Origin of the sequence: Streptococcus sp. DFI.7.26 (assembly GCF_022240605.1) — a bacterium.
GTDB lineage: Bacteria > Bacillota > Bacilli > Lactobacillales > Streptococcaceae > Streptococcus > Streptococcus xiaochunlingii.
Genome location: NZ_JAKOGN010000007.1, coordinates 1 through 86,903, shown reverse-complemented (window position 1 = coordinate 86,903; position 86,903 = coordinate 1). Strand labels below are relative to the sequence as shown.

Sequence of the window (86,903 nt, the reverse complement as noted above, 5' to 3'; positions counted from 1 at the left end):
GCGTAGTAGAGCCCACTCAACCACTGCGTCTTGCTCGACAATCCAAAAACAATTGTGAGGCTAGGACTTTTGTCCCAGCCTCATTTCTTTTTCTTAAAATATCGTTTGCTTTCCTTTATAACAATAGGCGATAAGGCTAACAAGGCGATGAGATTCGGCAAGGCCATCAGTCCATTCACAATATCAGCAATGATCCAGACCAACTCTAACTGAAGAAAGCCTCCTACTCCCACCATCAGGATAAACAGAAGACGGTAATAGGGAATGAGTTTGACACCCGCCAAAAATTCGACACAGCGTTCACCATAATAAGACCAACCCAAAATGGTCGTCGTCGCAAACAAGACCAAACAAAGAGTCAGAATGATCCCACCGATGTGGCCAAAGGTCGAGATAAAGACCTGTTGGGTCAAATCACTCCCAACTTGCCCCACTGTTGTCCACTGGCCAGATACTAAAATAGCTAGACCAGTTAGGCTACAAATAATTATGGTATCGATGAAGGTCCCGGTCATGGAAATCAAACCTTGTTCCACTGGCTCTTCCGTCTTCGCTGCAGCTGCTGCAATCGGTGCCGATCCCAGTCCTGACTCATTAGAGAACACTCCACGCGCCACCCCTTTTTGAATCGCCTCTTTCACCAAGGCTCCAGAAAAACCACCTATAGCCGCAGTTCCTGTAAAAGCACCTTGGAAAACTTGAGATAGAACGGTCGGCACTTGGTCCATATTCAAGACAATAATATAAACTGTCGCGAAGATATAGGCTGCAGCCATAAAAGGAACCACCTTTTCGGAAACCTTGGAAATCCAATGAATTCCCCCAAATATGACAGCCGAAACGATTCCTGCAATGACCAGACTAGCGACTTGAGGGGAAAGTTGAAAACTAGTCTTCAAAGCGCCCGTAATGGCATTCACCTGGGTCATGGTTCCAATCCCAAAGAGAGCCACCAAGACACCTGCCAGGGCAAAGAAGATGGCAAGGGGACGCCATTTTTCACCCATCCCATGGAGAATATAGTACATGGGCCCTCCTGAAATATGACCATTGTCATCCTTGGTTCGGTAGCGAATGGCCAACAAACCTTCTGCATACTTGGTCGCCATCCCAAAGAAGGCTGCCATCCACATCCAAAAGAGGGCACCTGGACCTCCTGTCTGAATAGCTGTCGCTACTCCGACAATATTTCCTGTCCCAACTGTTGCTGCCAAGGCTGTTGCCAAGGCTCCGAAGCTAGAGATATCCCCTTCTCCTTGATCTTCTGTAAAAATGAGCCGAAAAGCTTGGGGTAAACGAAAAACTTGCAACAAGCCCAAGCGGAAGCTCAGATAAATCCCAGTCCCCACCAAGAGGATCAAAAGGGGAGCTCCCCAGACCACATTATCTACTTGTTTAAAAAACGCCAACCAATTTGTCATCCTTATCTATTTCTCCTTTTATTATTTGTCTAGCTTTAGAAAGGGATAGCCATCCACTTCCTCCACATCATCTATCCAATCATCCAAGGAGAAAAAGAAAGAGCACATGTCAAAACATGTACTCTGGTGCTCCAAATAAAAACCAAAAAGGCTTCTATCTTTTGCTCTGTCCTTTTACCTGAGAGTTTGAGTAGAATGCTCTACCTTGCCCCTTCGGTGCCTTTACGGTCTCTCCAGAGTTCCGTCCATTTCACAGTCATAGGAAGGCCCTACTTCTGAAAAACTTCATCCGGTATGATGTTCAATTTGTTCTATTTTAGCATAATTTGAAAAACAGGTCAATATTTTCAGAAACCATCATGAAATAGCACAACTTAGCCCAACTAATCACTCAAAGAAAAATGGTTGGTCATCAGGTTGCTAGCATCCAACAAGACCTTATCCAATAAGCGATCCGTCGCTTCTTGAATCTGATCACTCATTTCCTGATTTTCTCTTTCAAAATCAACGGTTTGTCCTGCTGCCAAGGCTTGATCCACTCGTCCAATCCGGGCATGGCCAAGGGCCATAGTGCTTTCTTGGTAATCTTCTAAATCTCCAACATGATGACTATAGTGGGCATCTGCCAGACCAGCAATAATCCGATTGGTCCAATAGAAGGAATCTGTCGTCACTTTTTCTGTCGTGTTGGCAAAATAATCCGGTGTTGTATCTACCTGGGTAAAGAAAGGAACAGCTGTATTGAAGGGCATAGACCCGTAGCAAAGCCATTGAATCCCGGTTGTTTCTTGAGGACGATTTGGCCGCAATTGGAGAATGGCTGTCTGGCTGGTCCGGTTAATGCCAATGGTACGGAAGGTCCGACGACTATGACTATCCCCTTCTAAACCGTAAGGATCATAGGCTGAATCCTGGTAGTGACTGCTGAGGACATATTTGACATCTTCAATCGTAATCTTGCGATAAGGTTTTTGACACCAAGGAAGAAAGAAGGAACGAGGATCTTGCTCCACTTCTGGGGTGAGGAATCGTTGAATATCCCAAGCACGTGGTGTATTGTAATGACGATCCTTGTCTCGTTGGCTCCCAAAAGCATAACGAGGGTTAAAGGACGAACCGTCAAAATCCAAGGCCAGGTGATGGCGTTCCACAAAATCTTTCAAGTCTGGGTCACACAAGAATTCTTCTGGGCGATCAAACTCAAAGCGATCACTTCCCAATTGATTGGGATTGGTCACATAGGCATCGTCTGGCACACGGCGGGCCATCCAGTGATGACCTCCGATGGTTTCCAACCACCAGATCTCATTGACATCGCTGATAGCCACTCCATTAGACTCATAGGTTCCGTATTCTTCTAGGAGTTTCCCCAAGCGAAGCACTCCTTCTCGGGCAGTCTGGACATAAGGAAGAACCAAGGTCAGCATGTCTTCCTCCCCAATGCCACTTTCCACCAGAGGATCCGCACCCAAGACCCGGCTATTGGTCGTAATGGTTTCTGTTTCACTCATAGCCACATTATAGTGATTGATACCCGCTTCTCCCCAGATACCATCCTTAGGAATAGCATCTGGAACAGCTGTGTAACGAACAGGGTTATCAGGCAGATCTATCTCAAAAGGAGATAGGACTGAACGATAATGACGGGGTTGATCCTCTGGCTGAACAACGATAAATTTCTTAGGGGTAAACACTCCGTTTTGAGAGTCTTCCGTGCGAGCTACAATGGTTGAACCATCATAGCTAGCACCTTTTCCGACGAGTATGGTAGTGCAAGAATCGGACGAACGATTAGGGGTCATAAACTTTCCTTCTTTCCGTTTAAACTGACTGTATTATAGCAAAAAGCGTGCCTGATTAAAAGGCACGACTGACTCTTTGCTTATTTAAAGGTAACAATTGTCGCTCCGCTTCCTCCTGCATTTTGAGGAGCGTATTCAAAGCTTTTGACATGCTTATTGCGACGAAGGTACTTGGTGACCCCTTCCCGGATGACCCCTGTTCCAATGCCGTGGATGATATCGACTTGGGCCATATTGTTGAGAAGAGCTTGGTCGATAAAGCTGTCTAATTCTTCCATGGCTTCCTCATACCGTTTACCACGAAGGTCCAAGCGAGCCCGAGGCCCGTTGACGTTGGAGCGTTTGACCACGTGAACCTGGCGCTTTTTCGGTTGGGAAGCATCTTTTTCAGCTTTTAGAAGATTAAATTCTTTTTCTTCCAAGGTCATCTTGATTAGTCCCACTTGGGCTTCCCAACGACCATCCTTGAGCTGCTTAGTAAGACTTCCTCTTTGCCCATAGCTGATGACCAAGATCTCGTCTCCTACTTTTGGAGCTCGGGCTTTTTTGGCCTGTTTCAAGACCTTGTTTTTTGATAGGTCGACCGTTTCTGGAGCTAATTTCTTCAACTGAGACTTAGCCTCAATAATTTCATGGGGCTTGAGTTGTGATTTGGCATGGAGACCTTGTAAGATCTGGTCGCTTTCTGCTAGAGCCAGATCTACAATTTCTTGCGCTTCTTTACGCGCCTTGTTAAGCTCTGTCTCCCGCTCCCTGGTCAACTCATTATACAATTTCTTGAGGACACGGTTGAATTTTAGATTTTCCTGTTCGACATCTCGGATGGAGTCGAGGCGTTTACGACTTTCTAGGGTCTGAGCTTCCAACTTTTCAATGATGCGGTTGACATCCCGATCCTGATTGGTCAACCCCTGCGCTTGACGAACAATCACTTCTGACAAGCCTAGACGACGCGCGATTTCAAAGGCATTAGAACGTCCTGGTACCCCCTGCATAAACCGATAGGTCGGACGCAGGCTGTCCGTATCAAATTCCATGCTGGCATTTTGAACACCCAGGGTCTCAATCCCATAGGCCTTAAGTTCTGGATAGTGGGTGGTTGCCATGGTCTTGATCCCTCGTAAGCGGAGATCTTCTAGGATGGCGATCGCCAGTGAAGCCCCTTCCTGAGGATCCGTTCCAGCTCCCAACTCATCCAGCAAGACCAAGGATTCCTCATCGACCTGCTCCAAAATAGAGACAATATTGGTCATGTGACTAGAGAAGGTAGACAGGCTCTGCTCGATCGACTGCTCATCCCCGATATCAGAGAAGATTTGCGTGAAGACAGCCACCTTACTCCCAGCATCTGCTAGGACTGGCAAGCCCGACTGGGCCATTAATTGGGCTAGTCCCAGGGTCTTGAGCATGATGGTCTTCCCACCCGTATTCGGTCCGGTAATCACAATCTCTGTGAGGTCTTTGCCAAAGTGGATATCATTGGGAACAGCCTTCTCAATCAAGGGATGGCGCACCTGCAAGAGCTGAATCTCCCCTTGATCTGACAAGGTTGGAATAGTCCCTTTTCGGTCCTGTAAAAAGCGATGTTTGGCCCGAACGAGGTCAATATGACCGATCAGCCAAGCATTGTTTCGGATTTCCCCCGCATGAGGACGAAGGAGGTTTGAAATTTCTTCCAAGATCCGGAGCATCTCGAAGCGTTCATCTGCACGATGGTTCGCAATTTCTTCATTAAGATTGACGACCGCCCGAGGTTCGATATAGACGGTATTTCCACTAGCTGAAATATCGTGCACCACACCGGCAATCCGATTGCGGTAGGTGTTTTTGACTGGCAAGACATTTCGTCCATTCCGACTCGCTACGACCTGATCAGCCAGCATTTCGGACTTGGTCTTCAACAATTCTTGTAGAATGTCTCGCACTTGGTGTTCATTCTCTTGAATCCGTCGACGGATTTTAGCCAAGGTTTCACTGGCAAAGTTTTCAATAAATCCTGCCTCATTAATGGCATGGAGACTTCCCTGCAACTGTGGAAGGTCGACTAGATTTTCAAATATCCGATCCAGTTTTTCTAAGCGGACATTTTCTAATTCATCATAAAAATTTCGCAATTCATGGGTCACGCGCAGGACTTTCTTCACCGCTAACAATTCATCGATATTGAGCGATGTTTCTAGTTCTAAACGCTTGGTCACTGGACGAATTTCTTGGATGGTGGGCACGCTAAAGTGCGGATGCTCCACAAAGATCTGAGCCATATCTGCCATTTCAAGAAAGGCGGTTTCAATTGCTTCTTTTTTTGCAAGTGGAGATAATTCCTGCAACTCCACTTCACCCTGCTCCGTTTGCAAATAAGGCTCTACTAAGTTTTTAACTTTTTGAAACTCTAAGGTTTCGAGAATTTTTTGATTCATGTTTCTCCACAACAGAAAAGGAGGCTGATTTTGGTCTGAGCCTCCCCTTCCTTTCTATAATATCTCTCATGAACTGTTAGACATGATGAGAAGTGATTACGCACCTAAGATTTTTACAACCCAAAGTTGTTTCAAGAGGCCTGCTGTAAGGGGGCTATACTGCACCATAAATCGAATGAGGAAACTTCCATGGAGTCGATCTTGAATTGCCGCCATGGGGATGGTTGACAAAATCGTGAATCCCATTTGCAGAACAAAGTAGGTCACAAGTACAGCTAACACACCACTGGCAATCTGAAACGGATACTCCTCCCACTTTTCAGGCGTTGGAATTAAGGGAATAAAAAGTCCAATCACTCGACCCATCGCATAGACTAAAACAAACAATATGAAATAAGCCAAACCAGCGTAAAAAACTTTGTCTAAGTGAAAGAGTTGATCTGCACCATAAAAATAGGTTTTTGAAGCTTGTGTTGCACTCGAAAATGGGATCCATAGACTAATGGTTTTTGCCAAGGACTGATAGCCTGATCCTGCGACCAACATGGCAACAATCATGGTTAAAAAATAATATCCTTGAAGCAAAATCCCTCTTGAATACCCAATATAAAAACTCCAAGCTAGGATGAATAAAATCAGGATTGAAAACATGCAACTCCCCTTAATTAGATGATCTACCGACCAGGCCATCTAGGGCCTTGCGACGAAAATCTTCCAATTCTTTTTCCTTATCGTCAAACTCAATCTCACGACTCAATTGTGTTGATAAACTATTGATTGCTAGTAAAATGGCCAGGGTCTCATCATCAGCAGCTGGCATTTGTTCTTTAATCGCTTCATATTTTTCCTTCGCGACCCGTTCAACCTCTTCCATAAAGAGATTATCATGATTGGTTGTAAGAGTCAGCGATTTATTACCGAAAGTAAATTTGTATCTATTTAAGCTGGACATAAAAATCACCTCACGATATTATATCAAAATCTAGCCCGCTTGTCAGTAGGAAAATCCCCTTCCCATAGGAAATACCAAAGCACTAGGGCCACGGTTTAACTTTTTTCGACTCAAGCATGATACAATAGAGAAAGTAGGAAAGGACGTGTAAAATGACTATCTATGATTTCACCGTAATGGCCCAAGATGGGAGCCCCTTCTCCCTCGAAGCATATCGAGGCCAAGTACTCCTCATCGTCAATACAGCAACTGGTTGCGGTCTGACGCCTCAATACCAAGGATTGCAAGAGCTCTATGAGCGCTACCATGACCAAGGATTTGAAATCCTTGACTTTCCATGCAATCAATTTATGGGCCAAACACCGGGAAGTGCGGAGGAGATTAATCAATTTTGTAGCCTCCATTACCAAACCAGCTTCCCACGTTTCGCAAAAATAAAAGTCAATGGGAAAGAAGCCAGCCCCCTCTACCAATGGTTAAAAGAACAAGCTAGTGGTCCCTTGGGCTCCCGCATTGAATGGAATTTCGCCAAATTCTTGATCAATCGCCAAGGCCAAGTCATCCACCGCTTCTCTTCAAAAACTGATCCTCAAGCAATTGAAGCTAGCCTAAAAGAAGTTCTTTCAGACTAAATTTGGCTGGTCTTTTTCTGGCCTTTCATCTAGCTTTTATGATACAATAAGGGCTATGGAAACAATTACATTGTCCCCTCAAAACGAGGACATCCAAGCATTTGTTCGTCAGCACCAAGACCACCTGCTACCTTCAAAAAATCCTTATATCCGTTATTTTTTTAAGGCTCCTGGTGCAACCATTTCGATTTACACATCAGGAAAAGTTGTCCTACAAGGTAGTCAGGCAACGCGCTATGCTGCCTTCTTCGGTTACCAACAAGATCCGATAGACCAAGCACTTGCCAGACAAGACTTCCCCTTAATCGGAACGGATGAAGTTGGGAACGGTTCTTACTTTGGAGGGCTTGCCGTCGTGGCTTCACTAGTCAGCCCGGAGCAACATGCCCGCTTAAAAAGTCTAGGAGTTGGGGATTCTAAAACCTTAGATGATCGAAAAATTCGAGCTCTCGCACCAATCCTCAAACAAGAAATCCCGCATCAGGCCTTACTGCTGACACCTAAAAAATACAATCAGGTCATCGCCTCTGGCTACAATGCGGTATCTGTCAAGGTTGCTCTTCACAATCAAGCCATTTTTTTACTCTTGCAACAAGGGGCAAAAGCTCAAAAGATTGTAGTCGATGCCTTTACGACCAAGAAAAACTATGATCGCTATGTTCAAGCAGAAGCGAATCAGGTCCCACAAGTCGTCACCCTAGAAGAGAAGGCCGAAGGAAAATACTTGGCAGTAGCTGTGAGTTCCATTATTGCCCGTGACCTCTTCCTCCAAAATCTGGAAGATTTGAGTCAAGAACTCGGCTACACCCTTCCTAGTGGGGCTGGTGCGCCCTCAGACAAGGTAGCTGCTCAACTATTAAAGGCCTATGGCATTCAAGCCCTTGACTACAGTGCCAAACTTCATTTTAAAAATACAGAAAAAGCAAAAAAATTGATAGAAAGATAAAGCATGAAACGTTCAAAAAAATCAACTAATCCAGTCCGTTCTTTCCTGAAAGAATGGGCGCTCTTCGGCCTCATTATTGGAGGCATTATTCTCTCTCGTATTTATCTGTGGACGCCTGTCCGTGTCGATGGCCATTCTATGGATCCGACCTTGGCAGATAGTGAATACCTTCTCGTTATCAATAAACTGCCTATCGACCGTTTTGATATCGTGGTCGCTAGTGAAACAGAAAATGGAAAAACCAAAGAAATCGTTAAACGGGTCATTGGACTCCCTGGTGAAACCATCGAGTACAAAAACGATGTCCTCTATATCAACGGCAAAGAAACTGACGAGCCTTACTTGAAAGACTACATTCAAAAATTTAAAGAAGATAAATTGCAATCAACCTATTCTGGAAAAGGGTTCGAAGAAAATGGAGAGCTCTTCCGCCAAATGGCACAGATTGCCGAAGCTTTCACCGTTGATAAAGATGGAAGTGCGACCTTCACGAAAAAGCTCTTGGATGATGAGTATCTACTCCTTGGTGATGATCGAATCGTTTCAAAAGATAGCCGCCAGGTGGGGGCTTTCAAGAAGGAACAAATCAAAGGGGAAGCCGTCCTTCGCCTCTGGCCACTCCTTCCATTCCAGACTTATTAACCCATGATGAGAGTGGGACAGAAATCGGTCATTCGTTAGAATTCGATTTCGTCGTCCCACCTCCGCACAGTTGAGTAGGGCTGTAAAAGCTGATGAAATCAGCGTAGTAGAGCCCAATCAACCACTGCGTCTTGCTCGACAATCCAAAGACAATTGAGAGGCTAGGATTTTGTCCCAGCCTCTTTCAATATCTTCATGAGAGATAAGCTCTCTCAGACCATTACTTAAAAGGAAACTCTGCATGGAATACTATTTCTCAGGAACCATTGAGCGGGTCATTTTTGAAAATCAAAGTAGTTTTTTCCGTATCTTATTGTTGGATATCAATGATACAGATGCAGAGGACTATGATAACTTTGAAATTATCGTCACTGGAACGATGGCAGATATCGTCGAAGGAGAAGATTATACCTTCTGGGGAGAACTGGTCCATCATCCGAAATATGGCCAACAGTTGCAAATGAATCGCTATGAACGAGCCAAACCCACTAGCAAAGGCTTGGTGAAATACTTTTCTAGCGACCATTTTAAAGGGATCGGACTCAAAACGGCCAAAAAAATCGTGGATCTCTATGGTGAGGATACCATTGATAAAATCCTTCAAGCACCTGAAAAGCTGGCCTCTATCTCCGGACTTTCTAAAAAGAATCGCGAGGCCTTTGTCGAAAAACTACAGCTCAACTATGGTACAGAACGGGTCCTCGCCCAACTTGCCAACTATGGCATCCCTAATAAGCTAGCCTTCCAAATCCAGGATTTCTACAAGGAAGAAACCTTGCAAATCGTCGAATCAGCTCCTTATCAACTGGTCGAAGATATTCAAGGAATGGGCTTTAAAATTGCCGACCAATTAGCAGAAGAATTAGGGATTGCCAGTGATGCACCTGAACGCTTCCGAGCAGGACTGGTTCATAGTCTTTTAACCCTCTCCTTAGAAACAGGGGACACCTACGTTGAAGCCAAAGAATTGCTCCAAGCCACCATCCAACTCTTAGAAGCATCTCGTCCAGTCGAGCTCGATCCAGCCAGCGTCGCCCAAGAATTGGCCAGTCTCATCGAAGAAGACAAGGTGCAAAACATTGACACTAAGATTTTCAACAACAGCCTCTTCTTTGCAGAAGAAGGGATCCGCAGCCATATCGGTCGCCTGTTAGAAAAAGGAAAGCAAGAATCTTTCGAAGCAGAAAAAATCGAACAAACGATCGATGACATTGAAGAAGATCTCCATATCCACTACGATCCCATCCAACGGAAGGCTATCCGGGAAGCCATCCAGCAAAAGGTCTTCGTGCTAACAGGTGGACCAGGAACAGGGAAAACAACCGTTATCAATGGAATTATCGGAACCTATGCCCGCCTGCACCAATTGGATCTTCGGAAAAAATCTCAATTACCAATCCTCTTAGCTGCTCCAACCGGTCGAGCAGCCCGTCGAATGAGTGAACTGACAGGTCTTCCGAGCGCCACCATTCATCGTCACTTAGGAATGACGGGAGACGACGACACGAGCCACTTGGATGATTATCTCGATGCGGATTTTGTCATTGTCGATGAATTCTCTATGGTGGATACTTGGCTGGCCAATCAGCTTCTCAGCAATATCTCCTCCAATACCAAACTCTTAATCGTTGGAGATGCCGATCAGCTTCCTTCTGTGAGTCCTGGGCAAGTCTTGTCCGATCTCCTACAGATCCCCAGCATCCCTCAAGTCAAACTGGAACACATCTTCCGTCAAAGTGAAGATTCGACTATCGTCACTTTGGCCAGTCAGATTCGCAAAGGCCAACTGCCTCCTGATTTCACAGAGAAAAAACCTGATCGTTCCTACTTTGAAGCACCGAGTGAGCTCATCGCTCCCATGATTGAAAAAATTACCAGCGCTGCTCTTCGCAACGGCATTCCGGCTCGAGACATCCAGGTCCTCGCTCCGATGTATCGAGGTTCTGCAGGCATTGACCAGATTAACAGTCTCATGCAAGAGCTCCTCAATCCATTAGAAACGGGTGCTCTATTCTTTCAAACACTGGATTGCCAGTATCGAAATGGTGACAAGGTCATCCACCTGGTCAATGATGCCGAAAGCAATGTCTTTAACGGTGATATTGGCTACATCACCGACCTCTTGCCAGCTAAGTATACCGAATCCAAGCAAGATGAACTCACCATCCAATTTGATGGCAATGAATTGGTCTACCCCCGAAATGAATGGTACAAGATTCGCCTGGCTTATGCCATGAGCATCCACAAGTCACAGGGAAGCGAATTTCCTGTGGTCATCCTTCCTCTGACCAATCAGAGCCACCGCATGCTCCAACGCAATCTGATCTACACAGCCATTACCCGTTCGAAAAGCAAACTCATCCTCCTGGGAGAATACACTGCATTTGACTTTGCGACAAAGAATACCGGAACCGCTCGCAAAACCTATCTGATTGAGCGTTTTTCTGATGTACTTCCTCAAGGTAGAGAGTCTTCCTCAGCCAGCACCACTCATCTGAAAAATACTTCTCAAACAACAGAGCCCCAAAAGGAGCTCGTCTCTGTTGAAAACCACTCTGACTCATCTGCTTCCCAAGTTTCTCAACAAGGCTATCGATTAACAGAGGACAATTACTTAAGCATTGATCCCATGATTGGCCTCACAGAGGAAGAAATTCAACAGTTCTTCAAAAACTAGCTAAAAATTCCCCGTAGGTCAAGTATACCTACGGGGTTTCTTCTATTAGAGATCCTTCATGGGTTTCCCGAGACTCGGAAGAAAAATTAGTGAGGGTCACCCCTAAAAGGCGAATACCTGAGGAGTTACTTTCTAGGCTCTGGTAGAGCTCCTGGGCCAGTCTCTGAATGGCTTCAGGGTCTCTAGTTGCTTCCTCTAAACTTCGTCTCTTGGTCAAGGTCGTAAAATCGGCATAACGAATCTTGAGCACCAAGGTCTTACCAATTTTCTGATGCTTGGCCAAACTGTTCGCTACCTTTTCAGATAGGTTGGCTAATTCTTTTAGCACATCATCCTCGGCCACCAGCAATTTTCGGTAGGTGCGTTCCTTCCCAATGGACTTACGAATGCGATTGCTCTTGACCGGACTGTTATGAATCCCCCTAGCCTTTCGATAAAGATCAAAACCAAAGCGACCGAAGTGATCGATGAGAGTCATTTCCGGCACTTCTAAGAGATCTGCACCAGTATAAATTCCTAAATCATGAAGCCGCTCCACTGTCCGTTTTCCCACACCATGAAACTTAGCTACATCCAGCTGACTTAAAAAGTCTTGAGCTTGCTCGGGTAAAATGACGGTCAGTCCCCGAGGTTTCTGGTAATCACTGGCAATTTTTGCTAGAAATTTATTGTAGGAAACTCCGGCAGAAGCAGTTAGGTGCAATTCATTCCAAATATCATGCTGAATCAAGTAGGCTACCTTGACAGCAGACTGAAGACCAAGCTTATTGTTGGTCACATCCAGATAGGCTTCATCAATGCTCATGGGCTCAATCAAATCGGTATAGCGTTTAAATATTTCTCTGACTTGGAGACCGACAGCCTGGTACTTCTCGTAGTTGCCAGGGATGAAAACTGCCTGAGGACACCGTTCATAGGCCTCTTTGGAACTCATAGCCGAATGGACCCCATATTTTCTGGCTTCGTAATTGCAAGTCGATACCACTCCTCTTCCACCAGACAAACGGGGATCATGACCAATGATGACAGGCTTTCCCTTCAATTCAGGATGGTCTCGCTCTTCAACGGACGCAAAAAAGGCATCCATATCAATATGAATGATCTTACGGCTCGTATCATTTACTAAAGGAAATATGAGCATGGGTAACCTCCTCTTTCATTATATCCCTATCACCGATTTTTTCCCACTAATTTCCACCACTCCAAAGGCAAAGATATAATACAGTTTATTAACATATGCCCTTCTGTATTATAAAAGAATCCAAAATCTTTTTGCTATTCCCTTTGTGAAACCGATTTCCATATGGTATACTACTATTGTAAGTGCAACAGATTTGTTGCTAGAAAGACAAAAGAGGATTTAAACATGGTTGTTAAAACAGTTGTTGAAGCACAAGACATTTTTGACAAAGCCTGGGAAGGCTTCCAAGGTGAAGACTGGAAAGAAAGAGCCAGTGTCTCACGCTTTGTACAAGCTAACTACACTCCATATGATGGAGACGAAAGCTTCCTAGCTGGCCCAACAGAACGTTCACTTCACATCAAGAAGATTGTTGAAGAAACAAAAGCACACTACGAAGAAACTCGTTTCCCATACGATACTCGTCCAACTTCTATCGCTGATATCGCAGCTGGATACATCGACAAAGAAAACGAAGTGATCTTCGGTATCCAAAACGATGAGTTGTTCAAATTGAACTTCATGCCTCGTGGTGGTATCCGTATGGCGGAAACTACTTTGAAAGAAAATGGATTTGAGCCAGATCCAGCTGTGCATGAAATCTTCACTAAATATGTAACAACAGTTAACGACGGTATCTTCCGTGCTTATACTACAAACATCCGTCGTGCACGTCACGCTCACACAGTAACTGGTCTTCCAGATGCTTACTCACGTGGACGTATCATCGGGGTTTATGCTCGTTTGGCCCTTTACGGAGCTGACTACTTGATGGCTGAAAAAGCAAACGACTGGAATGCAATCACTGAAATCGATGAAGAATCAATCCGTCTTCGTGAAGAAGTAAACCTTCAATACCAAGCACTTCAAGAAGTTGTTAAATTGGGTGACCTTTATGGTGTAGACGTACGTCGTCCTGCCTTCGATACAAAAGAAGCAATCCAATGGACAAACATCGCCTTCATGGCTGTCTGCCGTGTGATCAACGGTGCTGCTACTTCTCTTGGACGTGTGCCAATCGTTTTGGATATCTACGCTGAACGTGACTTGGCTCGTGGCACTTACACTGAGTCTGAACTTCAAGAATTCGTTGACGATTTCGTTATGAAATTGCGTACTGTTAAATTTGCTCGTACAAAAGCTTACGACCAATTGTACTCAGGTGACCCGACCTTCATCACAACTTCTATGGCTGGTATGGGTAACGACGGACGTCACCGTGTTACTAAGATGGACTACCGTTTCTTGAACACTTTGGACAACATCGGTAACTCTCCAGAACCAAACTTGACAGTTCTTTGGACTGACAAATTGCCATACAGCTTCCGTCGCTACTGTATGCACATGAGCCATAAACACTCTTCTATCCAATACGAAGGTGTTACAACAATGGCTAAAGACGGATACGGTGAAATGAGCTGTATCTCATGTTGTGTATCTCCACTTGACCCAGAAAACGAAGAACAACGCCACAACATCCAGTACTTCGGTGCTCGTGTAAACGTGCTTAAAGCTCTTCTTACTGGTTTGAACGGTGGTTACGACGACGTTCATAAAGACTACAAAGTATTTGACATCGATCCTATCCGTGACGAAGTTCTTGAATTCGAATCTGTTAAAGCAAACTTCGAAAAATCACTTGACTGGTTGACTGACACTTACGTAGATGCTTTGAACATCATCCACTACATGACTGATAAGTACAACTACGAAGCAGTTCAAATGGCCTTCTTGCCAACTCACCAACGCGCAAACATGGGATTCGGTATCTGTGGTTTCGCTAACACTGTTGATACCTTATCAGCAATCAAATACGCTACTGTTAAACCACTCCGTGACGAAGATGGCTACATCTACGATTACGAAACAATCGGTGAATACCCACGTTGGGGTGAAGATGACCCACGTTCTAACGAATTGGCAGAATGGTTGATCGAAGCTTACACTACTCGTCTTCGCAGCCACAAACTTTACAAGAACGCTGAAGCAACTGTGTCACTTCTTACCATCACTTCTAACGTTGCTTACTCTAAACAAACTGGTAACTCACCAGTCCACAAAGGGGTATACCTCAACGAAGATGGTTCTGTAAACACAAGCAAATTGGAATTCTTCTCACCAGGTGCTAACCCATCTAACAAAGCGAAAGGTGGATGGTTGCAAAACTTGAACTCACTTGCTAGCCTTGACTTTGGTTACGCAGCTGACGGTATCTCACTCACTACTCAAGTTTCTCCTCGTGCTCTTGGTAAAACTCGTGATGAACAAGTAGATAACTTGGTAACTATCCTTGATGGATACTTCGAAAACGGTGGACAACACGTTAACTTGAACGTTATGGACTTGTCAGACGTTTACGAAAAGATCATGAGCGGTGAAGATGTTATCGTACGTATCTCTGGATACTGTGTAAACACCAAATACCTCACTCCAGAACAAAAAACTGAATTGACACAACGTGTCTTCCACGAAGTTCTTTCTATGGATGATGCATTGAGCTAAGATTCAAATAGATTTTTCAAACCAGTCGGAAACGGCTGGTTTTTTCTTGTCCTGTCTTGACTAAATCCGTGGTAACACTAGTACAAATCAGTGAAATTTTGATATAATGGAGACAATCTATTAACAGAACAGGAAGAACAATGGAAGCGTCTAAAGATATGGACCGCGTGATTGACGTCCTCATGTTGGCAGGAACCCTCCTTTTAGAGAGCGGTTCTGAAATCCATCGGGTGGAGGATACCATGATCCGGATTGCTCATTCTCAAGGAATCGATGATTGCAATGCCTTAGCGATGCCAGTCGCTATTTTCTTTTCAATCGAAAATGCCAATATCACGCGGATGAAACGGATCCTGCGAACCAATTACAATATCGAGAAGGTCTGTGATGTCAACCAGATTTCTCGCCAATTAGTCTCTGGGTACATCAATCTCGAAGAAGCCTATCAAGCTTTGATCCAATTAAAACAAAAGGCAGTCCCTTATACCAATCTGCAGTTAACCATCGCGGCAACTCTTAGTGCCCCTTTTTTCTCCATCATGTTTGGCGGGAACTTTTATGATGCGATTGGAGCAGGTATTGCGACCGTCTTTGCCTTTGCTTTCTCTCTCGTAGTTGAAAAATACGTTCGCATCCCTTTTGCTACTGCTTTTGCGGCAGCCTTTGTCTTTGGCTTTTTGGCCCATATTTGGTCTCAATATAGTGGTTTTCCTTCCAATACCGATCTTATCATTGCTGGCTGTGTTATGCCCTTTGTTCCTGGTATTGCCATGACCAATGCCGTCAGGGATCTGATGAACAACCACCTCAACTCTGGGATGAGTAAACTCTTTGAGACCCTACTCATTACCCTTGCCCTTGGTGCCGGGACGACCGTCGCTCTTGTCCTTATGAAATAGAATCATGAATCTAATCGAATTTTTAATCCAAGCGGTGGCTAGTTTGATTGCCATCATTACCTTTTTAATCGTCCTCAATGTGCAACGTTCCATGCTCATCCCTGGAGGAGTTCTAGGGATGGCTATTTGGTTGCTCTACTATATCTTGAAAGGACCTACCAATGTTATCATTGCGACTTTTATTGCAGCAATCGTTGGTTCTTGTATCAGTCAAATTTTAAGTATTATCTATAAGACGCCTGTCGTTGTCTTTATGCTAGCTATTCTCGCTCCTTTGGTTCCTGGATATATTTCCTATCGGACCACCTCCTTCTTTGTTAGTGGCCAATATCAGCAAGCCGTGACCAGTGTGACCCTAGTTGTTATTCTGGCCTTGGTTATCTCTATCGGGATGGCTAGCGGGTCTGTCGTCTTGAAACTCTACCATTCTTACCAACGCCATCAAAAAAGAAAAATGACCAATGCCAACTAGCATTGGTTTTTCAAAACTTATCTATGTAATCGCTTGCATTTTTGTTTAAAAGGAGTACAATGATAGTGAAAAAACAAATCCTTTAAAGTATGTGAGGTACTGTATGATGGTAAACAAGTATATCAAGTATCTTCCTTGGGTGATTCTAGGAGCCTTCTCCTCCTATCTATCAGCGACTTACTATGCCCGCAGTTCATTTGACTTGTTCTATCTGACTTTGATCTTTCTGATTGCGGACATCGCTATACTCGTCTTCTACGAAAAAGTTCTAAGAGACAAATGCAAAGAACTCTTCATACGGGTTATGAGTAACCCTAAGAAAGATAAGCAAGCATAAGAGTTGAAAAGGCTGGGACAAAAGTCCTAGCCTCTCAATTGTTTTTGGATTGTCGAGCAAGACGCAGTGGTTGAGTGGGCTCTACTACGCTGATTTCATCAGCTTTTACAGCCCTACTCAACTGTGCGGAGGTGGGACGACGAAATCGAATTCTAACGAATTACCGATTTCTGTCCCACTCTCTTTTGTTTTTCGTCCTCTTTTTTTCAAAAAATCCCCTTGCCCAACTCGGTCCTAAGAATGATTTCCATTCTGTTCTGGCTTTTTCAAGGGAGTTTTGCTCTCAAATATGGTAAAATAGTAACGAAATATACTAGTAGATATCAAATTAAAAGAGGTTATTTATGACAATCGGTATTGATAAGATTGGATTTGCGACCAGCCAGTATGTCTTGCGCTTAAGTGACCTAGCGGCTGCTCGAAATACTGATCCAGAAAAACTCAGTAAAGGGCTCTTATTGAAAGAACTGAGTATTGCCCCTATTACAGAGGATATCGTCACACTTGGAGCAAGTGCCAGCCATAGTATTTTAACCGAAGAAGAAAAAGAAGAAATCGATATGGTCATCCTGGCGACCGAGTCAGGAATTGACCAGAGTAAGGCTGCTGCTGTTTTCGTTCACGGTCTCCTAGGAATCCAACCCTTTGCTCGGAGCTTTGAAATGAAGGAAGCCTGCTATGCTGCAACGGCCGCTTTGGACTATGCTAAACTTCATGTTGAAAAGTTCCCACAGAGCAAGGTCTTGGTCATTGCCAGCGATATTGCAAAATATGGGATCGACACTCCTGGAGAACCGACTCAAGGAGCTGGATCTGTCGCTATGCTAGTGACGCAGAACCCACGTATCCTAGCCTTTAATGATGATAATGTAGCTCAGACCCGTGACGTCATGGATTTCTGGCGTCCTAACTACTCCAGTACACCCTTTGTCAATGGGATTTATTCGACCCAACAGTACTTGGATTGCCTGAAAACAACTTGGACAGAGTATCAAAAACGGACTGGCTTAACCTTGGATGATTTTGCGGCGGTCTGCTTCCACTTACCTTATCCCAAACTCGCCCTCAAGGGCTTAAAAAAGATTCTTGACAAGAGTCTTTCTCCTGAGAAACAAGCCCAATTGCAATACAATTTTGAACAATCCATTCTCTACAGCCAAAAGGTTGGGAATATCTATACGGGTTCTCTCTTCCTAGGTTTGCTTTCTCTCTTAGAGAATCAGCCTCAATTAGTGGCTGGCGACCGTATCGCCCTCTATGGATATGGAAGTGGCGCAGTCGCTGAGATTTTTAGTGCTCACTTGGTCAAAGGATTTGAGCAAATGCTCCATCCAAACCGTATGGCAGAATTGGATCAGCGAAAAGCTCTTACGATTGACGAATATGAGAAGATCTTCTTCGAAGAGGCACAATTAGATGCTGAAGGCAATCAAACCTTCCAAGGCTACCAAGATCAAACCTATGCCTTATCAGAAATCAACGAACACCAACGAACCTATGTAAAGGTAGAACACCATGGTTAAATTAACTGGTTTTTCAAAAGTAAGTCCAGCAGAGCGCATCGAGAAACTAGCTCAGGCCGGACTCCTTTCAGAAGAAGGTCTACAGACAGTAAGGGACAATGAAACATTGCCCCTTTCTCTTGCCAATGAAATGGTCGAAAACGTCCTTGGCACCTTGGCTTTACCCTTTGGACTAGCTCCTGGCTTCCAGGTAGATGGTCAGGAAACCCAGGTCCCAATGGTGACGGAAGAACCTTCTGTCATCGCTGCTGCTTCTTACGCTGCTGGACTAATCAAGCGCTCAGGTGGGTTTCAGACCCAGGTTCACAAGCGTCAAATGATCGGTCAAGTGGCTCTATATGAGGTTAGCCATAAAGAAGAGGCCAGTCAGGCGATTACAGAAGCTAAAGAAGAACTGCTCCAACTGGCCAATCAAGCCTATCCTTCCATCGTTAAACGGGGAGGTGGGGCACGAGATCTCTGGACAGAGGTGAAAGGTGACTTTCTCATTTGCTACCTATCTGTCGATCCAAAAGAGGCCATGGGGGCTAATATGCTCAACACCATGCTAGAAGCCCTGGTCAACCCTTTAGAAGATTTATCCGAGGGGCAGGGCTTAATGGCTATTCTGTCCAACCTAGCGACAGATGCCCTGGTCACGGCAAGCTGTCACATAGACTACCGCTTCCTCAGTTGCGATCCCAAGGAAGCGGCCGAAATCGCTCAGAAAATAGCTCTGGCCAGTCAATTGGCAGCTGTTGATCCTTATCGAGCAGCGACTCACAACAAGGGAATTTTCAATGGTATCGATGCTGTCGTCTTGGCAACTGGGAATGACTGGCGGGCGATTGAAGCAGGTGGCCATACCTATGCTAGTCGATCTGGACAAGCTCAAGGACTATCTAGTTGGATAGCTCATCCAGATCAGCAAGTCCTAGAAGGTCAGCTGACCCTTCCCATGCCTATCGCTACCAAGGGAGGCTCCATCGGACTCAATCCAAGTGTTCAAGTGGCTCATGACCTACTTGGAAATCCCGATGCCCAAACTCTTGCGCGGATTATTGTTTCCGTTGGCCTGGCTCAAAACTTTGCAGCGCTTAAGGCCTTGGTCAGCACCGGTATTCAGCATGGGCATATGAAACTCCAAGCTAAGTCACTTGCCCTACTTGCTGGCGCTAGTCCGTCAGAGGTAGCTCCGGTGGTCCAAGCCCTGCTAGAAGACAAACCCTTTAACCTGGAAAAAGCCCAAGCTATATTAGAGAACATTCGTCAAAGCAAGTAAAAAATCCTTCCGTGTACACGGAGGGATTTTTGTTAGTTTCTTCAAGTTAATCATGGATGGAGAGGATTTGTTCATATCCTTCTTTTACACGACCATAAAGAAGATAGGGAACCTTTCTCAAATCGGCAAGTGTCTGACAAGAAAGAGCACACATGATCAGGCGTAAATCCTCTTTCCAAGCATTGACTTGGGCGATGACCTCTTCAATCGGCTGTGTCTCTACCAATTCTAAAATGGTCCGAGAAAGACCGACCCCCTTGGCTCCTAGAACCAGTGCCTTGATCATATCCAAGGGATGACGAACGCCACCAGAGGCGAGAACCTCGACCTGATCCATCAGTGGTTGAGCCCCAAGCAGGGCTTGGACTGTTGTTTGTCCCCAGTCATTGAGATAGGAACGATTGCCTCCCCGACGGTTTTCGATATAGGCAAAACTGGTCCCGCCTCTACCAGAGATATCAACGGTCCTGACACCTAATTCGATGGCTCTTTGGATAGTTCCGGCATCCATACCAAAACCGACCTCTTTTAGCACCAACGGCACAGGTAGTTGCTTTGCATAGTCTGCTAAATGGTCTTGCCAGTTTCTAAAGCTTCGTTCCCCTTCGGGCATGAGAAGCTCCTGCATGAGATTGACATGGAGTTGGAGAAAGAGGGGCTGGGTCTCCTCAATCGTCTGCAAGCCCAGTTCAAGCGGTTTGTCAATCCCGATATTGGTCGCAAAGAGAAGATCCGGATAAAGGGCCTTGACTCGATAGGAGCTGTCCTGGGGATCTTTTAAAGCTGCACTATAGGAACCCGTCACAAAGAGAATGCCGCAGGCTTCTGCCACCTGGGCTAACTTCCGATTGATTTCTCCCCCCTTGGCACTACCACCTGTCATGGCATTGATATAAAAAGGGTAGTCCCAGTCACGACCCGCAAAATGGGTCTTCAAATCCACCTCATCTAAATCGATAGTTGGTAAAGAGGAATGAATCAACTCAACCTCATCAAAGCTATTGTAACCCGGAGTTTGCTCCAAGGCTAAGCGAATATGTTCATCCTTTCGGTTGGCCGTCATACTCTCCCATCCTTTCTGAATATAATAAATCAATCCCTACTTCTTGCCAGCGTCTGACGATTTCTTGGGCAGCAGCCTCCTCAAATGCGAGGGCAATCCCACAATCTCCTCCTCCAGCGCCACTGGATTTTGCAATAACCGCTAGTCCCTCTTCTGCCCTCTTTAATTGGGCCAGTTTTTTGGTATAAATCACCTCATTGAGAGATCGAAGTAAGTCACTGGTCCGACTGATAGAAGAGCAGGCTAAGTCTCGGTCTGCCTCTTGAAAGGCCACTAAGAGGTCTTGTACAGCCTGCTCCGTCCCCTCTAAGAAGACATGATCAATAGCTGAACGAACCTGGTTAATCAAGTCTATTGAAATAGCGGGTTCCTGGGTCCAGCCTACTAAAAAAGTATAGGGCAACTGAGGGGAAAGAGGCTGGATTTCATATCCCCAATCCAGGGCTAAGACCTGGTTTAAATCCTGATCTTGTAATTGCTCAGCCAGCGCCCGTCGGTCAAAAGAGCGGTAGCTGACCAAGCTTTCATAGGCAATACAAGCCAGGTCTCCCATAGAGCCATTGTCTCCACGTCGAATCAAGACCAGACAGGCTAAACGAAAGAGCAAGTCTGCTGACAGGGGAAAATCATAAAGAGCCGCCATGGCTTTAAGGGTCAACAAGACCACACTACCACTAGAGCCAATTCCGAATTTCTTATCCTCTCGCTCAAATTTCCCCCCAATACTTAAATCAAAGGGAGCAAGTGCCACTCCTTGTGACTGGAGGTAGGCGTTCATCAGATGCACGGTTTCTTGGATCAGGGCATAGTCCGCCTGCGGAGTCAAATCAACCGCAAAGGAAAACATGTCCGACTGAATCCGATAAGTAGATGCTGGTTGGATATCTGCCTGCATGTAAATGGGAATAAACTGAATAATGGCTGTTTGTCCCGGTGTTAGGATAGAATATTCCCCAGCGATATACAGCTTCCCACCTGCTTGAACTGCTTTCTTATTCTTCATGGGATAGATCCTTGGTCTTGGAAACAATGATACGATAATCTTGTTCAAAAAGTGGAACTAACTGATCCAGATCCTCTTCTAGACAGAGAACCTTCACATTCGGTCCTGCATCCATAGTGAAGTAGCACCGTTTCCCTTCGTTACGAAGAGAGCGCACGAAATCCATGGCCTCATAGCTCTTATCCGTCAAATAGGAGAAGGCTGGACTAGCAGTCTTAGTTGTAGAATGCATGAGAAGAGCATTCCGCTCGGTCAATTCTCCTACTTTTTCAAAGTCATTGTCCTTCAGGTAAACCAGCATATCTTGGTAATCCTGAGCTGACTGGCGGATCCATTCTTGGAAATTGCTAGAGGTTTCCGTGCACCGCTTCATCCCTTCCCGGCTAGAAAGAATCTTTTGTTGGTCGTTTAACACTAGCATAATCATCGCCAGCTTAAGATCCGTTTCCACCTGGTAGATCGCTCCGGTATCCTTGTCCCAAGCCGCTAAAGGGCCAAAGAAAGAACGCGAAGACGATCCGGAGGCAAACTTAGCCGCTTGAGCTTGTTCTGCTTGCGTCATCCCCAGTTGGTAATAGCGATTGCAAGCTTTTACCAAGGCAGATAGACCACTAGAACTAGAAGAAAGCCCTGCAGCTGTCGGCATGTTGTTGCTAGTATCAACCCGCACAAAGCCTGTTTCCCCTTCTGGTTTAAAGCGGTCGATGACTGCTCCGATCTTGGCCTGCTCCGCTTCATTTTGGAAGACCCCATCAATATAGAAAGCATGGGCCTTGGCCTCAGGACCCAAAGGACTGAGGCGCGTCTCCGTATACATATTTTCCAAGGTCAAGGAAATAGAACTAGTTGATGGCACCATAGCTTCACTATTTTCCTTGCCCCAATACTTAATAATGGCGATATTGGCATACGATTTTACACTTACAGGCTTTCGATCCATAACTCCTCCACTCCTTTATTTCTTAGTTCTTTTGCGATGATTTCTGCTTGTTCCTGGCCTGCAGCAAGGGCAATGATACAGCCACCAAGCCCTCCACCGCTCATTTTGGCTCCCAAGGCTCCAGTCGCTAAGGCTAGTTCCACCAATTGATCCGCTTCTGGACAACTCACTCCCACTGCCTGCAAATGATGATGGCAGTCTGTTAAGATACGTCCCAAGGTGGGAGCATCTTTTTGAGCAAGGGCTTTTTCTGCTTGCTCGGTAAGGAGCCCGATTTCATGGAAACTAGCAAGGGCCGCTGTTCCCAAGTCCTTGACTTTCTGAATGGCTTCTTTGGTATGGCCGTGGATACCTGTATCTGCAATGACCAATTTGGCACCTAAATCAACTTCTAACTCACTAAAACCGACGTTGCGAATGAATTTAATCGGCTGATCACTGAGGCAAGTCTTGGCATCCAGCCCACTTGGGTTCATATGGGCAATCATTTCTGCTCGATTAACCAAGATTTCCAAGGTTTCTTGGCTCAAATCTCGCTTGAAGTAATCAAAGACCGCTCGAATTGCCGCGATACTGACAGCAGCCGAAGATCCCATCCCCCGCTGAGCTGGAATCATGGAGTCAATCCGGCAAGCGATGGTTGCCTTCTCGATCCCCAAATACTCTAAGGAAGCGTAGACCGCCATCGATAAGCTGTCATTCTCAAAAAGGACCCACGGACGCTCCGCAGGTACAATCTGACAAGTAACCTGAATGTGAAGGAGGGGCAGGGCAATGGCTGGATAGCCATAAACAACCGCATGCTCTCCTATTAAAATAATCTTGCTATGTGCCTGGCCGACACCTATCGATTTCGTCATACGTCTCTCAGTTATCTTCATTCTTTTCTGCTATAGATTGCTAGATACAATCTTCTCTCCTTCCATTTTAATATAAATAAAGAAAAAAAGCGATGGCTAAACCACGCTTCTTTCTCCGTCTTAGGAAGGATTTTTGCCGGTTCCTTCCATTTCTCTTTTGATGAGCTCCATGAGTTGATTCCGATCCAGGATCCATTGGGCCCGCTCATCTTTTTCATAGGTCCGATTGGATAGGAAAATAGCTGCCAATTGGAGCTTGCGATTATAGAGAAGGAAGGTTCCTGTATAACCTGTATGGTCCAACCAGTCTCCTTCCAGATTCCAGGCCAGAGAGCGCATCTTCCCTTTTTCTAAAGCATAGTTCTGCGATAAAATCTCTGCAAAAGGATCCTGTAAGTAATGCTCCAGGAAAATTTCCATATCTCTAATGGTCGAAAACAGACCTGCACTTCCGGCATGGACTCCCAGTACACGCGCTTTCGGATCATGGACGACACCAGCTGGAACGCCACGAAGGGTTGGCACCGCTTGAGAAACCGGGCCAAAAGTAGTCTCCTTCATTTGCCAAGGTGCAAAGACTTGCTCCTGAAAAATCTGGGCCAAATCCTGACCATACCACTTCTCCAGAAGAAAGCCCAACAAAAGAAAATTGACATCTGTATAGTGGAACTGGCGATTGTCCTTGAGCTTCAAACGGTGCAGGGCTTCTTTTAAGCCCTCAGCATCCAAGTCATCTCGTCTAGGGATGAAAGGATCCAGCCCAGAAGTATGGGTTAAAAGCTGACGGATGGTCACCTCTGCCTGCTCCATATCCGGATAGTGAGAAGCTAAGGGACGATCGATATCAATTTGCCCTTGTCGGACCAGAAAAGCAAGAACCGTTCCAACTCCGACGACCTTACTCACACTGGCTAAATCATAGGTCAAGCCAGGAATAACTGGCTCTTGCTTGTCTGGATCAGCTAGTCCCAAGTAATACTCCTGCCAGCTTCCTTTCTGATAGAGCGCAAGAGAGGCACCTGGGTAGATGCCTGCTCCTATTTGCTCTTGAATTTTTTGGATGATTTTTTCCATTTTTCTTCACTCATTTCAATCAGCCAAAGACTTGCTTAGGCTTCGAACCACCATTCAATCTTGCTTGGATCCTCAACCAAGACAAATTGTTGCCTTTTTGGTACAAAAGTCACCTGATCTCCAAAGCAAGAGGCCACTTCACTTGCTACAAATGGCTCTAGAATGACCTTGACCTGACAAAGGTCCCAAGTCTGTCCATTAGCTAGTGTGAGGTCCGGACCATCTGATGCTTCTAAGTCTAAATACTCTTCTAAGCCAGGTAGTTGTTGATAGAAAGCTGTAGAAGTCTCTACATTAGGTACACGAAGAACTATCTTTTCTACGAAAAACTCCGTCAAGGTTGTAAACTCTTCATTCGCTTGAAAATCTGGAACTTCCTCAATTTCAGTTAAACTGTCCACTTGCTCTTCCGCATGGAGCAAGATACGATCTCCTTCTGGCGAAAGAGCTTCAAAGGCATAGCCATTTTCCCCTCTGAAGAGGCGATCAACTTGATGACCACGAGCCAGAAGCCACTCAATTTCTTGCGGGTTGGTCACGCGAATCTTTAAGCAAGCCAAGCGTTTTGGTCCCTCAACCTTACGGGTTCTCATACTAGGGGATTCCTCTAAATAGAGGCGGTCTGTCTTCGATTGATCTCCAAGGGATAATAAAGCCCCATCTTCCAACAGGGTTTTCATTCCTAAGACCTTTTCAAAAAATTCTTGATTGACATTTCGATTGTTTGTTTTTAATACGGGTGAAATACTACTAATCTTATTTATGCACATAATTCCTCCAAGTCTTTTATATTTTAAAAGATTTTCTTTTTTTTTACAAGAAATCTTGTGCAAAAAAGACAGATTTCTCAAAATTTTGAATCTGTCTTTCTTTACTTAATATACTGTTCGTGTATGGACCCGCCCGTTTGGAGCTTCAAATTCGTATTCTAAGTAATCCTGATAGGTCCCTGGTGCAATCACTCCACGCACATCTAATACAGCCGTTCCCGCCTGTCCCACAATGGAATCTGCTAACAGGCAGCAATTAGTAGACAGAACAAAGTAAGATTTAAAACGCGAAGAAGTAAATTTATATAGCTCAGCCCCTAAATCATATTTCAATTTGTAAGCGTAGGTCGGCTGACCGTCTTCCAGTAACCTCCTAGGTGGATCCCAAGGTTCTAACAACTGATCAATTTCAGCTAGACGCTTCTCTACTGCCTGATTCTCTTCTTCGGTAAGGGATAGGCTGTAGCCAAACAGCGTCTTTTGACTCTCTTTTTTACATAGTTCGATGTATGGTTCCTTATCCACTTTAAACAGTACGCCATCCCCAATCGTCCCAAATAGACGCTCTGAAAAGGGATCGTAACTTCCGTAAGAAATGACCTTCCCCTGATAACAAATATCTACATGCCCAATCGCTCCAAATAAGTTGCTGTCAGAAGTATGAACCAAAATTTCTAATTCCCTTGCCTCTTCTTCTTTTTTCACCAATCGATAAGGGCCTGTGTGTCCCGCCGAGCTCCCTTTTTGAAGAAACTGGTTAAACCGTTTTAACTCCTTAGCAGGGATAAAGGCTGCAAAGATAACCGGTAGGCTAATACGAAAGCGACGTTTTAACTCTTGGCCTTGTTGGTCTTTGTCAAATAAAATACCATCTCGAATATTAGAAATCCCCAACAAGACCAGATAAGCCCCCAAGAGGATAAATTGGAAGTGCCCATCTGAACCAGGTTCCAAGACAGTTGCTAGACCAAGCCCACCGTTTAAAAGCGCATCCCATAAATAGAACCAGCCTCCTTTTACCCGATTGGCCTTATAAAGCCAAAATGTGATCCCATAGACAATGGCACTCCCCAACTGATATGCCCCTAAACAAATCACAACTAAGTTTACGGGCAGACTACTCAGTCGATTCAACCAGATCAACGCAAGTGAAAGAAAAATAAACCAAATAGAGTGGCTATAGGAAATAGACTTGCTACGTAACAAAAAGCGAAGAAGAAAGCTTCCTAGTCCATCAACTAAAAAGTAAATGGCTAATAGATCCAAGGAAAATTTGGTGAAACCAACGCCGTTTCGAAAAATGAGAATCCCAAAAATGACGGCAAGAACCCCAAACAATAAGGTCCGTCTTCTTGCAACTTGTTCAAAAGATATTTTTTTCAATATTCCTTCTCCTTATAGACGAAAGGTCTTTAGACAAATACTATTTTATCAAGTATAATATAAAAAGTAAAGAACAAAGAAACTGATAAAAGGAGCAGTCTATGAAATACAATCAATATAGCTATCTATCTGTTGACCAAAAAGACATTCTTAAGGAACTAAAAGAAATTGGGTTTGACCTTCCCACCCACCTCCCAGAAAAAGAACTGTTTGAATGGTTTGTCCGCAAGGTTTACTTCACCTATAAAGATACAGATTATCCCCTCTCTAACCTAGTGGTGGATTCTAAAACAGACTTTTTAACGTATATCCAATCTGACTGCGAATGGTCTCCGAACATTTTTTACACAGTAGCCCTCCAATTACTCGGTTTCCGCTATTTTATTGATTTTGAAGATACGGATAGCTTCTTGAAAGAAGTCCAATTTCCGATTGAGTATGGAAACTTGGTAGAAAACCTCTACCACCTCCTCAATACTCGAACAGTCAAAGGGAATTTACTAATTGAGCAGTTGGTCAGCGATGGCTTGATTCCTGAAGACAATCGCTACCACTTTTTCAACGGAAAAAGTCTAGCTACCTTTAACTGCCATAATGTGATTCGTGAGGTGGTCTATGTGGAAAGTCGGATTGATAGCGACCAAGATGGCCTTCCAGATTTGGTCAAGGTCAATATTATTCGCCCTCGCTATGAAGGAAAAATCCCAGCCGTCATGACTGCAAGCCCTTATCACCAAGGAACCAATGACAAGGCTAGTGACAAGGCACTCTATAATATGAATGTGGACCTCGAGGTCAAAGAACCTCATACCATTCAAGTAGAAGAACCTCAATTAGAATTGGTGGATCCTGTCGGTTCAGCTCAACTAGTCTCTGAGGCTGAAGAAACCCTCACTCATATCAACAGCAGTTATACTCTCAATGACTACCTGCTCGCTCGTGGCTTTGCCAATCTCTACGTCTCCGGTCTTGGAACCAAGGATTCCCAAGGCTTGATGACCAACGGGGATTACCGTCAAATCGAGGCCTATAAAAATGTCATCGACTGGCTCAACGGACGCTGTCGTGCCTTCACAGACCACAGTCGCCAACGCCAAATCAAGGCCGATTGGTCCAACGGCAAAGTTGCTACGACAGGCTTGTCCTACCTAGGGACCATGTCCAATGGACTGGCTACCACAGGTGTCGATGGCCTAGAAGTCATCATTGCTGAAGCCGGTATCTCCTCTTGGTACAACTACTATCGGGAAAACGGACTCGTGACGAGTCCTGGTGGCTATCCTGGAGAGGATTTTGATTCACTCGCTGAGTTGACCTATTCACGCGCCCTTCGGGCTGGAGACTATCTCCGCCACCATGCAGCCCATCTAGCGGATTTGGAACGGCTTAAAGAGCAAATAGATCGCAAAACAGGGGACTACAACCAATTCTGGCATGACCGCAACTATCTCCTTCAGGCAGACAAAGTCAAGGCAGAGGTCGTCTTCACCCATGGTTCCCAAGACTGGAACGTGAAGCCCCTCCATGTATACCAAATGTTCCAAGCCCTTCCAGCCAACATCAAGAAACACCTCTTCTACCACAATGGTGCCCATGTCTATCTCAACAACTGGCAGTCCATTGACTTCCGTGAGAGCATGAACGCCCTCCTTTCTAAAAAATTACTGGGCTATGATTCAAGTTATGAATTGCCAACCGTCATCTGGCAGGACAATACAGGAGAACAAAGTTGGACCTCCTTGGAAGACTTTGGCAATCAAACAGCCCAGCGCACCTTCTCGCTCGGAGATGGTGAGAAAGTTATCCAAAACCGCTATGCGACAGAAGACTATGAGCGCTATGGCAAGGCCTATCCAACTTTCCTAACGGACCTCTACCAGGATAAGGCGCAACAAGTGACCATCGATCTTCCGATTGCAGAAGACCTACACCTCAACGGAAAAGCTCACCTTCACCTGCGGCTCCAATCTAGCACTGACAAGGGCTTGCTCTCAGTCCAACTCATGGAGCTAGGAAGCAAGAAATATCTCCAACCCTATCCAGCTGTCCTATCCGTCCGTACACTGGATAACGGTCGTTACCATATGCTGGACAACTTGACTGAATTGCCATTTAAGGAAGCCGGCCAACGAGTGATTACAAAGGGGTGTCTTAACCTCCAAAACCGTCATGACCTCTTAGAGGTTGAGCCCGTAACACCAGGAGAATGGATGGAATTCGACTTTGAACTCCAACCAACCATCTACAAACTGGAGAAAGGGACCACTCTTCGTCTCGTCCTTTATACAACCGACTTCGAGATCACTGTTCGCGACCAAACGGACTACCAACTCACTATTGATCTGGCCAACTCGAGCTTAACCCTTCCTAAGATGGATTAAGGAATTTCATGCTTTTTCCTTGTCGTCCCTTCCCTTGCTTGATTTGACAGCCTTGCCTACTTATGATAATATCTAAGAGAGTATTTCATAGAAAAAGAGTTTAGAGGATATTATGGCTATCGAAAAAACAGTCAGCGAAATTGCTGAAATTCTAGGAGTTAGTCGCCAAGCGGTCAACAACCGTGTCAAGGCCCTAGATCCTGAAGATACAGAAAAAAATGATAAGGGAGTTACCGTCGTAACCCGTAGTGGCTTGATCAAGCTAGAAGAGATCTACAAAAAAACCATCTTTGAAGACGAACCAGTCAGCGATGATGTGAAACAGCGTGAATTGATGGAAATTTTGGTAGATGAAAAAAATGCTGAGATTGTTCGTCTCTACGAACAACTAAAAGCAAAAGACGACCAGCTAAAATCCAAAGATGAGCAATTAGCTAAAAAGGATGAGCAGTTGCGTGTCAAAGATGTTCAGATCGCTGAAAAAGACAAACAGCTCGACCAACAACAACAGCTAACCCTTCAGGCTATGAATGACCGCGAAACATTGAAATTGGAATTAGATCAAGCCAATGAAAAGGTTCAAGAACAAGAGAGTAAAGGCTTCTGGAGACGCGTCTTTGGTCGCTAAAAACTGACTTCGGTCAGTTTTTTCTATGCCTTTGCCTCCCCTCAATAATTAGAAAATCCAAAAAAAACATTAGATGAAGGAGTTCCCTTGAAAGAATTAAGCCACTATGTCTCCTTTGATTTAGAATTTAATCAATTTGAAGGAAAGCACCACATTATCCAAGTTTCTGCTGTCCGCTTTGCAGATGGCCAAGAAGTTGCCCACTACGATTCTTATGCCTATACGGATAAACCACTAAAGAGCTTTATCAATGGCCTCACCGGGATCACATCTGATAAAATCCTCCAAGCTCCCCCACTCGAGCAAGTCCTAGCGGAGTTCCGAGATTTTGTTGCAGATAGTCCCCTCATTGGATACAATGCCATCAAGAGTGACCTCCCTATCCTAGCGGAAAACGGGCTAGAGTTCACAGACCAATATGCTGTTGATGTCTTTGAGGAAGCTTCTAAACGCCGGCCTTCTGACCTCCATGGGATTAAAAACTTGCAGCTCCATACAGTTGCTCAGTTTTTAGGAGTAGCAGGAAAATCGCATAATAGTCTAGAAGATGCCCGGATGACTGCACTTGTTTATGAAGCCTTTCTCGAATCAGACCGGGCCCGACAACTCCTAACCGAACAAGAATCCTTTTCTACCTCTCCTTTTGGTGGATTGGACCTCTCCAATTTTTTTAACGACTAAAAAACCTCTATCATCGATAGAGGTTTTCTCTGTATGCTTAGAATGGGAATTTACCAGCAAAAGCTCCCAATTTTTTCTTGGTTGCTGCATCAATTTCTTCGATGGCCGCATTGATAGCTTGAACAGTCATATCAGAAAGAGTTTCTGTATCTTCTGGGTCCACGACTACCGGGTTAAATTCGATGGATACCACCTTTTTATCACCTGTCAAGGTAGCGACAACCAAGTCCTGAGCAGACTTGCCAACAAATTGAGAAGCCGCCAATTCTGCCTGACTTTGTTCCATTTGTTTCTGAAGCTTTTGTGCTTGCTTCATCATATTTTGCATATTCATCATAAGATTTTCTAGATTCCTTTCGTATCAAGGGTTTAGGCCCTGTTTCTTAATTTTTACTACCCACTTCTGCCCATTTTCTAGCTAGATGGGGACTTCTCTCCTATTATAGCATGTTTTCCCCGTCCGACAAAGCTGATTTTTTATTTAAAGAGCGTCGTCACAATGAGTTGGACGTTTAACAGAGTCAGAAGAGTAGCTACTCCGTAAGCTAAGTAGGTATTCCATTTTGCATTGACAAATTCTCCCATGATTTTTTTATTGGAGGTAAAGTAAACCAAGGGAAAAATTGAAAATGGTAGAGCCAGAGACAAGAAGACTTGAGAATAGACCAACAAATCATCTAGAACACTTTCCTGGTCTCCAAAGAGAAAGGCGACAATCAGGACAGGAGTGAGGGCCAACATCCGTGTAAAGAGGCGGACAAGCCATTGAGGAAGGCGGAATCTAAGGAAACCTTCCATGACAATTTGACCCGTCAGAGTGCCTGTAATTGTTGAATTCTGACCACTTGCTAACAAAGCAACAGCAAACAAGGTAGATAGAAAAGGACTTGCAATAGCTCCTGCAATGGCATTGTTTTGCAAGGCATCATACATACTAGAGAAGGCTCCAATTTCTTCTGCATGTCCAAAAAAGAGGGCCGCTCCGAGAATCAGCAAGAGAGAGTTGACAACAAAAGCCAGGGTTAATTCAATATTGGAGTCCCAGGTCATGAAGCGCACAGCCCGACGAACATCTGCAGGATCCTCATAATCGACCTTGCGTGTCTGTGAAATGGAGGAATGCAAATAGAGATTATGAGGCATGACGGTTGCACCAATTATCCCCAAGGCCAGCGTCAAGGCTTGTGATCCCTTGGGAAGACCAATACCTACAATTTCTTTCTGAGGAAGAAAGCCAGCAAAAATGCCACCTATATCTGGTTTTGATAGGACCACAAGGTAGATAAAAATCCCTAGAATGGTCAAAATCAAGGTGGAGACAATAGCCTCAATCTTACGAAAACCTAAGTGCATGAGTCCGAGAAGGAGGAAGACATCCAGGATGGTGACCAAAATAGAAAAGAGCAAGGGCCATCCGAACAGCAAATGGAGTGCAATCCCTGAACCAATGACTTCTGCTAAATCTGTCGCCATCAAGGCTAATTCAATCACTATCCAAAGCATATAGCGGAGCCACTTGGGCAAATGCGTCGCTGTTGTCTGGGCCAAATCTTTCCGATGGACAATCCCTAGTTTCCCAGCCATCTGTTGCAATTGCATGGCAATCAAGGAAGACAAGAGAACCACCGACAAGAGCAAGTAACGATAGTGAGCCCCTCCAACAACGCTGGTGATCCAGTTCCCAGGATCCATGTAGCCCACTGCTACTAGGCTCCCCGGACCTGAAAACAATAATAAGGTCCTCCAAAAAGAAGTTCCCTTGGGAACCTTGACGGATTGATTGATTTCTTGGAGCGATTTCCGCTCTAACTGTTCTAAACTCATGATACCCTTCTTTCCATGACGTCACTTCCCCTTGATTATAGCACAAATGAAAGGTTTCGGTAAATTTTCTTTGCATTTTTAAAAAAATATGCCCTTCTTCTCCCCACTTCCCCATTTTCTTCGTATTCCTTTAGCAACTTTTTCTCCTTTGCTCCTCTAAAATGAACCAAATAGCTTCAAAAATGAACCAAATAGATTTTTCCCCCTATCTGACTTCAAAAGCTTGTATACTAATCGTAACTGAAAGAAAGCTCAGTTATTTACTCAATAGCAAAGGAAAGAAACTATGATTTATGTCATTGAATACAATTATCCCTCTAAGATGTTGGTCGAACATATTAACAACTATCTAGAGAAAAAACGGGTTCGTAATCTACCAGTCAAGCTGGTCTATAATGGAAATATCTCCTATATCGACTATGACTTGAAAAACATTTACTTCTTCTCCTGTCAAGGAAATTCTGGAATCAACGCCTACAAAGAGCTGGAACGCATCCGAAGAAATGATCCCTTCGGACGCATTATCGTTCACTCTAACAAGGTAGACGGACGTAGACTCATGGACCATAAGCTACAAGTCTATGGTTTGATGGAACTAAGCCTTAGTGACTACGGAAAGCCAGACCTCTATTATCAAGAGCTCGACTTCTTGCTCGGTGATCTCTACGAAGAGCTCTGGGAAATGGCAGCAGAAGCCAAGTACGCTGCTGGGAAGAAAACCAATCAGCTCTTCCCACGCTGGGGTCCTGAAATCGGCATTTACCCACCTAAGCGTTATTCCATCCACCTCCGTCAAAATCCAGACGAAGACAATTAACTCATAAAAAGTGGAGCCTGGGGACAGGGTCCATTTTTTATGTTACAATGAACTGGAAATAAAACGAGACGAGAAAAAGGAGACCTTATGAACCACTACGATACCATTGTCATCGGAGGAGGGCCTGCTGGCATGATGGCCACCATCTCCAGTTCCTTCTACGGGCAAGCAACCCTCCTCTTGGAAAAAAACCGCAAACTAGGGAAAAAACTAGCTGGGACTGGTGGAGGTCGGTGCAATGTGACCAACAATGGAAGCCTGGACGATCTCCTAGCAGGCATTCCAGGAAATGGACGTTTCCTCTACAGTGTCTTTTCTCAATTTGACAACCATGATATCATCCGCTTCTTCACAGAAAACGGGGTCAAGCTCAAGGTCGAAGACCATGGTCGTGTCTTTCCAGCTTCAGATCGTTCCCAAACGATTATTCAAGCTCTGACAGATAAGATTGCCGAGCTCGGCGGTCAAGTTCGCTGCCAAGTAGAGGTAACCTCTGTGAAGAAAATCGATGGACAATTCGTCATCAAATCCAAAGATGAGACCTGGATGGCAGACCGCTTGATTGTGACAACTGGTGGAAAGTCCTACCCTTCGACGGGTTCCACCGGCTTTGGCCACGATATCGCCCGTCACTTTAAGCACACTATCACGGAACTAGAAGCTGCTGAAAGCCCCCTCCTGACAGATTTCCCCCACAAGGCCCTTCAAGGGATTTCCTTAGACGATGTGACCCTCCACTATGGCAAACACCACATTACCCACGACTTCCTCTTTACCCACTTTGGCCTATCTGGTCCGGCCGCCCTTCGCATGTCAAGCTTTGTCAAAGGAGGAGAAATCTTGACACTAGACAGTCTCCCTCACTATTCTAAGGAAGAACTCTCAGCAATCCTAGAGGAAAATCGTGAGAAGTCCTTAAAGAATGTTCTGAAGGCCCACCTGCCAGAACGCCTGGCGGAATTCTTTGCTCAGGATCTTCCGGAAAAGGTGAAACAACTCTCTCCTAAAGAAATCAATGCCGTACTAGCGAAAGTAAAGGAACTCCCAATCCCTGTAACAGGGAAGATGTCCTTGGCCAAATCCTTTGTGACTAAGGGAGGTGTCAGCCTCAAGGAAATCAATCCCAAGACCTTAGAAAGTAAGTTGGTCCCCGGTCTTCATTTTGCTGGGGAGGTCCTGGATATCAATGCCCATACAGGAGGATTTAACATTACTGCTGCCCTCTGTACCGGTTGGGTAGCCGGAAGTCTCCACTATTGACAGCTTTTTCAAAAGATGTTAGGATTATTTTTAGAACAAATCCAGCAACAAACATAAGAGTCGTCTTCTTAGAGATGTCACTTTGCGTTTTTATGGCTATTTAGTTCGTACTAAATAGCCTTTTTCTTTTGTCTATGAAAGAGCCTTTGCTGGCCTTGGCTTTCTTCCTATATTTGAATTAGAAATGGAGAATCCATATGGAAAAATCTCAATGGGGTTCCAAAATTGGCTTTATCCTAGCCTCTGCAGGTTCTGCAATTGGGCTTGGGGCTGTTTGGAAGTTTCCCTATATGACCGCCGCTAACGGGGGCGGAAGTTTCCTTCTTGTTTTTTTGATAGCAACTCTACTTATCGGCTTCCCCCTCTTACTGGCTGAATTTACTCTAGGACGTGCAGCTGGTGTCTCTGCCATTAAGACCTTTGGAAAACTCGGTGGCCTTCGCCTCTATGATGGGATCGGTTGGATCGGTGCCTTTGCCCTGTTTATCCTCCTCTCCTTCTACAGTGTCATCGGTGGTTGGATCCTGATTTATCTAGGTGTTGCCTTGGGAGAGTTATTCCAACTTCTCTCAGTTAGTGACTATACCCAGCTCTTTGGAGAGATTATTTCAAATCCCTGGTTGGCTCTTGGGGCCCAGGCCATCTTCATCCTCCTCAATGTCTTGATTGTTTCCAAGGGGGTGGAACAAGGGATTGAAAAGGCCTCAAAATTCATGATGCCACTTCTCTTCATTATCTTCTTAGTCATGATTGGTCGTTCCTTGACCTTACCTGGCGCTTGGGAGGGAGTTAGCTATTTCCTCAAGCCAGACTTCTCCAAGATGACTAGCCAAGGTCTGCTCTATGCTTTGGGCCAATCGTTTTTCGCCCTCTCCCTAGGGGTGACAGCCATGTTGACCTATGCTTCCTATTTGGACAAGGACACTGACCTGGTCCAATCCGGGATTTCCGTCGTCTTCATGAATATCGCCGTTTCCATCATGGCGGGCTTGGCGATCTTCCCAGCTATGTCAGCCTTTCAAATCCCTTCTACTAGTGGACCTGGACTCCTCTTTGTAGTCCTTCCACAAGTCTTTGATAAGATGCCTTTTGGAACTCTCTTCTACCTGCTTTTCCTTCTTCTCTTCCTCTTTGCAACTATTACCTCATCCGTCGTCATGTTAGAGATTAATGTCGGGAACGTCACCAACCAAAACAACAAAAAGCGGGCTAAATGGAGCCAAATCATCGGCCTTCTGACCTTTGTCTTTGGGATTCCATCTGCCCTTTCCTATGGAGTACTCTCCAAGTGGACCCTTTTTGGAAAATCCTTCTTTGATTGTATGGACTTTTTGGTTTCCAACCTCCTCATGCCTTTTGGAGCTCTCTGCCTCTCCCTATTTACAGGCTATATCTTTGATCAAGTCCTAGCCCAAGAAGAACTCAAGGTGGGAGAAAAGAAAACCAAGCGCTTCTTCTTCAAACTCTGGGTTTTCTTGCTTCGCTTTGTGATTCCAATCGTCATCCTCATTGTCTTTATTACACAATTTATCTAAAACAAAATCCACGACTCCTTAGGGATTCGTGGATTTTTCTTTATTTTGTAAGGGAAACACGGAAATCATTGTATTTGTTATAATCAAAGTCTTCATTAAGCCCTGTTACAAATACAATCGGTGTATAATGGCCCTCTTCTAAGATGAAGCCGGGTTTTACCTTCATATTGGCTCCCCCAAGTCCAGCAATCCCTGGAAGAAGGGCATCAAAAGCGCCAGGTTCGTCTGTTTCCCAGTAATAGACATTACCAGATGCTTGAACTGCCTTGGCTTTCGTTGTTGCAGTACGAACAGGATTCAAATCAGCTTGATAAAAGTTCGCTGTTGTAGTGACCGTACCGTCTGCAGCCACAGTCATTTGAACATCTTTGGCAATTTCAGTTGTTCCTGTCCAAGTCCCTACCAGCTCTTCTGGCACCATTTGAGACGAATCTGTGGCCTTGTTAGTGCTTGCTGCAGTAGATCCTGCAGCGGTTTGACCTGAGTTTCCTACATCTTGAGAAGCAGCTTGTGCCCCTTCTTGCGAAGCTGTTTCAGTAGCTTTTGTCTCTTTCTTACCAGAAGCTGCCTTTGCTTTTTTCTGACTAGACTTCACCGTCGTTTGTGCTTCTTTAGCAGAAGATTTGTTCTCTTCTTTTTTTGAACCACAGGCTACGAGTAGGCTTGCAGAAGCTAATCCTAAAACTGCTAAACTTGTCCATTTTTTCATCATGATGATCCCTCACTTCATTTGATAAAAACTATTATATTACAATATTACTCAATGTCAAGTATTTTTGAAATATTTTTGTAACATTAGTAATAAATAGTAATCTATCTAAAAATTCAGGAGATTCAGGCGATAAGCCATCGTAAGAGGGCAACCAAGACAATCCCAAATAGAACTGTACCCATTAGGTTTTTGTAGCGAAAGGCCACTATCATGGTCGGAATGGTTGCGACCAGATCTACCCACCGAACCTGAGGGAGCTGGCCCGGTTTCCCCTCTACTAGACTGGAAAGGATCAGGGCAAAAATAATGGCAATGGGAAGGTATTTTAGAAAACGCAGAACTGGATCTGGCAGCCCCCGGTATTTGACCAAAACGAAGGGCAGAATGCGTGGAATCCAGGTGACCACTGCGGACGTCAAAATAACCAAGAAAATCCAACTATTCACGCGCATCGCACATCACCCCCACGAAACAACCTGTTAAAGTAGCCACTAAAACGGCCAAGGATTGGGTCAAAAAGAAGGTCAAGAGGAAAAAGCTAAGAGCTACTGCACCTAAAACAAGGAGCATGGTAGCCATCTTCTCCGTCAAACGCATGCCTTGAAACTGACCTGCAAAAATCCCAATAAACATAGCAACTAAGGCGAAGTCCAGACCGAAGGCACTAGGATTGGGCAAGAGGGAGCCTAGGGCTGTCCCCAAAATGGTTGATAATCCCCAGGCTAGATAACCGACCACATTATTGCCATGCATCCAGGGAACAGTGATCCGGTCACTTTTCAATTTTTCACTCAAATAAACCCCGTAACTCTCATCTGTCAACAAACTACCAATTCCAATATTATGGACCAGGCTAGCCTCCTTGAAATCAGGGGAGGTATGCAGACTCATAAGCATATTGCGCAAATTGATGAAAAAGACGGTTAAGGCAATATTCATGAGGGACGAATGGACGGCAATCAAAGAGATCATAGCAAACTGAGAAGCCCCTGCGTAAACCAAGAGACTCATCAAGCCCATTTCTAAAGGGGAGAGATAGGGCGACGCCACCACACCACAGGCTAAGCCAATACTGATATAACCCAAGGCCGTCGGAAGGGCATCCCTGACCCCCTGCTGAAAATTCTTTTCCACTCTTTCTCCTTTCTTTTTTGATGCTATCTATTATAACAAAAAAAGGGACGGGAATCGTCCTCCCGTCGTTTATGTTCGTTTCTCAACTAATCTAAGTCCTCTTCTATCGGAGCAAAAGCAAGGCTAGGCTTAGCATTGAGGTCTAAGCTAGCAAAATTTCCCTTATTCCATTCGCTGACACTGGCATAGGCAATCATCCCCGCATTGTCCCCGCAGAGGCGCAGAGGAGGAATGATGACCTTAACATCTGTGATCTCAGAAGCCAGGCATTCACGTAATCCTTGGTTGGCCGCGACTCCTCCCGCCACCACCAGGGTCTTAACAGGGTATCTTTCTAGGGCTTTTTTGGTCTTGGCCATCAAGATATCCATCACCGCTGCTTGGAAGGAGGCCGATAGGTCTTCCTTGGACAGACTCTCGCCTTTTTGCTCGGCATTGTGGTGGAGATTGATAAAGGCAGATTTGAGCCCTGAGAATGAGAACTCCAGATTGTCTTCCTTGATCATGGCGCGTGGGAAATCGTAGATATCCTGACCCTTATGTGCCAACTCGTCAATCTCACGACCGGCTGGATAGGTCAAGCCCATGACGCGGCCGACCTTATCATAGGCTTCACCCACTGCATCATCACGTGTTTCCCCAACGATCTTATAATCACCCGCCTCCGAGACATAGACCAACTCAGTGTGTCCTCCGCTGACCAGCAAGGCCAAGAGCGGAAATTCTAAAGGCTCAACGCTTTGAGCAGCCATCAAGTGGCCAGCCATATGATTGACAGGAAGCAAAGGAATCCCATGGGCCCATGCAAAGGCCTTGGCTGCAGCAAGACCGACCAAAAGAGCTCCAACCAGACCTGGTCCGTAAGTTACCGCAACCGCTGTAACTTCTTCTTCTGTAATTCCCGCTTCTTCTAGCGCTTCCTCAATACAGGCCGTAATGACTTCGACATGGTGCCGACTGGCAACTTCTGGAACCACTCCCCCGAAGCGTTTATGGCTTTCAATTTGGCTGGCAATGACATTGGACAAGAGCTCTGTATCGTTCTTTAAGACGGCGACACTGGTCTCATCACAAGATGTTTCAAATGCCAAAATATATCTATCCTTCATTTGCTTCCCTTTTCATCATAATGGCGTCTTCGGTAGGTGCATGATAATACCCTTTCCGGCAACCAATTTCTTTAAATCCTTGTTTCTGATAGAGAGTTCGAGCCGGAGTGTTTCCTTCTCTCACCTCTAAAAAGACCTCTTTCTCCTGAGGAACAGTTTCTAGTAGCTGACCAGCAATCCCGCGACCTTGCCACTCTTTTCGAACAGCAATTTGGACGACTTCTAACTCATAGAGGTTTTCTTGTATAGCCAAGAAGCCCACCAATTCTTCCCCACTGTAGGCCAAGGCATACCAATTTTGAGGTTGACCGATATCCGCTAGGACTTGCTCCAAGGTCCAGGGGCTTTGTCCATAGACATTGTCTAAGATTTCTACCAACTGAGGGGCTAAATCGAATCGCCCCGCCTCCTTCTCGATACGGATCATAGGCGTTTAATGTAGGACTGACCGGACTCTTGATGGTCCTTGAGCCAGTTTTCTTCAGCTTCTACCCGCTTGAGGTAGTTGGGGACAAAACCATGGACGGAGACAGCTTCTTTTGTAAGTCCTAGTCGACCAATCCGTACCGCATCCGGTAGGGTTTCTACCATCTGAGCACTCGGCAATGCCTCTTGTATCTGCTCGCGAAAGGCTTCTACTTCCCCAAGGAAGGTCACCTTCTCAGCTCCCTTTGCTCTTTCTAATACGGCCTCAAAAGAAAGATGAGCCTCCGGGTAGACCAGCTGATCCTCTTGGTAAAAGCCCGCATAGACATGGTTACGGCGCGCATCCATGACTGGAATTACCAGACCTTCTATCTCTTCTGGTACCAAGGCTAGTAAGCTCGACACCCCTACTAAGTCAATCTTTAGCGTTTGAGCTAGGGTTTTAGCCGTTGCTACCGCGATCCGTAAGCCAGTATAAGATCCAGGCCCTTCTGCTACTACGATACGGTCCAAATCCGTCGGTTTCCAATCAATGCTAGTCATTAAAAATTCAATGGTAGGCATCAAGGTAATGCTGTGGTTTTTCTTGATCGTCAGTGTCAACTCTGCTAATCGGTTTTCTTCCTCCAAAAGGGCAACGGATAGGGCCTTACTGGAGGTGTCAAATGCTAATACTTTCATGTTTTCTCCTCGTTGTCTGCTTCATATTATACTACAAATAGGCGCCAAACGGTAGAGGAAGCACCCCCAGACTGTGAAATCACCTGCTCTCTATCCCTTCTAAAAAAGCGCTTCCTTCTGCTCTCAGAACCCGCTTGCATCTTTTCCTTAGAGCCTATTTATGGTATAATGAATAATAATTGTATCGAATCAGGACAAAAGAAAGCAAGAATAGGTGTCTCAGCTAGCTACTAGCTGTTTCTTTTCTGCTACAGTCCGAACATGTGAAAGGAACCGAAACGAAATGATTTACAAAGTTTTCTACCAAGAAACAAAAGAACGCAACCCTCGTCGTGAAACGACTCATGCCCTCTATCTCGATATTGATGCGAAGAATGAGTTAGAAGGACGCATTGAAGCTCGTCGCCTTGTTGAGGAAAATACATCTTACAACATCGAATTTATCACTCTCTTGTCAGACCAACACCTAGAATATGAAAAAGAGTCTGGCGCATTTGAAATTACGGAGTTCTAATCCATGGCATATACCTTAAAACCTGAAGAAGTTGGTGTTTTCGCCATTGGAGGTCTCGGGGAAATCGGTAAAAATACCTATGGGATTGAATACCAAGACGAAATCATCATTGTGGATGCTGGGATCAAGTTCCCTGAAGATGATTTGTTAGGGATTGATTACGTGATTCCTGACTATTCCTATATCGTTGAAAATATCGACCGTGTCAAAGGTGTCTTGATTACCCACGGACACGAAGACCATATCGGAGGAATTCCCTTCCTCTTGAAGCAAGCTAATGTACCAATCTATGCTGGACCTTTGGCTCTAGCCCTTATTCGTGGAAAATTAGAAGAGCATGGCCTCCTTCGTGGTGCCAAACTCTATGAAATCAACCAAAATACGGAGTTGACCTTTAAGCATATTAAAGCGACCTTCTTCCGGACGACTCACTCTATTCCAGAACCTTTGGGGATCGTTCTTCATACGCCTCAAGGAAAAATCGTCTGCACGGGAGACTTTAAATTTGACTTCACACCTGTAGGGGAGCCGGCCGACCTTCACCGGATGGCTGCACTAGGAGAGGAAGGCGTCCTCTGTCTGCTTTCTGACTCAACCAACGCGGAAGTCCCAACCTTTACCAACTCTGAAAAAGTCGTTGGCCAATCCATTATGAAGATTATTGAAGGCATTCATGGACGCATCATCTTCGCTTCCTTTGCATCTAACATCTTCCGTCTCCAACAGGCTGCAGATGCCGCTGTTAAAACTGGTCGCAAGATTGTTGTCTTTGGACGCTCGATGGAAAAAGCCATTGTCAACGGAATTGAACTTGGCTATATCAAGGTACCGCCTGGCACCATTATTGAACCAAGTGAAATCAAAGACTACCCGGCAAATGAAATCCTCATTATGTGTACAGGAAGCCAAGGGGAACCTATGGCGGCACTGTCTCGTATCGCTAACGGAACCCACCGCCAGGTGCAATTGCAACCGGGTGATACCGTTATCTTCTCATCTAGTCCAATTCCTGGGAATACAACTAGTGTTAATAAATTGATCAATACGATTTCCGAAGCGGGTGTCGATGTCATCCACGGTAAGATCAACAACATCCATACCTCTGGACACGGTGGCCAACAAGAACAAAAGCTCATGTTGCGCTTGATCAAACCGAAATACTTCATGCCTGTCCACGGTGAGTACCGAATGCAGAAGATTCACGCTGGACTTGCGCGTGATTGTGGAGTAGAGAAAGATAACATCTTCATCATGAGCAACGGAGATGTTCTTGCCCTGACGGCTAACTCAGCTCGTATCGCAGGAAGTTTCAATGCCCAAGATATCTATGTCGACGGAAATCGCATCGGAGAAATCGGAGCTGCTGTCCTTCGTGACCGCAAAGATTTATCAGAAGATGGGGTTGTCCTAGCTGTTGCGACAGTTGACTTCAAGTCGAAGATGATTTTAGCTGGACCGGATATCCTCAGCCGTGGCTTCATCTATATGAGAGAGTCCGGTGACCTAATCCGTGAAAGTCAACGCATCCTCTTCAATGCAATTCGAATCGCCTTGAAGAACAAAGATGCCAATATTCAAACCGTACACGGTGCTATTGTCAACGCCCTTCGTCCTTTCCTTTACGAAAGCACGGAACGTGAACCTATCATCATCCCGATGATTTTGACACCAGATGAAGAAAATTAAGTAAAAAGAATGGATGAGGCCTATCGGTCCCATCCATTTTCTTTGTATGAAAAATGAGCCAGGTCATCAAACCTAGCTCATTTTCGGATAAATTTGCTTAGTACAAGTCCAAGTAGTTATCAATTTCCCATTGTGAAACAAAGGTTGCGTAGCTTGCCCACTCGATCCGTTTGGCTTCCAAGAAGCTGGTATAGATATGTTCGCCAAGAGCATCCTTAACAACTTCATCTTCGGTCAAAGCTTTCAAAGCATTGTGAAGGGTAGATGGGAGGTCAGTGATTCCAGCTTCTTTCCGCTCTTCTGCAGTCATGATGTAGATGTTTTCTTCGATAGGAGCTGGTGCTTCGATTTTGTTTTCAATACCGTGCAAACCAACTTCCAAGAGAACAGCCATAGCAATATATGGGTTGGCCATTGGGTCCACTGAGCGCAATTCCAAACGTGTTCCCATACCGCGTGAAGCAGGTACACGAACCAATGGTGAACGGTTGCGACCAGCCCAAGCGATGTAAACAGGTGCTTCATAACCTGGAACCAAACGTTTGTAGGAGTTAACGGTTGGGTTCATGATCGCTGTGTAGTTGTAGGCGTGCTTGATCAAACCGCCAAGGAAGTGATAAGCTGTTTCTGACAACTGCATTCCTTTTGGATCATTTGGATCAAAGAAGGCATTGTTTCCTTCCGCATCGAACAAGGACATATTGCAGTGCATACCGGAACCAGCGATCCCAAATTTTGGCTTAGCCATAAAGGTTGCATACAAACCATGTTTGCGAGCAATGGTTTTGACAACGAGTTTAAAGATTTGAATCTTGTCACAAGCACGAAGCACTTCATCGTACTTAAAGTCAATTTCATGCTGACCTACGGCCACTTCGTGGTGACTGGCTTCTACTTCAAATCCCATTTGAGTCAAGACATTGACAATCTCACGGCGAGTGTTATCAGCAAGGTCTGTAGGCGCCAAGTCAAAATAGCCACCCTTGTCATTCACTTCAAGAGTTGGATCCCCATTTTCATCGAGCTTAAAGAGGAAGAATTCTGGCTCTGGTCCAAGGTTGAAAGATTTGAAGCCAACTTCTTCCATGTGACGAAGGGCACGTTTGAGGTTCCCACGTGGGTCTCCTGCAAAAGGTTCCCCTTCTGTTGTATAGACATCACAAATCAAGCCTGCGACACTGCCGTTCTCATCTCCCCAAGGGAAAACAGTCCAAGAGTCCAAGTCTGGATAGAGATACATATCAGACTCATTAATCCGAACAAACCCTTCAATAGAAGATCCATCAAACATGGCCTTGTTTGAGAGAACCTTTTCCAACTGTTCATCTGTCGCTGGAATTTCAACGTTCTTCATGGTCCCTAAGATATCTGAGAACATCAACCGAATAAAGGTTACATTTTTTTCTTTGACTTCGCGACGAATATCTTCAACAGTAATTGACATGTGTGTCTCCTTATGAGTATAGCATTTAGCAAAAAGAATGATCAGCGTAACTGACCATATGGCGATGAGGTTGTATGAAAGCGACTTTGCTGGAGAATGTCACGGTGAAGGGCCTTGCGGACATCCTTTTCACTGACAATCTTGGCAGCTTGACGTTGAGCTTCTTTCTCAGCAATCCGTTTTTTAATTCCTGCAATATTAAGGCCTTCAGACAAATAATCCTTAATCTCCAACAGGCGATCCATATCGTTGAGAGAAAACATCCGACGATTGCCCTCTGTACGAGCTGGAGTAATGAGTTGTTGATCTTCGTAGTAACGAATCTGACGAGCTGTTAAATCTGTCAATTTCATAACACTACCAATCGGAAAGACCGCTAATGTTCGTCTTAATTCCTTTTCTTTCATACAAGACCCCCTTTCTATTCTATTATAACGCAAAAAAAACCGATGTCAAGATTAAAATGTCATATAATCTCACATGGTTTTTTTTCTTTCATTTATAAAGTCCCGAATCCTATCCACATCTGAATTGACTAAAATCGCAACGAAGACTCCGATAAAGGTTTCAAAGATGCGGGCAAAAACATATAGGAACGTTTCTCCTGTCGGAATCGAGAGGGTGATGATGAGCATGGCTGAAACGCCACCGATGATTCCAGCTTTGTTGTTCATAGCGACATTGGTCATAATGGTTAACATGGTCGCAATGGGCACAAAAATCAGGGTCACCCAAAAAGCATCGTGGAAGAGAATCTTGATCATAAAGAACAGCAGGGCATAAAAACCACCGATGCTGTTGCCCATCACGCGCGAAGCACCGAAGTGAACACTCTTATCAAAATCTTCTCTCAAACTAAAGACAGCTGTCAGCGCCCCAATCTGCAAGCCCCGCCAGCCAAAGATACCAAAAATCAATAGAACCAGAAAAACGGCTATCCCTGTTTTGAAGGTTCGCATTCCTAATCGAAATTTGGAACGGTCAAATTTATGTCGTTTAAAGTAATCCATTGTCCCCTATCTTTCTATCTCTTTTATTCTAACATATTTCTAGAAAGGTTCAAGCGGGGAAATGAAGATCGACTAGCTTCCTTCTACTCACATCCAATAGAAGAAGCACCTTTCGGTGCTTCTTCTATGGTTCATGAGAAACCGTCTTATTTTTCAGTTAATGCTGCAAGTCCTGGAAGAACTTTACCTTCAAGAAGTTCCATTGATGCTCCACCACCAGTAGAGATCCATGAGAACTTGTCTGCGCGACCAAGGTTGATAGCTGCAGCAGCTGAGTCACCACCACCGATGATTGATTTAACGCCTGGTTGTTTCACGATAGCGTCCATCACACCGATTGTACCAGCTTGGAAGTCAGGGTTTTCAAATACACCCATAGGTCCGTTCCATACAACTGTTTTCGCACCAGTCAAAGCTTCGTCAAATTTAGCGATAGATTTAGGACCGATATCTAAACCAAGGAATCCTGGGTCTACTGCTTCACCTTCAGTGTCTTTCACTTCAGTGTAGTCAGCAAATGCATTTGCTTCTTTTGAGTCAACTGGCAAGATCAATTTGCCGTTTGCTTTTTCAAGAAGAGATTTAGCAACATCCAATTTGTCTTCTTCTACAAGTGAGTTACCGATTTCGATACCTTGTGCTTTGTAGAATGTGTAAGTCATACCACCACCGATAAGAACTTTATCAGCTTTTTCAAGCAAGTTTTCGATAACACCAATCTTGTCTGAAACTTTTGAACCACCAAGGATAGCCACGAATGGACGTTCTGGAGCTTCAACAGCTTCTTGGATGTAGGCAATTTCGTTTTCAAGAAGGAATCCAGCAACTGCTTTTTCAACGTTTGCTGAGATACCAACGTTAGATGCGTGTGCACGGTGAGCTGTACCGAATGCATCGTTTACGAAGATACCATCTCCAAGTGATGCCCAGTATTTACCAAGTTCAGGATCGTTTTTAGATTCTTTCTTGCCGTCAACATCTTCGAAACGAGTGTTTTCAACCAAGAGAACTTGTCCATCTTCAAGAGCGTTAACAGCTGCTTCCAATTCAGCACCACGTGTAACACCTGGGATAAATTTCACTTCTTGACCCAATTTAGCAGCCAAGTCAGCCGCTACAGGAGCAAGTGATTTACCTTCTTTGTCTGCTTCTTCTTTCACACGTCCAAGGTGAGAGAAGAGGATTGCACGTCCACCTTGTTCAAGGATGTACTTGATTGTTGGAAGAGCAGCAGTGATACGGTTGTCGTTAGTGATCACGCCATCTTTTACAGGTACGTTGAAGTCAACACGAACGAGAACTTTTTTCCCTTTCAAGTCAACGTCTTTAACAGTCAATTTTGCCATTGGATATGACTCCTTCTATTTTTAATACATGATAATTATATCACAAAAGCTGTAAAAGAGGTAGAAAAATAGTGGATTTCTACCTCTTATTAGCAAGTCTGGAGTCCTGCTCCTCGATTAGAATCCGCATCATAAAACCTCCCTTGTTTTTTACAAAGGAGGTTTACGATTCATCATGACCTTTTCAGTCAGTATCAAAACGCTTAAAAAGTTACTCTTCTTTCTTCTTGCCAGCTAAGAGGAAGCCACCAAGCGCTGCTAGGAGAACAGCTTCTGCTGCAAACGTAGCCTCTAAACTTGCCGTTGTTGGCAATTCCTTGTCAGTATCTTTGTTAGCTTGATCTTGTTGAGAAGTTCCTTCTTTAGATGGTGTTAAATAGCGATTCAAAACTTGTTGAACTCGTTGATCCAGAAGGTCTGATCCGTTTTCCTTTTGATTCAATGGATCAGTTGGTTTCGTCGGATTCACTTGTTCTGGTGTCGGTTGATTGCCATCCGGTTGTTCTGGTTTTGTTGGATTCTCCGGCTGAATTGGTTGATCTGGTATCGCTGGTTGATCTGGTATCGCTGGTTGATCCGGTTTAGTAGGCTCCTCTGGTTGAACAGGCTGATCAGGTTTAGCAGGTTCTTCTGGTTGGATCGGTTGATCTGGTCCTTCCGTTTTTGCTGCCTTATAGACAATCGCATAGTGGGTAAAGTGAGGAGCTGTAAAGATAACGGTATCTCCTTCTCGCTCAAAGGCCAAAGATTGAGGTGCTTGACCTTCTGGGAAGAAGAGAACTTGCTCTACTTCTTTATCCTTATCCACAGGGATTTTCACAAGGGATGGATGCTGGGTATCGACATCCTTACCACTTGCATCGACTCCTTCGATATCAAAGATAGTCGCTTCTCGTCCCTTCAGCTCTTCTTTTTCTGCCTGATTGGCTTCAACTTTCGCGACTTTTAGTCCCTTAATAGCAGTAGTCTCCAAGTTAGAGAATTGAACTTCGACTCCAGTCACAGGGTCTACAAAGACAGCCGGCTTATCTTCTTTCAGGAGCGCAATCAAGGTTTCTAGACCTGTTTTTGCGGTTGCAAGCGCTTCAGGAGTGAGCTCTGAAGAGTCTAGGAGTTCTTTATTTTTCTCAACCAGTGCCTGTAAAGCGTCACCAGAAGGGTGGTTTGGCTTACTTGCTAATAGGGCGGTCGCTTCCTCTGTCAGAGCAGAAAGAGCTTCTTTCTCTTTGACTAGATTAGCTTGTCCATCCAAGGCTTTCAAGAGAGCGGTCAATTGGTTCAACTGCTCATTGACTTGATCTTGTGTGCTGGTATCATGTTCTTTCAAGACTTTTTCAGAAGCAGCCATTCCAGCCAACAAGGCTTCTTTGACTTCAGGACTGGCAAATATAAAGTCTACTTTGGCTTTTGCGGCTTCAGCTTCAGCCAATTTTTGCTTGAGGTATTCATCGTTGAGAGCTGGTTTTGGATTGACGAGGACATCAAAGCTTGTGCTAGCTCCTTTGTAATGGATAGTGATGGTTTGACGGCCTTCCTTGCTCGCATCAAAGCCAGTTACTTCCACACCTTCATCGGTCAAGGCGTGCGTTTCGGTTGTTTCATCATCAAAGACAACTGTAAAGCGTCCGCCTTCTTTTTCCAATGCTTCTCCGACGATATATTCTACTTTTGGTTTGTCGGTCAATTCTAGACCAGCAACTACTTTTTCACCTGCTTCCTCTGCACTGACCACAAAAACAGTGAGAGTCTTATCCAATTTCTGACCAAGGTAAGAAACTTCTAGGTGTTGTTCTCCAAGCTTGCTACTGTCAAATCCATGAATCTCTACACCTGAGTTGGTGAGGTTGACCAGTTGATCTGCTTGGCCATCTTTATAATGAACACGGAGAGTCGCCCCTTTCAAGGAAAGAGCATCCCCTTCCCGGTAAACCTTCTTGGTCAAACCATCTTCAAATTGAAGTCCCGCAATTTCTTTATCATTTTTTGGAACTTCGATCGCTAAAACATTACTGATATCTTTGCCAGGTTCTTGCGCACGATAGTAGAGAAGAGATGGGGTTGATTCAAAAGCCAGTGGTTTAAAGATCAGATTTCCAGCTTGATCGGCTGTCATGGTCGCAATTGGGCTAGTCGCTTCTTTATCGGCATAAAGAGTCAGTGTGGTATTGGCCGGAACATCTTTGAAGCCGACTTGGACAAAATGATTGCCTAAGTTTTGCGCTGCAGCATGTTTCATCGGGATGTTGACCGTTTCCGTATCCAGACTTTCATACATCTTCCAGTTGTAAATCCGGATGGCTTGCCATGGAGTTCCGTTATCTGCCGTAATGACATGGAGACGCCATTCTTGAGCCTTGATTGGATGGTCGAGTGTAATGTCGGACACATGGGCTTTATTGCCACGAACTTCCTTAGCAAGCTTCCATTCACCCGCTTCATCCTTGTAGTAAAGGTCGAAGTCACGGGTATTCATCTTGCCATCGTCGACAGATTCTCCACCCGCACCGGCATGGTCCATGACCCAACGAACAATGGTCCGTGGTTGTGTCAATCGAATATCGACGCTTCCACTCAATTGAGCAGAGGACCATTTATCTGACAGACTTGTAATGGTACCATTTAACATCCCCTCGATGCCTTCACTACCCTCCGCATCTGGGAAGCTCGAACCAATGACTTTGGCTCCGATGACCACGTTTGGTGCTAGGGCTTTTGGAAGACTGGTATCTGACACTGTCATACCCCAATCAAAGGCTACAGTTCCTGCATCTGAACGTTGGCCGTTCTTCCCAACTGCAACGACCTTGAGGTCCTGAGTCGTTCCTTCAGCACTTGCTGAACGGCTAACTTTTGGTAGATAGACGGTTGTCGCAGAAGACCCTGTTAAGAGACGCCAGTTATCGCCATCTTTTTCATAGACTTCATAATAATCTGCGTCCGCTACCCCTTTAAAATTGAGGACTACTTCTGCTTCTTGCGCATTTTGTAGGCGTTTGCCCTGCACAGTTACTTCAGAAGGAGCAGCTGGTTTTTCTTGGTTCGACGTAATCGACAATTGACCGAGGTTGAACTTGTAATCTTTGACATCTGTATCATGGTCAAAGAACATCTTAACAGCATAAATGGTCTTGCCAGCCAGGTCTCCCAAATCGAAGGTTTGAGTTGACCAATCTGCGCTTGGCGTCAATTCTTTCCATACATATTCGGAGTAGTCTTCTTTTGTAGCAACAGCTATCCAAGCAGCTGCACCGACCCCACCCTTGTGAGAGACGCTCAACTTGGTCGTTTCTGTCACGGGGATCTTGGTCGAATAGAGCATAACATTTTGACTGCTATTGGCTTTCAGATCGCCTTCAAAGGCTAGAGAGTTCCCTCCATTGTAGGCTTGATCAAAATCATAACGCCCTTTCAATGGCGTACTATCTTCACTATGTTCTACCCACCAACGCCATGTTGGAAGGTAGCCAGAGACGGATCGGTAATTCCACTCCCCTTCTTTAGAAATCTTGCCATCCACAAACCAATGTTTGCCGTGACCAGTATTGAAGGAAGTATTAAAATCAGCATTTGTGATTGGGGTTTTGTCCACAACCAAATTAGACATTCCATACCAAGATTGGTCTGCTGGTTTTCCTTTGGTTGGATCTCCTTGGAATCCAGTCCAGAATAAATCTTCATGGGTATGGTAACCTTCTCCCGTCTTTCCTAGACCTGTAATGGTATCAGGTGCATAGAGACCAAGAGATAGACGCAACTTGCCATGCTCATCTAAAATCGCATTCCAGTCTACATTGGTCTTATAAGAACCTCCTTTTTGAAGTTCCAGTCCTGCTAAAACATCATAAGGATTGCGGTTAATCCATTTGGCTGTACTAATCGAATAATCAACTTCTGATTTGCCCCAGTTAAAGTTGGCAAAGAAGGTATCAACTGGATTTTCGCCATTTTCAGGCTGCATGAAATTGTAGTTGTATTCACCCAGTGCATTTTCATGGTAGCGACCATATTCATAGGTCATGGCATCATACCAAGAGTACTTGATCGGATAGTTGACGCTCTTCGCATATTCCTTGGTATAAAGAAGGAAATCTCTTAATTTTGGCCCCAAAGGCTCTACTAAGTTCCCTGTTGTTTCTTGGTTGATAAAGTAGCCATCAAAACCATAGTACTTGGCTAGATCAACCAATTTCCGAGCAATCGGGAAGGTTTTTGAGCCTTCACTATCTTCTTTCAAGGTTTCTGCAAAGCGCTCTTGATCCTTAATGCTACTAGACCAGTTGTAGAAGAGAGTTCCGTAGATGGGAACCCCATTTCGGTGAGCCGCATCAATCACATCTGCTGAAGGGACAAGTCCTTCCCAAAAGACCATAGAATCCAAATATTGCCAGTAGTCAAAAGCATAGGCCTTAAACTCTTCCCCACCGACTGAAGCATGATCCTTAGCCTTTGAGTTCATGTTAGAAAGGGCTTGGATCTTTGCTTCTGGGTTGGCTTGCTCGTTGATTTGCTTCCCTTGAAAACGGCTAGCAAGGGGAACACTTGCTCGGTTCAAATCATCATCTACTCGTTTACCAGGTTCCCATTTCAACAAATCATCCCAAGTATCAAATTTAACCTCTTTTGGTCTTAATTGTTTTTCTTTGGTTGGTAAATCTTCCACTTTTTCTGCAGCTACTTTTGGTTGTTCCGTCGCTGAAACGGCTGAAGTATCTGTCGTCGTCGGGCTAGCTTCTGTGCTAGCAGGACCAGCCTCTGTCGTAGCTGGAGTTGCCTCCTCAACTGGTTTTGCTGTTTCTGTCGTTGGTAAGGCAGCATCTGCAGTGTAGACGCCAGCTTCTCTAATCAAATGATTGACATCTTCCGTATTTGCTGTGGAAGCTTCTAAGGGTTGTTCATTAGTAGCATGCGTCTCATCTGCTGAGACTGCCCCCGTTCCTAAAAATGCCAATCCAATCAATGCAGAACAAACTCCCACACTAAACTTTCGGATACTAAAACGTTGTTGTTTTTCAAATTGATGACCTTTCATCTTGACCTCCTCAAATGGATTTTTTCTTTTTCTTGAGCGATTTCCATTGGCTCCTTCCTCTACGACTTGTAATCGCTTTCATTTCTTTGTATTAGAAATCTCCAATCAAGAATAGGATACCGAATCCAGTTAACACTGTCAATCCATTTTGGCAAGTCCTATAATATGATGAGGAAGGTCTAAAAAAAGTACAAAAAAAGAGGAGGTTACCCTCCTCTCATCATACAGATGAATTATTTAGCAATTTTTGCGAAGTATTCAAGAGTACGAACAAGTTGTGCAGTGTAAGACATTTCGTTGTCATACCATGAAACAACTTTAACCAATTGTTTACCGTCAACGTCAAGAACTTTAGTTTGAGTTGCGTCAAACAATGAACCGTAAGCCATACCTACGATATCTGAAGATACGATTGGATCTTCTGTGTAACCGTATGATTCGTTAGCTGCTGCTTTCATAGCTGCATTTACTTCATCAACAGTAACGTTCTTTTCAAGAACTGCAACCAATTCAGTAACTGATCCAGTTGGAGTTGGAACGCGTTGTGCAGATCCGTCCAATTTACCGTTCAATTCTGGGATTACAAGACCGATAGCTTTAGCAGCACCAGTTGAGTTAGGAACGATGTTAGCTGCACCAGCGCGAGCACGACGAAGGTCACCACCACGGTGTGGTCCGTCAAGGATCATTTGGTCACCAGTGTAAGCGTGGATAGTAGTCATCAATCCTTCTACAACACCGAAGTTATCTTGAAGAGCTTTAGCCATTGGAGCCAAGCAGTTTGTAGTACATGAAGCACCAGAGATAACTGTTTCAGTACCATCAAGAATGTCGTGGTTAGTGTTAAATACAACTGTTTTAACGTCATTTCCACCAGGAGCAGTGATAACAACTTTCTTAGCTCCACCTGGGTGCAAGTGTTTTTCAGCAGCTTCTTTCTTAGCAAAGAAACCAGTTGCTTCAAGAACGATTTCTACACCGTCGTTAGCCCAGTCGATTTGTTCTGGATCACGTTCAGCAGAAACTTTAACGAATTTACCGTTAACTTCGAATCCACCTTCTTTAACTTCCACAGTACCATCGAAACGACCTTGAGTTGTGTCATATTTCAACAAGTGTGCAAGCATAACTGGATCTGTAAGGTCGTTGATGCGAGTAACTTCAACACCTTCTACGTTTTGGATACGACGGAAAGCAAGACGACCGATACGACCGAAACCGTTAATACCAACTTTAACTACCATTCGTGATTTCCTCCTTATGAAAATCAAAAAATTTTTTATGTGAAAAGAGTAACTTGATAGGTTACAAATCATCTTTCAACAATATTATTATATACTTTCTTCCCCTAAAATGCAACTGATTTCATTAGGATTAGAAATATTACACAAACTTTCATATTCATTTTCACTATCTCTTATGAGGAAGAGGTCTAAAGCTCTTTTCGAATCAAAAAAGCTTTCCTCATAGGAGGAAAGCTTTTAGCTAGACGGTAAAATTATGCTTCACCTTTAGCTTTTTTAATGATTTCTTCTTGTACTGATTTCGGTACATCTTCGTAGTGGTCAAATACCATCATGAAAGTACCACGTCCTTGAGTTGCAGAACGAAGGACAGTAGCGTAACCGAACATTTCAGCAAGTGGTACATAAGCACGAACGATTTGGCTTGCACCGTGTGCTTCCATACCGTCTACACGTCCACGACGAGCAGTTACGTGACCCATAACATCCCCAAGGTTTTCTTCAGGAACTGTGATAGTTACAAGCATCATTGGTTCAAGAATAGCTGGTTGTGCTGATTTAGCTGCTTCTTTAAGAGCAAGAGATGCAGCGATCTTGAAGGCAGTTTCAGATGAGTCGACATCGTGGTATGATCCATCGTAAAGCTTCGCTTTTACGTCAACCATTGGGTAGCCAGCAAGTACACCGTTAGCCATAGATTCTTGAAGTCCTTTTTCTACTGCAGGGATGAATTCACGTGGAACCACACCACCGACGATCGCATTTTCGAACTCGAATCCTTTACCTTCTTCGTTTGGAGTAAATTCGATCCAAACATCACCAAACTGACCTTTACCACCAGATTGACGTTTGAAGAATCCACGTGCTTGTGTAGAAGCGCGGAATGTTTCACGGTAAGATACTTGAGGAGCACCAACGTTTGCTTCAACCTTGAATTCACGTTTCATACGGTCAACAAGGACATCCAAGTGCAACTCACCCATACCAGAGATAACTGTTTCACCAGTTTCAGGGTTTGTTTCAACGCGGAATGTTGGATCTTCTTCAGCCAATTTTTGAAGGGCAATACCCATCTTATCTTGGTCTGCTTTAGATTTTGGCTCAACCATCAATTGGATAACTGGTTCTGGAACTTCGATTGACTCAAGGATAACTTTTGCTTTCTCATCAGTCAATGAGTCACCAGTTGTTGTATCTTTCAAACCAACAGCAGCTGCGATATCTCCAGAGTAAACTGTTTCGATTTCCATACGAGTGTTGGCGTGCATTTGAAGGATACGTCCGATACGTTCACGTTTACCTTTAGATGTGTTCAATACGTAAGATCCAGAGTTCAAGACACCTGAGTACACACGGAAGAATGTCAAACGACCTACGAATGGGTCAGTCATGATCTTGAAGGCAAGCGCAGCAAATGGTGCTTCATCAGATGCTGGACGTTCTTCTTGTTCGTCTGTATCTGGGTTGATACCTTTAATCGCTGGGATATCAAGTGGGCTTGGAAGGTAGTCAAGGACTGCATCCAACATCAATTGAACCCCTTTGTTCTTGAAGGCAGAACCACACAATACTGGGAAGAATTCAACATTGATAGTTGCTTTACGGATAGCAGCTTTCAATTCTTCGTTAGTGATTTCTTCACCTTCAAGGTATTTCATCATCAAGTCTTCATCAGTTTCAGCAACTGCTTCAACCAATTTTTCACGGTATTCTTGAGCTTGGTCAAGGTATTCAGCTGGGATATCTTCTTCAAGAATGTCTGTACCAAGGTCGTTGGTGTAGATTTCAGCTTTCATCTTGATCAAGTCGATGATTCCACGGAAGTCATCTTCTGAACCGATTGGCAATTGAATTGGGTGTGCGTTTGCTTGAAGACGATCATGAAGTGTGCTTACTGAGTAAAGGAAGTCAGCACCGATTTTATCCATCTTGTTCGCAAATACGATACGAGGAACACGGTATTCAGTCGCTTGACGCCAAACTGTTTCTGTTTGAGGCTCAACACCTGATTGTGAGTCAAGAACCGTTACAGCACCGTCCAAAACACGGAGTGAACGTTGTACTTCGATCGTGAAGTCCACGTGTCCTGGTGTGTCGATGATGTTAACACGAGTGTCTTTCCATTGAGCGGTTGTCGCAGCAGATGTGATGGTGATACCACGTTCTTGCTCTTGCTCCATCCAGTCCATTTGTGACGCACCTTCGTGAGTTTCACCGATTTTGTGAATCTTACCAGTGTAGTAAAGGATACGCTCAGTTGTAGTTGTTTTACCAGCATCGACGTGGGCCATGATACCGATATTACGAGTTTTTTCAAGTGAAAATTCGCGTGCCATGAGGTTTTGTTCTCCTATATTTTTTATTTCTATACTATTATAACATGATTTAACAAAAACGGATAGGCAGGACCTACCCGTTCTCATTGTTTATTCTGTTTGGTTTAGCTGATTTGAGCTCAATTGAACCCAGGCTAAAGTTAGTTAGCCGATTTGAACCCGAGCGAGGCCCGGCGCAAAAAAGATAAACTGCCTTGTGTTCATGGAACACTGTATCAGTTTCCTATTTTTGCCTTGGGCCTTTTGCGCTCTTGGTATCTTAATCTTACCAGCGGAAGTGTGCGAAGGCACGGTTAGCTTCAGCCATACGGTGAGTGTCTTCACGTTTCTTAACAGCTGCACCAGTGTTGTTTGCAGCATCCAAGATTTCTTTAGCAAGGCGGTCAACCATTGTGTGCTCACCACGTTGACGAGCGATGGTTACCAACCAACGAAGACCAAGTGTTGTACGACGTTCTGGACGAACTTCAACTGGGACTTGGTAGTTAGATCCACCAACACGACGTGCACGTACTTCAAGTACAGGCATGATGTTTTCCATTGCTGTTTCAAATACTTCAAGCGCGTCATTTCCAGTAGCTTCTTTGATTTGCTCAAAAGCACCGTAAACGATTGAAGCTGCTGTACCACGTTTACCATCAAGCATAACGCGGTTGATAAGACGAGTAACTAGTTGTGAATTGTAAAGCGGATCTGGCAATACATCGCGCTTTGGAGCTCTATTTTTACGACTCATTTCTCTTTATCCCCTTTCCTTATGCTTTTGGACGTTTAGTACCGTATTTAGAACGGCCTTGTTTACGATCGTTAACACCTGCAGTATCAAGTGCACCACGGACGATATGGTAACGTACCCCTGGAAGGTCTTTTACACGTCCACCGCGAAGAAGCACCACGCTGTGCTCTTGCAAGTTGTGTCCGATACCTGGGATGTAGGCAGTAACTTCGATTAAGTTGCTCAAACGTACACGAGCGAATTTACGAAGGGCAGAGTTCGGTTTTTTAGGTGTCATTGTTCCAACACGAGTTGCAACACCACGTTTTTGTGGTGAAGAAACGTTTGTTTGAACTTTTTTATGACTGTTGTAACCAACGTTCAAAGCTGGTGATTTAGATTTTTCTACTTTTGATTTACGCGGTTTGCGAACCAATTGGTTAATTGTAGGCATCTACATTCTCCTGTATTTTTTTATTTTTGGTGATGATACACTTGGTGACAGCTACCATCTGTGTGTACTTTTGCAACATTTGTCAGCACGTCCCTGTACACTCTTGAGAGACCAAAAGTAAAAAGTACCGTCTATTATTGTAACATAGCGGCACTTTCACTGTCAAGATTTTTTTCTCTTTTTTGCACGATTGCTTCTTCTTAAAATCGCGCTAGATTATTGTTCAGATTGTTGCGTTACAGCTGGTGTGGTAGCATTCGAAACCTGAGGAACCTCATTGGACTGATACTGAGGGACTTCTGCTGGAACGACTTGCTGAGGTTGACCTGTTTGGCTAGCTTGATTCGTATCAGTTGATTGAGTATTCTGGTTGGTTTGCATTCCGTAATAGTCTACAATGTACTGAATACGAGCTTGAAAGGCCTGTTTTTTGGTTTCGTCCTTCACTTTTTCTACGGCCTCTTTGGCAGCGGTTAAGGTTTCTTGAGTTGCAGTCGTTTCAAAATGAGCAACTGCTTTTTCAGCCGCTTCAGCGATTTTCGCTTCCTCTTCTTCTTTGGCTTTTTTAGGATCTTTCTTCTTAATAGGAAGAGAACCTGTTTTTTTGGTTTCTCGCTTCACTACTGTAACTTGGTCTGCAGAATTTTTACGAACCGTATAAAGCCCACCGACAAGAACTCCTGTCAAGATGAATATCGTTGCCAATCGAAGCCATAGGGGACTACGATCAAAACGGTCTAAAATTGTTTTCATTTTCCTTTCTCCCTCTCCAGCTTAGTCCTTATCAAAAATATTTCCGACTTCTACATCAATTTTATTTTCTGCTACATCAATATTGGTCACACGTAGAAGTGACTTGTGATCAAATAAATCTTTACTTCTAGCCGAAGCATTGTCCGCAAAAATAGCAACTCCTGCCAACTCTGAATCGAACTCAGCTAAGAGGCTGACCATCCCACTGATAGTTCCCCCTCCTTTAAGGAAGTCATCGACAATCAGAACACGGCTTCCAGCTTTCAAACTACGTTTAGATAGGAACATTTTCTCAATCCGATCGCCACTGGAACCAGATACGTAGTTGACACTGACCGTTGAGCCTTCTGTAATTTTTAGATCGCGTCGTACAATGACAAAAGGAACATTTAAGACATTCGCTACCGCGTTTGCTAATGGAACACCCTTAGTGGCCACCGTCATGACTGCATCGATTTTTTGATCTCGGAAGGCCTTGGCAATAATGCGTCCGATATTATTTAAGATTTTTGGATCACTTAGCAAATCCGAAAGGTAGATATATCCACCTGGTAAAATCCGGTTACTTTCTGACAATTGATTGCACAAATTTTGGACAATTTCTTTTGAATCTGCATCCGAAATCGATGGTGTAAAGATGACCCCTCCACCTGCACCAGTAAGAGTTTCAATGCTTCCAATCTCCATTTCTTCAAAGGCCCGTTTAATAATGACAATGTCCTCAGAAATAGATGATTTGGCAGATTCGTATTTTTCGGCAAATGTATTTAAACTCGTCAATTCGTAGGGATGATTAATCAAGTAATTCGAGATCACAACCATCCGCTCACTTCTTCTTAGCTTCATTTTCTCTCCACATAGTTTTTTTTATTGTATTATACCATATTATACCAAAAAACGAACATTGTTAGTCTCACAACATTCGTTTTTGGTTTTTTTACTAACAAACTAAGAGCAGCTTATTTAAGGCCAGTTCATTACGAATCTTTTAAATTTGGCTTATAGAAGGAGCGATTGTCCAAGGCAAAAATCTTATTGGTCATTTCACCAGGACCTACTAAAGCTAAGGCAGAAGTCATCATCATCATTTCTGCATCTAGGTTATCAATCATATGGATGATCTCGGCTTCCATGATTTTTGGACGAACCGGACTACCATATTCTAGTAGACCATGGTGACTCAAAATCACATGGCGCAACACAATCACATCTTCTTTTTGATCGTCAATCTTTAACTCTTGTAAGACCTTGGTAATTTCTTCATCGATTAGAGCGATGTGCCCGATGAGGTTCCCTCGAACTGTATACTCTGTATTTTCAGGCCCTGATAGCTCCAGTACCTTGGCAAGATCATGAAGCATGATACCCGCATAGAGGAGACTCTGGTTTAATTGAGGATACACCTGAGAGATGCTCTCAGCCAAACGAACCATAGTGGCTGTGTGATAAGCTAAGCCTGTCTCAAAAGCATGGTGGTTGGTTTTGGCCGCAGGATAAGAGTAGAACTCTTTGTCATACTTGCTGTATAGCGCCCGCACCACACGTTGCCAAACTGGATTTTCTATTTTGAAAATCATCCCCGACAGGTAATCTTTCAAATCGACTGGATTTACCGGAGGTTTTTCCTTAAAGTCTGCTGGATTCGACGGCTCCCCACTTTGAGGCAACCGCAAGGTTAACTGATTGACCTGAGGCGTATTGTTGTAGACCTCCCGACGGCCACTCATATAAACCACACGCCCAGCCTGAAATTGCTCCACATTATGTGGCTGAGCATCCCACAATTTTCCTTCGATTGTGCCTGTCTCATCTTGGAAGACAAAGGCAAGATAATTCTTTCCAGCACGTGTCTGACGAAGATCTACCGACTTAATGAGGTAGAAGCCTTCAAACAATTCGTCTTTTTTCATTTGATTAATTTTGACCATCATCTTCTCCATCTTCTAAATTCAATAGGCTTGCCATATCTAAATCCTCTGACGTTTCAATTTGGCGGAGTGTGCGCTCGATAGCATTTGTTCTTCGGTTTAAGAGGTCATCAATGTTGCCAGAGGCATGCTTCAACTGCCGTTGGGTCTTTTCTAAAACGCCTCCAAATTTTTGGAACTCCGTCTTGACGGATGCAAGCACCTTGCTAATATCATCCGCACTTCGTTGAATATTCAGGGTCTTAAATCCAACCGATAGGGAATTTAACAAGGCCGAAAGCGTGCTTGGACCCGCGACGACGATCTGCTCCTCTCTTCGGAGGCGATCAAAGAAGGCTGGATCGCGGACCACTTCTGAATAGAGCCCTTCCGTCGGTAAAAAGAGAATCCCAAAATTAGTAGTGGCAGGCGGATAGAGGTATTTTTGATGAATGTCCTTGGCAAATTGTTTGATACTAGCCAATAGGAGCTTGCGACAACGCTCAATCTCCTCTTTCTCCCCACTTTCATAGGCTTCTTCCAGTCGGTAATAACCGTCCAGAGGAAACTTAGAGTCGATTGGCAGATAGACGTATTCCCCTCTGACCTGACCAGGCATCTTGATGGCATACTCGACGCGTTCGCTGGAATGGGGAACTGTTACAAACTCTCTCTCGTATTGGGCGGGAGTTAGGATATCTTCGATGATCTGACCGAGTTGGAGTTCTCCCATAATCCCACGGGTTTTGGTATTGGAGAGGACCTTATTGAGACTTCCCACATCTCTAGCGACCGTCTGCATTTCCCCAAGACCTTTATTGACCGACTCCAATTGTTTGGAGACCGTCTCAAAGGAGGTTTGGAGACGACTATGCAAGGTTTTTTCCAACTTTTCTTCGACCGTTTGACGCATCTGCTCCAACCGTAAATCATTGGAAGCTTGAATCTGTTGCATCCGCTCATCCGTTTTGTCTCGGTTTTTAGTGAAGTTCTCAGCAAGTTCTGCTCGTAAAGCAGTCGTTTGCTGATGCATTTCTGTCCGTAATTCCATAAGACGGTCACTGATCGCCATCTCTATCTGCTGGCCAGTGATTTGCTGAGCTTGTCGCTCTCTTTCAAATCGGTAATCCAGCTGATCCGAAAGATGATCTTCTTGGTCCTCCAGTAAGTCACGGACCTGTTTGTTATCAGCTGTCCGTTGCTGGTAGAGCAAGAAGAGCAAGACAAGATTTCCCACTCCTAATACAAAAAGGATTAATTCCATCTTATTTCCCATCCTTGCTATAAATGATAAGGGCATAGCCTCGATCAACGGTTAAGGTAATCGGCTGATTGATAAACTCGTTGGAACCATAAATAGCCTTTTTAAAATAATTGGTCTGATTTAGGGGATACTTGGCTCCTTCAATCTGGAAGGAAGCTCCCTCAACTGGCATAAAAGCTACATAGGTATAGCCTGCTATAGGCAGAATGGTATGGCGGCCTGCTGGACGATAGCAGAGATAATTTTGTTGGTCCATCAAGTAAAGTTGCGACATAAAGGGTGCAATTTCTGGATCGCTGGGCAAAAAAACGCTGGCCAAGTGGTGATCCAGGCGACCACCAAAGGCTCCAAAAATTCGAATTTCCGCTTGAGGCCAACGTTCTAACACTTCCTTAATCGCCAATTCCAGATCCGTATCATTTTTTTCTGCTACCGAAGTCCGTAATTCGTGAGCCGCAGATTGAATACTCTGGAATTCTTCTGGCTCGACAGAGTCAAAATCCCCAACTGCTAAAGATAGTTCCAATCTTTGCTCTAATAGGAAAAGGCAGCCTGCATCCACCCCGACATAAACATCCAAGTCTAGCGGAATGGTTTCCACTCGGCCTCCAGCTACAATCGCAACCTTAGTCTTGGATGGCTGCTCGAAGGGTTTGAACTCGTTCATTCACATCTCCATTAAACACATAGGAACCTGCTACAAAGACGTTTGCCCCTGCTTCTTTCGCAGCGCGAATCGTCTTATCATCGATTCCCCCATCGACTTCAATATCGAAATCCAAGCCTTTCTCTTCACGCAATTGAACCAACTGACGAATCTTATCCATAGTTTCTGGAAGGAAGGCTTGCCCACCAAATCCTGGGTTGACAGTCATGACAAGTACTTGGTCTACCAAGTTCAAGATGTGTTGGATACTTTCAACAGGGGTTCCTGGATTGATGACCACACTTGGTTTCACCCCTGCCAAACGAATTTTTTGAAGGGCACCATGGATGTGTGGAGTCGCTTCGACGTGAATGCTAATGATATCTGCTCCGGCCCGCGCAAACTCTTCGATATGTTGCTCAGGATTGGTAACCATCAAGTGGCAGTCAAAAACTAGTTTGCTGTGAGGACGCATACTAGCAACTACACCAGCACCAAAGCTGATATTAGGCACAAAGTGGCCGTCCATCACATCGATGTGAGCGTATTCCGCACCAGATGCTTCTAATTTCTTCAATTCGCTTTCAAAATTTGCATAATCTGCACTTAAAATAGAAGGGGCTAATTTGTTTGTTTTCATATTATACAGGTCTCCTTATTTGGGTAATTTTTTCGATACTTTTTTATAGGTTTCACGCCTATTTTCGATCTCGCTCAAAAACTGTAAGTAATTCTCATAGCGGAAGGAAGCTATGATCCCTTCCTCAACAGCGGGCTTGACGGCACAGGATGGTTCATGTGTGTGGGTACAAGTACGGAACTTGCAATCCCGGCTTACCTTGGCGATGTCTGGAAAAGCATGATTCAGATCTTCTGCATTGTCGACTTCATAATCTAAAGAGGAGAAACCAGGGGTATCCGCAATCTTGCCACCATTGAGATCATAAAAGCTGACGGCTCGCGTCGTATGGCGACCTCGTCCAAGACTATCAGAGATCTCTCCTGTCTCTAGTTCCAACTCCGGAGCCAAGGTATTCAAGAGGGTTGATTTCCCCACTCCTGTTTGGCCCATAAAGACCGTCACCTGATCTTTCAAGAGAGGTAAGAGCTCTTCCTTGTCAGTGACAAAGTCATAGCCCATTTTGCGATAGACTTCCTGGAAAGGAAGCATCTCAGCTGGATCTTCTAGTAAGTCCATCTTTGAAATATAGACAATCGGATGAATCACTTTTTGTTCCAAGAGGACTAAAAAGCGGTCCAATAAATTAACATTAAAATCTGGCTCTTTGGCAGACATGATAACGACAGCCTGATCTATATTCACAATCGGTGGACGGACTAAGCTATTCTTTCTTGGGAATATTTTTAAAATATAGCCTTCCGAATTTTCTTCGGCTGAAAATTCTACCTTATCTCCAACGTAGGGAGTTTGTCCCTTTTTCCGGAAATTTCCTCGGGCGCGTGTTTGGTAAATTTCTCCCTCGCACTCCACATAATAAAAACCGGCCAAGGCTTTAACAATCGTTCCTTGCAACTAGCACTCCTTTAAAGTTAATACTACCATTATATCAAAAAATATACGATAGCGCTTGCGAACCTTAAATTCCTATATAATAGAATTTTATATCACCTTAATAGTCAGTACAGAATCACTATATAAATTCTGTTACTATTTTTTCTTGGCATTTCTTTTAAAAAGAGTATAATAGAACTATGCGGAGGTGGTGGAACGGCAGACACGCATGCTTCAGGCGCATGTGCCCCTTCGGGCGTGAGGGTTCAAATCCCTTTCTCCGCATCTTGGAAAGGTGGCTCAGCTCGGTACGGCACCGGACTCGAAATCCGGCAAGTGGATTTTCTTCATGCGCGGGTTAAAAATCCTGTCCTTTCCTTCCATCATTCAAAAAGACATGAGATTCATATCTCATGTCTTTTCTATTAATTCATTCCTGCTTCTAGAAGGCCATCCGCTAGGCGGGCGAAGTCTTCTAAGCTGAGGGCTTCTCCTCGTACAGAAGGTTGCAGGCCCGCAGCTTGAATCCCTCCTTCCAGTTTGGCTTTGATTTCCTCAGTCTTGCCAAAGCGACTGGTCAAGTTGTTCCATAGAGTCTTGCGGCGGTGGACAAAGCTAGCCTTGCTGACAGAGAAGAAGAAATCTTCATCCTTGACTGCCACTGCTGGTTCTGGGCGACGCACCATCTTGAGGATGGCAGAATCGACGTTTGGCGCTGGCACAAAGACGGTGCGAGGCACGATAAAGGCTACTTTAGCGGTCATATAGTATTGGACTGCAATGGACAAAGACCCGTAAGCTTTGGTATTAGGTTCGGCTGAAATACGGTCTGCCACCTCTTTTTGCATCATAACCACAAATTCTTGGAAAGGAATCTTGGATTCGATCAAGTGCATAAGGATGGGAGTCGTGATGTAGTAAGGAAGATTAGCCACTACCTTGATCGGAAGCTCTGGATTTTTGAACTCTGCGATGTACTGGTTGAGGTCTACCTTGAGGATGTCTTGGTTGACAACCGTGACATTGTCAAAATCACGCAAGGTATCCGCTAAGATAGGCACCAAGCGGTCATCAATCTCAAAGGCCATGACTTCTGCGGCATTTTCTGCCAAAAACTCCGTCAAAGCTCCAATTCCGGGACCAATTTCGATGACATTGACTGTTTTATCAATCTCAGCCGTATCGACAATCTTTTGAAGGATATTGGTATCGGTCAAGAAGTTCTGACCGAAGGATTTTTTAAAGGTAAAACCGTGACGCTCTAGCACTGCCTTGGTCACGCTATAATCTGCAATTCTCATTTTTTCTCTTTTCTAATCCGTTTAGTGTGAGACATACTCTCTCTTTTTTCTCCGCAGGCCAGTCTAACAGTCTTCTACAAAGGCATTCTGCTCCGCTTGGTAAACATAAGCTTCCCCGTTCTTATCTAAGACGGTTTCCAACAAGGGCTCCATTTCCAAGGCGTCTTCAAGACTGATGATGGTAATCTTAGACGGATCGTCCAAGTCTTCCTGGGACTCATAACCTGTAAAGAACTGCCAACCACTATCTTGTGAATGATGAGGGACATCGTGAATCGCCCAATTAATCTCACGTCGTAGGAAGCAATCCTTGGTAATCATGGCCCCTTTTTGCGTATCAAGATTCAGCGGAGGAACCATCAGACTGGCGATATGTTCCTGGGCAAATTCCAGCTCATCTCCAAGCTGGATGGTGGTAATATAAGCCGGTTGATTGGTTAAACATCCTTTGAACTTCCCATCGCGGATTTCAGTGAGTTCGACCCACATACGCTCTCCTCGACACCCATTCTCCAAGACTGTATCCAGCACAAAGATGAGGCGAACCTGGTCCCCAAGCTTCAATTGGTTGATTTCTTCTTGACTTGGAATCAAAAAATGCCGTGGATTCTTTTGATGTTCTGCGTGAACATTCTCCAAAGAAAATCCTATCACTTTTTTCTTATCTGTAAACAGGTCGAACAATCCCATCTTCCACCTCTATCTCTTTTTTAATAACTGGCCATCGTTTCTTCGACTTGCGCTAAACAAATTCCAAACAACTCCAAGCGATTGAGCAGTTGTTTGCCATTGCAGTAGCCGATGCGCAAGGCTTCTCCTAGATATTCCCGTCGTTTGCGACTGTCACTGCCCATCAGCAGACCGAGTCGCATCAGATCTGATTTGGTAATATCAAAGAAATGCTCATCTTTATAGGAGCCCACCAGTCCAGCAAGGGCTTTTTCCAAGTCTTCAAAGCTGGCATGCTCGACTCCCAAGGAACGGCCCTTGGTTTTTGATTTGGGTACTGCTTCGCCACGATTTAAAAAGGCATGCTTGGCCTGCGGAATTTCTTGCATGATGATCTTACGAATGCGCTCCCCATTGTAATCCGGATCCGTAAAAACTATGACTCCACGCAACTCCTGCAAGGTGGCAATTCGTTCTAGGTCATCATGATTAATGGCGGATCCACGTGTCTCATAGGTATCCACCTCATAATAGCGTTTCAGATTGGCCGTATCATCCTTGCCTTCAACAACAATCACTTCTGGTATTTTTCTTTTCTCAGTCAAGGCCAAATACCTTTCTCGCATTGTCATAGGTGGCTTGAGCTACTTCTTCTGTTGTCAAGCCACGTAGTGTTGCAATATGATCCACTACATAGCGGGTGTAGGCTGTTTTATTTTCCCGGCCCCGCTTAGGAACTGGTGCCAGATAAGGGGCATCTGTCTCAACCAATATCTTATCAAGCGGAAGGCCAGCTGCCGCTTCTTGGACATCTGTCGCCTTCTTAAACGTCACCACTCCAGAGAAGGAAATCATCATTCCCAGATCCATGAAACGTTTGGCTTCTTCAAGACTACCGGAGAAAGAATGCATGATGCCACCGCGCGGGCCCACTCCTTCACTCTTGATAATGGCGTAGGTATCTTCGAGAGCATCACGCGTATGCACTACAAAAGGCAAGTCCAAGTCCTTAGACAGTTGGATCTGACGGCGAAAAACCTTTTCTTGAACGTCTTTTGGTGCCGTCATCCAGTGGTAATCGAGACCGATTTCTCCTAGGGCGACGACTTTAGGATGTTTCAACTGTTCAAGTAAATAAGCCTCTACTTCAGGACTATAGTCGCCCGCCTCAGTGGGATGCCAACCCAGGGTAAGATAAACTTCCGGGTACTGGTCGGCCAAGGCTATTGCTCGTTCGATGGTTGGTTTGTCAAAGCCAACAACATTGTGGGCATGGACTCCCAGCTCTTTAGCTAGTTCTAATTCCTCTTTTTCTCTCCCTGCAAACTCTTCAACGTTGAGGTGAGTATGAGTATCAAAAATCTGCATATGGATCCTTTTCTACGATTTTTCTCATTCTATTATAACAGAAAGCCTAGCTGAATACACTTTTGGCAAAACAAAAACCAGTAGTCTCGAGTTTCTACTGGTTTTTAGTTTTTTATCTGAATTACGCAGCCAAAACTTTGCGTCCTTTACGACGACGAGCTGCCAATACGCGACGACCGTTTTTAGTTGCCATACGGTGACGGAAACCATGTTTGCGCGCACGACGAAGTTTACTTGGTTGATAAGTACGTTTCACGATGAATACCTCCTCATAGATTTTGTATTCGTTTAGCCGGCTATAATGTGATCAGTTACTAAACATACTTTACTATTCTATCTGATTCACGTCTGTTTGTCAATAGCTATGAAAAATTTGTTGGGGCAGGTTCAATGATACCGCTTTTATTGGGCATCTCCTTCTATCCTTTGACGAGTCGCTTCATAGTAAGGAAGCAAGCTAGCCATTCCTTTTTTTAATTCCTCAAGAATGGCATCTCGACTCGTCGCTTGCGATAGATTGACATCGACTTTTACCAAGACCTTTCGGACCTGGCCAGTTTCCACACCTTTGAGAAGTCTCTGGCGATTGGCTTCTGTCCCTTGGAATCGTTGACTGACACCTTCTATTTGGGCGAAGTAATAGACTGGCGAAGAAACCGGAAGAGTTAAAACGCGGTTCTGCTTTTGTAGACTCTCCTCATCCTTCTTGCGTTCGATAAAACTTACTTCCAGTGACACACCAAAGTCCTTCGCATCTCCATAAAGTCGCAAGGCAAACATCGGATCCGTTATCTCTCCCTCTCCTTGGAGATAAGCCCAAAAATGAGGGCGAAGAATTTGAGCTTGATTCATCCACTGACTGGTCCGATCTTGTTTTAAATGCGGAAAGAGCTTCTGAAAATCGCTGACCAAGTGGGTGAATTCCTGCCGAGCTTCTTGCCCTAACTCGCGATACTCTACCATTCGCTCTGCATCCTCACCAGCTTTAGCAGGAGCCAGGTACTTGATCCCCTGATAATTCAAAAAGTCTCTTATCTTACTATACATTCTAGTTTTCCTTTCTCAGACAGAAAAGGAGAGAGCAAGCTTACACCCCTCTCTCCCTTTAGCATCTTCCTTTTTTGATGGCAGATTAACCTTCAATATCGACGACAACGTAACGATTTGGTTCTTCTCCTTCAGAATAGCTGGTGACTCCATCCATTTTCGATACGATGCGGTGGATGATCTTGCGTTCGCTATTAGACATTGGGTCTGTATGTTGCGCTCGACCTTCTTCTAGAGCACGACTTGCCAATTTTTGCGCATAGCTTTGAAGGACTTCTGCACGGTGTTCAACATAATCATTAACGTTGATCGCAATGTAGAAATTCTTAGAATACTGATTGTAAAGGTAGTTCTGTGCCAACAATTGAAGGGCCTTGAGAACTTTCCCGTGGTAGCCAATGACACGGCCTGGCTCATTGGTATCAATCTGCATATTGATGGTGCGACGGTTGTAGCTGCTTGAGATGCTAGCTTCGACATCCATTTCATCAATAACGGTTTGAACATAGGCAGTGACATCAGAAACAACCTTTTCAATGTCATAGCTTTCTTCTACTTCAATGCCCAAGTCAGCAAAATCAGACGTTTGGCGGATCTCAGCTTCGTTAAGACTTGAATCGAGAATCTCTCCATGACCTTGTTCTTCAAGAATGGTTTCAGGAGCCTTCTCATGTTTGAGAATCTCAGCCTTCACTTCTTCAGAAACTTCTTGTCCTTCTTCTTCAACTTTTTTAATCGCTGCTACCACGCGACCCAAATCAACAGTCTCTTCACTGACACTCTTGACAGGTTCGTTTTGAGCATTAATTTCCTCAGGAACTCCCTTAACAGCTTGTTGATTGGCTTTTGTCACTGTAGTTTCTGCAATTGGTTCGATGTCTACCACAGCTGGCTTCTTACCAAAGAGACCGAGGAACCCTTTCTTTTCACGAGAAACGACAGTAATATGTGCTTTCATGCGCGGGATATCTAATTCTTTCAAACCATTTTGAATGGCTTCTTCAACATTGACTCCTTTATATTGGACCATCTGTCAAACTCCTTCTTAGTTTTTCTTTTTCTGTGCTTTGTTAAATGCACGTCGTTTTTGTTTTTCTATATCTTTGATTGCCTGTTGCTCTGCTTCACGCGCCGCAATAATCTTAAATGGATTGTTCAATAGGTAAGTTTGCCCAACTTGGTAAGCATTGGAAACCACCCAGTAGAGAGCAACCCCGCTGGCTGAGTACATAGCGAAGAAGAAAATCATCACGGGCATTGCATACATCATGGCTGTCATTCCACCATTTTTTTCTGGCATGGCTTTGTTGCTCAACCAGGTGCTAAAGAAGGTGAAGACGGCTGCCAAAACTGGCAAAATAAAGGTTGGGTCTGTTGCGCTCATATCCAACCAAAGAAAATGACCGACTTTTAGGAATTCTACCCGACTCAAAGCTTGGAACAAGGCCATCAAGACTGGCATTTGAATAAACAATGGCAAGAAGGCAGAGGAAGTCTTGACGCCTTTTTCTTTATAGAGTTCCCGCATTTCTTCTGACATGCGAGTGCGGCTTTCCAAATCCTTCCCAGGGTACTTGGCCTGGATTTCTTTCACTAGTGGCTGAATCTCCTGCATTTTGCGCGAGGAGGTCATTTGGTATTGGAAAACTGGCAAAAGAATGGTCCGAATCAAGAGAGTGAAGAGGATAATCCCGACTCCGATGTTGCCTCCAATAGAAAGAAAACGGATGACTTCTGCAAAGAAGTAAACGAATTTTTCCCAAACTCCTGATGATTGGGAAGTCACTTCAGACGTTCCACAGGCTGTTAATAATAGGAGGGCCCCTCCGAGTAAGCTAGCTACTTTTAGTTTCTTTTTCACGTAATTACCTTTCCTGACGATAGACTTGCGCTAATTTTAATACATGGACTAGATTTTTTTCGACCTGATCAAAATCCAGTTCTTCAACTCCCTTTCGAGCAATCACAACAAAATCATCTGCTACAAGATGATCCTGGTGCTTCATTAAAACATGACGAATCAAGCGCTTGATTCGGTTGCGTGTCACAGCATTTCCTAATTTTTTACTCACGGATAAGCCGACACGGAAATGGGGCTGCTCTTGCGACAAACGGTAGATCACAAATTTTCTATTCGCACAATTCATACCACTTTTAAAAATGGCATTGAAATCTTTTTCTCGCTTGACACGATAGCTTTTTCTCAAACTCCCACTCCCTCTTTTAAATTTATTCTATTATACCATAATTTCAAAAAAAACCAACGACCTTCTGGCTCTTGGTTTAAAGCCTCCTCCAGTGCCGTCAAAACGGCTAGGAGAAGAGATGCTGGATGGTTGATAAGATGATGGGTAAGCTATAAATGAAGTTCAAGCCGATATGAGCAAGGATAGGATAATACAATGAGCTCGTCTTTTCATTCAATAATCCAAAAATAAGGGCGGGGATGGTATAGATCAAAAAACTCAAAACAGTAAAGGGATGGTGAAGGAATTGAAGTCCACTATAGATAAGGGCTGGGGCCCATACACTCGCGTAGAAGGGACATTTTTTAAAATAGGCTTGGACAAGCGCTCCACGGAAGATTAATTCCACGGTCATCGGTCGAATGATGACCACTAAGACAAAGAGTATGAGAGATCCTAAGGCTTCCAAGGTCACCGGAAAAAAGTGATAAATAGCTAGACGTCCTTTGGTGAACCCACTGAGAAAGTAATCTAGCCAGTAGATGGCACAACTGGAGAATATAGCAGCGTAGATAGCGGGAAGGAATTTTTTCTTCTTCGCCCACTGAAAAACGGTACGTGGACTGTATTTCTTTACAAATGAAAAAACAAGCATCAAATAACCTGCCTCTAAAAAGAGAAGGGTCCAAAAATAGCTAAGAGCTTGGCCGACTTGGTTGCTGACTAGCTGGGCTAACTCGCGAAATTGTGGCCGAACTAAGATATAAAAAACTAGTAGTAAAAGTGGATAAAAGAGCTTGGCCTTTGTCTTTAAAAATTTCATACATTCCTTTCAAGGGGATTAAAAATGATTTATTGCATCTTACCATAATCATTCCTAGGATTCAATTAGAAAGTGAACCCAAAAAGGTCGAGGCAACCGTCTCTGACCTCTAATTTCTATTGGAATGCTAGTTATCCCCTTTTATGTAAATCACAAAGCCTATAAGCACGGACACAAGAATGGCTAGACACAGAATGGTTTCTAACCAGACAAGAGGCCTTAACAGAGAACTGTGCAATAGGCCTTGGGCCATTTTCAGGGAAGTAGCTGTGATGACCGTTGGGAAGGTTAAAGCTGAAAAGGCTGGTTGAAAGCCCTCTTTTATCATTCTAGGTAGACGCGTTAAAACGAAGAAATAAAAAGCTTGAGAGAGTCCGACCATGGTGTATAACAGCCAAACAGGTAGACCGGCTCCACCCACACGAACCAGGGCCGCTAACAGAAGAGAAAAGGGGGCACAATAAATCCCTTCTTGTCCCAATAAGTGGCTCGGTAAAGGGGTGGTTTTCAACCCCTGGTAGATCAAGGGGTAAAGAATCAAGGTTAAGACAAAGCCAAATCCGAGAGTCAGATAGGCCAGCCCAACCACTCCTACCACTGGGTAGGTCAAGGCAGCAACAGCAATCCCCACATAAAGGACGGTCCAACTAGGGGTGGCATTGGCTCTTGGTTTTGCCAATATATGAGTCTTGGTAAAGTAGAAAATCAAGCCACAATCTAAGAGGAAGGCAGTCCACCAAACTGCCTGGGCGAGTCCTCCAAATGTCGGAAATAATCGTAAGAGATAAGTCGATAGAATCATCCCAGCCATGGGAAAGGTCGCCATCCCAGACAGAAGGGCCGGTTCTTGTAGTTCAATCTTGGTTTCTCGCCAGTAGATCAGATGGTGACATAAAAAGAAAACCCATAGGATCAAACCCGTCAAACTGAAGAAATGAGCCAGAACTGGGAAGGTATCAGACAGAAGGTTTCCAGCCCCTGCTAAACCTAACAGGCAGCCTGAAAATGCTAAAGGAATCTTTTTCATCTTGATCTCCAATCATTTTATCGCTTTCAGTATACCATAAAAGAGAAGGAAGCATATCAAAAAGAAGTAGACAAAAGAGCTACTTCTCTTTAAAAATTCTTTAATTACTCTAGTATATAAGGAATTATGGAGTTATTTTGCTGTAAATAAGTCCCATAAATCTCTAAAGATCATTAACACATAGAACTCTCCTACTCAAATGTAAAACTGAAAGCTACCAATAACCTCATCAAAGGCATCAAGCAAAATACTGTTGCTTTCCAGAACATTGACCACTTTAAAACTAGAATTTTTATCGTTTTAAACATCAAAAAGGAGAGAATCAATTCGATCCTCTCCAAGGTGTAACGTTTCGTCACTCATTATAGCTGACAAAAGACCCAGAGTCCTTCTCTAACCACCCTCTGAGATTTTAGAGTAGCAATCTTGACGCTTACTTCTTTAGAATGCAATCTATAAGCTTCTGTCAACATTCTTAAATGAGAATAAATGTATTCCTATTTTGCAATTTCTGCCAACATTTTCTCAATGTGTTGGATGGATTTTTCACGTCCAAGCAAGTAAATGGTATCTGGCAATTCAGGACCATGCATTTCCCCAGAAACAGCGATACGGATTGGCATGAAGAGATTTTTCCCTTTGATACCAGTTTCCTTTTGGACCGCTTTGATTTGTGGGAAGATATTTTCTACCACAAACTCATCGTCTGACATGGCTTCGAGTTTTGCTTTGAAGGCTTCAAGTACAGTCGGAACCGTTTCACCAGCCATGACTTCTTGCTCAGCTTCTGTCAATTCTGGGAAGTCTGAGAAGAAAAGGTCTGTCAATGGAACGATTTCATCCACTGACTTCATTTGTGGTTTATAGAGTTCCACCAATTTTTCAGCCTTGTCTGTCAAGCGTCCTGCTGCTTCGAGGAATGGTTTGGCCATTTCAAAGATGGTCGCAAGATCCGCATTCTTGATATACTCATTGCTCATCCAGTCCATTTTCTTCTGGTCGAAGGCTGCTGGAGACTTGCTAAGGCGGTTTTCATCAAAGAGCTTGATGAGTTCTTCGCGAGAAAAGATTTCGTCTTCCCCACCAGGGTTCCAACCAAGAAGAGCGATAAAGTTAAAGACTGCTTCTGGAAGGTACCCTTTCTTCCGGTAATCTTCGATAAATTGAAGAGTGTTAGTGTCCCGTTTAGACAACTTCTTACCAGTTTCAGAGTTGATGATCAAGGTCATGTGACCGAACTCTGGAGCTTCCCATCCAAGAGCCTCATAAACCATGAGCTGTTTTGGTGTATTGGCAATGTGGTCATCTCCACGGATGACGTGAGAAATTTGCATGTCATGGTCATCGATCACAACGGCGAAGTTGTAAGTTGGGTAACCATCTTTCTTTTGGATAACCCAGTCACCACCGATATTACCACCTTCAAACTCAATATCGCCTTTGACCATATCATGCCATTTGTAAATACCAGACTCATTAACTGCTAAACGAACCGTAGGGATGATTCCCGCTGCTTCGCGTTCTGCGATATAAGCAGCTTTTTCTTCTTCGCTCATACCAAGGTATTCGTTGATGTAGCGAGGTGTTTCACCAGCTGCTTCCTGGCGTTCACGCTCTGCTGCCAACTCTTCTTCTGTCACATAAGACTTGTAGGCTTTTCCTTCAGCCAAGAGTTGGTCAATATATTTTTGATAGAGTTCCAAACGTTCAGACTGGCGGTAGTTCTCATGCGTCTCTGGACTTTCATCCCAGTCCATACCCAACCAACGAAGGTTTTCCAGCTGGGAACGTTCGCCGTCTTCGACGTGGCGCTTACGGTCCGTATCTTCGATACGGATGATAAAGGTTCCACCATGGTGGCGCGCATACAAGTAGTTAAACAATGCTGTACGAGCATTTCCGATGTGTAGTAGTCCGGTTGGACTTGGTGCATAACGCACACGAATATCTTTAGTCACGTATGTTTCTCCTAATTGTTCATTGATTCTGGGCTTCTCTTCTAACTGTCCCAGCACTTTTCACTCTATTATAGCACATCTCTGCATGAGTAGCTTCCTAATCGAGTCGTTCTTCTAGTTCAAAATCGATTGGCAGGGTTGCTAAGAAATGCTCTAACTCCCGCTCCCAATAAAACCATTCATGTTTTCCTGGTCCATGGCTGTAGGTGATATCAAAACCGAGGTCCTTCAGATGATCCACAGCTGTATTGTTAGCCTCATACAGAGCATCCTGCTCGCCACACCAAGCCCATAAGACCGTCTTTTTATCTGCGTACTTCTCAGCAATGCTTTCCAGGGAGTAAGGACTCGTCGTCCAATCTTCTAGCTCTCCAAAGACCCCTTGCCAATAAGCTGCACTTCCAAGATCGGTGTCTGCCAGTTGACGTCCCTCAAAGCTAAGAGCACCAGAAAAGCTAGCAGCATGCGAGAATCGATTGGTTTGAAGGGCCAGTTTAAAAGATCCATAGCCCCCCATCGATAGACCAGCAATAAAGGTCTTCTCCCGCTTCTTGGTCATATTTGGGAAGAAACGTGCTAAGGTCTTAGGCAATTCCTCTGCGATGGCTGTGTAATAGGGATAACCATACTGTGTATCTGTATACCAACCATTATTGGTATTAGGCAAAACGACAATCAAATTGGTCGACCGTAGGATCCGTTCTACATTGGTCCGTTTCAACCAGGAGTACTGATTGCCATTCATCCCATGAAGGAGATAGAGGACCGGGATATCTTGATCATCCGGATTTTTCACCCGAGACGCATCTGGATAGAGGACGTTGATCCCCCACTCCATCGCGAGCGCTTCTGAATAATATTCAATCTGCATTACTGCCATCTATCTTTCCTCACCTTTTCTTTCTTCTTTGACAAGAAAAAGCCGACGGTCGACTTTTCCTCTTATGTTTATCCTAGCGTACTTCCATGATTACTGGCAAGATAGCTGGTCGACGTTTGGTCTGGTCAAAGAGGTACTTAGCCAAACTATCACGAACAGCACCCTTGAGCTCACCCCAATCGAAGCTGTCCTGAGCTAAGTATTCTTCCACACTTTGGTTGACAATCTCAGCACTTTCTCGCAAGATATCGCGACTCTTCTTCACATAGATAAAGCCACGAGTGTGAACTTTTGCCTTCGAGATAATGCGTTTTTCACGACGGTTAACCGTAATAGCCACAATAAAGATACCGTCTTCTGAAAGGACTTTCCGGTCACGGAGCACGACATTTCCGACATCCCCAATGGCATTCCCATCAATCAAGACATCTCCAGCAGAGACGCTACCTGCAGGAACGAAGTCACCATTGTCATATTCCATGATGGTGCCTTTTTTCGGAATGAAGATATTTTCAGGCAAAATCCCCACTTCCATCGCAAGCCGTGCATGGGCATCTAATTCGCGGTATTCCCCTTGGATTGGGAACAGATAGTTGGGACGAAGGAGGTTGATCATCAATTGAAGATCACGCGCATTTCCGTGTCCTGATACACGCAAGCTTTGAGTAATCGCTTTTACGACTCCGCCTGCTTGATAGACCATGTTTTCTACACGTGCCATAACCGCTTCTTTGGCGATAGATGGAGTTGTTACGATATAGACCAAGTCACCATCCTTGATTTCAACATAGCGGTGACGGCCAATGGACATTTTACGGAGTCCATTGATGGGTTCACCCATCCGCCCCGTTTCAAGAATAATCAATTCATGATCCTCAAAACGAGACATTTCTTTTGGCTTGATCAATATTTTTTCGTTGGCCAAAGACAGTTTATTTAAACGAATCCCTGTACGGACAATATTTTCTACGTCAAATCCAGTCAAGACAACCCGGCGCCCTGTCTCTGCAGCTGCGTCAAAGACTTGCTGGATCCGTGATAGGTTACTTGCAACAGCGGCTACAATGATACGGCCATCCCAGTCAGCAATCGTATCTAGGATTTCATCCCCAACCTCTTGCTCACTAGCCACTTGAATCTTACTATCGGCATTGGCAGAGTCACTCAAGAGAGCGAGGACGCCTTCTTGTCCAATCTCTGCCAAACGAGCAAAGTCAGTCGCATAAAACTCACTCGCTGTCTGGTCAAACTTGAAGTCTCCTGTATAGACGATACTTCCTTCAGAAGTCTTGATGACAATTCCTAAACTTTCTGGAATAGAGTGGGTTGTCTGGAAGAAGGAAACAACGGTTCCTCCAAAATCAATCTCTGAGTTGGCATCGATTACATGGAAATCATTGAACTTCTTGACACTGTCATTGCTCTTGACAAAGAGTTTGGCCAACTCGATGGTCAACTCTGACCCAAATACGGGAACTTTAGCCTCCGCTAAAAGATAGGGAAGGGCTCCAATGGCATCCGCATGCCCGTGCGTTAAAAAGACTCCTGCGATACGATCGCTATTCTCAAAGAGGTAGTCCATGTTGGGAATAACGACATCGACCCCTAGTTGCTCATTTTCTGGATACTTGAGACCAGCATCCAAAACAAAAATAGAGCCATTTACTTCAGCTATGTAGAGGTTTTTCCCGTTTTCACGGACTCCACCTAAAGTAATCAACTTAATGTTACTCATGTTTTCTCCTTTATGTGATGGTTCATACTTACGGTCCTTGGCTCACCAAGTCGAATTACAGTTTTGCAATTTTCTTGCATATCTAGAACATTATACTATTTTTTCACGATTTTTTCAAAAGTCAGACCAAACAAAAGCCCTCCATCATTTGATGGAGGAACCCTTATCAAAACCCAAGACGACAGCATAGAATGTCAGCTTGCTAAAGAGACGCTAGTCCGTATGATAGTCATTTTTCTTATTCTCAATCACCCGTATCGCCGCCTTGATCACATGAAATTCATTTAACAGTTCTTCTAGGTGGTGGTAATTCCGATCGCTGAGAGCCCCTTTCTTGAGGGTTTGGGACAAACTATAAAACCGATCAACATGCTCTTCAATATTGGCCAGTAACTCTTTCGCCTCTTTCAAACGGTAGCGATTCAGGAGCTTGCTTTGGCTATGTTTATAGGCGAGCACATTCTCACGATGAATATCTTGACAGACTTCCTTCTGCTCTTCATCCACCGTCAAATTGACCGCTTGGAAGCAAGTAATAAATTCTCGCTTCTTCAGATCACACACAAAGACGACACCGTCCTCTGCTACATAGGCTTCCGTATCGGGCCGTTGATCAAAACTGCTATCAAAATGATGAAGCGAGGGCACATGTTGATTGACCCAGCGTTTCAACTGCTCTTTATCGACCCCAAATCGTTCCATTGCTCTTTCTTTAAAGTGATCTCGACAGCTATATTCATGTGCGTATGGCAATCCCACTGACCTCACCTCAACTTTCTAGCATGACAGACAAAAAGACCTCCAGTCTTACGGGACTAGAGGTCTGGTCTGCTTCACTGACAAGAGGCGATTAACCATTTAGGCTAACGAAAACAACAGTTATGATTTTCATTTCTTTTCATGGTACGTTTTCACATACCAGTGGTTTTCTTTGCAATTTCTCTTTCAGTTTTGTTACAAAGCACTCAGTTGAGCATACCGAAGTTCGAAAACCATCTAAAGCTTCCACTACTATTTACACGTATTTCAATGTCATTTAGTAAGTTAAGCAGACTTACTTGACGGCTCAACCGATTTAACATTTCCGACGTTAAGGCTCTTTTCATAAAGAGCACGAACAAGTGTCAGCGAAGACAGACCTAAAACGAAGTAACCTAATGTATGAATCTATAAGGCATTGGTATCAACCCCTTCTCCCTTATCTTCACCTATAGTATACTCCTTTAATATTGGTATTGCAAGCGATTACACGCTGAAACTAGTTTCTAAATTTACTCAAAGAAACGGTAGTAATCAGACAGGTCCATCTTAGCCTTTTCCTCTTGGTTCAAGTCCTGGATAATCTTTCCATCCTTCATGACAATCAAGCGATTCCCGTACTTGAGGGCATCTTCCATATGGTGGGTAATCATCAAGGCAGTCAGTCGATCCGTTTTGACAAATCGAGCCGTCAGCTCCATCAAGGCCTGACTCGTCTTGGGATCGAGCGCAGCTGTATGCTCATCCAAGAGCAAGAGTTCTGGGCGCTTCAGGGTAGCCATCAACAGACTCAGAGCCTGACGTTGTCCACCAGACAAGAATTCTACCGCTGTATCGACATGCTTCTCTAATCCATTGCCAATCTGGCTTAAAACCTCTTTAAACTCGTCTTTGTACTGGGCAAGGCGACGAGGAACCAAGCCCCGCTTTTCTCCTCGGAATTTTGCAATCAGGAGATTCTCGGCCACTGTCATACGAGGAGCCGTCCCCATCTTTGGATCTTGGAAGACCCGGGATAGGTATTTGGCCCGTTTTTCCGGACCATAGTGCGTCACGTCCTCTCCCTTGATCAAGACTTGACCACTGGTCAGCGGAAGGGTCCCAGCCAAGGTATTGAAAAGGGTTGACTTCCCAGCACCATTGCCCCCAAGAATGGTGATAAAGTCATGCTCATGAATCTCCAAAGAGACATTGTCCAAAATGACTTTTTCTTCATTCAAGCCATTGTTCACCACGATGGTGGCATTTTTTAATTCTACAATTGCGGTCATTTGCTGAGTTTGACTCCTTTCAGCAGTTTCTCTTTAAAGGTTGGAATCATGAGACAGATCGCCAAGATGATAGCACTAAAGATGCGAATGTAGCTGGTATTGACACCGATGGCAATCACAGCCCAAATCAAGAATTGATAAATGATTGATCCAATAACGATACTGAGCAAACGTTCTGCTAAGGTTAGTTTTGAGAAAAGGACCTCTCCGATGATCAAGCTAGCCAAACCAACAACGATGACCCCAATCCCTCGAGAAGCATCTGCATAGCCTTCTTGCTGGGCCATCAAGGCACCTGACAAGGCAATAATCCCATTAGAAACTACTAGCCCCATCAACTCCATCCGGCTGGTATGGATCCCAAAGCTTTTAGCCATCTCAGGATTGTCTCCTGTCGCAATATAGGCCTGCCCCAATTTAGTATCTAAAAAGAAGAGCATAGCGGCAATCACCAGAGTTACAAAGATGATCCCGATGATAATCTCGTTTACGCCACTCGCGATGGGAATCATATCTTGGATTTTTGAGTATCCGAGTAAACCCAGGTTGGCCCGTTGCATCACAAAGAGAATGACTGAGTTACAGGAAGTCATCACCAAAATCCCCGATAACAGCGTCGGAATCTTTCCTTTGGTATAAAGAAGACCTGTAGCCAATCCAGCCAAACAACCCGCACCAATGGCCGCCAGAGTGGCTAATAAAGGGTGAACCCCTTTGGTAATCAGAGTTACCGCAACGGCTCCTCCTAATGGAAAGGAACCCTCTGTGGTCATATCTGGGAAATCCAAGATACGGAAGGTCATAAAGATTCCTAGCCCCAAAATAGCCCAGATCAAGCCTTGTGAAATAATCGAAATAAGCATATCTTTGTCCTAACTATTGTAAATATCCTCTATTGTATCATATTGCGAGATGTGATTTCAATGCTTTCAAGAAATAACAAAAAGGCCCCACTCCTTAGAGCGAGGCCTCCTTGTGGAAAACTAAAGCATTTACGAACCTAGTGCGAATCGTTGGTTTTTACCACTTGTTTAGTCTTCGTTTTTCTTGCGTCTTGCAAGACCAGCAAGTCCTACCAAACCAAGAGCAGCACCTAACAATGCAGCAGAAACTGATTGGTCTTCACCAGTAGAAGGAAGTTCTGGTGCTGGCGGTGTTACCGGTGGTGTTGGCGGTGTCACCGGTGGTGTTGGCGGTGTTACCGGTGGTGTTGGTGGTGTCACCGGTGGTGTTGGTGGTGTTACTGGTGGTTTCGGTGGAATTACCTTGTTGTTGAACTCAGTATCTTCCGGTAATTGAGAAGTTGTTGTTAAGACTTTACCTTCTTTAGTAACTGTTACTGTTACTGTAGCTACCATCTTATCGTATTCAACTCCTGCGTCAGTACCTTTAACCTCTTCCACTGTGTAAGTGTGAGTTCCTTCTTCTCCACGTTTGAACTCTAATGCAGAGAACTTGATGTTTCCTGATGCATCGTTCTTAACTGTTTCAATAACTTTTCCATCTTTATCTTTAAGTACGAAGCTAAATTCACCTTCTTTTAGCTCACGTCCTTCAAGTTTCTTAGTGAAGTTAAATTCAACTTTAGTTGGGATGTTAACGACACGTTTTTCTGTTGGTTTTTCTGGTTTTTCAACAGATTTCTTAGTTGGATCGTATTGGTGAACAGTTTGTGAAGCAGTGTTTTCGATATCTACACCATCTTTAGCTGTTGCTTTGATAGTTGCAGGGATCTCAAACTTGTAGTAACGTCCGAATGCAAATTTAGCAGTGTCGATTACTGGAGTGTTTTCTGCATCTCCGAGTGACTTAGTCAAGTCTGTCTTAGAAGTTGCAGTGATCACACCATTTTCAACCTTGATATCAAATTTAGCTGTCACATCTTCTCCTGTTACAGAGTCGTATGCTTTAATTTCTGCTACGTTGACGTCTAAGTTTTCGCTGTCATATTTATCTGTTATACCTACAGATTGAATATTGTGAGCTTCAGTGAACTTAGTTGTATCCAACCATACTTGGTAGTATACTTTATCACCCTTCTTAAGTGTCTTCGTATTGATATTTTGAGCTTCATTATTATCAGCTTTATCAGCGTAAGGATTTGCGTTTGTATCCGCAACCTTATCTGCCAACTCTTTATCATCATCAAGGATTGACTTACCAGTAAGGTCGAATTTCTCAGCGTTCAAGATGTATTTCTCTGGATTGAACTCTGGAGTTTCTGGAGGTGTTACACGGTTATTGAACTCTTTATCTGCTGGATCTGTTACGTTAGTGATGAGAGCTTTCGCTGTTCCGTCATGTTTAACTTCCACAGTTACTGTTGCCTTCATCGTATCATATGCTACAGTTCCATCAGTCCCCTTCACTTCTTCAACTGTGTAAGTATGAGTTCCTTCTTGGCTCTTCTTGAATTCAAGAGCTGAGAACTTAACGTTACCAGATGCATCATTGCTTACAGTTTCAACAACTTCACCTGATGCATTCTTAAGAACGAAGCTGAATTCGTTAGCTTTAAGTTCACGACCTTCCAACTTCTTAGTAAAGTTAAATTCAATTGAAACCGGTACGTTGTTGACACGTTTTTCAGTTGGTTTACTTGGTTTTTCAACTGTCTTAGAAGTTGGGTTGTAGTAGTTCACTACTTGAGCCGCAGTGTTTTCGATGTCTACTCCACCTGCAACATCTGCTTTAACAGTCGCTGGGATATCAAACTTGTAGTAACGTCCAAATTCGAATTTAGTTGTATCGATGATTTGAGTGTTGTCCGCATCGCCAAGTGACTTAGTGAAGCCAGCTTTAAGAGTTGCAGTGATCACTCCACCTTCAACTGTGATATCGAATTTAGCTGTTACGTCTGCTCCTGTTACTGAATCGTAAGCCTTGATAGCTGAAGCATCTACATCAACTTTCGTTTCATCAAAGTCATCAGTGATTCCTACAGTTTGAACGTTATCTTTGTTAGCTACGTCAAATTTAGTAGTATCCAACCATACTTGATAGTAAAGTTTTTGACCACGTTTAACAGTCTTGGTATTGATGTTTTGAGCTTCGTTGTTGTTAGCTTGATCTACATATGGATTTGTATTTGTTTCTCCATATTTATCAGTCAACTCAGCATCATCATCAAGAAGCTTGTTATCAGTGATTGAGAATTTCTCTTCATTCAAGACATATTTCTCTGGTTGGAACTTAGGTTCTTCTGGTGGAGTGACACGGTTGTTAAATTCTTTATCCGCAATGTCGCCAACTTTCGCGATCAGAACTTTAGCTGTTCCATCGTGAGAAACAGTTACTGTTACATTCGCTTTCATGGTGTCGTATGTAACGGTTGCGTCTGTTCCAGCTACTTCTTCAACTGTGTAGTTGTGAACACCAGCTTGTTCTTTCTTGAATTCGATAGCTGAGAACTTAACGTTTCCTGCTGCATCGTTCGTTACAGTTTCAAGAGTCTTACCTGTTGAATCTTTAAGGACGAAGCTGAATTCGTTAGCTTTAAGCTCACGGCCTTCCAAACGTTTCGTGAAGTTGAATTCCACTTCAACTGGAACATTGTTGACACGTTTTTCAGTTGGTTTGCTTGGTTTTTCAACTTTCTTAGTGGTTGGGTTGTAGTAGTTCACTACTTGAGCTGCAGTATTTTCGATGTCTACACCAGCTGCCACATCAGCTTTCACTGTTGTTGGAATGTCGAACTTGTAGTAACGTCCGAAGGCGAATTTAGTTGTATCGATAACTTGAGTGTTTTCTGCATCGCCAAGTGACTTAGTGAAGCCAGCTTTAAGAGTTGCAGTGATCACTCCACCTTCAACTGCGATGTCGAATTTATCTGTTACATCATCGCCTGTTACTGAGTCGTAAGCTTTGATCTTAGTAGAATCAAGTTCCAACTTAGTTTCATCGTAGTCATCTGAAATTCCTACTGATTGGATGTTTTCTTTGTTAGTTTCAGAGAATTTAGTTGTATCCAACCATACTTGGTAAACCAACTTGTCGCCACGTTTAACAGTCTTCGTATTCAAGTTTTGAGCTTCGTTGTTTGATGCATCATCCGCATATGGATTGGTATTTGTATCTGCATACTTGTCTGCCAATTCTTTGTCATCATCAACGAGCTTGTCGCCTGTGATATCGAATTTCTCTTCAGAAACAACGTATTTCTCTGGTTGGAACTTAGGTTCAGTTGGAGGTGTTACACGGTTGTTGAACTCTTTATCAACGATTTCGCCAACTTTCGCGATCAGAACTTTAGCTGTTCCGTCGTGTTTCACTGTGACTTTCACTGCAGCCTTCATCGTATCGTAAGTAACTGTTGCATCTGTTCCTTTCACTTCTTCAACAGTGTAGTTGTGAACGCCTTCTTGGCCTTTCTTGAATTCAAGGGCTGAGAACTTAACGTTTCCTGCTGCATCGTTCGTTACAGTTTCAACAACTTCACCTGCTGCATTCTTAAGAACGAAGCTGAATTCGTTGGCTTGAAGTTCACGACCTTCCAAACGTTTCGTGAAGTTGAATTCCACTTCAACTGGAACATTGTTGACACGTTTTTCAGTTGGTTTGCTTGGTTTTTCAACTTTCTTAGTGGTTGGGTTGTAGTAGTTCACTACTTGAGCTGCAGTATTTTCGATGTCTACACCAGCTGCCACATCAGCTTTCACTGTTGTTGGAATGTCGAACTTGTAGTAACGTCCGAAGGCGAATTTAGTTGTATCGATAACTTGAGTGTTTTCTGCATCGCCAAGTGACTTAGTGAAGCCAGCTTTAAGAGTTGCAGTGATCACTCCACCTTCAACTGTGATATCGAATTTAGCTGTTACATCATCGCCAGTTACTGAATCGTAAGCTTTAATCTTAGTAGCATCAAGGTCCAATTTCGCTTCATCATAGTCATCTGAGATTCCTACTGATTGGATGTTATCCTTGTTAGCTGCGTCGAATTGAGTTGTATCCAACCATACTTGGTAAACCAACTTGTCGCCACGTTTAACAGTCTTCGTATTCAAGTTTTGAGCTTCGTTGTTTGATGCATCATCCGCATATGGATTGGTATTTGTATCTGCATACTTGTCTGCCAATTCTTTGTCATCATCAACGAGCTTGTCGCCTGTGATATCGAATTTCTCTTCAGAAACAACGTATTTCTCTGGTTGGAACTTAGGTTCTTCTGGTGGAGTTACACGGTTGTTGAACTCTTTATCAGCGATGTCTCCAAGTTTAGCTACTAAAGCTTTAGCTGTACCATTGTGTGAAACTGTGATGGTTACAGTTGCTTTCATTGTGTCGTATGTCACAGTAGCATCAGTTCCTGCAACCTCTTCAACAGTGTAGTTGTGTACGCCTTCTTGGCCCTTCTTGAATGTAAGAGCTGAGAACTTCACATTACCATCTTTGTCGTTGGTTACAGATTCAACTTCTTTACCAGTTGAATCTTTCAATACGAAGCTGAATTCGTTCGCTTTCAATTCACGTCCTTCTAGACGTTTCGTGAAGTTAAATTCAACTGAGATTGGTACAGAGTTGACACGTTTTTCAGTTGGTTTGCTTGGTTTTTCAACTTTCTTGCTTACTGGGTTGTAGTAGTTGACTACTTGAGCCGCAGTATTTTCGATGTCTACGCCACCAGCAACGTCTGCTTTAACAGTTGCTGGGATATCAAATTTGTAGTAACGTTCAAATGCAAATTTAGTCGTGTCAATGATTTGAGTATTTTCTGCATCACCCAATGACTTCGTGAAGCCAGCTTTAAGTGTTGCAGTCATCACACCATTTTCAACCTTGATGTCGAATTTGTTTGTCACATCGTCACCAGTTACTGAGTCGTAAGCTTTGATCTTAGTAGAATCTACATCAACTTTTGTTTCATCGAAGTCATCAGTGATTCCTACTGATTGAACGTTTTCTTTGTTAGTTGCTGAGAATTTAGTTGTATCCAACCATACTTGGTAGTAGATCTTATCTCCGCGGTTAACAGTCTTGGTATTGATGTTTTCTGCTTCGTTGTTTGAAGTTCCATCTACATATGGATTTGTATTTGTTTCACCATATTTATCAGTCAACTCAGCATCATCATCAAGAAGTTTGTTTTCAGTGATTGAGTATTTCTCTTCAGAAACAACGTATTTCTCTGGTTGGAACTTAGGTTCTGTTGGAGGAGTTACTGTATTGTTGAACTCTTTGTCAGCTGGTTCAGTTACGTTAGCAACCAATGCTTTCGCTGTTCCATCGTGTGATACTGTTACAGTGACTTCTGCTTTCATTGTATCGTAAGTGACAGTTGTGTCTGTTCCTGCTACCTCTTCAACAGTATATTTGTGAGCTCCTTCTTCACCTTTTTTGAATTTCAATGCTGAGAACTTAACGTTTCCTGCCGCATCGTTCTTAACAGTTTCAACTACTTTGCCAGCTGAATCTTTAAGTACGAAGCTGAATTCGTTAACTTTAAGCTCACGACCTTCCAAACGTTTCGTGAAGTTAAATTCTACAGTGATTGGCACACTGTTCACACGTTTTTGAGTTGGTTTTTCTGGAGTTTCTACAGATTTGCTTACTGGGTTGTAAACGTGAACAATCTGATTGGCTTTGTTTTCGATGTCTACTCCACCTGCAACGTCTGCTTTAACAGTTGCTGGAATATCGAATTTGTAGTAGCGACCAAATGCAAATTTAGTTGTGTCGATAACTTGAGTATTTTCTGCATCACCTAAAGATTTGTTCATAGAAGCTTTAGATGTAGCTGTAATGACTCCGTTAGCTACTGTAATATCAAATTTAGATGTTACATCTTCACCAGTTACGCTGTCATAAGCCTTGATGTCAGTAGCGTTAACAGTCAATTTATTTGCTTCGTATGTATCAGAGATACCTACAGATTGGATGTTGTTCTTGTCAGTGAAATTCTTAGTGTCCAACCATACTTGGTAAACTAATTTATCACCGCGTTCAACAGTTTTCGTATTGATGTTTTCTGCTTCATTGTTGTTTGTATCATCAACATATGGGTTAGCATTTGTTTCTGTATACTCATCTGTCAACTCATGATCATCGTCAACGAGTTTTGAACCAGTAATATCAAATTTTTCTTTGTTAAGGACGAATTTTTCTGGTTGGAATACAGGCGTTTCTGGAGGAGTGATCTTGTTGTTGAACTCTTTATCCGCTGTTCCATCAGTAGCGTTACCATTAGCATCTACCCCACCAGTAGAAACTACGTTAGTTACTGTTGTTAATGTGTGACCATTTTTAGCAACTTCTACAGTAATAGTAGCTTTCATAGTATCGTATACCATACCAGCTTCTTTAGCTGCAGGAACAACTTCTTCTACAGTATACGTGTGAATACCCACTTTAGAGTTGTCGAATGATAATTCTGTAAATGTTACAGTCCCGTCTGCTTTGTTCGTTACAGTTTCAACTTCTTGTCCGTTTGCATCTTTAAGAACGAATTTGAATTCGCCGTCTTTAAGCTCACGTCCAGCTAATTTCTTAGTAAAGTCGAATTTAGTCTTAACTGGTGCTACAACATAGTTGTTGAAGACCTTATCATCAGCACTTGATTTGAATCCACCTTCAGCACTGTATTTAACTGCAGCTTGTAATTCACCTTGAGCATTCTCCGTTACAGTAACTGTCATCGTAACAGTCATTGCATCGTAATCAACGTTTGCATCTGAACCTGGAATTTCAGTGATTGTGTAAGTATGTACACCTGGTTTGTTAAATGTTAATTTGCTGAATGTAGCTTTACCGTCTGCTTTGTTCGTTACAGTTTCTTCATATGAAGGAAGTGACTTATTTGGTTGTACTTCTTTGAGTTTGAATGTAAACTCACCGTTTGCTAATACACGTCCTTCCAATTGTTTTTCAACTTCTGGAGTTACTTCAGCTGGCTCTTGTTTGACATAGTAGTAGACCGGTTGTTTATACGGTGTCAAAGTGTTAAGCAAGTCAACGTTTGTACCGATACCACCAACTCCACGTTCTAATTGTGCGTTAGCTGAACCGTGTCCAATCCCGTCTCCTAAGAATGGTACGAATACTGATTTATATGGCGTATATCCTGAAGCTTTTTGGAAATCGAATGTAACTTCTCTACCGTTAGGATAGTTTGTTTTGGCTCCAGTTCTTGGATCAGTTACTGTATGTGCAATAGTGTTAAGAGGTGATTTCTTAACAACTAATTCTTGTGTATTATGTTCACCTGGTTTAATAGGTTTCGTTTCTGCAAGCAACATATAGCCATCAGTACTTAATGAACCATCAGAACGCTTGCTTTGTTGTCTTGGATCTAATAAGTAAACACGAATAACTACTGAACCGTCTTCTCCAACAACTTCTTTGATACGTTTGATACCGTATCGGTCCGCATCCATGAATTTAGAACCGATAGTATAAGGACGATTTACAAAGCCTGATTGATCATTTGCATTAGCTCTTTGATACAATTTATATCCATCAAATTGGCGCTCACCAGATGCTGTGAATCTTTGTCCTTCTTCAGCTTTAAGTGTATATCTAGCTAAGTCTACTTCATTACCATTTTCTTTATAATCTTGAACAGTTTTATCCGTTTTATTAGCGTTGAAAGTAGGGTTATTTTTATCAACTACTTTATAGTAAGTTGTTTTATTAATTGTTTCTGGTATTTTAGCGTTTGAATCAGTAATTGTACGGCCATTGTAAGCTGGTTCAACAACGTTTAGAACATCTGTTGTAGTACGAGCATTATAAACCGCATTATAAAGTGTTTGCTCCGCAGGTGTCAATTGGTGTCCAGCAGCCACTAAATCTGTTATACTCTTTCCAACTTCATAACCATTTTGAATAAATGGTTGAGTAGTTTTACCTTTTTCAGCAGTACCTGCTTTATAATCCACTTGGAAGGTTAATTGACTATTAGACGCAGCTGTGGTAGTAGTGAATTTTTGAACACCACTAGAGGAAGTAATTGTTCTTGTTTCAACTACAGTACCAGTCGTTTTATCGATTAAATCAACAGTTGTATCTGTAGATTCATCAAATCTCTTATAGGCACGAGCATAGTATTTTGTACCATAACGTTCATTGAATCTAGTTAAATCCCAGATAGCGTATGTGTACCAATCTCCTTCTTTAGCTGAGTAACCAGCTGGTACCGTTTGAGATCTTACAGTTGCACCGTTAGCATCTTTAATTTCTGGAGTTACTTTTTCCCCATCTTTTAAGTAAGTACTTACGGCTACTGGGTTAGAGTTGTGGTCTCCAGATACAGCTTCGTTAGTAGTAGCACGACGACTACGTACTTTTGGTTTGTTTGATTCGTCTGTAGCTGGTTTAGCTTCAGCTACTGGTGTAGCTTCAGTTGCTTTTTCTTCTTTTTTAGTTTCTCCTTCAGCAACTTCTGGTTTTGCTTCTTCCTTATTGGCCTCTGGTTTAGCAACTTCTTCTGTAGATGGTTTTGCTTCCTCAGTTTTTTCTGCAGTTGCTGCTGATGTAGCTTCAGCTGCTTTTTCTTCAGCAACTGGAGCGCTCACAGCAGTATCTTTAGGGGCCTCTGCTCCTTCAGCGTTGGTACTTGCTGGAGCTGGCTGAGATTCTTCAGCTTGGGGACTTGATACTGCGACCACTTCACGTGGTTGAGAAGTAGAAACAGCTTCATCCGCAGCTACTGACGGCGCTCCGACAGCAAAAAGTGCTGTCCCTAATAATACAGAACAAACACCAATGCTATATTTTCTTAAAGAAAAGCGCTGGCGCCTATTAAACAATTCCTTCATTTGTTGTATCTCCTTTTTCATATTAATTTTTTCTTTGATACATATTGAATAGTAACAAAGAAGTAGCGTTTCGTCAACAAATTATAGAATTTTGGCTATTTTAACTATTTTTTTTACATAATCTTAGTCATATTGCAATTGTTTTCACAAAATTGTCACTTTATTTCCCACTTGGTACGATTTTTTACTATCTTCGAATGTGGTGGATTTCCTTTTATAGATGATGGAGCATTCGGCTATCAAGTTAAGGTATTTAGCCCAAAAGAAAAAAAAGAGGCTGGGACAAAAGTCCTAGCCTCTCAATTGTCTTTGGATTATCGAG

The 86,903-nt window shown here is 43.9% G+C and carries 73 protein-coding genes, 2 tRNA genes, 1 pseudogene and 1 riboswitch; of the genes and pseudogenes, 21 read left to right on the top strand and 55 right to left on the bottom strand.

The features are described 5' to 3' along the window. Positions 1–80 precede the first annotated feature (80 nt). The 5 genes from L0M85_RS07100 to L0M85_RS07080 form a co-directional block, all read right to left on the bottom strand. The gene (locus L0M85_RS07100; protein WP_061564401.1) at positions 81–1,421 is read right to left on the bottom strand and encodes a sodium:alanine symporter family protein; all 1,341 of its coding nucleotides are present in this window, start codon (positions 1,419–1,421) and stop codon (positions 81–83) included. A 156-nt stretch (positions 1,422–1,577) separates the two neighbouring features. Beyond that, a riboswitch (glycine riboswitch) is annotated at positions 1,578–1,668 on the bottom strand. A gap of 136 nt (positions 1,669–1,804) precedes the next feature. Beyond that, entirely contained in the window at positions 1,805–3,223 is a 1,419-nt protein-coding gene (locus L0M85_RS07095) for a C69 family dipeptidase (protein WP_129822491.1), read from the bottom strand. Between the two features lie 80 nt (positions 3,224–3,303). Beyond that, entirely contained in the window at positions 3,304–5,640 is a 2,337-nt protein-coding gene (locus tag L0M85_RS07090; protein ID WP_129822492.1) for an endonuclease MutS2, read from the bottom strand. Between the two features lie 96 nt (positions 5,641–5,736). Then, positions 5,737–6,291, bottom strand: a complete 555-nt coding sequence (locus L0M85_RS07085) for a CvpA family protein (RefSeq protein ID WP_129269979.1) — start codon at positions 6,289–6,291, stop codon at positions 5,737–5,739. Between the two features lie 10 nt (positions 6,292–6,301). Continuing rightward, the gene (locus L0M85_RS07080) at positions 6,302–6,592 is read right to left on the bottom strand and encodes a hypothetical protein (protein ID WP_023024429.1); all 291 of its coding nucleotides are present in this window, start codon (positions 6,590–6,592) and stop codon (positions 6,302–6,304) included. Positions 6,593–6,744: 152 nt separating this feature from the next. Between L0M85_RS07080 and L0M85_RS07075 the strand changes: the two genes are divergently transcribed. The 4 genes from L0M85_RS07075 to L0M85_RS07060 all read left to right on the top strand — a co-directional run bounded on the left by L0M85_RS07075 (position 6,745) and on the right by L0M85_RS07060 (position 11,489). Further along, positions 6,745–7,224: a glutathione peroxidase gene (locus tag L0M85_RS07075; protein ID WP_238656744.1), complete on the top strand. Its 480-nt coding sequence runs from the start codon at positions 6,745–6,747 to the stop codon at positions 7,222–7,224. A gap of 55 nt (positions 7,225–7,279) precedes the next feature. Next, positions 7,280–8,170 (top strand): ribonuclease HIII, encoded by an 891-nt coding sequence (gene rnhC / locus L0M85_RS07070; protein WP_238656743.1) that lies wholly within the window; start codon positions 7,280–7,282, stop codon positions 8,168–8,170. A 3-nt stretch (positions 8,171–8,173) separates the two neighbouring features. Then, positions 8,174–8,812 carry a signal peptidase I gene (lepB, locus tag L0M85_RS07065; protein ID WP_048715187.1) on the top strand — a complete coding sequence of 213 codons (639 nt, stop codon included), beginning with the start codon at positions 8,174–8,176 and terminating at the stop codon, positions 8,810–8,812. A 241-nt stretch (positions 8,813–9,053) separates the two neighbouring features. Then, entirely contained in the window at positions 9,054–11,489 is a 2,436-nt protein-coding gene (locus L0M85_RS07060) for an ATP-dependent RecD-like DNA helicase (protein ID WP_238656742.1), read from the top strand. Positions 11,490–11,517: 28 nt separating this feature from the next. On the opposite strand, the gene dinB is transcribed toward L0M85_RS07060, so the two are convergent. Then, a complete protein-coding gene (gene dinB, locus L0M85_RS07055) occupies positions 11,518–12,630 on the bottom strand; it encodes a DNA polymerase IV (protein WP_238656741.1) in 1,113 nt (370 codons plus the stop codon). A gap of 225 nt (positions 12,631–12,855) precedes the next feature. Between dinB and pflB the strand changes: the two genes are divergently transcribed. From pflB to L0M85_RS07025, 6 genes are all read left to right on the top strand, one after another. Then, on the top strand, positions 12,856–15,171 hold the full coding sequence (pflB, locus tag L0M85_RS07050; RefSeq protein WP_233331735.1) for a formate C-acetyltransferase: 2,316 nt from the start codon (positions 12,856–12,858) through the stop codon (positions 15,169–15,171). A 140-nt stretch (positions 15,172–15,311) separates the two neighbouring features. Beyond that, entirely contained in the window at positions 15,312–16,070 is a 759-nt protein-coding gene (locus L0M85_RS07045) for a threonine/serine exporter family protein (protein ID WP_126404856.1), read from the top strand. A 4-nt stretch (positions 16,071–16,074) separates the two neighbouring features. Beyond that, entirely contained in the window at positions 16,075–16,542 is a 468-nt protein-coding gene (locus L0M85_RS07040) for a threonine/serine exporter family protein (RefSeq protein WP_238656740.1), read from the top strand. A gap of 106 nt (positions 16,543–16,648) precedes the next feature. Beyond that, the gene (locus L0M85_RS07035; protein WP_048688394.1) at positions 16,649–16,879 is read left to right on the top strand and encodes a hypothetical protein; all 231 of its coding nucleotides are present in this window, start codon (positions 16,649–16,651) and stop codon (positions 16,877–16,879) included. Between the two features lie 344 nt (positions 16,880–17,223). Beyond that, positions 17,224–18,402 carry a hydroxymethylglutaryl-CoA synthase gene (locus L0M85_RS07030; protein ID WP_238656739.1) on the top strand — a complete coding sequence of 393 codons (1,179 nt, stop codon included), beginning with the start codon at positions 17,224–17,226 and terminating at the stop codon, positions 18,400–18,402. Next, positions 18,395–19,663, top strand: a complete 1,269-nt coding sequence (locus L0M85_RS07025) for a hydroxymethylglutaryl-CoA reductase, degradative (protein WP_140814333.1) — start codon at positions 18,395–18,397, stop codon at positions 19,661–19,663. Before L0M85_RS07030 ends, L0M85_RS07025 begins: the two co-directional genes overlap by 8 nt. 46 nt (positions 19,664–19,709) lie before the next feature. Here L0M85_RS07025 and fni read toward each other — a convergent pair whose 3' ends face one another. The 7 genes from fni to L0M85_RS06990 form a co-directional block, all read right to left on the bottom strand. Next, positions 19,710–20,726 carry a type 2 isopentenyl-diphosphate Delta-isomerase gene (fni, locus tag L0M85_RS07020; RefSeq protein WP_140814334.1) on the bottom strand — a complete coding sequence of 339 codons (1,017 nt, stop codon included), beginning with the start codon at positions 20,724–20,726 and terminating at the stop codon, positions 19,710–19,712. After that, a complete protein-coding gene (locus L0M85_RS07015) occupies positions 20,704–21,729 on the bottom strand; it encodes a phosphomevalonate kinase (protein ID WP_238656738.1) in 1,026 nt (341 codons plus the stop codon). Before L0M85_RS07015 ends, fni begins: the two co-directional genes overlap by 23 nt. Then, positions 21,719–22,669 carry a diphosphomevalonate decarboxylase gene (mvaD, locus tag L0M85_RS07010; RefSeq protein WP_238656737.1) on the bottom strand — a complete coding sequence of 317 codons (951 nt, stop codon included), beginning with the start codon at positions 22,667–22,669 and terminating at the stop codon, positions 21,719–21,721. Before mvaD ends, L0M85_RS07015 begins: the two co-directional genes overlap by 11 nt. Further along, positions 22,651–23,529, bottom strand: a complete 879-nt coding sequence (gene mvk, locus L0M85_RS07005; protein WP_238656736.1) for a mevalonate kinase — start codon at positions 23,527–23,529, stop codon at positions 22,651–22,653. The genes mvaD and mvk overlap by 19 nt, the downstream gene beginning before the upstream one ends. Positions 23,530–23,649: 120 nt before the next feature. Further along, a complete protein-coding gene (locus tag L0M85_RS07000; protein WP_023027285.1) occupies positions 23,650–24,603 on the bottom strand; it encodes a serine hydrolase domain-containing protein in 954 nt (317 codons plus the stop codon). 35 nt (positions 24,604–24,638) lie between these two features. Beyond that, positions 24,639–25,373 carry a CppA N-terminal domain-containing protein gene (locus tag L0M85_RS06995; protein ID WP_023024457.1) on the bottom strand — a complete coding sequence of 245 codons (735 nt, stop codon included), beginning with the start codon at positions 25,371–25,373 and terminating at the stop codon, positions 24,639–24,641. Between the two features lie 105 nt (positions 25,374–25,478). Further along, positions 25,479–26,759, bottom strand: coding sequence for a DUF308 domain-containing protein (locus L0M85_RS06990; RefSeq protein WP_037585655.1), 1,281 nt, complete (start codon positions 26,757–26,759; stop codon positions 25,479–25,481). Positions 26,760–26,857: 98 nt separating this feature from the next. Here L0M85_RS06990 and L0M85_RS06985 point away from each other — a divergent pair, with 98 nt between their 5' ends. From L0M85_RS06985 to L0M85_RS06975, 3 genes are all read left to right on the top strand, one after another. Continuing rightward, positions 26,858–29,137 (top strand): Xaa-Pro dipeptidyl-peptidase, encoded by a 2,280-nt coding sequence (locus L0M85_RS06985; RefSeq protein ID WP_129269961.1) that lies wholly within the window; start codon positions 26,858–26,860, stop codon positions 29,135–29,137. Between the two features lie 112 nt (positions 29,138–29,249). Continuing rightward, positions 29,250–29,765: a DUF536 domain-containing protein gene (locus tag L0M85_RS06980; RefSeq protein ID WP_048690819.1), complete on the top strand. Its 516-nt coding sequence runs from the start codon at positions 29,250–29,252 to the stop codon at positions 29,763–29,765. Positions 29,766–29,852: 87 nt separating this feature from the next. Then, on the top strand, positions 29,853–30,446 hold the full coding sequence (locus L0M85_RS06975; protein ID WP_238656735.1) for a 3'-5' exonuclease: 594 nt from the start codon (positions 29,853–29,855) through the stop codon (positions 30,444–30,446). A 37-nt stretch (positions 30,447–30,483) separates the two neighbouring features. Here the strand turns inward: L0M85_RS06975 and L0M85_RS06970 are convergent, their stop codons facing one another. Together L0M85_RS06970 and L0M85_RS06965 are read right to left on the bottom strand one after the other, a co-directional pair. After that, positions 30,484–30,783: a YbaB/EbfC family nucleoid-associated protein gene (locus tag L0M85_RS06970; RefSeq protein WP_156676976.1), complete on the bottom strand. Its 300-nt coding sequence runs from the start codon at positions 30,781–30,783 to the stop codon at positions 30,484–30,486. 140 nt (positions 30,784–30,923) lie between these two features. Beyond that, positions 30,924–32,270, bottom strand: coding sequence for an Nramp family divalent metal transporter (locus L0M85_RS06965; RefSeq protein WP_006595549.1), 1,347 nt, complete (start codon positions 32,268–32,270; stop codon positions 30,924–30,926). 286 nt (positions 32,271–32,556) lie between these two features. On the opposite strand from L0M85_RS06965, the gene L0M85_RS06960 reads away from it, so the two are divergent. From L0M85_RS06960 to L0M85_RS06950, 3 genes are all read left to right on the top strand, one after another. Beyond that, on the top strand, positions 32,557–33,087 hold the full coding sequence (locus tag L0M85_RS06960; protein ID WP_006595548.1) for a hypothetical protein: 531 nt from the start codon (positions 32,557–32,559) through the stop codon (positions 33,085–33,087). Between the two features lie 87 nt (positions 33,088–33,174). Then, a complete protein-coding gene (locus L0M85_RS06955) occupies positions 33,175–34,347 on the top strand; it encodes an NAD(P)/FAD-dependent oxidoreductase (RefSeq protein ID WP_238656734.1) in 1,173 nt (390 codons plus the stop codon). Between the two features lie 197 nt (positions 34,348–34,544). After that, a complete protein-coding gene (locus L0M85_RS06950) occupies positions 34,545–35,882 on the top strand; it encodes a sodium-dependent transporter (protein ID WP_238656733.1) in 1,338 nt (445 codons plus the stop codon). 40 nt (positions 35,883–35,922) lie between these two features. On the opposite strand, the gene L0M85_RS06945 is transcribed toward L0M85_RS06950, so the two are convergent. From L0M85_RS06945 to tsaB, 6 genes are all read right to left on the bottom strand, one after another. After that, positions 35,923–36,594 carry a hypothetical protein gene (locus L0M85_RS06945; RefSeq protein WP_238656732.1) on the bottom strand — a complete coding sequence of 224 codons (672 nt, stop codon included), beginning with the start codon at positions 36,592–36,594 and terminating at the stop codon, positions 35,923–35,925. 122 nt (positions 36,595–36,716) lie between these two features. Next, complete coding sequence (locus L0M85_RS06940; RefSeq protein ID WP_238656731.1) at positions 36,717–37,046, bottom strand: AzlD domain-containing protein; 330 nt, start codon at positions 37,044–37,046, stop codon at positions 36,717–36,719. After that, entirely contained in the window at positions 37,033–37,728 is a 696-nt protein-coding gene (locus tag L0M85_RS06935) for an AzlC family ABC transporter permease (protein WP_048690835.1), read from the bottom strand. The genes L0M85_RS06940 and L0M85_RS06935 overlap by 14 nt, the downstream gene beginning before the upstream one ends. Positions 37,729–37,814: 86 nt before the next feature. Beyond that, entirely contained in the window at positions 37,815–38,837 is a 1,023-nt protein-coding gene (gene tsaD, locus L0M85_RS06930; protein WP_048690837.1) for a tRNA (adenosine(37)-N6)-threonylcarbamoyltransferase complex transferase subunit TsaD, read from the bottom strand. After that, on the bottom strand, positions 38,827–39,264 hold the full coding sequence (gene rimI, locus L0M85_RS06925) for a ribosomal protein S18-alanine N-acetyltransferase (RefSeq protein WP_048690839.1): 438 nt from the start codon (positions 39,262–39,264) through the stop codon (positions 38,827–38,829). The genes tsaD and rimI overlap by 11 nt, the downstream gene beginning before the upstream one ends. Then, the gene (gene tsaB / locus L0M85_RS06920; protein WP_048690841.1) at positions 39,261–39,944 is read right to left on the bottom strand and encodes a tRNA (adenosine(37)-N6)-threonylcarbamoyltransferase complex dimerization subunit type 1 TsaB; all 684 of its coding nucleotides are present in this window, start codon (positions 39,942–39,944) and stop codon (positions 39,261–39,263) included. Before tsaB ends, rimI begins: the two co-directional genes overlap by 4 nt. A 283-nt stretch (positions 39,945–40,227) precedes the next feature. On the opposite strand from tsaB, the gene L0M85_RS06915 reads away from it, so the two are divergent. Further along, positions 40,228–40,458, top strand: coding sequence for a DNA-dependent RNA polymerase subunit epsilon (locus tag L0M85_RS06915; RefSeq protein WP_006595537.1), 231 nt, complete (start codon positions 40,228–40,230; stop codon positions 40,456–40,458). Positions 40,459–40,461: 3 nt separating this feature from the next. Continuing rightward, positions 40,462–42,144: a ribonuclease J gene (locus L0M85_RS06910; protein ID WP_023024486.1), complete on the top strand. Its 1,683-nt coding sequence runs from the start codon at positions 40,462–40,464 to the stop codon at positions 42,142–42,144. A gap of 97 nt (positions 42,145–42,241) precedes the next feature. Here the strand turns inward: L0M85_RS06910 and glnA are convergent, their stop codons facing one another. The 16 genes from glnA to rsgA form a co-directional block, all read right to left on the bottom strand. Continuing rightward, positions 42,242–43,588 carry a type I glutamate--ammonia ligase gene (gene glnA / locus L0M85_RS06905; RefSeq protein WP_006595535.1) on the bottom strand — a complete coding sequence of 449 codons (1,347 nt, stop codon included), beginning with the start codon at positions 43,586–43,588 and terminating at the stop codon, positions 42,242–42,244. 41 nt (positions 43,589–43,629) lie between these two features. Beyond that, complete coding sequence (locus L0M85_RS06900; protein WP_061564425.1) at positions 43,630–43,995, bottom strand: MerR family transcriptional regulator; 366 nt, start codon at positions 43,993–43,995, stop codon at positions 43,630–43,632. 69 nt (positions 43,996–44,064) lie between these two features. Next, positions 44,065–44,598 (bottom strand): aromatic acid exporter family protein, encoded by a 534-nt coding sequence (locus L0M85_RS06895; RefSeq protein WP_048789972.1) that lies wholly within the window; start codon positions 44,596–44,598, stop codon positions 44,065–44,067. A 146-nt stretch (positions 44,599–44,744) separates the two neighbouring features. Further along, complete coding sequence (locus tag L0M85_RS06890; RefSeq protein ID WP_125334983.1) at positions 44,745–45,944, bottom strand: phosphoglycerate kinase; 1,200 nt, start codon at positions 45,942–45,944, stop codon at positions 44,745–44,747. 211 nt (positions 45,945–46,155) lie between these two features. Further along, a complete protein-coding gene (locus tag L0M85_RS06885; RefSeq protein WP_238656730.1) occupies positions 46,156–50,973 on the bottom strand; it encodes a bacterial Ig-like domain-containing protein in 4,818 nt (1,605 codons plus the stop codon). A 233-nt stretch (positions 50,974–51,206) separates the two neighbouring features. Beyond that, entirely contained in the window at positions 51,207–52,217 is a 1,011-nt protein-coding gene (gene gap / locus L0M85_RS06880) for a type I glyceraldehyde-3-phosphate dehydrogenase (RefSeq protein ID WP_006595530.1), read from the bottom strand. 254 nt (positions 52,218–52,471) lie between these two features. Beyond that, entirely contained in the window at positions 52,472–54,553 is a 2,082-nt protein-coding gene (gene fusA / locus L0M85_RS06875; RefSeq protein ID WP_048690854.1) for an elongation factor G, read from the bottom strand. Between the two features lie 265 nt (positions 54,554–54,818). After that, positions 54,819–55,289 carry a 30S ribosomal protein S7 gene (gene rpsG / locus L0M85_RS06870; protein ID WP_003003105.1) on the bottom strand — a complete coding sequence of 157 codons (471 nt, stop codon included), beginning with the start codon at positions 55,287–55,289 and terminating at the stop codon, positions 54,819–54,821. Positions 55,290–55,308: 19 nt separating this feature from the next. After that, complete coding sequence (rpsL, locus tag L0M85_RS06865; RefSeq protein WP_001142332.1) at positions 55,309–55,722, bottom strand: 30S ribosomal protein S12; 414 nt, start codon at positions 55,720–55,722, stop codon at positions 55,309–55,311. Between the two features lie 216 nt (positions 55,723–55,938). Continuing rightward, positions 55,939–56,475, bottom strand: a complete 537-nt coding sequence (locus L0M85_RS06860; protein ID WP_048690856.1) for a hypothetical protein — start codon at positions 56,473–56,475, stop codon at positions 55,939–55,941. Positions 56,476–56,496: 21 nt separating this feature from the next. After that, positions 56,497–57,321 carry a pur operon repressor gene (gene purR, locus L0M85_RS06855; protein WP_125329232.1) on the bottom strand — a complete coding sequence of 275 codons (825 nt, stop codon included), beginning with the start codon at positions 57,319–57,321 and terminating at the stop codon, positions 56,497–56,499. Between the two features lie 131 nt (positions 57,322–57,452). Continuing rightward, a complete protein-coding gene (locus tag L0M85_RS06850) occupies positions 57,453–58,403 on the bottom strand; it encodes a 3'-5' exoribonuclease YhaM family protein (RefSeq protein ID WP_238656729.1) in 951 nt (316 codons plus the stop codon). Further along, positions 58,390–59,646 carry a DNA recombination protein RmuC gene (rmuC, locus tag L0M85_RS06845; protein ID WP_238656728.1) on the bottom strand — a complete coding sequence of 419 codons (1,257 nt, stop codon included), beginning with the start codon at positions 59,644–59,646 and terminating at the stop codon, positions 58,390–58,392. The genes L0M85_RS06850 and rmuC overlap by 14 nt, the downstream gene beginning before the upstream one ends. 1 nt (position 59,647) lies before the next feature. Further along, on the bottom strand, positions 59,648–60,313 hold the full coding sequence (locus L0M85_RS06840; RefSeq protein ID WP_238656727.1) for a thiamine diphosphokinase: 666 nt from the start codon (positions 60,311–60,313) through the stop codon (positions 59,648–59,650). Further along, complete coding sequence (rpe, locus tag L0M85_RS06835) at positions 60,273–60,932, bottom strand: ribulose-phosphate 3-epimerase (protein WP_238656726.1); 660 nt, start codon at positions 60,930–60,932, stop codon at positions 60,273–60,275. Before rpe ends, L0M85_RS06840 begins: the two co-directional genes overlap by 41 nt. Positions 60,933–60,947: 15 nt before the next feature. Then, a complete protein-coding gene (gene rsgA / locus L0M85_RS06830; protein WP_238656725.1) occupies positions 60,948–61,826 on the bottom strand; it encodes a ribosome small subunit-dependent GTPase A in 879 nt (292 codons plus the stop codon). A 181-nt stretch (positions 61,827–62,007) separates the two neighbouring features. On the opposite strand from rsgA, the gene L0M85_RS06825 reads away from it, so the two are divergent. Further along, positions 62,008–62,090 (top strand) — tRNA-Leu (locus tag L0M85_RS06825). A 4-nt stretch (positions 62,091–62,094) separates the two neighbouring features. Then, positions 62,095–62,184, top strand: a tRNA-Ser gene (locus L0M85_RS06820). Between the two features lie 46 nt (positions 62,185–62,230). On the opposite strand, the gene rsmA is transcribed toward L0M85_RS06820, so the two are convergent. The 11 genes from rsmA to L0M85_RS06765 all read right to left on the bottom strand — a co-directional run bounded on the left by rsmA (position 62,231) and on the right by L0M85_RS06765 (position 70,226). Beyond that, on the bottom strand, positions 62,231–63,106 hold the full coding sequence (gene rsmA / locus L0M85_RS06815; RefSeq protein WP_238656724.1) for a 16S rRNA (adenine(1518)-N(6)/adenine(1519)-N(6))-dimethyltransferase RsmA: 876 nt from the start codon (positions 63,104–63,106) through the stop codon (positions 62,231–62,233). A 63-nt stretch (positions 63,107–63,169) separates the two neighbouring features. Then, on the bottom strand, positions 63,170–63,796 hold the full coding sequence (locus L0M85_RS06810; RefSeq protein ID WP_238656723.1) for a DUF2185 domain-containing protein: 627 nt from the start codon (positions 63,794–63,796) through the stop codon (positions 63,170–63,172). Positions 63,797–63,816: 20 nt separating this feature from the next. Next, a complete protein-coding gene (rnmV, locus tag L0M85_RS06805) occupies positions 63,817–64,401 on the bottom strand; it encodes a ribonuclease M5 (RefSeq protein WP_238656745.1) in 585 nt (194 codons plus the stop codon). After that, positions 64,373–65,143, bottom strand: coding sequence for a TatD family hydrolase (locus L0M85_RS06800; RefSeq protein ID WP_048690873.1), 771 nt, complete (start codon positions 65,141–65,143; stop codon positions 64,373–64,375). Before L0M85_RS06800 ends, rnmV begins: the two co-directional genes overlap by 29 nt. 121 nt (positions 65,144–65,264) lie before the next feature. Continuing rightward, a complete protein-coding gene (rpmH, locus tag L0M85_RS06795) occupies positions 65,265–65,399 on the bottom strand; it encodes a 50S ribosomal protein L34 (RefSeq protein ID WP_003003086.1) in 135 nt (44 codons plus the stop codon). Between the two features lie 146 nt (positions 65,400–65,545). Next, on the bottom strand, positions 65,546–66,190 hold the full coding sequence (locus tag L0M85_RS06790; protein ID WP_048690875.1) for a hypothetical protein: 645 nt from the start codon (positions 66,188–66,190) through the stop codon (positions 65,546–65,548). A gap of 85 nt (positions 66,191–66,275) precedes the next feature. Further along, positions 66,276–67,220 (bottom strand): RNA-binding cell elongation regulator Jag/EloR, encoded by a 945-nt coding sequence (gene jag, locus L0M85_RS06785; RefSeq protein WP_048789960.1) that lies wholly within the window; start codon positions 67,218–67,220, stop codon positions 66,276–66,278. A gap of 15 nt (positions 67,221–67,235) precedes the next feature. Continuing rightward, positions 67,236–68,051, bottom strand: coding sequence for a YidC/Oxa1 family membrane protein insertase (locus tag L0M85_RS06780; RefSeq protein ID WP_048789959.1), 816 nt, complete (start codon positions 68,049–68,051; stop codon positions 67,236–67,238). Positions 68,052–68,055: 4 nt separating this feature from the next. Further along, positions 68,056–68,397, bottom strand: a complete 342-nt coding sequence (gene rnpA, locus L0M85_RS06775; RefSeq protein WP_125329244.1) for a ribonuclease P protein component — start codon at positions 68,395–68,397, stop codon at positions 68,056–68,058. Positions 68,398–68,503: 106 nt separating this feature from the next. Further along, on the bottom strand, positions 68,504–69,199 hold the full coding sequence (locus L0M85_RS06770) for a type II CAAX endopeptidase family protein (RefSeq protein WP_238656722.1): 696 nt from the start codon (positions 69,197–69,199) through the stop codon (positions 68,504–68,506). Between the two features lie 127 nt (positions 69,200–69,326). Continuing rightward, the gene (locus tag L0M85_RS06765; protein ID WP_238656721.1) at positions 69,327–70,226 is read right to left on the bottom strand and encodes a TDT family transporter; all 900 of its coding nucleotides are present in this window, start codon (positions 70,224–70,226) and stop codon (positions 69,327–69,329) included. Positions 70,227–70,392: 166 nt separating this feature from the next. Between L0M85_RS06765 and L0M85_RS06760 the strand changes: the two are divergent. Further along, positions 70,393–70,574: pseudogene (locus L0M85_RS06760) on the top strand (ISL3 family transposase); the annotation flags it as partial. Between the two features lie 149 nt (positions 70,575–70,723). On the opposite strand, the gene gltX reads toward L0M85_RS06760, so the two are convergent. From gltX to L0M85_RS06725, 7 genes are all read right to left on the bottom strand, one after another. Next, a complete protein-coding gene (gene gltX, locus L0M85_RS06755) occupies positions 70,724–72,184 on the bottom strand; it encodes a glutamate--tRNA ligase (RefSeq protein WP_238656720.1) in 1,461 nt (486 codons plus the stop codon). A 97-nt stretch (positions 72,185–72,281) separates the two neighbouring features. Continuing rightward, positions 72,282–73,064 carry an alpha/beta hydrolase family protein gene (locus L0M85_RS06750; RefSeq protein ID WP_238656719.1) on the bottom strand — a complete coding sequence of 261 codons (783 nt, stop codon included), beginning with the start codon at positions 73,062–73,064 and terminating at the stop codon, positions 72,282–72,284. A gap of 73 nt (positions 73,065–73,137) precedes the next feature. Continuing rightward, the gene (locus tag L0M85_RS06745) at positions 73,138–74,799 is read right to left on the bottom strand and encodes a ribonuclease J (protein WP_238656718.1); all 1,662 of its coding nucleotides are present in this window, start codon (positions 74,797–74,799) and stop codon (positions 73,138–73,140) included. A gap of 213 nt (positions 74,800–75,012) precedes the next feature. Next, on the bottom strand, positions 75,013–75,501 hold the full coding sequence (locus L0M85_RS06740) for a hypothetical protein (RefSeq protein ID WP_048690893.1): 489 nt from the start codon (positions 75,499–75,501) through the stop codon (positions 75,013–75,015). A gap of 569 nt (positions 75,502–76,070) precedes the next feature. After that, positions 76,071–76,829, bottom strand: a complete 759-nt coding sequence (locus L0M85_RS06735) for an ABC transporter ATP-binding protein (RefSeq protein ID WP_125329249.1) — start codon at positions 76,827–76,829, stop codon at positions 76,071–76,073. Further along, positions 76,826–77,692, bottom strand: coding sequence for an ABC transporter permease (locus tag L0M85_RS06730; RefSeq protein WP_006595484.1), 867 nt, complete (start codon positions 77,690–77,692; stop codon positions 76,826–76,828). Before L0M85_RS06730 ends, L0M85_RS06735 begins: the two co-directional genes overlap by 4 nt. 168 nt (positions 77,693–77,860) lie before the next feature. Continuing rightward, positions 77,861–86,581, bottom strand: a complete 8,721-nt coding sequence (locus L0M85_RS06725; protein WP_238656717.1) for an SspB-related isopeptide-forming adhesin — start codon at positions 86,579–86,581, stop codon at positions 77,861–77,863. Positions 86,582–86,903: the final 322 nt, after the last annotated feature.

Bases quoted from the DNA above. Each gene is read 5' to 3' on its own strand.
- L0M85_RS07090 (WP_129822492.1), bottom strand. From the start codon at position 5,640: ATGAATCAAAAAATTCTCGAAACCTTAGAGTTTCAAAAAGTTAAAAAC.
- L0M85_RS06940 (WP_238656731.1), bottom strand. From the start codon at position 37,046: ATGCGCGTGAATAGTTGGATTTTCTTGGTTATTTTGACGTCCGCAGTG.
- L0M85_RS06810 (WP_238656723.1), bottom strand. From the start codon at position 63,796: ATGGGATTGTTCGACCTGTTTACAGATAAGAAAAAAGTGATAGGATTT.
- pflB (WP_233331735.1), top strand. From the start codon at position 12,856: ATGGTTGTTAAAACAGTTGTTGAAGCACAAGACATTTTTGACAAAGCC.
- rsmA (WP_238656724.1), bottom strand. From the start codon at position 63,106: ATGAGAATTGCAGATTATAGCGTGACCAAGGCAGTGCTAGAGCGTCAC.
- L0M85_RS06730 (WP_006595484.1), bottom strand. From the start codon at position 77,692: ATGCTTATTTCGATTATTTCACAAGGCTTGATCTGGGCTATTTTGGGG.
- L0M85_RS07100 (WP_061564401.1), bottom strand. From the start codon at position 1,421: ATGACAAATTGGTTGGCGTTTTTTAAACAAGTAGATAATGTGGTCTGG.
- L0M85_RS07080 (WP_023024429.1), bottom strand. From the start codon at position 6,592: ATGTCCAGCTTAAATAGATACAAATTTACTTTCGGTAATAAATCGCTG.
- mvk (WP_238656736.1), bottom strand. From the start codon at position 23,529: ATGACGAAATCGATAGGTGTCGGCCAGGCACATAGCAAGATTATTTTA.
- tsaD (WP_048690837.1), bottom strand. From the start codon at position 38,837: ATGAAGGATAGATATATTTTGGCATTTGAAACATCTTGTGATGAGACC.
- tsaB (WP_048690841.1), bottom strand. From the start codon at position 39,944: ATGAAAGTATTAGCATTTGACACCTCCAGTAAGGCCCTATCCGTTGCC.
- L0M85_RS06840 (WP_238656727.1), bottom strand. From the start codon at position 60,313: ATGAACGAGTTCAAACCCTTCGAGCAGCCATCCAAGACTAAGGTTGCG.
- L0M85_RS06740 (WP_048690893.1), bottom strand. From the start codon at position 75,501: ATGGAACGATTTGGGGTCGATAAAGAGCAGTTGAAACGCTGGGTCAAT.
- L0M85_RS06790 (WP_048690875.1), bottom strand. From the start codon at position 66,190: ATGTATAGTAAGATAAGAGACTTTTTGAATTATCAGGGGATCAAGTAC.
- rpsL (WP_001142332.1), bottom strand. From the start codon at position 55,722: ATGCCTACAATTAACCAATTGGTTCGCAAACCGCGTAAATCAAAAGTA.
- L0M85_RS06915 (WP_006595537.1), top strand. From the start codon at position 40,228: ATGATTTACAAAGTTTTCTACCAAGAAACAAAAGAACGCAACCCTCGT.
- L0M85_RS06995 (WP_023024457.1), bottom strand. From the start codon at position 25,373: ATGTGCATAAATAAGATTAGTAGTATTTCACCCGTATTAAAAACAAAC.
- rmuC (WP_238656728.1), bottom strand. From the start codon at position 59,646: ATGGAATTAATCCTTTTTGTATTAGGAGTGGGAAATCTTGTCTTGCTC.
- rimI (WP_048690839.1), bottom strand. From the start codon at position 39,264: ATGATCCGTATCGAGAAGGAGGCGGGGCGATTCGATTTAGCCCCTCAG.
- L0M85_RS06800 (WP_048690873.1), bottom strand. From the start codon at position 65,143: ATGCAGATTTTTGATACTCATACTCACCTCAACGTTGAAGAGTTTGCA.
- gap (WP_006595530.1), bottom strand. From the start codon at position 52,217: ATGGTAGTTAAAGTTGGTATTAACGGTTTCGGTCGTATCGGTCGTCTT.
- L0M85_RS06980 (WP_048690819.1), top strand. From the start codon at position 29,250: ATGGCTATCGAAAAAACAGTCAGCGAAATTGCTGAAATTCTAGGAGTT.
- L0M85_RS06955 (WP_238656734.1), top strand. From the start codon at position 33,175: ATGAACCACTACGATACCATTGTCATCGGAGGAGGGCCTGCTGGCATG.
- jag (WP_048789960.1), bottom strand. From the start codon at position 67,220: ATGGTCCAATATAAAGGAGTCAATGTTGAAGAAGCCATTCAAAATGGT.
- fni (WP_140814334.1), bottom strand. From the start codon at position 20,726: ATGACGGCCAACCGAAAGGATGAACATATTCGCTTAGCCTTGGAGCAA.
- L0M85_RS06985 (WP_129269961.1), top strand. From the start codon at position 26,858: ATGAAATACAATCAATATAGCTATCTATCTGTTGACCAAAAAGACATT.
- L0M85_RS06965 (WP_006595549.1), bottom strand. From the start codon at position 32,270: ATGAGTTTAGAACAGTTAGAGCGGAAATCGCTCCAAGAAATCAATCAA.
- L0M85_RS06960 (WP_006595548.1), top strand. From the start codon at position 32,557: ATGATTTATGTCATTGAATACAATTATCCCTCTAAGATGTTGGTCGAA.
- L0M85_RS07075 (WP_238656744.1), top strand. From the start codon at position 6,745: ATGACTATCTATGATTTCACCGTAATGGCCCAAGATGGGAGCCCCTTC.
- dinB (WP_238656741.1), bottom strand. From the start codon at position 12,630: ATGCTCATATTTCCTTTAGTAAATGATACGAGCCGTAAGATCATTCAT.
- glnA (WP_006595535.1), bottom strand. From the start codon at position 43,588: ATGTCAATTACTGTTGAAGATATTCGTCGCGAAGTCAAAGAAAAAAAT.
- rnmV (WP_238656745.1), bottom strand. From the start codon at position 64,401: ATGCGAGAAAGGTATTTGGCCTTGACTGAGAAAAGAAAAATACCAGAA.
- L0M85_RS06895 (WP_048789972.1), bottom strand. From the start codon at position 44,598: ATGGATTACTTTAAACGACATAAATTTGACCGTTCCAAATTTCGATTA.
- L0M85_RS07015 (WP_238656738.1), bottom strand. From the start codon at position 21,729: ATGAAGAATAAGAAAGCAGTTCAAGCAGGTGGGAAGCTGTATATCGCT.
- L0M85_RS07035 (WP_048688394.1), top strand. From the start codon at position 16,649: ATGGTAAACAAGTATATCAAGTATCTTCCTTGGGTGATTCTAGGAGCC.
- L0M85_RS06860 (WP_048690856.1), bottom strand. From the start codon at position 56,475: ATGAAAACAATTTTAGACCGTTTTGATCGTAGTCCCCTATGGCTTCGA.
- L0M85_RS06890 (WP_125334983.1), bottom strand. From the start codon at position 45,944: ATGGCAAAATTGACTGTTAAAGACGTTGACTTGAAAGGGAAAAAAGTT.
- L0M85_RS06850 (WP_238656729.1), bottom strand. From the start codon at position 58,403: ATGGTCAAAATTAATCAAATGAAAAAAGACGAATTGTTTGAAGGCTTC.
- L0M85_RS07085 (WP_129269979.1), bottom strand. From the start codon at position 6,291: ATGTTTTCAATCCTGATTTTATTCATCCTAGCTTGGAGTTTTTATATT.
- fusA (WP_048690854.1), bottom strand. From the start codon at position 54,553: ATGGCACGCGAATTTTCACTTGAAAAAACTCGTAATATCGGTATCATG.
- L0M85_RS07040 (WP_238656740.1), top strand. From the start codon at position 16,075: ATGAATCTAATCGAATTTTTAATCCAAGCGGTGGCTAGTTTGATTGCC.
- L0M85_RS06970 (WP_156676976.1), bottom strand. From the start codon at position 30,783: ATGATGAATATGCAAAATATGATGAAGCAAGCACAAAAGCTTCAGAAA.
- L0M85_RS06945 (WP_238656732.1), bottom strand. From the start codon at position 36,594: ATGATGAAAAAATGGACAAGTTTAGCAGTTTTAGGATTAGCTTCTGCA.
- L0M85_RS06900 (WP_061564425.1), bottom strand. From the start codon at position 43,995: ATGAAAGAAAAGGAATTAAGACGAACATTAGCGGTCTTTCCGATTGGT.
- L0M85_RS07045 (WP_126404856.1), top strand. From the start codon at position 15,312: ATGGAAGCGTCTAAAGATATGGACCGCGTGATTGACGTCCTCATGTTG.
- L0M85_RS06910 (WP_023024486.1), top strand. From the start codon at position 40,462: ATGGCATATACCTTAAAACCTGAAGAAGTTGGTGTTTTCGCCATTGGA.
- mvaD (WP_238656737.1), bottom strand. From the start codon at position 22,669: ATGGATCGAAAGCCTGTAAGTGTAAAATCGTATGCCAATATCGCCATT.
- rpsG (WP_003003105.1), bottom strand. From the start codon at position 55,289: ATGAGTCGTAAAAATAGAGCTCCAAAGCGCGATGTATTGCCAGATCCG.
- L0M85_RS06770 (WP_238656722.1), bottom strand. From the start codon at position 69,199: ATGAAATTTTTAAAGACAAAGGCCAAGCTCTTTTATCCACTTTTACTA.
- L0M85_RS06765 (WP_238656721.1), bottom strand. From the start codon at position 70,226: ATGAAAAAGATTCCTTTAGCATTTTCAGGCTGCCTGTTAGGTTTAGCA.
- L0M85_RS06725 (WP_238656717.1), bottom strand. From the start codon at position 86,581: ATGAAGGAATTGTTTAATAGGCGCCAGCGCTTTTCTTTAAGAAAATAT.
- L0M85_RS07030 (WP_238656739.1), top strand. From the start codon at position 17,224: ATGACAATCGGTATTGATAAGATTGGATTTGCGACCAGCCAGTATGTC.
- L0M85_RS06735 (WP_125329249.1), bottom strand. From the start codon at position 76,829: ATGACCGCAATTGTAGAATTAAAAAATGCCACCATCGTGGTGAACAAT.
- purR (WP_125329232.1), bottom strand. From the start codon at position 57,321: ATGAAGCTAAGAAGAAGTGAGCGGATGGTTGTGATCTCGAATTACTTG.
- L0M85_RS07060 (WP_238656742.1), top strand. From the start codon at position 9,054: ATGGAATACTATTTCTCAGGAACCATTGAGCGGGTCATTTTTGAAAAT.
- rpe (WP_238656726.1), bottom strand. From the start codon at position 60,932: ATGAAAACAAACAAATTAGCCCCTTCTATTTTAAGTGCAGATTATGCA.
- rnhC (WP_238656743.1), top strand. From the start codon at position 7,280: ATGGAAACAATTACATTGTCCCCTCAAAACGAGGACATCCAAGCATTT.
- L0M85_RS07095 (WP_129822491.1), bottom strand. From the start codon at position 3,223: ATGACCCCTAATCGTTCGTCCGATTCTTGCACTACCATACTCGTCGGA.
- L0M85_RS06950 (WP_238656733.1), top strand. From the start codon at position 34,545: ATGGAAAAATCTCAATGGGGTTCCAAAATTGGCTTTATCCTAGCCTCT.
- L0M85_RS06885 (WP_238656730.1), bottom strand. From the start codon at position 50,973: ATGAAAGGTCATCAATTTGAAAAACAACAACGTTTTAGTATCCGAAAG.
- L0M85_RS07000 (WP_023027285.1), bottom strand. From the start codon at position 24,603: ATGGAAAAAATCATCCAAAAAATTCAAGAGCAAATAGGAGCAGGCATC.
- lepB (WP_048715187.1), top strand. From the start codon at position 8,174: ATGAAACGTTCAAAAAAATCAACTAATCCAGTCCGTTCTTTCCTGAAA.
- L0M85_RS06750 (WP_238656719.1), bottom strand. From the start codon at position 73,064: ATGGCAGTAATGCAGATTGAATATTATTCAGAAGCGCTCGCGATGGAG.
- L0M85_RS06745 (WP_238656718.1), bottom strand. From the start codon at position 74,799: ATGAGTAACATTAAGTTGATTACTTTAGGTGGAGTCCGTGAAAACGGG.
- L0M85_RS07025 (WP_140814333.1), top strand. From the start codon at position 18,395: ATGGTTAAATTAACTGGTTTTTCAAAAGTAAGTCCAGCAGAGCGCATC.